Genomic DNA, 115,343 nt, shown 5'->3' with positions numbered 1-115,343 from the left:
TTGCCACGTTGATCATGTGTGGGGAGGCATGAAAGAGGTCTACCCAATGCTGTGCCGCGCGGTAGCATAGCGGAAAGTCCTGGATAATGTGAAAATACCATACCTGTGCCTGATACAGGTACATTTTCTCGTAGAAGCCCAGTGCCGCCAAGTCGAAAGCCGGCATGTTTTGTTTGTAAAACCGTTCCAGCATCAGCTGCCCTTCCCGATCCTTAATGTACCCGGTCTTGAGGTAGATCCCGTACAATTGGAGCGAAAGGCTGGAAAAGCGGTTTTTCAGATCCACGTTTTCCGAGAGGGCAGCAGACTCCCGACTGAGTACCTCTGCGCGGTTTCGTATACTGCGGGTGATGTGCTGGGATTCGATCACTTTTTCCATTTCCACCACCCGAAGCATCACCGTGTCCAGCCCATATTCCCTGGCCATTTGCTTCGCTTTGTCCAACAATTTAAGGCTTTGCATGTACAACCCCTTGTTAAATAAGATACGCCCAAAATCAATCTGTTCGTTGAGTTGCAACTCGATGTTCCGGTCGGCATACAACAAGCGCAGCGAGGTAAGCAATTGCTTGTACAGGTGCGCCTTCATGTTGGGCAACTGCTTTTTTGTAACCGGCACCTTTTCGAGCAACTGCCGTTCGTCGTAGGTCTCCATTTTTTCCATGGCTTCAAAAAGTTGCAAAAATTTAGCTCCCTGATTGGAGGAAAGGCGCCTGGCAAAAAGTGTGAAATTTCGCTTTTCAGAAGGTGCAAGGCTGGCAATCAGGTCAAATAAAGAATCTTTTCTAAAATTGGATATCATGCATTTTTTAGTATAACAACCTGTTTATTAATATTTTAAACTCATTTATTGTCATTCAGGTATCGGACATATAAAGTTAATTGAATTTATCGACCGATGCGAAGGTTTTACATTAGTTTTTTCTAAAAAAAACCAACCACTATGGATGAGAATCACGTAATGATCTTTGACACCACGCTCAGGGACGGGGAGCAAGTTCCTGGGTGCAAATTGAATACGCCGCAGAAGATCGAAATAGCCCGACACCTGGAAGCCTTGGGTGTGGATGTGATCGAAGCGGGATTTCCCATCTCCAGTCCCGGAGATTTCAAGTCCGTTGTAGAAATTTCAAAACACGTTACCGAGCCCATCGTCTGCGGACTTTCCCGCGGCGTAAAAAAAGATATCGAGACTGCTGCGGAGGCCTTAAAGTATGCCCGAAGACCCCGCATCCATACCGGGATCGGCACCTCCGATTCGCACATCAAATACAAATTCAAAAGTAACCGGGAGCGCATCCTGGAATGGGCCGCCGAAGCGGTAGCCCATGCCAAAAAATTTGTGGAGGACGTGGAATTTTACGCCGAAGATGCTGGCCGTACCGACAACGAATACCTGGCGCGGGTGTGCGAAGCGGCAATAAAATCCGGCGCTACGGTGCTGAACATTCCCGATACCACCGGATACTGCCTGCCGGATGAATACGGCGCGAAGATAAAATACCTTGTGGACAACGTCAGGGGCATCGAAAACGTGGTAATCTCCGCTCACTGCCATAACGACCTGGGACTGGCCACGGCCAATTCCATCGCAGCCGTGATGAACGGGGCCAGGCAAATCGAATGTACCATCAATGGCATTGGCGAGCGGGCCGGCAATACCGCGCTTGAAGAAGTCGTCATGATCATGAAGCAACACCCCCAATTGAATGTACACAACCGCATCAATGCCAAGCTTCTAAACCCCATTAGCCGGCTGGTTGCAGAACGCATGGGCATGCTGGTACAGCCCAACAAAGCCATTGTGGGTACCAACGCCTTTGCACATTCATCGGGAATCCATCAGGATGGCGTGATCAAAAACCGGGAAACGTACGAAATAATCGACCCCATCGAGGTCGGTGTGGACGAATCCATGATTGTCCTGACCGCTCGGTCGGGTAGAGCGGCGCTTGCTTACCGTGCCCACAAAATCGGCTATCAGCTTACCAAACTGGACCTCGATAAGGTGTATAAGGTGTTTCTGGATCATGCCGACCTGAAAAAGGAAATCCTGGACGAAGACATCCATTACATTATCGGCGAAGCTGGCATACAACAAAAACAGGAAGTATAGAGAAAGGGGCGAGACGGCCCCTTTTTTTATTCCTGGATGGCTACCGGACCCGGACCATGCACAAAGGTGGCTAGCGACCGGGTCAAGCAAAAAAAAACGGTTGCGTCCGAAGCGGTAAACCCGTAAATTACCCAATCAATAATAACTCCACTCCCCCATGAAAACCTGGCTTGAAAAAATAAGCTCCTGGCTGAAGCATGTAGGCACCTTATTCCTTTTGCTCGCTGGCCTCCACACTGCTACCGCCCAACAATACGACCTGTTATTAAAAAACGGGCACGTCATTGATCCAAAAAATGGGATCGATGCGGTCATGGACGTTGCCATCAAGGGCGATGAGATCGCCCTGGTTCAGAAGAACATCGCGTCCGACCTGGCGGGGCAAGTCATCGATGCCAGTGGGCTGTATGTGTGTCCCGGTCTGGTGGATATTCATACACATAATTTTTACGGACTGGATCCCTACGGCCAATACAGCAATGGCTATAGCTCCATTCATCCGGATGGCTTCACCTTTCCATATGGCGTGACTACAGTCGTGGATACGGGCGGAGCCGGCTGGCGAAATTTCGTACAGTTCAAGGAACAAGTGATCGATCGGGTTCAAACCCGGGTACTGGCCATGCTAAATATTGTAGGCCATGGCATGAAGGGCTCCCCCTACGAACAAAACCTAAACGACATGGACCCCAAAATGACCGCTTTGGTCGCCCGGCAATTTCCCGAACACATCGTGGGCGTCAAGGTCGCGCATTATTCCGGGCACCAATGGGAGCAAATAGACCGCCTGGTGGAAGCAGGAGAACGGGCCAATATTCCTGTAATGGTGGATTTTGGCGGTGCCAACCCTCCCCTGTCTCTGGAGACGCTGTTTATGGAAAAGCTTCGACCCGGTGATATCTACACCCATATCTTTGGAGGAGGAGGCTTTGGAAGAGAGGCCATCATCGACATGGGCGGCAACCTGCGCCCCTTCGTAAAAGCTGCTCAGGAGCGGGGAATTGTCTTCGATGTGGGGCATGGAGGCTCTAGCTTTGCTTTTAAACATGCCATTCCTGCCATGGAGCAAGGCATTCAACCGGACGTGATCAGTACCGACAGCCACATGAGCAGCATCATGAGCGGCATGAAAAACATGAACAACGTCATGTCGAAGTTCTTAAACATGGGCATGAGCCTGAACGACGTGATTGCGGCGTCTACCTGGATTCCAGCCCAGGTGATCAAACGGCCCGAGTTCGGACACCTGACGCCAGGGGCAGGAGCCGACATCGCTGTCCTCAACATTCTTGAGGGGAATTTCGGATTTACGGAACGGACCGGAATGGGGAAAATGATGGGTAAACAAAAATTTGAGACCGAACTTACCATTCGTTCTGGAAAAGTGGTTTGGGACCTAAACGGCCTGACCGCTCCAATGTGGGACGAGTAGGCAAAACAACCTGTCCATGAAAAGACGACATTTCTTTCAAAAAGCCGGGGCCCTTTCCGCAGGAATTGCACTGGGCCTGAGGCAAAACAGCCAGGCGTCCGAGTATGCTGCCAATTTCAACGAGCAGCCCTTTACGGTTGGGATAAATGATTACAAAGTCGACTACTACGTGCCCGGTCTTGATCAGTCGTTGTCCATCCTGCACGTAACGGACACCCATCTTTGGCGCGACGACGAGCGAGGACAGCCCTACCGCCAATTCAGCAAACGAATGGCCGCCGCGTACAACGAAACCAGGCATTTCTTAACCGGGAAACCCACCAACCCGGAGGAAGCCTTTGAAGCCACGCTACTCGCGGCCAAAGAAGCCCAGGTGGATGCAATCACCCTGACAGGGGATCTGTTTAGCTTTCCCTCCGAAGCAGCCATTGAATGGGCGTTGGAAAGGCTTGAGGCAGTAGGCATTCCGTACTTTTATTCCAGTGGAAATCACGATTGGCATTACGAAGGCATGGAAGGGAGCTTGCACGACCTGCGCGAGACCTGGATACAAAAACGGCTGTTACCCCTCTACCAAGGGAGAAATCCACTGATGTATGCGGTGGAGGTAAAGGGCGTCAACCTGGTCAACATCGATAACAGTTACTACGAAATTCTTCCCGAGCAACTCGCTTTTTTTCAGGAGCAGGTGCGCAAAGGGCTGCCCATGGCCTTGATGATGCACATTCCCCTGTATGCACCCGGCCGAACGCTAGGTTATGGATGCGGGCATCCGCAGTTTAACGCGGCCAATGACCGAAACTACGAGTTGGAGCGGCGCCAACGCTGGCCCGAAGCCGGGCACAGCGAGACCACCATGGCATTTCACCAGGCTGTTTTTGAAGCGCCCAACCTACTTGGCGTATTTGCCGGGCACATCCACCGGCAAACGGTGGATTGGGTAAACGGCGTTCCGCAGTTTCTGACACAGCCCAATGCAGCCGGGGGATACCTGGAAGTAAACATCCTACCCATGGATCCTGCGGATCAGACGAAATTTGCCCGGACCGTTTAAGCCGCATTAAAATTTTGCCTGGATTTTCGCTTCGTCGAGCCCGGCCAATAGACTGCCGTCTTCGAAAAGGATAATCGGCCGTTTGATCATGCTGCTCTTTTCTTGCAACAAGGGAATGGCCGACTCCTTGCTCTCCGCAGCAGACTTGGCTGCTTCGTCCAACTTGCGGTAGGTGGTACCCCGCTTATTGACCACCTGCTCCAATCCCAACGCGTCGATGAACCTGCCAAGCAAATCGGCATCGGGCTGCTGTTTTTTGTAATCCACAAATTCGTAGGGCTTGCCCGCTTCTTCAAAGCGGGCAAAAGTCTTTTTCATGGTATCGCAATTCTTAATACCGTAAATTTTAGTGATCATGATTTATTCTATTTAACGTAAATTAACAGGGTAATTTCCTGTTTTTGGAATATTTATTGCAATTTCACTGTAGAAACAAGTTCAAAATAAAAAAAATTTGATTCATGAATTATTCAAAAGTATCCAAACTATCCCTTTTTTCCATGCTATTGGGCATTAGTATTGCCTTCGGCACAATGGCCCAGCAGCTTCCGCAAGGAGCACAGCAACAAGTCAACGACAACTTTTCGGATGAGGAATATGAGAAATTTGTCGCAATCAACCAAAGCCTCGCTCCCATGCAAGCGGAAGTCGAGGCCAAAATGGTGGGGATCCTGGAAGGAAAAGGCATGGAAGTACCCCGATTTCAAGCATTGATGCAGGCACAACAACAGGGCAACATCATGGACGCTACCGATGACCCGGAGGAGATCAACACTTTTAACGAAGCCGGGCAGGAAATCATGAAGGTGCAGCAGGAAAGTCAGCAGCAGTTACAAGATCACATCACCGACAGCGGCATGGAAATTCAGAAATTCCAGGAAATGTCCATTGCCTATAACCAAAGTCCCAAGGTGAAAGAAAAAGTAGACGAACTGATGGCAGAACAAAACCAGTAATAAAAAAGCAAAACCAATTAAAAAAGGGAGTGTATATGCTCCCTTTTTTAATTGCATTGATTTTTTTGCCAAAACCTCACTTTTTCTATTGGCCGGCACCGTTCGTCCATCGGTTTTTACTTTCCTTCGCTTTTCCTCTGGGTATTTTTGGCTGGTTTTTCGTACATTTAACCATGTTTGTCGCACCCATATTTCCGAAATACCTGCTAACCCTGTTAGCAGTTTTCCTCAGCCAATCCCTATCCTGGGGACAAGAAACCCGTATGGTCGAGGCGCCCGTTAGTTATACTACCTATCCCTATTCGGATCCAAGCCCGGTACCCTCCCTTGTGTACAAACCGGACATCTATCCCTATTTCCGGTTTGAAGGATACAGCGTCGATCCGGTAAAAAAAGAGTGGAACCGGGTCAGCCTGGAAAACGATTACCTTCGGGTAACGGTGATGCCTGAAATCGGCGGCCGGGTATGGGGTGCTGTGGAAAAATCTACAGGCAAAGATTTTATTTACGAAAACGAAGTCGTTAAATTTCGAAACATTGCCATGCGCGGTCCCTGGACCTCCGGTGGGATCGAATTTAATTTTGGCATCATTGGCCACGCCCCCTCCACGGCCTCACCGGTGGATTACATTACCTACGAAAACGAGGACGGCAGCCTAACCTGCGTGGTGGGAACCATGGACCTGCCCTCCCGGACGCAATGGCGGGCAAAGATCAACTTACCCAAAGACAAAGCCTATTTTGAGACGGAAGGGATCTGGTACAACCCCGAACCGGTAAGGCAGCCATATTATAATTGGATGACCGCCGCAGCTCATGTGGGAGACGATCAGGAGTTTTTTTATCCTGGACACATCGCCTTACAGCATAGCGGTGCCTTGATGGACTGGCCCTTGCAGGAGGGCAGAGATGTGAGCCTTTATGCCAACAATGCCTTTGGCTCCAGCAAATCCCAGCACATGGCAGGTTCCTTCCAGAATCACTTTGGCGGGTATTTTCATGATCAGGGATATGGCTTCGGGCATTTTTCCAGTTACGACGACATGCCCGGAAAAAAATTGTGGCTCTGGGCACTATCCCGCTCCGGCGGTATTTGGGAAGACCTGCTGACCGATGAAAACGGGCAATACATGGAATTCCAAGCCGGCCGAATGCTCAATCAGTTTTCTCCTTCCCCCCGCCAACCCAGTCCCCTGACTAAGGCCGGTTTTGCCCCTTACACCATTGACCGCTGGACGGACTATTGGTTTCCTGTCAAGCAAATCGGAGGCATCAGCGCTGTAAGCCGCAGCGGGGTCTTCCACATCCAAGAATCCGAAGGGGCCCTTTCCATTGCCATTAACCCGCTTCAAACCATTCAGGAAAACCTGCAGGTGTATATCAACGATAAACCGGCACAAATCCTTCCCATAAACGGGCAGCCCATGGATGTCATTACCAAGGAACTAACCCTGGATGCGCCCCTGCAAAAGCTGGAATTGGTCTTGGGAACTGAAAAAGTCTATTCCTGGGCAAGTGAAGATCCGATGAAATTGAGCCGGTCCTTTGATAAAGCAGGAGCGGAACCACTTTCGGCCATTGAAGACCTGTATTACAGCGCCCGGCAAGATTACTACAGTAGAGCGTATCCCGAAGCCCAAGCCAAATACGAGGAAATTCTCCAGAAGGAACCCGGACATCCCCAGGCCAACATCGATTATGCCGAGCTACTTTTCCGTTTTTCCCGGTATGAGGAAGCAATGGAGCAAATTGCCCAGCCCCTGGCAACGGATTTCTTTGACCCGCAGGCCAATTTTGTTGCTGGCAGTATTTACCGGGCAATGGACCGGCCCATTGATGCCTTAGAAGCCTATGGTTGGGCTTCCCGCTCGATGGAATTTCGCTCCGCTGCCTATACGGCCATGGCCGAAATCCATTTGGCTGAAAACAACCTGGAGAAAGCATCCGACTATGCCAACAGAGCGCTGGATTTTAATGTGCACAACATTATGGCCTTTCAGGTGTTGGCCGTCAAACACCGGCTAGCCGGAGAAAAACAGCATGCCGCTGAAGTCTTGGAAAAGCTATGGGACATCGATCCCCTGAATCACTTTATCCGGTTTGAACAGTACCTGATCGACCCAAAGCCGGCGGCAATAGAAGCATTTCATTCATTGATCAACAATGAATTTCCCTACCAGACTCACCTGGAACTGGCAGCTACCTATCTAAAATACAACCGCAAATCCGAGGCCTTGCAGGTCCTTACACAAAGTCCACCCCATGCCCTGGTAGATCTGTGGACGGCCTTTCTCGACGAGAACCAACAGGACTCGAGCCTGGATGCCCTGCTTGCCAAAGCCATTGCCTTTGTGCTTCCTTACCGGAGAGAAACGCTCGCTATGCTAAAGCAGGCCCGTGAGAAACGAGACCACTGGAAACTGGATTATTACCTGGCCTTAAACCAACTGGCTGTAAACGAAACAGCGCAGGCGGCCGCGCTTTTGTCCGGAATTGGCGAAGCGGCAGACGATGCTGCCTTTTACCTAAATCGTGCCTTGCTGCTCGAGCAATTGGAAGGGAAAGACCCGCTGGCTGATCTGAAAAAAGCCTGGGAAATGGACACATCGCAGTGGAGGCACTGGCAGCACCTGGCCCGGTATCGGGCCGAAAACGGACAGGAAAAAGAGGCGCTTTCCTTGCTGAAAGAAGCCACGAGTAGGTTTTCGGGAAATTATGTACTGGAAATGGATTACATCCGTGTGCTTAATACCTTGGGCCAATACAAAAAGGCGATGGCCCTGCTTGACAAAATCAACGTACTTCCCTACGAAGGAGCCGGGGAAGGCAGGGCGCTATTTGAGACCGTTTATCTAAATGCAGCCCTGGAAGACCTGCAGTCAAAGCGTTGGAAGTCCGCAGGCACCAAACTGGAAAAGTCCCTGGAATGGCCCGAAAATCTGGGGGTTGGCAAACCTTTCAACACCAACGAAACCATGCAGGACTATTTGCTGGGCCTGGTGGCAAAAGCCCAAAATCAGGAGGACCTGTTTCGCTCCCACATGCAGCAGGTAGTTGATGCCACTGAAAACATGTCCCCTAACCGGCCTGAACAATTGCTGGCCCTATTTGCCCTGGAAAAACTGGGGGAAAGCTCGGAAGCGTCCGCTCTTTGGGAAGAAATCCAGGGGGAGGGTAACGAAGAAACGGTAAATTTTATCGGTTCACTTTACGGTGGCAGCAACCAACCGATAACATCCGATTCGGGCAATCGCCGGGAAGCTTTACTGGAAAAGATAGCAGGAGTAAGCAGGAGCTTTCGGTAAGTTGATGGCAATCGAATTCCAGCATCGTTTGTAGAAAAAAGCGGAAATATTACGAAATGGCTAAATTTTCGATTTCTGGCAGGTCGATCAAATGCGCATCATCGCCTCCATCCTGTTGGATAGCGAAACTTAGCTGTTTTTCTCCGGTTTTAAGTACTTGAGAACTCTTCTGATTCTTACTTTCACGGATGCGGTTGACCTTTCCAATGCATCTTCACAGAGCAGCAGAAACTCATGTTGTAACTCCTGGATTAGCTTTACAACTTCAAAATAAGCAGTAAATGCTGCTGCCTTAACAAACTTTTTATCAGAAAAAAGTAAGGGCCGAATGCTGGGTTCTAGCTGTTCCGCTTGCTTTTTCGACAACGAAATTTTGGGAATTATTTGTAGGAAATGAAGCTGGCTTTCCCAATTCCTAAGTGTGGCTCCTCTTTTAAGAAGCTGTTCCAGATCATTCGCTGCTATCTCCCCACCCTTTTCAACATGATGCTTTAAAATCCAGGTTGTTGAAACCTCCAGTTCATTGTTTTTTGCAAAGAGTGTAATTGTCAAAGGGATAAAAGATGTATCGGAACAGTTTGCCTCATATACCTCTTTCAGGAAATTCGTATGGGTCCCGTCCCACTTTAAGTACAACTCTTTTAACACATTTTTTTTCATAGTTGTTGGCGTGTTAGGTTTCTATCGTATCGGATTAAAAAGTCAATCGATATTCAGCGGCTAGAAATATTGAATCGAAAGCCATTCAACCCTTTTTATCAACCGGACTGTTCGGGCTGCCAATCAACTCCAGCGAGGTGATAGCCGTCCATCCAAATACGATTCCAAACACCAATTGATGGGTAATGGGCATAGACCACCAACCAAGGACAAAACCAAGCATTGAAAGCACCAGGACAATGGCGGTGAAATTTGCTCTTTTCCGTACTCTTTTGTCTAAATGTGGATTGTATCCCAACCGGGATAGTCCGAATAGCCAAAAAGCAAGTCCAAAACAAATAACCACAATATGTGCCTTCGAGACTGCGGTATCCGAAACGTCCATATCCATCGGAATGGCTGTCAGGGCAAAGCCTATCCCAAAAAGAGATAACAATACCGCTAGCAACCTGTCACTTACTAGCAAACCATACAGCATTCCAAAGACAAAAAGCAACACGCCGACCAGTACAAAGCCCGCTAGATTCCACCATAGCGCATTGGGTTCTCCTACTGCCCCTAATTTACTAATAAAGTCGTTAAAAAAACTAAAATCTTTATTTGCCGCGCCGAATACCGCAAATGCAGCCAGCAGTACCCCAACCGCTACCAGTCCGATATAGCCTACAATCGCTCTATTCGGTTTCATAGTACTAAAGGAATTTTGTAAAAATCAACCCTAAGGTACAAAAATGGATGCAAATTTGGGGCATATCTTACTTACATTTGGCTGATGACATCCCGGCTTCCGGCACGATTCAGGGAATAATGGTGCTTCTACAGTACGCATGGGTTACCCTATTTTCCACAGCTAAATGGGCAAACCATTCTTTTACGCTCTTTCCGGGATTTCCAGCTCAGCACCCAAATTATACGCTAAACGCTTTGCCTGCTTTACCGCCCTGGTTCTATTCGTATAAACAAAGGACAACAATGGAGTGGACTCCTTCCCCCATAGTGCTAGCACAAACTCAGTAACGCTGCCTGTAAGCGTTGGACTAATCCCATTTGGCGTGTTGGTCTGACGAAAGCTGGAAGGACTTACTTTTACGGACCAAATGGCAGGCAGAATGGCCCATTCACCAATTTTAACTCCACAGATAGCAACATAGGATTTCCATTTTTTCTTGGTAAAATCAATTAGGGTCCCTTTGTAGGTAGTGACAATTATTAGCCCCAGCAGCAGGGCCCCTACTCCTACTCCGTATACCTTTTCCAGAGAAGCTTGTTCCTCCATAACGAGTGGACCCGCTAAGGCAACCAAGCCTGCAACTATAAGCAGCGAGCCCAAAAGGTGGGGACCTGCAAACAGCTTTCTTCTTTTAAAGTTGAATCTTTTCATGGTAAGTCCGCTTTCCATTTCAGGTGTGGTTTTCAATCTCCGTCGAAGGCAACAACCTGGAATCCTCGAGGGCTGCGCTTCGGTGTCCTGCATTTTTTAAGTAATCCTCACTGCCGGCAAATTCCATAAATTTCGAAACAGATTCGTGCTCAACCAGTAAGATCGCATCCCATTTTTCCAGCTCAGGACCAATCAAAAACTCGCTGGCAGTTCCATAATACAGCATGCGGCTCCCTGCCTTTCTAAGCTCGGGTAAAGTGTTGTCCAAATACAATTGGTAGGCCTCTTTTCCGCTGATTTCACCAGATGGCTTTACCTTTTCCAGGTTTGTGTAGTCTGCTGTTCCTTTAAATTTTAATAAATTAAGCATCACTATTTTCCCTTTACCGTGAAAATCCCGGTAGAACCGCTTTCCAGCTCCCGGAGCTGCATCAAGGTATTTACTCATTTTATTTTCTGTTTGGTTCAAAATTCAGCCTACAGATCCGCTCAAAAAACAGGTTGAAACTTGTTGTTTTATGCAGGTAATCTGGGTCGACCTGAGCTAAGCATCAAAAGGAATCAAAACGCTTCTTCGTTTAATATGCAATTTCCACGTCGAGTTGCCTTCCCTCTTCCGCTGCTTTTTTGTCCATCCCGGTACCGATCGCCAGGCCCACCGCCAGTCCAATGGGCAATCCAATGCCTAAAAAAGCCATATTCCCGAGACTCAGGCCAAAAGCTACTCCAAGAGGAATCCCGAATGCAGCCATACCAACAGCCAGCCAGGTATTTCGATAGTGATTTTTGGTGACAAGGTTTGCTTCTTTCTCGATTTCCTTAAGAATAGCTGATTGTGTTCTACTTAGTTGCCTTTTCAACTTCTTTTCAGATCCGGAAACGGTGTTTATTTTGTCAATTTCCCTATTAATAGCAATTACTGATTTCTCAGGAAGCTCTTTTTTTCTCAATTCAGCCAGCAGTTTATTGAATTGAGCGAGTACTTTGGTTAGCTTGGGATGCTGATCCCTCTCTGGTATCTTCGTCAGTTCATTTAGTTGCATCTATCCATTTTTTTTCAAATCCGCGAATAAATGTCCCACAAATGGGAACAATGCCTCATTGGTATTCCGACAGTCCACTTGGCTGTTGATGGCCTAGACAGGTCATTCGGCAATAAAGCTATCGTTATCCTTGTCCTCCATCCAATTGTATTCGATTTCGAATGCAACGTTTCGGGCGAATTCGATTCCATGCCTGTCTGCCAAAAAGCCCAGCGCCATATCCATGCCCGCACTCACTCCTGAAGAAGTGTAATAGTTATCATCCACTTTCCAACGCGCCTTTTTGTCCCAAACCACATTGGGACCCATTGATTCCACCCATGAAAATGCCCGCTTATTCGTAGTGGCTTGCCTGCCATCCAAAAGGCCGGACCTGGCAAGCAGCGCACTTCCCGTACAGACTGTCAATACATAGCTGCTCGCACCAGCTATTTCCTTTATCTGCCCGATAAGCAATTTATTATCCACCTCTTTCCGTGTGCCCATGCCACCTGGTATCAGTAGCAGGTAAGGATTAGCAGAAGCCGCCTCCAATTTTTCGGTGAGGACTGATACCCCGTGTTTATTCTCAATTAGCCCTCCATCAAGTGAATAGAATTTCAATGTATACAGGTCCGTAAGCCTTCCAAAAATTTCTGCCGGACCGAATACGTCCAGTGTTTCGTAATTGTCGAAAAGTAAGAAAGCGATTTCCATGGTATTGCTTTTTGAGTCCTCAGTCTTTTTTTCCTGGGCGAAGGAACCGCCACTTGCGAAAATGGACAGGGCTACCATCCATAGCTGCGGCAATAAAATACCAGATTTTACAATTGCTTTCATACTTGATTTGTTAGTGGTTTTGATTGGTAAATTAGTGAAAACAATTGATGAAAGGGTGTTTGATAGGAATTAAACACAATTCCCAGGTACTTGCAACGGTCAGAGTAAGATGTCGTAAGCGACGTTAGGAGCTTATGCATTTTACTCAATGTTGTGGTGTCGTTTTTTATTTTTTTCAAGCATTGGGTTTCACATTTATTTGTCCGCCAATAGCTTTCAAAACTTTCATGATTGTCTCGAATTGGGGTTTGGCTCCATCAGCTAATGCTTTGTAAAGACTTGGTCTGCTCATTCCAGTTTTCTCAGCAATTTTTGTCATTCCGATTGCTTTCGCGATGTGTCCGATAGCTACAACGAGATCAGAGCTGTCTCCGTCTTCAAGAACAGTGTTGAGATACTCTGCAATCATTTCTTCGTCGTCGAGATAGTCTGCAATGTCAAATTTTGTTGTTGCCATATTACTCATTCTTAAGTTTATTCCAGATTTCTTTTGCCTTCTTAATATCCTTCTGTTGGCTTGATTTCTCACCGCCGATCAATAGAATGATCAACCTGTCTTCCTTCTCTTTGAAATAGATTCTTTAGCCCTTCGCATAATTTATCCGCATTTCACCAATTCCGTCACCTACAGGTTTACAGTCTCCAAAATGTTCGTCAGTTTCTAACTTCTGAATTCTGAAGAGTATTTTGGATTTGGCTCGAATATCCTTGAGCTTTCTAATCCGCTTATCGAATTCAGTAGTCTTATCAATTCTAAACATTTACAAGTGTATCCATTAGGATACAAATATAGGTTATTCCGTGAAGATTTGAAAGCGTCTCATAGCGAGGTCAGTATGCTTTTTCTGAATGCACCACAACATTTGTATAAATCCATGTTTCGAAAGGTCAACTGCGTGTATATGTACTATGTCCACAACTCATCTCCCGGCTATCGGTGACCAACCTAAGAAATTCGGATAGGTAATCAAGCGCTATTCACCGCAATTATCGGATTCATCATCCGCTTTCCATTCATCCAATTCCCAAAGTGCGGTTCCTTCGTCAATTATCCCGGCATTTATCTGAATCTGCAGGCAGGTGGAAGCGATGGACCGATCGTCTGTTTCAGACAGTATTCCATTCAGGATTTCAATTAGCCCGCTATCGATTTCATCTTCGGTATACGCATAATAATTTGCGAACCCTTCCAGCGCAGCATATTGCTCCCCCTTATTTTCACTTTGTAGTGACTTCCAGAATAAGGGTAGGGCTATTGGAATAATTTAATATTCCATGATTTCGGATATAAGTTCCAATGAAGCTGCACGTCGCATTTCACTAGCCCTGCTACGGTCTTTTTTTAATTTGAGAATTTCTTCTGCCAATCCCAACAGTTTTGAGAATTTCCGCTTTTTCCTATCCGCATAAGGAGTATCTGACAATAATTCCTCCCACTCATCCTCACCATTTTTGTCACTATCCGGGTGCATCTCAAGATCAAGGGGGAGGAACCTTACATAATTCCAAAAACATTGTTCGGTCTTTCTTATTTTTCTATCCTTTGTTTTTGCGATTTTTACCAGACAATCACAAAACAAAGCCAGGTCATGTTCACCAATCTCTTCCTTGAAAGAATTATTCAAATTAAAACGAATTGACCTGCTATCAATATCCCTGTTTTGACCTGCAATAAAGCGGTTTATCTGATCACAAATTTCTTTTATGGGCTTCTTCAATCTTACAGCCAAAATATTTTTCGTCTTAAAGTAGCATTTATTGGTTGACTAACCTCGCTTTTTAAATACCCATTTCAAATACCTTTTTTTATTTACTGTTCTCTCATAATAGAAACGTTGCGTAATATCATCTAAACAGGAGCTGCTACTTCAAACCATGTGTGTCAATCAAATAGATCTACTCGTTTTCAAATGTACCACTACCAATCAAATTACCAGAATTTATTTGATGAACGAATCGTAGGGATCCGGAAAGCCTGCGGTCAACACCGTTATTTCCTAGATCAGGCTTTTTCCACCGTATTCAGCATTTGAAGCATTATCAATTGTCTCTTCATTGCAAAATACGATTTACTACCAGGGATTACCTTGACTTTCTTGAAAATTTATTCATCCCTGCGGTTGTTCCATCAAGGAGGTATGTCCGAGCTTGGGAAAAGTGAAGCCTAGCCCAGTCGAAAGCGAATCGGAAGATACATCCATGCAGTGGTGGGACCGCCTTGAAGATCACGGGCAGGCAGGAAACCCCCAGCGTATCGTTCCAGTACCCGTTCCACTTCTTTGACCAGACTGGGATCTGAGGAAGCGCGGTTTACCACGGAGCTTTCCACCAATTGCCCCCGCTCATCGATTTTCAAACCAAGCCAGATTTCCCCTTCTGCCCGGTTATTTCTGGCAGATTGGGGATAGGATAAGTTTTTGCCCAGGAATTCATTCCAAGCCTTCATGTCAGGTAAACCAGGCTTAAAAATATCTCTATCCACGGCTTCCTCTTCTCCGCCGGGGGCTACAAAGGAGCCTTCGCAGTTTAGTGAGCTATCGCAAGCCAGGTCGAGCACCAATTGGTCTCCTACAAGTACTTTGGTATAGTTGGCATTATCTTTCCGATACTTGAACTGCGTATACTTCAAGGTTCCATCCGAGGCATACTGTTTCTCTTCTTCCCATACCGGCTCTTGAGGCTCAGACGCTTCAAACATTGATTTTTTCGCAGAAACCAACGCGTAATTAAGGTCATAGGTTTTTTCCACCAATTCCCCTTCCGGGGAAACGGTGACTATTTTGCTGTATTTCTGGCCTTCATCGCCGGATTCTATGGGCAAAAAATGCGCGTCCAGGGGGATGATTTTCCTTTCCTGCGCTTCCACAAGACTGGGGAATCCCAAATAGCCAAGTCCTACGACTAATCCAAAAATTGTCCATTTACCCTTCATGGCACTAAGCTATCACAATTTTGACAAATTTCCAACTAGAAACTTATTTCTATCCCTCTGGGCTTTGCCTGCTAAAGAGACATTTATGCAAAGCATTTAAACCCATTCTTCCCGAGAAACCAGACGCAGTAAGCCGGGAATCTATTTATATTAATTCAATTTTTTATTGTTTACCAATAAATATTTATTGTTATTTGTAAAATAAAAACCCCGAAGGCAATGAACTGGAAAGAAACTTGGAAAAATAAATGGGAAACCCAGCCTGTATTGATGTTACTCACCATCATAATCTGGTCCATTTTTATAGGACTATGCATCAAAGGCGGAACCTTGTTGTTTACCTCCATATACAGCATCTTCAATCCGGAGGTGGCGCAAAACCTTTACCAAGGATTGAATTTGTCGGTGGCCAGGGAATGGCATTTGGGATATTATCTGGGGGCGGTGTCCTTGCTGCTGGGGATTTTGATAGCTAAGGCCTATATCTTCTTTTTGGTTATCCGTGTTTTCCTGACGATTGACCTCGTTCACCCTTTCAGTAAGGAAGTTTCAGTCCTTATTTCCAGAATCGGCAAAGTTACCGTTGAGGTAGGTGTTTTAATCATTATAGCCTCCGGGTATTTTCATTGGTTGTCTTCCCGAACGATGCATAGTCCTGCGCTTAGTGGATTTTTGGGTGGCGCATTTGAGTACCTGATTATGGGTGCGGTTATCTATGCCATTGCGTTGGTTTTCAAACGCGGCGTAGAAATCCAAACCGACAACGACCTAACTGTATAACCATGCCCATTATCGTAAATTTAGATGTAATGATGGCAAAACGGAAAATATCCCTAAACGAACTCTCCGAAAAGGTGGATATTACCCTGTCAAACCTTTCCATCCTTAAGACCGGTAAGGCAAAAGCCGTTCGGTTTACCACCTTGGAAGCGATCTGCAAGGCCTTGGACTGTCAGCCGGGGGATATCCTGGAGTTTGTGGAGGATTGAGATAACTTTACTTTGTGCTTGCCGAAGGGTTCAACTTTAGGTGACATGAAGTCTGATGGGATTATGAAGCGGTTCCCTATCAGTTTAAACAGACTTTTTACTGCGAGTCACAAAACTTCTAAAAACCACTGAAACCCGCATGCACTATACCATGTCTTGACAACTGGTCTTATTTCATCGTTTCAATGAATTGTTTCGCAGTCATTGTCGGTAACTTCGAATTTTTAAAATCCTTAAGGTTTCGAGAAATAATCAATTCTTGCTCACCTTCAATCGCTGTAAAATATTGAAGACCGTCCTCAAAATCTGAAAAATTTTCGTCATTTAAAGCCAATCCGATAACCTTATCGTCCAATGGCAATATTTTCAAAATCAACCTAAGCTTTCTCAAAACCGATTTCACTTTATTGGAATCTAATCGACGCAACAACACATAACTAGTATTGGCAATGGTTAAAGACGAAACTGACAACTCGACTTGCTTTCTGTCTGCAAGAGAAAATAATTCCGCCGCTTCTTCAAAAAAAGGTTCTCTCCGTGACAATAAATCAATCAAAATATTTGTATCAACAAATAATCTTTTCATTTATACTTTTCATCTAAATAATCACGATATTCTTTTTTGTAATCAAAGTCAACTGGCAAATCAATCACTCCGCTCAAGCTTTCAACAAGAGGTGTAATGGAAATTTTTTTCTCTCCTTCTTCTTGTTTGGTGATGCTGTCAAGATATGACTCAACCATCTTAGAAAGACTAATCTTGTTACTACGTGCATAATTTTTAGCTCTTTCTATAACCTTATCGTTTAGTCTCAAAGTCAACTTCGTTTCCATATTCATTAAATTGTAATACGTACAAATATAAAAAATTCATACGTCATTTTCAATGTTTTTGTTCTGTTGGCTCGCTTCCAATATCTGCCTACTCCAACCAAACCGGAAAAAAGACCCCTCACCTTTACCTGGCTCTGACGTAGCAAATCCTTACATCGAGGAGATCCCGGCTAATTTTCAGGACGCAGCAAGGTCCTGATTACCGATACGGAATCAATTTTCTGGCGCGAAAAAAAACACCGGAAAAAATTTTCATTGGTTTCTAGTATAGTGGGGTTTACATTCTTCCTCTTGGGTGGATCGGGACATTAATGTACCCATCGGGATTCGGCTTGGGCTGTTCTGCGGGCAGACAGTCAGAGCAGTTAACTTCCAGCCTACTCCTAACTTCTTAAAGATACTGATTTTCTCAGTATGTCTGTAAGCGATAAAGAAACATCGCCCAATTTGCAGAAACCATGTAAAAAGCCATCGCTCAACGCAATTTGATGAAGCGATAGTCAACAATCCTTCTCCATAAAAGGTACCTTTAGCCCAATGCCAAAAGCAAACTTGTAACGAACATGCCAAAGGCTACCGGCGCCCAGATTCGTTCAATTTTACTGGGGGTAATGGCATTCATAACGGTTCCCAATGCAAAAAAGACCACCATCACCCATATCCCTACCGAGGAAATGGATTGGAGTTCCGGGAATACCCGCCCCGCCCTTGCCCATGCAATGGCCAGCATTCCTCCTAATACCAAGGCGTTGACAATGGCAATGGCCCTCATTTTCGGTGGGTACTTGCCGGGGTATTTGCCACCCATGGAAGCGGCACCCCAGGGCATGCCGGCAGCCAGACCAAGCTGAAATAGGATCACGATACTTGTCAGGGCGGTGAAAAGGATAAGGGATACCGTTACTGTCATTGTTTTTCCTTCAATTTACTAAAAATCCATTTTCCCGGGTTGGAAACAGGTAAGAAATCCACATTCATAGAAACAAACCGCCTACTTTCTGTATCAGGTTCCGTATCGCTTGCGAAGGATTTTACCAATTCGATTGAAGGTGATTTCCGATAATCCCCAGGTGTACCCGTCAAAATTGGTCGTATTTACCAACTGGATCACCACCGTATCAATATCTTTGTAGTACCGGGCAAAACTCTGGTAACCGGGAATCAGGCCGGTGTGCTCGTATACGTAAATGGAGGAATAGACCTCCTGTTCCTTTTCCGTCAACAGGGATCCGTCGTTTAGTGCCCGTAGAAAGGTACCTACATCCCCGGCGCTCGCTATCATGGAGCCGTAATCCGTTGTCTTGATATCTTCTTCCACGCCGACGTAATACCCACTCATCAGGTTCTCCAGATTTATTTCTTTCAGGGAACCGAAAGTATTTTCCAGCCCCAGGGGAAGGAAAATCTGCTCCTGCATGTATTGGAATTTACCATACCCTACCTGCCTTTCGATCAGTTGGGAAAGCAACAGGTAATTGGTATTCGAGTAGGCGTAAGCAGCGCCCGGTTCAAAATCAGCCGGCTTATCGAGCACCCGTGCCAGTGCCTCTTCGCTGCTCGCGGGCGGATTGATCCAAAAATCGGGTGTGTCCGTGAAGTTGGGAATGCCCGTTCTGTGCTGCACCAGCATGCGAATGGTAATCCGTTCTGCATGTTCAATCCTTCCTGCCAATTCGGGGAAATAATCCGCGAGTGTATTGTCCAGGGACAGACGCTCCGCAGCAACCAGCTTTGCGATCAGTACGGCATCGTACAATTTGCCGATGCTGGCAATTTTAAAGAGGGCATCGGGCCGGGCGGGTACTTTCTTTTCCCGGTTGTGCCATCCGGCGGCGTAAAATTCCGGTTCCGCTCCCTTTCGGTCCACATACACGAGAATGCCATCAAAATCGTGTTTCAGCGCAGCCTGTACTTCTTCCCCGACCGTATCCGGCAGTGGCGCCAACCAGGCAAATAAAAGCGTCCAAGGCACAAAGTACAGGGAAACCGGTGTCCCAACGAGCAGTAGGATCCGGAGGAGTTGTTTTGTTTTCATATGTTTTTATTGTTAGAAAAGACAGCCGTCTTTTATACGGGTTAAATAGCGCACTTCTCGTCGGTGATTGGAGGGTACCATACCCCGATACATTTTCGTTGTCTACCAAACTGTCGGTACGAACCCCAACCCATTCGATGTACGGATTAGCCTGTCCTACGTGCACCCGTAAATAATCTGCGGCCTCTTACTTGTCAGGCTGTGGTGGCAGTATCCATCGAAGCGATTGCATTGATAAGATGTACGCGTATGGAAATCCGGTTATTTGTTTTTCTGTCAATCATTGTCTTCGTTTTAATTCGAGATTAAAGGTGCACATTCTACGCTGCGGCAAGGTTCGGAATCTCAAATATAGGTTCGGAATTACCTATCCGAACCAAAAAATGACAGAAAAACGTAATCAACCATTTAAAAACTCCTTAGGTATAGCGCCGATTTCCTTTTTGAAATACGTCCAAAAAACGGTTTTGGAATCAAAACCACAGCCCTATACATCAGGATAAGCGGAGAATTTTCAGGAATTTTTTGGCAGCCTGCGTAAGCAACTGGTTTTCTTATATGACTATAAAAAGTGTAGAGAACCATTTTTGTTTATGAAAAAATCTATACCCTATTCTCAAGTGCCTATTTAATTCCATTTCATACCGTATGCTCCGAAAAAATACAAAAAGTAAAACACTGAAAAGCCGGAAATAACGCCAAAAATTGCGGGGAATAGCCTCGGAACAAAGCCTATTCTGAATCTAGTACCTACTAATAAAAAGTGCTCCTCGGTCATCTCAAGTTAAAGGATTTTTTAGCGAATATTTTAGAACGTGAGGTTTGAAAGCGACAATATAGGGACTTGTAAGTCTTTTACAAATAAGTAGATTGTAATGCTGTATTGACTTTCTCTTTTCCAATCTGAAAAACTCTTTTACCGATTCACAGGGTAAAACTGGAAGTATACTATCGATGCAAAGATATTGCCGGTGAATCCGTACCACTAACCGATCCCCTCTACCTCCCCGGCCCCAGCAGCGTTCTTTCCACTGCCACGGAATCGATTTTTTCCCGGGAATAATACAGGGGGAAGTACTGGTCCCTGGCCCAGGATTCGTATAAATTGGCGTAAAAAGGGCTGTCCGGATCGCCGGACTGCCCGGGGGCATTGCTGGCTTGTGTGGCATCCCAGTCTCCTGTATTTACAATGATGCGAAAGGAAGCACCCGAACTCTGTCGGTTGTTGCCCCCCGTGGAGCCGGGCGTATAGGCATTGCCGCCTCGCGGAAGCGGACCGAGGTTCAGTTGGGCATTCACTTCCTCGGTACCCAGCGTTCCCAGGCTGTGGGCCAGGTACACATGCTTGAAGCGCTCCTGCCCGTACTGCCAGTTGTCCCGGTTCGCTCCCAGGTTTTCTTCCAGCACGGCCAATCCCTGCGCAAAGGCATCGGCCAGCAAGCGGTCCCTGCCGGCCTCCGGATCGGTACCGAAACGCCCGTCCGGGGCAGCGATCCAGTCCAGGATTTTCTTCAGTTGTATCCTGCCAATCGTTTCCTTTCCAGCTTTCGGTACAAAGCGCTCGCTGACCAGGCGTATTAGCTCGTTTTCAAAGGCCACGTAGATGGCGGCCGGAATGGAATTCGGCCCCAGCCTGTAGTCCCAGCCCCGGAGCCGGTCCCGGTCCTCCGCGGCCTTACCGAAAAGGGGAAGATCCAATAGGTAGGGCACCAGCATCCGGGCAGGAATACTGAGGTAATCTACCTGAAGGGCTTTCATGTCTTCCATGGTGACGGCATTCTTCGCTTCCAGTACTTCCTCCACCCGATCCCCGCGAAAGGGATCCGACCAGGAAAAGCCGATCGCCTCCCAGTGGGTATAGTCGGCAGGCGTCACGTTCTGATTGGCGGAAGCAAAGTAGCCTTGCGGGGGATTCACGGTATGGGGCTTTTGCAGGATGGGCAGGTAACCCTCCCACTCGTAGCGTCCGTCTCCCGGCACAGGTACCAAGCCGCTGAAATTCCGCCGAATGGGCGCGATCCCCACGGCCTGCCAGCCAATGGTACCGTCCTTGTCTGCCCAGACCATGTTCTCCCCGGGAATATGGCTGTAGGCACAGGCCTCCCGAAACTCTTCCCAGCTTTTTGCCTGGTCCATGCGCAGGGAAGCCAGGTAGGGAGCCCCTCCGGGTTCCAGCCAGGCACAGCGTACCGCATAGGCCCTATGGTGCACGGAATCTACATGGGTCACCGGTCCGTGACGGGTGTAGCGCAGGCTAACTTCCTGATCCTTCCGGTCCTTTACCGGGATGGTCTCGGTAAGGATCTCCATGTCCTCCCAGGCCCCATCGTAGCGGTATTGGTTGGGATTCTCCGGATTCAGCTCATACACGTACAGGTCTTCCCCGTCCGTCCGAAACACGGTGAGTCCCCAGGCCCCGTAGCCGTTGTGACCGATGGAGATGCCGGGGATCTCGGGTTCCCCTCCCCCGATTACATCCCATCCGGGGGCGTTCAGGTGCACCATGTAGCGCAGTGAGGGAACGGCGATGGTCCGGTGCGGATCGTTGGCCATGTAGGGATGCCCGCTGGCGGTACGCGAACCGTCTACCACCCAGTTGTTGCTGCCCAGGGAAAAAGGCGCCTCCTCTGCGGTAGGTACGGTTTCAGCTGCATCTCCGATCGCTGGATTGCGGTATTCGGGCAGGATATCCCCGGGTTTGAAGGCAAGGGGTTTTCGGTAGGCATTGTACAGGGCTAGAATATCGTCAAATAGCAATTCAGGCTCGATCTGCGGATTCAGGGCAATCTCCGGGTCTTTGGGATGAAACCACTTCAGGTCTTTGACCTGCGCTTCACCCAGGCGCGCCACGGCTCGCCCCAGGTCAAGTTCCTCGTTGATATTGCCCAAAAGCCCTTGGTGCCGGGAAATTATTACCTCGGGTGTCCATTTTTCCGGTAGGATACCCAGCATTTTGAAAGGCAGGGGAAGCCGGTCCGGCGTAGACCGGATTTCCTCAATGTAAGCATTGACGCCCTCCGTGTAAGCGGTGATGATCGCCTCTCCTTCGGGATGGTAGTGATTCATCTCCTCCTGCATGTCGCCCCGGAACCGAAACAGCCGGGTGCCGATGTCCCGCTGCAATTCGGCCGCTCCCAGGATCTCGGCTACCGTGCCGGTGGCCTGTCGCCTCCAGATCTCAAATTGAAAAAGGCGGTCTTTGGCAGCGGCATAGCCCTGCGCAAAAAACAAATCGTGTTGGTTCTTGGCGTAGATGTGGTTCACACCCCATTGGTCGCGAACGATTTCTACGGGCTCCTGCAGGCCAGGAAGAGAGAATCGCTCGGCATCTTTGGTTTGGCAGGCCAAAAGCAAGGGCAAGAGGAAGGCAAAGGCAAGTGTTCTCATAGGTAGTTTGATTTTGAATCGGTAAAAAAAGGAGGAGAAAAACCCGGCTGGTTGCATACTGCCTCATCGGCCCCTTCATCTGCCCGGGATGGACAAGGAGTCTTCCTTTGCGTCAAGCACAGTTAGGCACAAATGCTTCAGAAGGACAGCCCTTCCTTTTTCCCTGCCTTCAATATACAGCAAAAATACCGATGGGCCAACGGGAGATTTGCAGCATAAATCCATAGCGCTGTATGCGAGCAACAAAATAATGTAGCACGTTCGCACCTTTTTTGGTATCCGGCCGGCTGCAGGAACGGGATGGTGGACAAAAAAGGGCTAGCTGCCCGGCAATTTTTCACCCCTGGCAGCCAGCTGGGCGAGTTGTTCGATTCTTTTTCGCCTTGTTTTTTCGGTTCTGGCCATTTTGAGCCATCTCAGTACAAACCGTTTGCTGGAGGGACTGATTGCATCGAAAAAGGCGGCCGCCCCCAGGTAGGTCGCGAGCGCATCGGACAGATCTTTGGGAACCATCAATTGATCTACGTCCTCCATAAAATCCCAAAGTCCGTTTGCTATGGAGCGTTCAATGGCTTTCAAACCCGACTCGTGCATGTTCCCAGCCGCGATAAGTCTCGCTGCCCGCTCTTTGTAGGTTGCCGCCCAATGTTCCGCCTTGCGTTTTGCAATCAATTGCATGGTCCGCTGCTCGTCCAGCTTGCGCCGGATGCCATCAATCCATCCAAAACAAAGCAATTCATCAAGCACTTCCTCTCTTGAAACGTACCGTTGCGGGTCGCTTTTCTTCCAAGTGACGAGCCAAATACTCTCCTGTTGCCCGTGATGCTGCATCAGCCAGGACCGGAGTTCTTCCGCAGAAGAAACCTCCAATTTTTCGAAATTTTCGGTTTTAATCATCGCTACCGTTGATTTTCAACCTAACCTTACTGCAACAATTTGGTTTGCGATTCGCCGCAATACCATCGCCTCCTGGGGCTTTTTTCTGTCAGAATAGGGTCGATTACTTACAAACGGGCTTCTAATAGCAAATCGGTTATCTATTCCATCGGATTTTTATTCCAACAAAACTTCCGGCTGCGAACATGATTCAGGATTTACCGGTAACCCATCGCTCCATCACCAAAACCTAGGGATCTCCAGGCTCAGCGTTCCCGCAGTAAATATTCCGCGTAACGTAGTGCCGAAGGCAGCAAATTTTTCCGATCCCGGGCATGACCGGTAAACGCCTCCAACTGTTCCCGGGGAATGTAACGCCCGCCTACCCATACCCCCAGCGGTTTCCGAAGCGTGGCCGGATCTATCAGCGGATTGCTCTGCAACAACACCAGGTTGGCCTTCCTACCCACTTCCACCGTTCCGGTATTGGCCAGAAACGCATGCGTTTTGGCGGGATTGACGGTAGCAGTCTTTAACGCCTCAAAGGGGCTCATTCCAGCTTCCCGGTAGAAGGCCAGCTCCTGATGCATGGAGATACCGGCCGGAGTGATGCCAATGCCGGCATCGGTACCGGCGACCAGGTTGACGCCTGCCTCCTGCAATTTGCGAACCGCAAGCAGGTGAAAGCGATGCTGCGCCAGAATCTTGTCTGCCAGAAGGGAGTCGCGTTTTGCTGCGACTGACCAGCGCTGATACTGGGCCTCGCTATCGACCATTCGGATCAGCGGATTCATAAAGTCTACCTCACTAGAATTCAAAATGCCTTCTTCCGTCAATAAACGGTAGATACTGTAATACACGACCAGCGTGGGGCAATGCGCCGCTGTGGGATTGGACGCATACGCTACCACCACTGCCTCCAGCCCGGCGCTATCCAATTGGTAGTTCAGTGCCTGCTGTACAATGTCCTCGGTGTGCTCCACGCTACTAATTTCCGGTCGCAAGTGCGCAGTGTAGGGAATGGCCGCAGTGGGATGCGCGGCGATGTCCATCTTCTGGATGCGGCACTCCTCCAAAATGGCATCGAAAAGCTCCGGACTCAGCCCATTGTAGGTTTTGATAAAATCGTAGCCCCGGGCCTTGTAGCTTGCCACCTTTTCCCGGGCCTGCGCTACAGAAACAAGCTGCAGGTTATCGTCTCCGGGATAGTCGGGCCCGGTCAGCTTGGGTCCGGAAGTATAAAAATCCGGTGCCAATATTTCTCCTTTACGAATGGATTCCTTCAGGCGCAGGTGCATGGGCTGCCCCCAGAGGTTTCGGACGGAGGTGATCCCGTTGGCCAGGTACAATCCCAATTCCTGGGCATCCCATACGTGAACGTGCATGTCAGTCAAACCGGGCATTAGGTACCCGTTTCCCCCATCAATCACCGGTACTCCCGAGGACTCAATTTGAGGAGCGATTTCGACGATAAGGCCGTCCCGAATGTGTACCATCTGGTTGGCTAGCACGGTGTCGACGGTCATGGGCACAAGCTGCACGTTTTTGATCAGGTAATCGCGGTGGTCAAATCCGGGATGCTTCGCTATTTTCAGATAGGAAAGGCTCCGTTGCTCCTGATACATCATGGCGAAAACCATCAACAAAATCAGCAAGAGCAGGCCGCCGGCTACCCGGCTTATTGTTTTGACTCGTTTCATGACAGGCTGGCAACTGGTTGAGAAAAACGCCGACTGGCACCTCGGTAAAGCAGCCAAAAGGCAAAGCCAATCTCGGAAAGCGCCATGGGTACGCTCGCGACCATTTCAATCATTGAAATGGACTCCGCATGGCTGGGAAAGACCATTCTGGCCAGGTGAATACCGGAATAGCAACTACCTGCCACCAGCAATAGCCCCCCAAAAAAAGAGGGCACGAACCGCGCGCGGAGGATCAGGTAACTCAGCCCGAGCAGGTGAAACCCAAACAGGATCAATCCCTGAGACCAGATCGTTTCGAAACGCTGCAGTGCCAGCATAACTTCAGTGGCACCTGCAGCGGCCTCCACGAAGGATATGGCCTCCACCAAATGGACCACTGCCGCCAGCAGTACGACCGCGTACACCACCCGGATCAGGGCAGTGAGCGCAGAAAGGGAGGGATGGACTTCCTTCAGGAATCCGTGCAGGCTGCCTGCTACCAGCAGGTCCAACAATACAATCGCTCCCCAGGACCCAATTCCGTAGCGGAATAGCAAAGCCGAGGACTGCAGGCTGCGATAGGTTTCCTCCGGACTGCCTGAATCGACCAGGCCCCCGTATACATGCCCGTAAGCGAAGCCCGCTGCCAGGGCCATGGCGATGAGGGCTAGCCCGGATAAAAGGGCCATATTTCGTTTAGTTCGATTCATCCGCTTTCAATGTACTGGTAAAAAACCCTTTTTTCAACAAATACCCGGTAAGCGTGACTTCTCCCAGGATGGCCATCACTCCCACCAGGGCGGCCAGCCAGATTTCGTTACCGGGAGCTAGAAAATTACCAAGCGATTCCATTTCGTAACCAATGCCTGCCAACATCATCAGAAGCCCCAACCAGCCGGGCAGGGAAGATCGGTACAGCAGGAGCCCTAAAAGCAGACAGTGAAGACCAAAAAACACTCCTGCAATCAGATAGCCAATTCGGTGCGCTTCCATAAAGAGTAGGCTCATCGATTGAAGTTGCGGTCCGTCAAATCCTGCGAGGAAATCCGGCGCCAGAGCGGTCTGTAAGGCCAGGTAATGATTAAGAAGATTCAAGCTACCTATCGCCGGATGAGCCAGTAGCCGCAACACCATTGCCGTCAGCGCCAGCGTCTGCCCATAGGCTTGAAACAACTTGAATAACCAGATCGAAATGATCGCGTCCAATAAAAAAGCCAGCAGATCGAATACCAATCCCAGGCGAAACAGGCCTTCCTCGCCCGAGATATTCAGGGAGGTGGCCACCGCATCGTCCGAGACGATCAAACCGCCCCGGATATACCCCTGACTGAAGCCAGCCAAAACGATTACCAGAAGGTACATGAGGCCCGTTTGCCTCATGTACGCTTTTCTTTTGGATATTTCAGGTAGTGAATTCATTGTGAAATATCTTCAACCCCATTTACTTAGTAAATTCCACCACCGTTCCACTCACCGTCAGGGTTCGCGTGTAGTAAAAAGGAGGAAAACCACCCACGTGTTCTTCGGTAAGAATATTGGTAATGGTACGGCTACCGGATGTCAAATCTGCCTCTTTTAGCATGGCCGCATAGGCTTCGTTATAGAGGTTTGTCCGATTCGTCCCGCCGAAAATCAGTACATAGTCGACTGTTGACGATCCTTTTACTTGTCCCAGTACCTCGAAATTATTGCTGCCCAGATGTACTTCGGTGCTGTTTTGGTTTTGGTTTAAAATCCAGGCCTGATTGACCCCACAAGATCCCAGCCCGACAACTAAAGTCAGGGCAATAACTGCATTTCGTACGTTTTTCATGTTGTTTGTTGTTTAAGAATTAAATTTGATTGAAAGGATGAAAAATCATCCGAGTTAATAATTAGTAAATTTCCTTTTTTGTGACCGCTTTCGATGTATTGGTGTGCTTCGGAAAGCCTGGCCAGCGGATATTGCCGGTCGATCACGGTCCGGAGTTTGCCTGCTTGCTGAAGTTCCAGGACCTCGGCCAAAAGACTGCGAAGTTGGTCGTCCGAAAGCATGCCGGTAGCTTCGAACACCGCTTTCCTGGAAGAAAAGAAACGGGTGTAGAGCATTTGAACCAGCAGGGAAAATTTCAATACCGGCGAATAGTAGGTAGCGTGTTTTTTCAATACCCGCTTGCAGTCCGTAAAGGAGCGTTTGCCCAGGGTATCAAAAATCAGATCGTAACAATTGTCGCCACGTGTGAAATCCTCTTTGGTGTAGTCCACCACATGGCTGGCTCCCAGTGATTTCACCAGACCGGCGTTCTTACCGCTGCATACAGCGGTCACCTCGGCTCCCAGGTGGCTGGCAATCTGAACGGCAGCCGTGCCAAGGCTTCCGGAGGCACCGTTGATCAATACCTGATCCCCCTTTTTCACCTTTCCGAGACGCTTCAGGAAATTATACGAAGTCAGGTGGCCATCACAGAAGGTGGCTGCTTCGGAAAAACTCAATGATTCCGGAAGGGGCAGTAAGACCCCGCTGGCCTTTAAGGCCAGGTATTCGGCATTGGCACCAAACCCAAGGGTGGTTTCCCCAAAAACCCGGTCCCCAACCTGGAAATTGCGGACTTCGGCTCCTATTTCTGCTACGTATCCGGCAAATCCGGTTCCCGGTATGTCGTTTTTTGGCTTTCGTAGCCCCAGAAAAAGACGTGCCAACCAGGGCTTGCCGCTTCGCATCATGGCATCAGCCGTAGTAGCCGAGGAGGTGATCACTTTCACCAACACTTGATCCGGACCAGTCTGGGGCTTGTTAACTTTTTGTAATTTCAGGACGGAAGCGGTGCCGTATCCCGTGGCCCTGATGGCTTCCATTTTCTCGTTGTTCATGACATTACCTTGTTGGTTCGGAACAAAGGTGGGCCAATGAAGCGTGACAAACGTTCGGGAAAAGTGAAAAAGGGTTCGGATTTATAATTTGGAACCAATTAATCCGATAAACCGCTGTTTTTATGGAATTCTTTGGGCGTCATGCCGGTCTCTTTCTTAAAGACGGTGTTGAATACCGTTTTGGAATTGAAGCCGCTCTCGTAAGCAAGTCCTATCAAGGAAATGCTCGCATTGCGGGGATCTGCCAGCAGTTTTATAAAATGGGCGACCCGGAACCCGTTGATGTAGGCGTTGAAGTTTTTGCCTTGCTTTTCGTTGAGCAGCCATGACAGTTGGTTGGGGTGCATTTCCAGTTGGTTGGCAAGGGACCGAAGGGAAAGGGAAGGATCAAGAAAGGGGCTCTCCGTTTCCATAAATTGCTCCAATACCCTAAGGTAGTCGGTTGCGTCGGCTTCGCTTAGCTCGGCACTGTTCCGCTTTACGGGCCGGACCACGGGATTCGGCAGGGCAAAAATCCGCTTCTGGTAAAGCGGAAATTCGGCGTTGTGCCGCAGCGGAGCTGCAAGTGGATCACCAAAAGCCAGAAAAAGTATGGAAGAGCGGTACTGAAACAGTTTTTCCAGGACGGAAAAGGCCTTTTTGGCTTCGTTCAGCGCTCCATAAACCAAAAACAAGTAGGCATGCGCCTGAAAGGATGTATCTCCGGAAGCATTCGCTTCCAACTCGGCAAACAACTGCTGATACTCCCCGACCTTACCCTGCATGACCCGAAGCAGACAGGCCAGACCCAACTTTTCATCCGGCATGATGCCCTCTTGGGGACTGTTGAAAATCAGCCTTTCTGCCCGATCAAATGCCTCCTTTTTTAGCAGCACATAGATCAAGGTAATCAGGGCCGGCAGGTTTTTGGCATTGGCCTCCAATAACTCCAGGAGCAAAACCTCCGCCTGATCAAAAGATTGAGAACGATACAGAAAATACGCCTGATAAAATTTTGTTTCCGGGTTAAGTGGATCTATGGATCGGGCATAGCGCAAATGCTCTCCAGCCTTTTTCATATCATCCCTAAGCATAAAAAGAAATGCCAGAAATTGATGCCCTTCGGCATAGGTAGGTTTACTGGCGATGGCTTGCCGGGCAAACTGCATGGACTGGCCAAAGTCAGCTTCGGTGAAGAAAGCCTGATTGGCAAGGAGGTAGTTGAGTGGCGCATTTTGGGGATCAAGGGCTTTGGCCCGCTGCATGGATTCGATGGCCTTGGCCCAGGCAATTTCGCGCGGAGCAAAGCCGGCAACCGCCAAAAAACTGTAGGCATCGGCCAGTCCGGTGTGTGCGTCGATCAGGTCGGGATCAATCTGGAGGGCCTTTTCAAAATACCCGATGGCCTGGTTGGCGTGTTCGGGATTCCACTTGTTAAAAAGTGATTTCCCCTGCAAGTAATGTCGGTAGGCCTCCACCTTGCCGGTAGGTGCCTGTACCAGCTGATCGGCAATCTCCAGGTGGCCCAGGTATTCGCGCAGTTTGTCCGCGATACGAAGGCTGATTTCATCTTGTATGGCAAAAATGTCTTCCAACTTTCTGTCCCAGCTTTCGGACCAGAAATGGGAATCATCCGACACGTTGATCAACTGAGCGCTGATGCGCAAGCGGTCGCCACTTACCCGTAGGCTTCCTTCGAGTAGGTTCGCTACCCCCAATTCCCTCCCAATTTCTGCCAGCGGGAGATTTTTCCCCTTGAAGAAAAAGCTGGAAGTCCTGGATGTGACTTTGAGTTGCTCGATTTTAGCCAGTGCATGGATGATTTCCTCCGTGATACCATCGCAGAAAAACTCATTTTCCTTTCCGGGGCTTGTGTTAACAAAGGGCAATACAGCAATGGATTTTGGATGGGTCATCGTTCGGTTTCGTTGCCCTGGCAGGCGTACGGTTGGAAGTAGAAAATACGTGGTCAAAGGTATTGATTTTTTTTGAAAAGGCGGCGATCTGGCCGGGTTGGCGAGGACTAGGCCTGCTTAAAAAAGGCTATCTCAATGCCCTTAATTCATGCTGGTGTCGGTTTATTGCGTACGTGCCAGGTTCAAATACCCTGAACAGTGAGAGGAAACCAAAGCCGCTATGGTAGCTGGCACGCCCAAGAAAGACCAAAGCTTCAGCTCAATTCTTTTGGATCAGCTAAAGCTACCCAAGTGGGGCAGGTCAAAACTGGCATGGATTGTACTTGTTTTTCAAGAAATCTGTCACCTTCATTTCGAACTCCAGGTAGGGCGGAAAAATCGTACTTATCAAACCTATCAGTGCTGATATAAAAATGTTTGGGCAACAGGCATCAACGATCATTTCGTTTTCCCGAAGGGTTATCTGGGCGCCAACCAAGGCCGACTTTCGTACGATGATACTTTTTTGAGGTTTCGAGTCAAAAAGGTAAACGGAGTGATTGGGGAATCGGCACTTCAAAACCGCAATTAATTCGTCAAAGGTCGGTAATCGTGTTCCCTGAACAATCATCGTTTTTCCGGTTCGTAAGCATCTAATATACGGATAAATAGTAAAGTAGTTGGATTTAGTTTGTATGAAATACCCCTAAGCCCAATTTAAAGCTACGTTTTAGTAGGCGAGTGGCACGGATTCCCACGATGTCCATCGAATTCTGTTCTTAAAAAAGTCATTTTGGATAAATTAGGCGGGCTGGGCGGACTTTTCTTTTCAGCCATCCTGTCATAAAATCGTAGATGAATTATGGGATACATCCTGATTTCTCTGGGTAATGCCTGAATCAAAAGACCGACGTTAGGTCATCGGGTCTGCTTACTTACTTTAAAAATCTTCTTCTGTTACCTCTGCTTGCGTTTGCGCCTTTTACATTGCCGCCTCCCCAGGTAAGACCGGATTTTCTTTCCCGAAAGGGGGAATTGTTCATGCCCCAACCTTTGAATTTTATTCCATGTTGATCAATTCACCCGGTTTTACCCTCGTACAAAGTAGACGCCAGTTTTTCCCTGTACTTTTTCTCCAGCGCCCGTGCAAAGGCAGCGCCATCGTTCCGCAGCTGCTGCATGGACTCTCCCTCGACAATATTTGGGTGAATATCCCGAAGGTAACCGTCGCTCCAGGTTGCAAGTGCTACCAGTATGGGAGTCAATGCCAGGCCCTTGTCGGTCAACAAATAGAGATTGGTCTTTTTGTTATTTGGCCGTTTCACCTTCGCGACGATGCCCAGTTCTTCCAGGATTTTCAGCTTGGCCGAAAGAATATTGGTAGCAATGGCTTCTTCACTTTCCGTAAAGTCCTTGAACGTCTCTTTGCCTTCGATGAGCATTTGTTTTACAATCACCAATATCCACTTATCCCCTAAGACATCAAGGGCGGAAGTAAAGGGGCAATTGCATCTGAATTCCTGGGGCATGGGATGGGGAGTTAGAAAATATTACTTGCAAAATGAAATTAATTTCAATTATCGCTTGCGTTTTGAAAGTTATATTTTACTTTTACTTGCAGAACAAAAGTAATGATTAATTAGCAACACACAAAATCAATGAAAAAATCAATCGGCGTACTGATGCTGTCAGGTATTCTCGCTTCCTGCGGCAGCAATCAATCGAAAGTAATAGGCGAGGATAGTTTACAAACGACTGCAACCATGACTAACAAAGAGATTGTAGGCACTTTCTTAGGTGCTGTTTTAACGGGTGACACCACAACCATGCATGAATTGGCCAACGCGGATTACATCCAGCACAACCCATTTATCCCAACCGGGTTAGCGCCTTTTATCCAAATGCTTCCTGTCTTGCAGGAAAACGGAACGACTGCTGAGAACATTCGGATGTTTCAGGATGGCAACTACGTGTTTATGCACAATATATGGCGGAATGCAGCGCCTTTTGGGGCAGACGAGATGGTGTCGTTTGATATTATTCGCCTGGACGAAAACGGAAAAGTAGCCGAACATTGGGATGCCATGACCACATTGGAAAAACAAACGGCAAGCGGAAGGACGCAGACTGACGGTCCAACGACCGCGGAAGATTTGGCCAAGACGGAGGAAAACAAAGCCATCGCCAAAGCCATGGTCGAAGATATTCTAATGGGTAAAAACCCAAACAAAATCACCGATTACATCAGTGCGGAGCAATACGACCAACACAATCCCGGTATAACCGATGGATTGGACGGTATCCTGGAAGCCGTCGCCTATCTTACTTCCCAAAACAACATGTTCCAATACACAAAAATACATAAGGTATTGGGTGAAGGTAATTTTGTACTAACCGTAAGCGAGGGGCTATGGAACGGAACCACCAACGTCTTTTACGATTTGCTACGCTTTGAAAACGGAAAAGCCGTGGAACATTGGGACGTGATTCAGCCCATTCCTACCGAAGGACTGGCGAACGACAATGGAATGTTCGGATTTGACCAGTAGAACAGCGTAAGACAATAACCGATCTGCAGGTTTCAACGGTAGGGCGGATCTTGTCCATTCTTCCCCTCAGGCTCCACGGACTTGACGTGCTGTTCCCGAGGAAGGCCCGATGGATTACGAACCGGGTATCGCCTTTTTGGGGCGTAAAAGCCCAAGCAGCAAAGGCCGCATGAACCAAAGACAAGCAAGTCCGGGGGGCCAGGGGCTTTGGGGCGGTTGCCGTAGGGGCAATTTATGGCATGGGTCTGGAGCTTACCGCCCGCCAGGCCTTGCACTTGGTTTTCGGAACCGTAACCGTTCTCAATTATCCGGCATGTACCTAATCACATTTTAACCAATAAAAACCATCCAAATGAAGACAATCATCATCACCGGTAGCAGTAACGGCTTTGGCTTACAGGCCGCAAAGGATTTTGCCGATAAGGGCTACCAGGTATTTGCCACCATGCGAAACCCAGACGGGAAAAACGCGGCAAAAAAATCCGAACTCTTAGCCCATTCCTCTCGCATCCATGTGGTAGGTATGGACGTGGCGGAGGAAATGTCCGTACAGCTGGCCATGGAAAACATCCTCTCGGCAACAGACACGATCGATCTCTTGCTCAACAATGCCGGCATCATGTATCTCGGCATTACCGAGGCATTTAGTGTGGCTCAGGCTCGTTTCCAAATGGAGACCAATTATTTCGGTGCGATCAGAACCATGCAAGCAGTACTTCCCACGATGCGAAAGGCCGGTTCGGGCTTAATCATCAACACGTCTTCGCTGGTAGGGCGCATATCGCCACCGTTTTTCGGAACATACACCGCTACCAAACACGCCCTGGAAGGGTATTCCCAAGCCCTGCGGTACGAGGTTTCGCCCTATGGGATCGATGTGGTGCTGGTCGAACCCGGCCCCTTTGGAACAGGATTATTGGGTTCAGGTCAGGCTCCGGACCACGAAGGCGTGTTGGAAACCTATGGAGAACTGGCCGGCGTTCCTTCAGCAATGGGTGAAAATTTTGCTCAACTATTACAAAGCGAAGGTGCGCCAGATCCACAATGGGTGGTGGATGCCTATTTAAAACTGGCAGAAATGCCTTTTGGCAAACGCCCTACCCGTACCGTGGTAGGAATCACCTGGGGGGTGGATAAAATCAATGAATTGACCCAGCCCCTTCAGGACCAGGTGCTCAAAGAAATGCAATTGGACGCCATCCTTGGCGGTGCCTCTGCCTGACCGGTCGTCGGTCAACACATTCATCCCATCACAAGGGCTTCGGCTCTTGTGATTTTTTTTGTAGTTCCCATTAAACAATTGGTCCGGCAACCTGCCCTTGCGTACGGCTCCTAATGCGCCAAAAACGGAAGGCCAAATTTCGCCCCCAATTCCTGGCACTATTTTTTGAAATAGGATTGCCATACAGAAAAAGCAGGTCGTTCCTCTCCATTTTCATCGAGCAGACCCGTATCCCTCCATAGCTGTCCGATATCCCTTACTTCATCGGGAAAGGTTTCCCATAGCGCATCGAAATCCCGATGCGCCCACCAGATGATAAATTCGTAGCCCTGGGAGTCGGCATTTTCAAGGACTGTTTCCAGGTAGGCGCGTTGCTCGTTTTCGGTTCCCTCGATAGAGACGTTGAGGTTTGGAATCAGCAGGTTTTGCGCAATATGTGCCGTTTCCACCAATGCAATTGGGGCGATTGCCTGCTTGTGTAAAAACTCCAGTGCCCGCTGAAAGTCGGTATTTGTACGCAAATTTTTCAAAAATGGGTAAAAACTAACAGCCACAAAGTCATTCTGATTTATGTGGTTCATGATGTCCTCAACATGGCTTTGCGGATCAGAAACGTCCGCCTCGTAAAGATTATGCAGGGATATGGATTCGGATATTTTCAATGCAGGGTACAACTGCCTAATCCTGGATTTAACATCCGTGATTAGGTTTCTATAGGCATTCCATTTTTCCGGAGATCTCAGTTTCAATTCGTTGACTTCAATACCAATGACCAAATAATCTGGTTTAAACTCGCGAACCAAATAGCGGATATGTTTGAAATACCCCTCTTTTATCGCGGAATCATCCAGGCGGGCGTAGGCGGGCGTTGCGCCGCTAAAATCAGCAGCAAGTTCCGATCTGTTTGCGTCTAATACGCTGACGGAAAGCAATAGTTGCATTCCGGAGATTTTTCGATTTACCCGTCCGGAGATTTCGTTTATAAATGCTACCGGTAACGGCTGCTCATTTATCCAGGCATTCCAAGGGATCGCGGTATCCAGGTGTTCCGCGTAGATATCCGCATTGGCTGCGATAAACGAATACGTATCGTTTACATCTTGCAACCGGGGGCCAAAACTCCAGGTAGTAAAGCCCATGTCAAACTTTCTGCCCTTTTCCAGGTCAACCGTCGGTTCGTTCTCCGAGCAGTTACTCAGTAGTAATAGCGGCAGGATAGCAAATAGGTTCGTTCTCATCGGTTTGTATCATCTCGCTCATACTTGCATTAATCTATATTTGGAACGTACGTTCTATAAACAAACAATGGCTTATCGTTCACAAATAAACCTATTCCCACAAAACCGCTCGGATCCGTTGCTACCCTTCAAGAACCTACCCAAGAGCATCCCCCATATAAGTCAAATTTTTTTTACGCCTGCTACGAGAGGTTCCTACTGGGCCTGAGACATTAAATTCCCCGATACCTGTTGCGAGGGCTTTGAATCACCTATTCCGCAGGGTTGGCCAAACTATTTCGCCGCATCCCTCCCTTTTTTTATCAATGCCTTTTTCGCCTGGACGACATCCACCATGTCCAAAAACCAATTTTCTGAGTCAACCTGTGGAATGAGTTGCTCGTTACTAAGGAGTATTTTTTCTGCCAGGTATTCCATTGAGGCAGTTTCCACACTTCGAAGGACATCCGTCCGTATCCACTCTCCGCAGATCTCTCTCAGTTCGTTGATATCCAGAAATCGGGCCTTTTCCAGCGTCGTCTGGTCTTTCAGGAGCGCCCATCCTTTTTCTATTTCCTGGGCTGCATGCGGGTCCGCCCCAGGCCCTGCTTGTTGGGGATATTCTTTCTGAATACCTTTTAAAAAATGCTGGACCAGTTGGGTGATCTTCCAGGAATCGGCCTGCTTCAAACAGGTATCCCCTTCTGGACAAACTGCCAACAAGGCCTCCGAATAGGCCCTGCACAGCTCCGGAAAACGATCCGACAGCTGCATACGCAAGCTGCTGGAATCCACGTAACCGATAAATTTTTTGTGTAGGGAATCATGGGAGTCGACAAACACCCAGTAGTGAATCCCTCTTGCCTTTGACAAAATTGTAGAGAAAATGTACAATCGCGATGTAAGCCAGGCCTTTCCTCCGTAGAGGTCAATGCTTGCATAATCGTAGCTGCCTTCTTTACTGAACTGGTCCATCAGGTCCATGACACCGCTGGAAAAGTCATTGGACTTTACACCGATCCGAATGTCCCCTACGTATTCATTGCTCCAAGGGGAGGAAAATTCTTTTGCCGTTTCAAATTCCAATTCGATGCCCATTGCACCGATTTTGGTGGTCCGCTCCACCAATTGGGGGATGTATTTTCTCAAAAAGAACAAGATAAGCAATACGGTAATGGGCCAAACCAGTTCCTGAAGCAAGGGAATCCAGATATCCATGAAGCTTTCGTATGTATCTTTCGTTGATTCCATATTCCTTAAGACTAAATGCATATCTGGCAAAAGCTGTTCTGTTTTGGGCTGTTTATTTACCGGGAAGAGCACCGGTACCAAAACCCGAACACGTTAGTACCTGTGCGACTGCTAGCCAAGTTAAAGAATTTATCGAAAACGTGAGAAAAGCAGGCGTAAAAAAAGCACAGGAGGCGTTTGTATCTCCTGTGCTCATTCGTTAATTCGGTGCAAATCTCACCGCAGCCAATAACCGTTACTTGGTAAACTCTACCACCGTCGCACTTACCGTGATGGTTCGTTTGTAGTAAAATGGAGGCACTCCACCTATTTGCTCTTCGGTTAGAATATTGGTGAGGGTTCGCGATCCGCGGTTCAGATCGGCCTCTTCAATCATGGCGGAGTATGCTTCGTTAAACAAATTCCTTCGATTCTTTCCCCCGAAAATGAGTACGTAGTCTACCTCGGCAGCTCCCTTTACCTGACCCAGTACCTGAAAGTTATTGCTTCCAAGATTTACCTGGGTGTTGTTTTGATTCTGGTTGAGTATCCAGGCCTGATTGACTCCACAGGAGCCCAAACCAAAGATAAGAGCCAAGCCAAAAATGGCGGTTCTCGTTTTTTTCATCGTGAATGGTAGTTATAGGTTGTAAAAATAGTGTGAGAAATAAATGATTCGTTGACTGCAACCTGTGTTTTATCCTCCTCACCATTGGTGACAGTCACCAGGCTGTCCGCGACCCAGCTATTCTTCTTTCACGTATTTCCGCCAATTGTGTTGTTCTTCGAACCCCAAAACTTCGCGAATTTTTCGATTGGAAAACAAGGCTTCATGTTCCGGCAATTCCCGCGTAACCGGCACCCCCGGAAAAAACCGTTCAGCCAATTCCTTGCTGGGTATAATTGCCCCATTATGGTCGTTCCCGGCATTGAATACCTGATACCCCAGTCCATCTTTTTGCACGCACAAATCCACAATCTGTCCCAGGTCACGTGCGTCTGTGTAGCAAAAGGCGTTTCGACGTCGTACTTCGGGATGCTTGAAATAGTACGGAAACAGCTCCCGGTATTCGTGGGGCTCGATCACATTTCCTATTCGGAGGGCGTAGATATCCACACCCGACCTCCGCTGGAAGGCGCGGGCCGTTTTCTCGTTCACCACTTTGGATAGCCCGTAACTATCCATGGGATCCACGTCGTAGTCTTCCTCCAGGGGTAGGGAGTGGGGGTCGGTGGGTCCATCGGAAAAACAAACACCATAGGTAGTCTCTGAGGAGGCGATGATTATCTTCTTGATACCCAGCTTCACCGCCGCTTCGATCACGTTATAGGTCCCCAGCGTATTGACCCGAAAGGTTTCATTATCCGGGTTGATTAGAATACGAGGCACCGCCGCAAAATGGACCACCGCATCAAATGGAGGAACACCGCCGCCCGGTTCCAATTCGTCCAGGCCCGCATAGGAGCTCATGGCATTAAACATTTGGCCGGAATCGGTGATGTCGGCGATAAGGTTGTCTACGCCGGGGTGATCCAACGGCTTCAGGTCCACGTTCATCACCCGATATCCCTGATCAAGCAGGTAGGGAATGACGTGTTTTCCAGCTTTTCCCGATCCTCCGGTGAAAAATAGTCGTTTTTTTCTCATGGTTTTTTTCGTTCAGTAATCTATTTTTCTCTGTAACTTACTGCTTTTTGCCAATCCGGAAACATTTTCTCTCGGACGTTAAAAGGGATGCCATACGCACCAACTCACTACTCCAAGAATACACAAATTTCGCCAACTACCCAACCTGTCTGCTTTTCTGGGTTTGCGCATGTTCGTGCCATTTTTCCGAAAGGGTAAGGAAGTTGGGGCAGTCCAGCCAGACTGTAGGATTGCAGTACGGACCGATCCCGAATAAAAAACCGGAAGCCCTATTGCCATTTCGTGCTTGTTACCTGCCGGTTACCTTTGTCTTGATGTCCCGAAGAAATCCATAGATGCCAGGTAGTCGCTTTTTTGCAGTTAACTGGAACACAAATAACAGCCAAATCAGCATAACTTTTGCGTAGATCGGTTTCAGGTAGGTAACGAAAAGCGGCTTTTCACTGATCGGTTCCTTGATTTCACAATCTGGCAACTCCTTTAGTGCATGGGAAAACTCCCCATACATGTGTGTTATTTTTCGTTTTGAATCGTCCGAAACGGTTCCAACCGAGGATCTCTCTCGTTTTGGAGGGAAACCCTTAAGGTGCTCTCTGGGGATATCCAGAAAATCAAAAAGCGTAGGCAAGACATCGTATAGGTTTTCGTACCGTATAAAGATTGTCGGATGCGTCAGGTAATGTTTGTACCAATTGTTAAAGTGATCCTCAAATAAAAATCGATCAATGCCCTCGGAAACATAGGCTTCCAGCGACATCTCAAGCGGTATTGGTTTGAGATTTTTAGTAGTGAGTCGTAGAAGTTTCGTGGATTGCCTGTGGTGAAAATTTCTTCGAAACAACGAAATCGTAGCCATCTCGGGGTCTCCGAAAATATAAACAAATTTCAGGTTCTTATTTACACTAATCGGCGGTATAGGAAAATGCTTGGCGCCGTCTTCATCGTAAAATCGATTTATCTTTTTGAAGTTACTTAAATACTCCATTAAAAAGGTTGTTCCAACTCCCCCGTACGAACAAACTACAACTTCTGTATGCTTCGGTATAATCATTACAAATCTGGTTTTTGCTCCTTTCCCGCGATATTTCTATCAGCACAAAGACAAATCGTGGATTTCAAGCGAGTAAAAAAAGTTCTATACCTGTTCAGAACATTTGGCCTAAGCCAACACAAGGGTAACAATTTTGACAGCTAATTCAAAATTGTTACCCTTGTGTTTTTAAAAAATTACCCAGTAATTTCGTCACCTGGTAGATGAATAATGCCAATACCTAAACGGAAAAAAGATCTTTTTATAGATTACCGGGATAATTTAGTAATATATAGTTCATTCATCACCAATCTATTGGCGTCAACTGTTAAAAGCACCTGCGCTCGTTACTGGGCAATGGATAAAACAGGGTTTTTTGCTGCAAAGACGCTGGGTACGCGCCTTGCTTTCGCCTGGGATTAAACATTTGGCAGGAAGCGGTGCAGCCGGCGATAAACATGCCTACTCCAGGGTGATTCCGAAGCTTGAGGCGATCGTTCATCACCCGATATCCCCGACCGCGCAGGCAGCGGATGAGGCAGATTCCCGCTTTTCCCGATCCTGCGACGAAAAATCATTTTTCGTTATTTGGTTTCGTTGGTCGTGTTCCATCCAAATCAAGTGGATCCGATGTCCGTGGTCGTATTTGCCAGCGGATTTCATCTTTCAACCTATTTCATCGCCGCTATGATTCTTCCTGTCGCCCTGTTCTGTTAGGTAACAGGCAAATCGCTCCACATCGCTCACAAAATTGCGCGCCTTTGCCAGATGTCCCTCGGGCCAGTTTGCCTGCGACAGCATGTCATCCCCACCAGGTAAAGCCCGCATCGCTTTACCATTCTTGGTATTTCGTCCAAAAGCAGGTATTTACCATGCCAGGTATCGGCGAATATAAAGTCAACTTTTCGATCGAGGTGCTCCTTCACCCACAGGGTACCATCGGAAAGAACTAATGCTAGCCGTTCGTCCGCTCCCAGGTATTTTTGCACAATACCCAAAAAGACTGCGTCATTATCGATGGATGTCAACCTTGAACCGTTATCTATCCATGCGGTCAAGAATCCACGTAATAGTTTGACTCACTTCCGAAAGCCAATGCTGCCTTTTTTCGCTTGTTGAAAGCTCTTTTTCTGATAGTTAAATATATCTGCCAGCGTCATGGGCGTGTTGGTAGATTCGTAGTTCATCTCGCTGAGCAGCTTATTGGCTTTCTCCGGAACCAATGGCTGGAATTCATAGTAGGCAATCATCCGGCCTTTTCTAAGCAGGGCTTTGTCAATTTTATCGATGCTGGTATTAAAGGTACAAATGATTTTAAAGTTCAAATAGTCACTAAACAGCCCGTCTGTTAATTGCAGTATCGTAGATACCACCGAGGTTTCGTTCACCTGTTCCCGGCTCGTCAGTACTTTTTCGGCATCTTCAATAATTAAAACCGCATTTTGGTTTTTGAGAAGAAAAGAAACAAAGTTAGGGTGTAGCAACTCGTTGATAAACTCATTTTGAATAAAGATAAACGTCTTTTTGACATGCTTGCAAATCAGATTTTTTATGTAGGAAGTTTTACCAGCTCCCGGGACCCCGTGCAGCAAAATTAATCCCGCTTTGTCCGATTCCAATGCGTCCTCGATAAGCGCGTTAATTTCAACGAAATCATCGTTGTACATCTTTTGAATGTCGCACGCAAAGTGGTCTGTTTTTACTCCCTCCGTGAAAAATCCATTCTCATTTCTTGACAATACCTTAAAGTCTGGGCTCCGATCCAGGCCAAACGTCGTTCTTAATTTATGATTTGTTGCAAGTATCCACTGCTCCAGCTGTAGGTCCGAAACGTCGTACAGAAAATCGACCTCCAATTTATCGGATTCCAATACCAGCCAGATAAGCAATTTATTGACCCCGCTTTTTAGTAGGTATTTGCAGGGAAAATCTTCGCTTTTGTCGGCTTCTTTGGTATCTCTGGTATGCCAATCTTTAAAAACCACATGCATCTCCTGCGACTCCAGGTCGATTGTTTCCAGCACTTTTTCCATAGTTGCCCGTTCCATCTTAAGCCGTGCATTAAAATAGAGACTGGAGGGCAATTGATCAAAGCACACGGCAAAATAGGCGTAATTTTCAAGATCATTGTATGCGTCAAATGCATCGATTAATTCAGCCATTTTCCCTTCTTTTGGTTAGAAATACATGTATTCACTAGTAGTAATGCCACTGCCCGTAAAAAAACGGTTGGTATTTTTTTACGTTTTCCCAACCCCGCTTTCGGCCAGTATTCCAACCGGCTTTCACTGAAAACCCCCGCAAAAAAAAATCGTTGCCATTTCCAAAGGCATTCCTTTCTTCTTACAGACTCCTTAACGCATTTTCATTGGCATCCAAAATTTTATCCAGGTGCTCCTGTTCCAGGGCGGTGGATAAAAACAAGCTTTCATACTGAGAGGGTGCCAGATATACACCCTGCTTCAACATGGCGTTAAAATACCGTCCAAACAACGCCGTATCACAAGTCTGCGCATCGCCAAAGTGCTTTACCTGGCGGTCGGTAAAAAACAGGCTATACATGCTCCCGATGGCATTGGTGGTGTAGGGAAGCCCCAGTCGATCCAGGCTGGCGTGAATCCCTTCCACCAGGGTTTCCCCGATTGTTTTCAGCTGGGTATAGACGGCAGGATGGTGTTTGAGGTGCTGCAGCATGGCCAATCCGGCGGCCATGGCAATGGGGTTTCCGGACAGGGTGCCCGCCTGGTAAACCGGGCCTTGTGGAGAAACGAAATCCATGATCTCCTTGCGCCCTCCATAGGCGCCAACCGGCATTCCCCCGCCAATGATTTTTCCCAGGGTGGTCATGTCCGGGGTGACACCCAGCAGTTCCTGTGCCCCTCCCGGAGCTAGCCGAAAGCCGGTCATTACCTCATCAAATATCAGCACGATACCCTCTTCGTCGCATATTTTTCGCAAGCCTTCCAAAAATCCAGGTTCCGGCAATACGCAACCCATATTTCCAGCCACAGGCTCCAGGATCATGGCGGCAATTTCGTCCTTGTTGGCCTCTACCAATAGTTCTACCTTTTCCAGGTCGTTGTAGGGCGCTAACAAGGTGTCCCGGGCAGTTCCTTTGGTCACTCCGGGAGAATCCGGATTTCCCATGGTAATGGCACCTGAACCGGCTGAAATCAGAAAACTGTCTCCATGTCCGTGGTAGTTGCCTTCGAACTTGATAAATTTTTCTTTACCGGTGTATCCCCGTGCCAGGCGGATGGCAGACATGGTCGCTTCCGTACCGCTATTGACCATGCGAACCTTCTCCACCGAGGGCACCATGCTTGCGATCAACTCGGCAATTTCCACCTCCCGGGCGGTGGGCGCACCGAAAGAGGTCCCTCCTTCCATGGCTTTGATCACCGCCTCCTTGACCTCGGGATGGTTGTGACCCAGGACCATGGGACCCCAGCTATTGATTAATTCGATGTATTGGTTTCCATCCGCGTCATAAATGTAGGGTCCCTCGGCTCTGGCGATAAACAGCGGGTTGCCCCCCACCGCCTTAAACGCCCTTACGGGAGAATTTACTCCTCCGGGTATGGTTTGTTTTGCTTGTTCGAAAAGGCGTTTGCTGTTTTCTGTAATCATCGGCATTTATTCTTCTTCAATGGTCAATACTCCTTCTTCCAGCCTCAAAATGGGCACGTAATTATTGTACTTAACATTTGAAAAATCAAACCCAAATGTCAAATTTCCCTCCTGAAAGCCCTTGCGGTTGAGATTTTCCTGAAAGTCAAAACCGGACGCAGCATTGATCACCCGGCAGACCATGTCGGTCAAATCATACCCCATGTATACAAAGGAAGACGGATATTCGTTAAATTTTTCCAGAAATCGCTCCCGAAATTCGGTCAGCTTTTCGTCCGTAAAATCCACTGTATTGTTACCGACAAAATGAAAATTTTGGGACTCCATCATTTCATAATTGGCAAAATTAAAATACAACCAACTTTCCATGACCACCACAGGGATGCCCGATTCCAGGGATTCCACCAGGGCAAATGTGGGAGAAGCGATATTTGGATCATCGGAAAAAATTACGATTACGTCCACCGACGCCCCCTCTTCGTTTCCCAGGCCCAGAGTCTCAAAAAATTCCCGGGTTTCCCGGGTACTCAGCTTTTGGCTATTGACGATCTCCAGCCCACTTCTTCTGGCCATTTCCGTAAACATTCCGGCAAGTTGCTCGTCCCTACTGGCACCCGAATACGCCAAAGCGACGCGGTTGCCTTCAAACCTGCGGCAATAATCGATTACCTTTTGGCTGAGTGCTTGCACGGATGGGCGAAACAGATAGGAATACCTGAAATCCCGGATATTATCGTCGATGTTTGACAAGGGATTGATTTGAGGAATCTCGTAGATTTGGGCAAACGCGGCAACTTCCGCGGTCTCTTCCGGATAAATGGGCCCTAGAATCACATCAGCTTTTCGTAAAAAAGGGTCCCTAAGAATCTGTGATACTTTTTCGGCGCTTCGTTCGGTGTCAAAGGTCTGGAAATTTACAGCCACTCCCCTGGCCTTTGCCTCTTCGAAGGCCATCATAATCCCCTGATACAGTTGCAAGACAAAATTATTTTTCTGGAGACTGTTCACCCCGGAGCCTCCGTCGTAATTAAACGGCAATACCACCGCCACATCCAACACTTCATCCGGAGCTATTTTGTCACCATTCCCCATCTGGGTATAGGCAGCGTTTCTGATTTCCTGATAAATCTCTTGCTCACTACTGGAGAGGGAACGTTGGGATTCCAACTTTTCCTTCAACGCCATGACCAGCCCCAGGTTTTCTGGATAGGCGGCGTATTGCAAGCTAAGTAAACTGGAGGAGCTGACCTTCAGGAATTCGTAACTTGCCTCATGGGCTTCCCTTTTTAGGGATTCGTCACGAATGGCATCGACCTGCCGCAAGGCTTCCGAAGGAGCCGATAGCTGAAAATGGGTCAGCGCCAGCAGGTACCGGGCCTCATCGGCTCGCTCCCATGCGCTGCGCTCGAGCAATTCTGCCAGAACGTTTTTTGCCAATTCGTACTGCCGGTTTTCATAGGCCGCCCGGGCAAAATGGTACCGCGCATATCCGGAAAGATTGCCGTACCGCTCTTCGTCCAGATACGGGCGGAGGAGCTCCATGGCTTCGTCATGCGTCCCCTGGTCAATCAGGCGTATGGCCCGCTGGTAATTGGTGGTATCCTCCTGAGCAATCAGGCTAGCCAACGGAAATAGGAGACAGGCAACGAACAGGAATAATTTCATAGATGGGAATCGTTTAGTTACAGGAGGGTCAAACTTCATACCTGATTTTGCAAAAAAACCACTTGAATCACACACGCACGAATTTAACGGTTTTTGAGGCAATTTTTCATAAAAAAACCTGATATCTTCATCAGGTTTGCGTTCGGGCAACTTATTCCCATTCGATGGTCGCAGGTGGCTTGGAACTGATATCGTAGACCACCCGGTTGACGCCTTTGACTTTATTGATGATGTCGTTGGAAACTTTGCCAAGAAAATCGTACGGGAGATGAATCCAGTCGGCAGTCATGCCGTCAATAGAAGATACTGCCCGAAGGGCGATGACGCGTTCGTAGGTACGTTCGTCACCCATCACACCCACCGACTGTATGGGCAGCAGGATTGCTCCAGCCTGCCAAACCTGGTCGTACAGACCGGCATCTTTCAGTCCCTGGATGAAAATATGGTCTACTTCCTGCAGCGTTTGTACCTTTTCCGGGGTGACGTCCCCCAGGATTCGTATCCCAAGACCCGGCCCGGGAAAGGGGTGCCGGCCAATAATCGTTTCGGGAATGTCCAGTGCCCTTCCTACTTCCCGAACACCGTCTTTAAATAGTGTTTTGAGGGGTTCTACCACTTTCAGTTTCATAAAATCGGGCAACCCTCCCACGTTGTGGTGGGATTTGATGGTAGCCGAGGGGCCATTTACGGACACCGACTCGATCACATCCGGGTAGATGGTGCCTTGTCCCAGCCATTTCACTTCCTGGATTTTATGCGCTTCTTCATCAAAAATTTCGATAAACGCTCGGCCTATGGCCTTGCGCTTTCCTTCGGGATCGGAGATGCCCCGAAGTGCCTCGTAAAATTGCTTCCGGGCATTGACTCCAATGACGTTCAGTCCCATGTCCTTGTAGGAGTCCAACACTTCCTCAAATTCATTTTTTCGCAATAGGCCGTTATCCACAAATACACAGGTGAGTTGCTCACCAATGGCCCGGTGGATCAGGGTAGCGGCTACCGAGGAGTCCACACCTCCCGAAAGTCCCATCACCACACGATCGGATCCGATGGTCTTTTTCAATTCCGCTACGGTGATGTCGATAAATACGTCTGACGTCCAATCCTGGGAGCAGCCGCATATCTGGACCACAAAGTTTCTGAGTAGGTTTTTACCTTCCGTGGAGTGCGTCACTTCCGGGTGAAATTGGATACCGTAGGTTTCTTCGCCCTGCACCTTGTACGCTGCAATTCTCACCGAAGGCGTACTGGCTATGATATCAAAACCCTCCGGCAATTCTTTAATCGTGTCTCCGTGCGACATCCAAACCTGGGATCCGTGCGTCATTTCTTTAAAAAGTGCCGCATGGGTGTCCAGGTGGGAGAGGTTTGCCCGGCCGTATTCGCGTATTTCGGAAGGCGTCACGTTTCCCCCATATTTTTGAGCCATTAGCTGTGCCCCGTAGCACACCCCTAAGACGGGAATTTTCCCCCTAAAAATACTCAAGTCCAGATCCGGAGAACCCTGATCGCGGACAGAACAGGGACTACCGGACAGGATGACGCCTTTGATATCGGAACTTAGCGGAGGAACGTTGTTGAACGGGTGAATCTCGCAATACACGTCCAATTCCCTCACGCGCCTGGCGATAAGCTGGGTGTACTGTGAACCAAAATCTAGAATTAAAATCTGTTCTGCCATGCGCAAAGGTAATCAGCCCCTGCCAAATCCCGAAACAAAATACGGGATTTTCACCAGTTACCGAGCCTAACCAGAAACTCAGGTGTCTTCGGCATCCGGCGATTCTCCTGTAAAAAGCGTTTGCAAGGCGCTGGCATCCAATCCTTTTTCCTGCAGGTATCGCGCAAACACATCGTTAAACCCGTGGGTCATCAATACCCTTTCCGCGCCGGTTGCCTCGATGGCCTGATTCAATCCAGGCCAGTCGGCATGGTCGGAAAGCACAAAACCCGCATCCACCGCCCGGCGCCTACGCGCTCCGCGAATGTTCATCCAGCCCGAGCAAATGGCCGTACGATACGGAGTAAACTGCTTCATCCAGGGACTACCCGCCGCAGATGGCGGGGCTAAAATCAAGGCCTGCACACGGACTGCCTTGGGCACCTCCGCTGTGAATTTCTCCGCAGGTGGCAGGGCAATCCCATCTGCCGCTAGTGCCTGGTTGGTATTCCAGATGGCCCCGTGAACAAATACAGGACCCAAACTGGAGTCCAGATTCCGGAGTACCCGTTGGGCTTTTCCCAGCGAATAGGCGAAAACCACGGAACATCGGTTTTCCTTTCGGTTATTCGCCCACCACCGGTTTAGGTCCCGGAAAATCGTTTCCTGAGGTTCCCACCGGTATACCGGTAAGCCGAAAGTGCATTCTGAAACAAAGGTATGGCAGGGAACCGGCTCGAATGCCGTACTCAACCCGTCCGCCTCGGTTTTGTAATCGCCGCTGATGACGGTAACTTCTCCCCGGTACTCCAGCCGGACCTGGGCCGATCCGGGGATGTGGCCTGCCGGATGCAGGGAAAGTCGGACCCCGTTGATAGACACGGTTTTCCCGTAAGGAAGGGTATCCAGTTCGATCTGGCTGCCCAGGCGGTGTTTGAGTACCTCCCGGGATTGGTCCTGCGCCAGGTAGCGGGCCATTCCCCAGCGGGCATGGTCCGCATGGGCATGGGTAATCACCGCATTTCGTACGGGTTTCCAGGGATCGATGTATAGGTCGGCCTGGGGGCAATAAATACCCTTATCGTCAAGCGTTATCAACTGCTGATTTGATCTTTTTGGCAATTTCTGCCAATTCTTCCGTGGAAAGTTTCAGCTTTGGGCGGCTGAAGTTAATGTCGTCCATGGAATTTAATGGTACCAGGTGAATGTGCACATGGGGAACTTCCAGACCAATGACGGCGACACCGATACGGGTGCAGGAAATAACACGTTCCTGGGCCTTGGCTACTTTTTTTGCAAAGAGGTGGAGACTGGTATACAAGGAATCGTCCAAATCGTAAATATAATCCACTTCTTTTTTCGGAACGACCAATACGTGGCCGGCTACCAATGGCATGATGTCCAGAAAGGCAATGTGCTGCTCGTCTTCGGCGACGATGTGTCCGGGGATTTCCCGGTTGATTATTTTCGAAAATACGGAAGGCATACTGCAGGCAATTAAATCGTTGATAAAAACAAAAAATCCCGATGCTACGCAATCGGGATGAAAGTTAATAACTGATGTCGAGAATCTCAAATTCGAGCTTTCCTGCGGGCGCCTGTATCTCTGCGACTTCCCCCACCTTTTTGCCCATTAGGCCTTTTCCGAAAGGAGAGGCCAGTGAGATTTTATTGGCTTTCAGATCGGCTTCCTCTTCCGAAACCAACGTGTAGGTCACGGTCATGCCGTTTTTCACGTTTTTGATTTTGACGGTACACAGAATTCCTACTTTGGAAGTATCCAATTTGGAATTGTCCAAAACCCGTGCATTGCCCAGCACATTCTCAAGCTTGGCAATTTTTAATTCCAAATGACCCTGGGCATCTTTGGCGGCATCGTATTCCGCATTCTCACTTAAGTCTCCCTTGTCTCTGGCCTCGGCAATCTGTCTGGCAATGTCCGATCTGCCTTTCGTCTTTAACTGATGAAGCTCGTCCTTGAGCTTCTTCAATCCTTCTTCCGTGTAATATTGTATGTTTCCCATAACAACTAATTAATAGCCTGATAATAAATAAAATAACGGTCTCAACATTGAGACCGTTTCCATATGCTTCCTGTATTTCGTATTAACAAAGATAAAATAAGAATTCTTATTTTACAATTTAAGGGGCTAATTATTGGGTGCTCAGCCCTTCCATTTACCCGCGATCTTAGCCACCAAAACCTGATTGATTTTCCGGTAAGACTCCTGGGTCCAGCCCGCTACATGCGGTGAAAAAAGTACATTGGTTCGCTTCGTGAGGGCGTCAAACGAGAGACGTTCGGCCGCCGTCAACGCGTGGAGCTTTTCCTTTTCCAAGACGTCTAGCACGGCTCCTTTTAACTGTCCGTTCTCCAGGGCCTCGTTCAGGGTATCGAGTCGGATTACCTCTCCCCGGGCCGTATTGATCAGGTAAAAGGGCTTTCGGAATCCCGCCACGACTTCCGGGCTAAAAAAATACCGGGTATCGGGCGTGAGTGGCACGTGGATACTTAGTACATCGGCCTTCTCCTGCAGGGTGTCAAAGCTGCATTCCGTAACCCACGGATCACCAAAACCGGTCTTAAACTTATCATAGGCAAGTATTTCCACGTCAAAACCCCGAAGACGTTGGGCAAAAGCCGATCCCATATTGCCGTATCCAAAAATGCCCACGGTCTTGCCGCACAATTCTTCCCCCCGATTGCCTTCCCGATCCCAAATGCCCCGTCGCACCTGCTGATCGGATTGCTGGTACTGATTAAACAACGCCAGCAGCATCCCGAGGGCATGTTCGGCCACCGCATCCCGGTTGCCTTCTGCCGCATGATGCAGGGCGATACCATTTGCTTCCAGGTACGCCAGATCAATGTTGTCCAGGCCGGCGCCCGCCCTTGCCACAAATTGGAGCAAGGGCGCTGCGCGTAGCAACTCCTCGTCGATGGGGGTTTTGGACCGAATAACCAGGCCTTCATACCCAGCTATAACGGCCAGGATTTCTTCCCGGTCTATCTCCGGCCGGTAATCCACCCGATGCCCTTTCTCCTCCAGCAAAGGCACGATACTCTCGTGCATTTGGTCGATGATAAGTATTCTCATGCGTCAATTATAGGTTCAAAAGTAAAGTGGCCACCGCAAAATATACGCCAAGGCCAAGCAGATCGTTGGCGGTGGTAATAAAGGGGCCCGACGCCATGGCCGGATTGATGCCCATCTTATCCAATACGATCGGGGTAAGCGTACCCATAAACGAAGCAAGCAGGACCACGCTGAATAACGCAATGGCCACCACCAGACCAAATTTGGTTTCTTGACCGTATAGAAAAACTACCGTTAGCAAAACAAAACCTGCCAAAACCAAACCATTGAACACCGCCACCAAAAGTACCTTGAAAAAACGTTTGGTTAGACTGTCCTCAAAAACAGACTTGTTTGCCAGGCTCTGCACCACCAGGGTAGACGACTGAATCCCCACGTTTCCCCCAGTGGCCGTGATCAGCGGAATAAAAAAGGCCAATGCGGTAACTGCACTTAAGCCTTCTTCAAAAAAACCAATGAACCCAGCCCCCATGAGCCCCCCCACCATGCCGATAAACAGCCAGGGGAGCCGGGCCCGGGATAGTCGGTAGACCGAGTCGGATTCTTCCACGTCGTCGGAAAAACCAGTCATGGCCTGAATGTCTTCCTCGGCCTGCTCCCGGATCAAGTCCAGAATATCGTCGACCGTAATCCTCCCCACCAGCTTGTTTTTTACATTCACTACCGGTACGGCCTCCAGGTCGTATTTTCGCATGATCTCTGCCACCTCTTCCCCTTCCATGTAGGTAGGAACGGAGATGATGTTGTCTTCGTAAAGATCGGCTACTTTGGTATCGGATCCCGCCAAAATCAGCTTTTTTAAAGCCACTCTTCCCAACAGCTTTTCTTTATTATCAACAACATAAATCGAAAAAATCTTTTCCACATTCTCTGCCTGTCTGCGGATTTCTTCGATGGTCTGTACCACGGTCCAGTTGAGGTTGGCCTTGATGATTTCCTTGGCCATCAATCCACCGGCACTGTCCTCATCGTAGCGGAGAAGTTCGATGATATACAACGATTTTTCCTTTTGCTCCAGGTGGCTGATGACAGCCTCCCGATCGTTTACCACCAATTGATTCAACACGTCCACCGCATCGTCCGAGTCCATGTGATCAATCAGGGTGGCCAACTCCTCGGCCGGCATGGCGGTAATCACCTTGTACTGGGAATCTTCGTCCAGTTCGATCAGTATATCTGCCGAAAAATCCGGGTCCAATGCCCGTAGTACAAAGAGCGCCTCCTCCATGTCCAATTCGTCCAGCAGGGAGGCAATATCCGCCTTCTTGGCGTCCTGCATGGATTCCTGGATAAACGGAATATGCGCTTCTTCGATACTTTCCCGAAGCAGCTCCAAGTATTCCTTGGAGAGTTCAAATGACTTTATAGCTTCCAAGATGATTCCAGTTTTTGCGTTAAATAAACAAAATCGTCCACACCCAACTGTTCCGCCCGTAAATCCAATAGTTCCATGGATCTAAATTCCTCGGAGAGGCCCATGGGCTTCAGGGCATTGCGCAGGGTTTTTCTTCGGGTGTGAAATGCCTGTTTTACCAACCTGAAAAATAGCTTTTCGTTACAGGGAAGCTCCTGTACCGAATTCCGTTTCAGGCGGATGACAGCACTGGTTACTTTGGGCGGCGGATCAAAAACATCCGGAGGTACTGTAAACAAATACTCTGCCACATAAAATGCCTGGAGCAAAACACTCAAAATACCATACGTCTTGTTGCCCTTTGGAGAAGTAATTCGTTCGGCTACCTCTTTTTGTAGCATCCCCACCACTTCCATTACCTGATGTCGCTCTTCGAGCACCTTAAAGAATATCTGACTGGAAATATTGTAGGGAAAATTTCCAATGATGGCATAGGGCGCCTCGTACAAGCTCCGGTATTGGCTGGCCAAAAAGTCCCCTTCCAAAATGGTAAGCGCCCGTCCAGCATATTTTTCCCGCAGGTAGCTGACGGATTCGGAGTCAATCTCGATTAAGGTCAATTCCCAGGGCTTTTCGAGCAAGTAATCGGTCAAAACGCCCATACCTGGACCGATTTCCAACACCTTACGGGTATCCCCAAATCCGGTAAGCGAAGACGCTATTCGCTCCGCCACCTGCAGATCGCAGAGGAAGTGTTGTCCCAGGTGCTTTTTGGCTCTTACTTTGCTCATATAGACGGTAGTTTGCAGGCATTGGCGTCCGCAAAAGTAAAACAATAATCTGTAACGACCATGCAACGGTCAAATCTGTGTGGATTGATCCAGGGTTGGTTAAAGAAACGATTCTAGTCCGGAATTCCGGCGCATGGGGAATCTCTTAAGGAAATTGTCTGATTGGTTTTTTAACGGAATCCCAATCTTTCTTATAGGCAATATCGAAAAAATAGCTTCGCAACCGAATATCTTTTGGCACTTCCCGGTACTGCTGCCGCACCCAATCAATGGCATGATGACTGAGCAATTCCAGGCTCACAGGCACGATCCCGTCGTTTACCATGTCGAGATGCGTTGCCACACCCTTAGAAAGGTCAATGATGCGCGTAGAGGACTTGGGCAGCCGGTCGTTGATCCGAACGATGGCCTGGTAGCCGTTCTTTTTATTCGTCACTTTTACCAGGGTACCAAAGGGAAGGTGCTTGTGGGCGGCGGTAAACTGCCACATATCGTAGATCTCTCCGTTTGCCGTCATCCGGTTGTGAAACCTTTCGGCGTAGAAACTGGCAATTCCTTTCTGGATTACCAATAGGGAGTCAGGGGCAGTAAAGGGAGACTGAGCCCTGGACGCCACAGGCGGCCCAAAGGCAGCTAACAAGGCTGCCACCAACACTATTCTTACACGATCCATCACATTCATTCCAGATAATACAAACACTACGCCATTCTATTTCCAACCAAATAAATGGATTTTTTCCAAATAAACCTGTTCCAACTGGGGTAAATTTTAACGAATAGCCTTTGCCCTGCTCGGAGTTTGAAGTAAATTTAACCGTAAATTAAACTTTTAGCACTTGGTATTTCGCTCATGAAACTATTACACACGGCAGATTGGCATTTGGGGAAAAGGCTGCAGGACGTATCGCGTCTGGAGGAGCAGAAATTGGTCCTGGAAGAAATCATCGACCTGGCCGACCGGCACGAAGTAGACATGGTGCTGCTCGCAGGAGACGTCTTTGACACCTTTAACCCCAGTCACGAAGCTGTAGAATTGCTTTACAAAACACTTCGCAGGCTATCCAAAAACGGAGACCGTCCCATCGTCGTCATTTCCGGCAACCACGACAGCACGCAGTTTATCGAAGCCCCCGATCCGCTAGCCAGGGAACTGGGAATCTTCTTTTACAGCCGGTACGATACGGTGATTCCTACGGGAAAACTGGAAAACGGCTCGGAAGTCCTTTTTTCAGACACCGGCTTTGTTTCCCTCAAGCTGCCCCGCTTTGATTTTCCCGTTCGTATCATCCTGGCACCCTACGCCAATGAATTGCTTCTCCGCACCTACCTGGGCGAAGCCGACCGGGAAGCGGAACTGCGAAAGGTGCTGGCAGAAAGGTGGCAAGAAATCGCCGATCGGTATTGTGACGAGCAGGGCGTTAACCTTTTTCTAGGGCATTTCTTTTTCTTCAAAGAAGGCGAAAAACCCGAGCCGGAACCCGAGAGTGAACGTCCCATCCTTCATGTGGGCGGTGCGCAGGCGCTGTATACCGCTCACATACCGGCCCAGATACAGTACGCGGCCCTGGGGCACCTGCACCGCTACCATGCCTGCAGCACCGCGCCCGTACCAGCAGTCTACGCCAGTTCCCCACTGGCCTACTCCTTTAGCGAAGCGGGTCAGCAAAAACAGGTCGTCCTGATCGAAGCAGCACCCGGAAAACCCGTGCACTACGAACCTCTGCCCCTTTATCAGGGCCGGACGCTGGAAAGAAAAACCTTCGATAACCTACCCGCTGCACTGGAATGGCTGGAAACCCATCCGGATTGCTTCGTAGAGCTTACCTACGAAACCAGCCACTCGATAGATGCGGCAACCCGGCGTAGCCTGATGAACGCCCACGACGGCATCATCAACCTCATCCCATTGATTCAATCCAGGGAACGCGCCGGCGAACAGCAACTGCAGGTGCAGGACTTGGAACGGGACATGTCCAGCCTTTTCCGGATGTATTACCAGAGCGAAAAAGGACAGCCGCCCAACCAGGAACTGCTGGGCATATTTAACGAAGTTATCTCCCAAGCCGACCCCTCATGATTCCCGAAAAACTCACCCTTCAAGGACTGTATTCCTACAAGGAACCCCAGACGATTGACTTCAGCTCGCTGACGGCAGCCGGTCTCTTTGGTATATTTGGTGCCGTGGGCAGTGGGAAGTCTTCCTTGTTGGAAGCCATCCTTCTGGCCTTGTATGGCAGCACGGAAAGGCTTTCCGATAGGGGTGAAAAAAACAGCATGGTCAACCTTCAGAGCGAGTCATTGCGGATCAGTTTTGAGTTTCGGGCGGGAAAAAACAACCAAAAACGGTTCCTCGCTCGGTACAGTGTCAAACGTAACCCTAAAAATTTTGACGAAATACGCACGCCAGAACACCACTTTTACCGCAACGATCAGAACGAATGGATTCCCATTCCGGAAAAAGCTGAGGCCATCCTGGGGATGAAATTGGACCATTTCAAACAAACGGTGATCATTCCCCAGGGCAAGTTTCGGGAATTTATCGATCTGACCCCCGGACCCAGGGCCTCCATGATGAAGGAGCTGTTTGGACTGGAACGATTTGATCTTTCCGGAAAGACGGGCATCCTGTTCAAAAAGGCCAAAGAGGAAATGATTAAACTCGAAACCCGTCTGGAAGCCCTGGAAGCGCTTTCACCAGAAAAGCTAGCGGAAGAACAAGCGGAAGCAGAAAAAATAGCGCACCTGGTCAACGAAAAAGAAAAAGCCTTCGAGATATCTTCCCGAAGCCTGCAAGAAATGGAACGGTTCCGGGAAAAGCATCAAGAACTTATCCAGTCCAAAAAAACCTGGGAGGTACTGCAACAACAACTTCCGGAAATTGAAAAAAAGAAAGAGGAACTCAAAAAATTCCTGCAGGCGAATACCTACCTACGCCCGGTATGGGAAAAAATAACCGAAGAAGAACTTGCGCTGGAGGAGGCGACTGTCGGGACCATTAACTGCACCCGATTCAAAGAAACCTACAAAACAGAGATCGAAACACTGGAAAAACAGGAAGCCGAACTGAAACGAAAAGTAGACCAACGTCCACAGCGCGAGGCCAAAATACGGGATTTGCAGAAAGTTTTGGAAATTCAAGGCCTGAATCAACAGCTTCGTGCCCTCCAGGAAAACCTGGAATCCCTGAAACCCCAGCTGGAAACCGCTCAGCAAAGCCTCCAATCCGGAGAAAAAGACCTGGAAAAACAGGAGCAGGAAGCCGAATACGTCGAAACTGCCGATGGACATCTGGAGCTAGCCGAACTTCAGCAGGAGGGTAGGGAATGGAGAAAACTACTGACGCAGAAAAAATCCCTACAGGAGCAGCTAGAAAGGCTACAGGCAGAGGCAAGCGCGATTTCCAGCAAGATAGCCCAATCCCAGGCCCTACGGCCAGCCGCTTACACCGATATGGATGAGTGGATGGATGTCCAAAAAGAGGCAATCAAAGCCCTGGAGCTGAAAAAGGACGAACTGATAGCGAAAAAAGCCCTACAATCCCACGCCCATGCCTTGAAGGAAGGAGAGGCCTGCCCTTTGTGTGGATCACTAGAGCATCCCTTTCCACTTGCAGGCAACCCTGCGGGCAAAGATGCGCTAACCACGCTACAGAAATCGCTGCAGCACTCCCTGGAAGAACTGGAGCAAACACGGGTGTTGACGAGGGATCTCCTGCTCCTTCAAACCAAACAGGAACACCAGGCCGGACTGATACGACATGCAGAACAGGAACGGGAGCAGGTACAGCTACAACTCAATCAACTACTGCAAATCCTCGCCACCAAAGGGATCGAGGGACCCGAAGCCCTGGATGCCAAATGCGAGGAACTCGAACAACGGCTGCGGCAGCAAACCGCCCGCCAGAAAACTATCCGGGAACTCCGAAAACAATTGGATCAGCTCAGAAAAAAGATTCAACACGATCAGAACCGGTACCGGGCAGTGGAGCAGCAGTTGCTCAGCCTTCGCAGCACGGCAGCCGCAAAGGAAGAAGAAATTTCGGACAGGGAGTTTGGTCAAGCCTATCTGAATACCACCTCTGGTACCATTCGGGAAACGATCGCAAAAGTACAGCAAGACATTCGAGAGACCGCCCACCTGCTGGATGGGAAGCAAAAAGTACTAAAAGATACGCGCGATAAAGCTGCCACAAACCTGGCCAACCTCCAAAATTTTGTGCAAAAAAAAGAAACCTGCCAGCAAAAGCTGGAAAGCCTGAAAGCGGAGTATGCCAAACTAGTGCTGGAATACGGGTTTTCGGACGATGCGGAATTAACTGCACTTTTTACCAGCAAACTAAATGCTGAAAAAACAGATCGACTGATTCGGGAATACGAGCAAAACTGCTCAGTGGTCAACTCGCGAATTACTGAACTGGAGAAGGTAAAAGGAGTGGTGGACTTCCGGCAACAAGCCTACGATGCCCTTTCGGTAGCGCATGGAGAAGCGAAAGGCGAATTGGAGGATTTAAAAAACCAGCTGACACTGTTGTTGCGATCTCTGGCCGAAATTCGGGAAAAACTATCCCTCAAGTCCGAACTCAGCCAGGCCGCCAACAAACTGCAGACCCGCCTAAGCTACCTCAAAGAACTGGAGCAGCTGTTCAAGGGCTCCGGATTTGTCAAGTACCTGAGTCGCATCTACCTGCAGGAGCTTTGCAATACCGCCAACCTCCGTTTTTCCAAACTGACCAAAAATAGCCTGAGTCTGGAAATTGACGATGCCAACACGTTTTGGGTGACCGACCACCTCAATGGAGGAAAGAAACGCTTGTTGAAAACCCTCTCTGGTGGGCAAACCTTTCAGGCCTCGCTCTGTCTGGCGCTGGCACTGGCTGAAAAAATCAAATCGCTCAACCAGGCCGACCAAAGCTTTTTCTTTCTGGACGAGGGGTTTGGCGCCCTGGACCGGCAATCCCTGCGAGTGGTTTTTGAGACGCTAAAAGCATTGCGTCACGAAAACCGCATCGTCGGCATCATCAGCCACGTGGAGGAACTCCAACAAGAAATTGCGGTGTACGCCACCATTGAATTGGATCCGGAAAAAGGAAGTCAGGTACAGTATAGTTTTCGTTGATGTAAAAAAACCGGCCATCCTCCTCATTGGTAGGTAATAGGAGTTCCTACCGCTGGCTGAGGGTGGCCGGTCTGACGGGAACAAAAGTCCCGAAGATTTTTAGCCAGAGACCGGGGCGCGTTCTCCTTGTTTGAGACGCAAAATAAAGTCGCTCAGCACATTCATATAATTGATAAAGGCTTCGTAAGGGCTTTCATAGGGGCTGAAATAAGCATGAATATCCCCATCCGAAAAAAACTTGGTACACATGTAGTAAAAATGATCGCTGGTCTGCAGGTAGCGCCAGTCCCGGTGGATTTCCGGGTCGTTGGATTTCTTTACCTTCCCTTCGAGTTCAAATAGCCTGTCAAAGGCTTCGTCCTGAAGGTCATTGCCCAGCCATGCGGTCAGGTCACGCTCTTCATCGGCCCAGGAAATGGGAATGGGTACGTGAATTTTCCCGACAGGGGAAGCGTTCGCAATGACCTCCGAGGGGGTGGAGAACGTGAAATTGGTTTGGTTAAAAACCGCATCCGGCAGGTGACGCATGAACTCGAAAATCCCCGTTTCCTTCCACTGATGCTCCCCAAACGTTTCGTAATCCATGAACAAATTGATCACTTCGTCTTCGGCCGGTACCTGGTTGAGCCAACCCATGAATTTATCGGTTGTCAGCGGGTAGTCGGACCATTTTTTCTCGCCAAAGCGAAAGGCAATGTCATCGCTCAGCCGGAAGTTTTTTAGCAGAACCTTGAGTTTGGGCTCGTTGGCATTGACGTAGACAAAATTCGGGCTTTTCCAACCCAGGATATGTTTGGCTCCCTCTGAAAGAATGCCATCGAAGCCCATTCCCGCGACCATTTCTCCGATGCTGTCGGAGTAAATGAGTTCGGTGTTCCGAAACACCCGGGGGGTATAGCCATTGAAATGCTGCTTTATTTTCTCCTGATGCAGCTGGACCATGTCTTTGAATTCCGATTCACTTTTCAGGGCGCAGAGGGAGTGGGCGTACGTCTCGTTTAGCAGCTCTACGTGACCGGTAGCGACCAACTCCTGAAAGCTGTGCAATACCTCCGGGGCATAGGCTTCCATCTGGTCGAGAATGGTTCCCGACAGGGAAAAACAAACCTTAAATTTCCCGTCAAACTTCCGAATGAGTTCGAGCAGCAGCTGGTTCATGGGCAGGTAACACTTTTTGGCCACCTTGTTCATGATGTTTCTATTGGCGTAATCGTCCCAATAATCGTGATCGTCCCCAATTTCAAAAAATCGGTAGGGCTTTAATCGAAAAGGTTGGTGTACTTGAAAATAAAAACAAATGGTTCTCATATCCTATTGATTTACGGTTTCCTTGTATATATCGATGACCTTTTTGGCCACATGTTCCCATTTGAGCCGCTTCAGTTCCTCTCTGCCTAGCTCCCGGAACATTTTTGAAATCCCATTGTAATGCAACAGCGCAAAGATGGCGTCTGCCATGGCATCGATGTCCCAAAAATCGACTTTAACGGCATTTTGGAGTACTTCTGCCACGCCGGATTGTTTGGAAATGATCACCGGGGTATTGTGGCGGACGGCTTCCAATGGGGAAATACCAAATGGCTCGGATACCGAAGGCATGACGTACACATCGCTGAGCGCAAACATTTTGTCCACATCGTCACCTTTGAGAAATCCGGTGAAATGAAACTTGGTTCCGATCCGCAATTCGGCCACCCGCTGAATCATGCGGTTGAGTAAGTCCCCTGAACCGGCCATGACAAAACGTACATTATCGTCCTTTCGAATGACTTTGTGTGCCGCTTCAACAAAATATTCTGGGCCTTTTTGAAAGGTGATACGTCCGAGGAATGTGACGATTTTTTCGGGTACTTTCTTCTCCTCCTTGGATTTGATGATGCTGGTATCCAGGACGGCATTGTGCACCACCGTCACCTTTTCTTCGGGAATCCCGTATTTTGATACGATGGTGTTTTTGGTAAGTTGGCTGACGGCGATGATTTTATCCGCAGCTTCCATGCCGGCTTTTTCAATATCGTACACGCGCTGATTCACCGTCTGACCGGATCGGTCAAATTCGGTGGCATGTACATGGGCGATTAGGGGCTTCCCGCTCATTTTTTTGGCGGCAATTCCTGCAGGAAACGAAAGCCAGTCGTGTGCATGGATGAGGTCAAATTTTTTGTTTTTCGCAATTTGTGCGGCCACCAGCGCATAGCGGGATACCTCCAGGATCAGGTCTTTGCCGTATTTGCCGCTAAAGGAAAATTTATTGGAAAGCACGCTAGACTCCAGTTCGTCCTGGTCCTTCAGCAAGCGTTCGGTATGGTTGTGGTACTCTTCGGGACTCAGGTAAGGAATTAAAAAAGAACTGACTTCCAGGTAGGTAAGGTTTTTCCAGATATCCCTGAAACGTCGTTCCCGGTAATCGATTTCCACATCGCTGGCGTTAACGAACTCCGCAAGCGGGTCCTCGTCTCCCCAAAGCTTCGGAACTACGAAAATCAGGTCTTGTTTGTGGTGGGCCATTCCCTTTACCAACCCATAGCAGGCAGTACCTAAACCTCCGGAAATATGGGGAGGAAATTCCCATCCAAACATTAAAACTTTCATAAAAAAACCTTTTTAAAGATTGTCGACTAAATATTTCATCCGCAGCAATTCCCCGACGCTCCATGCCTGAGAAATCGCCCCCTTCGGCCTGTGGGGAGGATCTCCATCGTAAATTTCGGCGATAGCTCCCACTCCGTACTGGGTCATCACCCCATCAAAGCTACTGATCATGTTTTCCACCAATTTTTTCCCTTGTTTCCCATGCAGCTTTAAGTATCCTTCGGCAAAGTGGCCCAGCAACCAAGGCCAGGCAGTACCTTGGTGGTAGGCATTGTCTCGCTCGTACTGATCGCCCTGATAATACCCTTTGTAGCGGGGATCACTGGGGGCCAGTGTCCGGAGTCCCCGGTTGGTAAACAAGTTGTTTTTGACCACCTCCAGTACCTGGTCCTTTTGTTCGTTACTAAGCGGGCTGTAGGGAAGGGATGTGGCAAATACCATGTTTGGCCGGATGGACCAATCCTTTTTCTCTCCCTGCACCACGTCAGCCAGGTACCCTTTCTTCTCGTTCCAAAATTCGGTTACAAACGATTCTTCCAGTGTATCCGCCAGTGCTTTTGCTCCCTCATCTCCGCAGAGTTCGTGATAAAAACGCAAGGCATTGTACCACAGGGCGTTGATTTCTACGGGGCAGCCCAGGCGCTGAGTGACTGGCCCGTCTTTGGTGACAGCGTCCATCCAGGTCAGCGCGATGCCCTCTTCCCCCCCACACAATAGGCCATTTTCCATCACATGGATGTTAAAAGCAGTTCCTCTCACAAAACCGTCGATGATTCCCTTGAGCTTTTCGAGGTAACGGTCACGGACCGTATCCGCATCGCCAGTAAAAATCACGTATTGCTGCAAAGCCCAGAAATACCAAAGAGGGGCATCAATGCTGTTCATGTTGGTCATCACTCCGCTACCGACGTTTGGAAACAAGGCACCTTTCAAGTCCCGGGACATGGAGTCCATCACGTCCAAAAATGTCTGCTTATCCCCCATGGTCAGCGTCAGGCCCGGTAAGGCAATGAAGGTATCCCTTCCCCACCAGCCAAACCAGGGATAGCCGGCAATGACCCGCGTCTCTCCATTCCGTCGGCTGATAAATTGCCCGGCCGAGTTTTTGAGGCAATTAACAAAGTTATCCCGCGGAATGCGGCGGCTGATTTCCTCCTTGAAGGACTCCTGGAGCTTTTCCGGAACTGCTTCCTTCAGGCCGGCAGACAAGATCACTGACTCCCCTTTTTCCATGCTAAATTCGAAATAGCCCGGTACGTACAGGTCCTCCTGGTAATCGTATCCCCGTTCAATCTCCCGGATATATTCGATGTTGTAAAACCAATCGGGAACCGGCACAAAAACGTTATCCTTTGAGATTTGAAGGGAAAGAGGGTCGTAGGCCTCGTACAGGCGAAACTGTACGCCACTTTTTATTTTTTTAATCTTTTTATTGACATAGGTATTGGCCTTGGACAGGGAATGGTACCCCCGAAATGCCAGAAAGGGGCTTACCCGCAGTTTGGTGGGAATCAGCGCATCCACCAGGGTGTATTTTACCATGACGCGGTCCGCCGTCGAATCCAGGATGATTTCTTTTTCCAGAACTACGCCCCCTACCCTGTATCGGAGTTTCGGTATGGGCTCGGAGTCAAAATCCTCCAGGTATTTGTGTCCGCGAGGGTAATAGTTTCCCGGATACTTATTGATACCTAGATTAAACAAAGCATCCTTTTGTGCGATGGTTTCGTGCAGATTGGAAAGCAATACGTGTAGCTGTCCATCGATCTGCGGCTGGGGTGCCACCAAGAGCCCGTGGTATTTCCTTGTATTGCAGCCGATAATCGTCGTACTCGTATAGCATCCGGATCGATTGGACCGGATGATTTCTTTTTCTAAAGAATAATTCAGGTTAATGAGTTGCGTCTTATCGAAATGTATGTAGCTCATTTAAACAAAAGTTTGTGGTTTTTATAAAAATACTTGAATACTTCGTAAAGAAAAATTAATGGCGAAAAAACTACTCCAAATACCGTTATAAAAACACCGACAATTTCCGACCACCAATTCAGCCATAAAAAAAGGGGACATGATGTCCCCCATTCTTTGTCGTATACTACCCTGTCGATCAAGCACTTTCTTTCTGAATTTCTTCGAAATTCCTGATCGACTCTTCAAATTTAGCCATATACAAATGAACCTGGTTCAAATTGATATACCTGATTTGAGGAAATTTTTTAGAAGGTTGAAATAATTTAAACATGACTTCTGGAAATTAATTAAATCCTGCGATACCTGATACTCAAATTACATGCCACACACTACCACCCCAATCCGAATAAAACCAGGCCCTGGTTAGGACCGGAAACCCGTTCACTAACCCACCAACATTTCCGTACACCCTAGGTTTACGCGGCTACAAAAGCAACAAACGAACACTCGCCGTAAAAAGTTGCCTTCCCAAAAAAAACAACCCTCCCGGTATCTGGGAGGGTCTAGGGGGTGAAAGACCGGGTTCGAACCGGCGACCTCTGGTGCCACAAACCAGCGCTCTAACCAGCTGAGCTACAATCACCATTTTTCACTTTTCCAATGCGTTTATCGGATGGGAATGCAAAGGTAATATGCTTTTTTTAGTCAAACAATACATTTGCTACACATTTCTGGAAAATTTAAGTCGTTGGCCTTGTCGCTCTTCGTGGAAGGTTCCGTTAGCGTACGCAAGGTGTCCGGAAACGATCGTATGGGTGATTTTGGAGCGAAACGTTTGCCCCTCAAACGGAGACCATCCGCACTTGGATAGTACATTGTCGCGGCTGACTTCCCAGGGATCATGCAGGTCCACCAACACCATATCGGCGTGGTAGCCCGGACGCAGGTAGCCGCGCTTTTCGATTTCAAACAAGATCGCCACGTTGTGACTGCTTTTTTGGACGATTTGTTCCAGACTGATCAGGCCTTTGTGGTACATTTCCAGAAGTGCCGGCAGGCAATGCTGCACCAAGGGTCCACCCGAAGGAGCCGATTGGTAGCGCTTCGACTTTTCCTCCAGCGTATGGGGAGCGTGATCGGTCGCCAATACGTCGATATGCCCGTCGAGCAGGCCCTTCAAAATCGCTTCCCGGTCTTTTGCCGTTTTAATGGCCGGATTCCACTTGATTAGATTCCCTTTGCGTTCGTAATCCTCTTCTGAAAACCACAAGTGATGCACACAGGCTTCGGCAGTAATCCGCTTCTCCGCCAATGGCAGGTCCTTATCAAATAGCTTGACCTCCTCTCCTGTACTGATATGCAACACGTGCAGCTTGCTGCCGTACATACGGGCCATATCGACCACGGTTTTCGACGCATCGTAGCAGGCCTGCCAGGATCGGATTTTTGGATGGAAACGGACTGGAATATCCTCTCCGTATTCTTTTTTGTATTTTTCCAGATTTTCTTTGATGATGTGATCGTTTTCGCTGTGGGTGGCGATGATGGTGGGGCTGTGCTTGAAAATCTGCTCCAAACTATCCGGATTGTCCACCAGCATGTTGCCCGTAGAAGAACCCTGAAAAACCTTCACCCCGCATACCGTCTGCGGGTCTACTTTTTTGATGGTCTCGATGTTATCGTTGGTAGCCCCCAGATAAAAGGAGTAATTGGCAAGGGATTTTTTGGCAGCCAGCTCGTATTTTTCTTCAAGCAACTCCAAGGTAGTCGCCTGCGGCACGGTGTTGGGCATTTCCATATAGCTGGTAATTCCTCCAGCTACGGCTGCCTTACTTTCGGTATAGATTTCTGCCTTGTGAGTCAAACCGGGCTCACGGAAGTGAACCTGATCGTCGATAAGACCTGGTAGCAGGTACTTTCCGCTGCCATCGATCTCCGTATCTGCCTCGTATCCCGAGAGGTCGCCCCCCACCGCAAAGATCAACCCCTCTTTAATATAGAGGTCGCCCTGCATAATCTTACCTTCATTCACTATATTTGCATTTCGGATTAAAATTCTTTTCATACCATCGTTCTTTGAGGGAAAGGGTACATCGAAATACCCCCTTTAATCGTTTCATAAAAATATAAAATCATGGTCGATCAACTGCAATCTTTTGAAAATTTTAATCTAAACAAGCAACTTTTACGTGCAGTGCAGGAAATTGGCTACGAAAAACCCACCCCCATACAGGAAAAAGCCATTCCCCTGGCGCTGTCCGGACACGACATCCTGGGCATTGCTCAAACCGGCACCGGGAAAACCGCGGCTTTTGTACTTCCGCTCCTGTTCAAAGTAAAATACGCCCAGGGGCAGCATCCCCGTGCCCTGATCCTGGCCCCCACCCGGGAACTTGTCATGCAAATCGAAGAGGCAGTCAGGGGTTTTGGCAAATACACCGACCTGCGCTACGTCTGCCTGTACGGCGGACTGGGACCCAAACCGCAGATCGAAAAAGTACAGCAGGGAGTAGACATCCTCATTGCCACCCCGGGGCGCTTTCTCGATCTGTATAAAAAGGGTGTGGTCTACACTCGGGATATCAAAACCATGATACTGGACGAGGCAGACAAAATGCTCGACATGGGCTTTCTGCCGCAAATCCGTGCCATCCTGGAAATCATACCGGTAAAACGCCAAAACATGCTTTTTTCCGCTACCTTCAGCGACAAAATAGAAAACCTATCCCACGAATTTCTGGAATTTCCAGAACGCGTGGAAGTGGCCCCGCAGGCCAGTACGGCGGATACCATCGATCAATACAAGTATTACGTGCCCAACGTCCGAACCAAACTGGACCTGCTGGAAAAAGTAGTGAGCGGGCCTGGCTTTGACCGGGGCATCGTCTTTACCAAGTCCAGAAAGAATGCCGAGGAAGTATTTCGGTACCTGCAACACCGACAGTCAGGAAGCATTCGGGTCATCCATGCCAACAAAGGCCAAAACACCCGGATCAACAGCATGGACGAATTTAAAAAAGGTCAGGTAAAGATCTTGGTGGCAACCGATGTGGCGGCACGCGGACTGGACATCAGCATGGTCAGCCATGTGGTGAATTTCGACGTGCCCCTTATCTACGAGGATTACGTGCACCGAATCGGCCGCACGGGCAGGGCAGAAAACGAGGGCACCGCCGTCACCTTTATCAACCCGGCCGAAAGCTATCACTTCGAAAAAATTGAAGCCATTATCCGCAAGGAAGTGCAAGAACGACGCATCCCTAAAGATATTCCTGCACACGAAACCCCCTTTGACGAGCAGCAAGGCTACGAACGTGAAATCGACAAACAGAAAAAAGGGGAGGATCCGGAATTCAAAGGGGCCTTTCACGAGAAAAAATCCTACCAGCCAGCCCGTATTGAAAAACCAAAAAAAAGTGGCAACAAAAACAGCAAGGCAAAGCGAAACAGAAATCAGATGAAAACCAAGGGCAAGTGGAAAAAATAAGCCTTGCTCCGAGTCGCACTGTTTGGGAAACAAATCCGATGGAATTTTCCGAAAAAAACTCTGCCCGCTGGTACGCAAGAAAATGCGTTTTAAGAATTTAAAATTGCAAAATAAATATTTTTTAGATTTTTTTACTGATTTATCTGAAATAAACCGTTATTATTTGGATTTTGTCTGCGATATTTGCAGAAGGTAACCTGCATGATTTTTTGTAGGAGCAGCTAGCAGCGGACGATCCCGGGACACTTTTCGAAGATCCGGGAGTGAAAAAGGCCCCTGAAATTCGTTACTTATTGACTGAAACCATGAAAAACGTAGTTGGAATCTTTTTTTGGTGCAGTATGGTCGCTTTTGAGGCCGGCGCACAAAGTCATTTTTTCAAAAATGCAGATGTTGAAACCATCGTAGAAAATCACGAGACCATTGCTACCCTGCCGTTTCAGGCCCGGGTGACCTTGCGGCCGGATCAAATGGAGTCGCTATCGGCCGATGAACTTGCTTCGCTGGAACGATTGGAGGGACAAAGCATTCAACAGGCGCTTTTTACCTGGTTTCAAAACCACAAAGAAACGGGCAAACTTGCTGTAAACGTACAGGATCCAGCGGTTACCAATAGTAAATTGACCGCTGCGGGAATAAGCCTGGAAAATTACCAGGACATAGCTCCATCTCAACTGGCAGCCATACTTGGGGTAGATGCCATCGTGACCGGCAGTTACGAAACCAACCAACCCCTTGGGGCGAATGGAGAAGAAAATGAAGGAATTCTCGCACCCGAAGCCAATCTGGCCGTTATCAATTTGTTTATCTACAATGCAGCAGACGGGGAATTGCTGCTTCAATTCCACAACGGGATCTATGGGTCGAAGGAGAGCTTGAACAGCGGGCTGGTCGAAGCACTCTTGAAGAAAGTATCCCGCAAAATGGTCTATGCCAAAACCTAGCGACCCGAAGTGGGTATTTCTACCGGAATTTTTCGTAAGTTGAGAGGTAAACCAACGGAAGTAGGTATGGATTCATGGATGGAGGAAGCGATCGTCGAAGCGAAAAAAAGCCTGGAACAGGGCGGAATCCCGATCGGGTCGGTACTGGTGTACCGGAACAGGATTATCGGCCGGGGCCATAACCAACGCGTCCAAAAAGGAAGTAGCATCCTGCATGGAGAAATGGATGCCCTCGAAAATGCTGGAAGGCAACCGGCTGCGGTGTATCGAGAGTGCACCTTGTATACCACGCTTTCCCCATGTCCAATGTGCTCGGGAGCGATTTTACTCTACGGCATTCCCCGCGTAGTCATCGGCGAGAACGAGACCTTCCGGGGTTCCGAAGAACTACTCAAACAGTACAACGTAAGCCAAACCGTGTTACAAGACCCCGTATGTCAGGCGCTTATGCATCGCTTTATACAGAGAAATCCCGGTATCTGGCAGGAGGATATTGGCGTCTGATGTTACTTCTGACGAAAAGTATCCGAAACAAACCGCAGTACTTCCGGAAGTGATTCCCGCCAATACGTCCAGTTGTGGGCCCCGTCCCGAATCCTGAACTCATGGGGTATTTCCTTTTTCTTCAGCGCAATGTGCACGAGGCTATTGCCCTCGTAAAGAAAATCGTCGTCTCCGCAATCGAAATACCATTTTACCGATTTCATTGCTTCGGGAGCGTTTAACTCGATCTGCCGAAGCGCCTGATGCCGGTCATAATATGCCTCCAACACCGCGGAGTCCTTTACCACCGTTCCGCTATTTTCCAAACCCTTTTTAAACTCCTCGAGGCTGGCACTTCGCAAGGCTGCACTCAGGGGACAAGCCGAAGAAAATAGGTCCAGCCGATGCATGGCATAGAAAAAGGTGCCCCCTCCGCCCATGGACAAACCGGCAATGGCCCGGTACCGTTTTTCTTTCTTGATTCGGTACTGCGATTCCACGTAGGGCATCAATTCCTCAAAAAAGAAGTCTTCGTACCGCCATTCTCCGTTCACATCGTTGAAATAGCCCCTCCTTCCGGTATTGGCATCTGGCATGACCACAATCATCTGCGTGGCGATGCCTTCGGCAAATGCCTGATCGGCAATGTGCTGCACCTCACCGAATTGTACCCATCCGGTTTGGTCATCGCCTGCTCCGTGGAGCAAATACAGTACCGGGTACGAACGCTGGGAATGATCATAACCAGGAGGGAGGTATACGGCAAACTTCCGTTCCATATTCAGGATTTTGCTGTCCATCGTTAGGGCATCAAAGACCCGGCTTTCCTGAGCCCGAACAATGGAAAAAGACACAAAAAAAAGCAAGGTAAACGCCTGTAACAGTCGCATGGCAAAACTTGGTTTATTTTAGGTTAGTACTGGTTTTGGACAATTCCGAATACAAGCTACTAAATTCGTCGCTAAAGCGATGAAAAAAAAATCGATTTTTGCCGAAAAAAAGCGCAAAAATTGGAGTAACTCGTTCCGACGCAGGCCTGCCCGCGGACGCATCCCGCAATAAGTTAGGAGTTGCTACCTCGATTCGTGCATCAAATTGGCCGTTTAATGCCGCCTTGGTTGCCCAACCAATCCCCACCAAATTCGTATAAAGCCGTGTGCGTACCTTAACCCCCACTCTAATGAAAACCAGTATTACCGGATTTTTTTTCGTCTTGCTTTTCGTGTTTTTGCCGGGATTTTCGAACAAAGACCTACCGAAATCAGCGTTTAAAGTTATTTCCTTCCAAGAATTTGAGCAGCTGGCGGCCGAGGAGTCGGAAAAGTTGCGTATTTTCAATTTTTGGGCAACCTGGTGCGCCCCCTGCATCAAGGAAATGCCCTATTTCGAAAAAGCCAATCAGTCAGACAAGGAGCTGGAGCTCTACTTTATCTCCATAGACGATGCCCGACGACCCGAACGGGTGACGGCTTTTATCGAACGAAAAGCCATCGAATCCCCCGTCTACCTGTTAAATGATGTGGATTTCAATTCCTGGATCGACAAAGTCAGCCCCGACTGGACCGGAGCCATTCCGGCCACGCTTTTTATCCAGGCAGACGGCAGCAGACACTTTCACGAGGGGGCGATGGAAGAAACCGAATTGCTTCAGCGTATTGACCAACTCAAACAATAAGCACCATGAAAAACACCAAAAAATTTATCGGTATATTCCAGGCATTGTTGCTGCTGGCGACCGTTTCCCTGGCCCAAAATAATGGATACGAGGTAGGCGATGAAGCGATGGATTTTCACCTGCAAACCGTCAGCGGTTCGCAGGTCTCGCTTGAAGGATTGGAAGGAAACCGGGGCGCTATTGTTATCTTCTCCTGCAATACCTGCCCCTATGTACAGGCCTACGAGGACCGCATGATCGAATTGCATCAGACCTATGCTTCCAAAGGATACCCCCTGATCGCAATCAATTCGAACGACGAGAAGATCAGTCCGGGGGATAGTTTTGAGGCCATGAAAACAAGGGCTGCAGAAAAGAAATTTCCCTTTGCTTACGCCTACGACAAGAGCCAGGAGGTAATCCGGGCCTACGGCGCTACCCGAACTCCCCAGGTATACCTGTTGGAAAAAGAATCCGATCGGTACATCGTGCGGTATATCGGCGCCATTGATAACAACTACCAGGATGCCACTTCCGTCAGCGAATTTTACCTCGCGGATGCCCTGGATGCCTTGCTAAGTGGAGCGAGGGTACCACGGGAAACGACCAAAGCGATCGGCTGTAGCATCAAGTGGAGCCGGAATTCCCGGTAATTGGCAACCCTCCCATTTCGGTACATTGCCCGCTTTAGCATCAGTCAAACCCATGGTACAGGTAAATGGCCCCATAGGTCCATTGCGGGCCCTGAATGCCCGGATAATTGTACCGATCCATCATCAAAGCGAGGTACCGAAAGGGATACCCCTCGGGTAATTCGACCACATTGGGCCATACCCGGGTACCCGATTCCGCATCCCAGGGAGGGAGGTCCATTTGCAAGGTTCCCCGTTCCCGAAGGTCCGGGTAGCTGTAAATGAAAATTTTTCGTTCGCTGCTCCCGAAGAAGGCGTAGCGGTGATCCCCAATTTTTTGAAGCGAGGTACCCGTGGAGTTTACCGATACCGGACCGGCAAGGGGGACAAATCCCCGATTCCACTCCTCCGACTCCAACAGGATGGCCTTGTATCCGTTTTGATTGATGCAGGTCAGCATGCGCCATTTGTTCGCCGCTGCATCAAAAATCAGGTGCGGATCTTCGATATCTCCCACCATACCGAAAGGCCTTGCCTTCATGACCGAAAAGCCAAACCGGGGATCCTTTTTGCTGGATATGGTAAGCAGTTGCTTCGCTTCGTCCTCGTTAGCATAAGCACTAAACCCCGTGGTAAGGCCTTTCCAGATTTCCTCCCTTCGGTCGTAAAACACATGGGAGGCTACCTCGTTTCGCAGCAGGCCATCGTTGCGGTCAAAAACGATCACTCCCTCCAATCGGATATCGAAAACCGTGGGGTCCAGGCTAAATACTCCCTGGAGGGGATGGGGCAATCCCCGTCCACGGATGGTGAGGGTGTACCACAACCTTCCCCGATCCAGCAAGGGGCTCCCATCTTCGTAGGTAATGGCCCGGATATCCGCCAGACCCATGCCGGCTCCAAGGTAGGCATCGACCCGATCGATGTGCACGGCACCCTGCGAAATCTCCAGAAACACCTGCGATTGAAAACGATTGATTCTATCTCGCTGCCGTAAGTCCAGGTACTGGCTGAATTCTCCCTGCCCAATAGCCAAAGGCAAGCCCACATCCTGAAGGTACACCGTCAATCCGCTGCCCAAAAGTTGTAAGATCAGTCGTTTCCCTGCCAGGGAGTCTATGGAAGCAGTTTGAATGGACGCAGATAGTACCCGTACAGAATCTTGGTATACCTCCATCCGTAAATCCTGGAACAGGCCTTCGCTGTATTCCAGCCCCACACGCATGCCATCTGATCCCGCACCAAACGTAAATCCCAGCGCGCCACTCCCCCTGAGGTCTCCCAGGTCCAGGGAATAGGTGGCAAACGGGTTGAATCCGCCAAACCAGACTTCGGTGTGGGAAGCCCCTTCGGAACGGACAATCAGCTGTTCATTTTCGACGAGCAAAGCAGCTTTTTCGTCCCGGTGGTGCCTAACCGGATGCATGGCGGGCAATCCAATGATGGATTGGGGGTCCAGGGAGGCCAGAGGAATGCGCTGCTCCGGATCGAAAACAAACCGCTTCACGCCTTGTCGTACAAACTGGATGGCATCCGGTGAGGGCTGCGCCTGAATGGAGGTAATGACGAAAATCAATGCCGGAAAAAAACAGTGCTTCATGGGTCTATCGTTTGTCTTCAAAGGTCGCCGCCTAGCTGAAACCGATCGTCATCCCAGACTGGGAAGCGCTCCTTGGACCAGTCTGACTCAGGCCGCCTGGTTTGCAACCCGGTCAGCTAAGGCTCCCGAATATACGGATACTTCCGGTTCGCTTGCTAGTGAAAAAACCTCTTTTTTACTGTTCACAATTCGATTCGCAAACGAAACTCCTTCGGAGAGAAGTCGTTTTCATCCCAAGGCAGGTCAGAAGTAGCCTATCCCTTATCCAATCCAGTATATTCTATATTTCCATGTTAAAAAAATCCCTGGAGGCGAATTGGCCACCTGTCTTTATACCACTGAAAAACACCCATGAAAGCACGCACCACGAGTTGGATCATTGCCCTGTTTTGCCTGGCGTTATCGTTCCCATCTGCAGGTCAGGTAATGTCATCCATTTCGCAACAGATTCGAAAAACGATCGCCTTGCCTCCAAACGCAGGAATGGAGGTACTCCGGCTTTTTGCAAAAGGAGATTCCATTCGGGTCGTTACCTCCCACGGCCTGTTTACATATTATCAGGACAGCTGGTCGGGAGCGCCTTTTATTACCGGGCTACAAGTTGCAACCATGGACGCCTCCCGACAAATCTGGCTCTCCAATGGTCGCTCCCTATGGGCAGAAGATGGAAAACGCATCCCCAATCCAGCCTTGCTGCCGGGTGAGTCGATCCGCAGCCTTGCCTGGGCGACATCCCAAACACTCCTTGTAGGCACCAACCGTGGCCTGCACGTTTGGCAGGATGCCTGGACCCGGGTCCCGTTTCCGGAGGAAATGGCCGTAAATTCCCTGGCCGTGGACGCAGAGGGAAATTGGTGGCTGGCTGCAGACCGGGGTCTTTGGCGGCGGCAGAAGGGTCGCTGGACCAACTTTGACCAAGACGTAATGGCTCCAGGCCACGAGAGCAATTACCTGACACTGGAGCCCGCGGACCAGGGAAAAACCCTCTATTTTAGTTCCGCAAGTGCCGTAGGCGCCCTGGCTGCGGATGGAAATCATTGGATGGCACGGGGATCGGACGGTTTGCCCTACGGGCCGGTTACGCGCATGGCGATCAAAGACGGAACGATATGGATGGCCACGGAAAAAGGACTGATCAAAAAAGACAGCAGCTGGCACTACTACGCCGGCAAGCGCTGGCTTCCGAATGACCGGGTACTGGACCTGTTGCCCCTGGGGAACGATAGGGTTTGGGTGGCCACACCCGAAGGAATCGTGGAATTGGCCCGTATCCCCATGTCTATGGAGGAGAAAGCCGACTCGCTGGAGCGGGTGGCAGAAGCACGGCACAACCGGCTGGGGCTCATCAACCGCTCCAAACTCGCACTACCCGGCGAGCTGGGCAGTAGTTTTTTAGAAAACCAGGACAACGACGGGCTTTGGACCTCCTGCTACCTGATCGCGCAATGCTACCGGTACGCCGTCACCCGGGACGAAACTGCCCGGGTCCGCGCGGTACGCACATTTGAAGCATTGGAACGGCTGGAAACCGTTACCGGTATCTCCGGGTATCCCGCACGGTCGTACGCCAGAGCAACGGACTTGGTCGCTCCCTCCCGCTCTCCCCATCCCAAAAATTGGCACGATTCGGCCGATGGGGAATGGCAATGGCTGGACGATACCAGCTCAGACGAAATCGTCGGGCATCTCTTTTCCCTAAGCCTCTTTCACGAATACCTGGCCAACGCCTCGCAGCAAAAGCGGATTGTGGATCTAATCGATCGAATCGTCAGCCACATTTTGGACAACGAGTTTCAACTTATCGATGCTGACGGGCTACCTACCCGCTGGGGAATCTGGAACCCCGACTCGCTCAATCGCTCCACTAACTGGATGTACGAACGTGGCCTGAATTCCTTGCAGATCCTTTCGCATTTGAAAACGGCCTACCATTTTACGGGCAAGGAAAAATTCGAGAAAGCCTACCAATACCTGGTAGAAGAAGAGGGTTACGCCAAAAATGCGGTGACGGCAAAAATGACTGACCCCTTTGAAATCAGCCATTCGGACGATATCCTGAATTTTTTCCCCTATTACAACCTGCTTCGGTACACCGGGGAAGATGATCCGTCCCGGAAGCTTTACGTGAAAAGTCTGCGGCGTTCCTGGGAGGCGGTACGCAGCGATCGCATGCCGGTGTGGAACCTCCTTGCGAGTAGCCTGCTGGGCGAGGATCTGGATTTGGATCTGGCCCAGGCGGCATTGGAAGAATTCCCCCTCGACCAGATCAATTGGTCCTTTACCAATAGCCACCGTTGGGATTTGAAAAAGGATGAATTTCCGGGTCGTGGTAGGGCCGAACAAGCGTTGGTAGCGCTTCCTGCCGGGGAGAGTAATGTTTTCCGTTGGAATACCAATCCCAAGCAACTGGATGGCGGTGGGGCCGGATTAAGCGAAGAAAACGGCAGCTATTACCTGGTGGCCTATTGGATGGGTCGGTTTCACGGGTACTGGTAAAACCCAAGCGCACACAGGAACTTTAGTCCGCAAAAAAAACCAACCAAAAACCTGAACTTCCAGCCCCTTCCTGGAATGGGCCAGTACGGCAATGCGCAGTTACTCGCGATTTTTGTGGTGCTTTTTGGAGCGTTCATTGGTGGCGCGTCTGTAGTCCTCGTCGATGTGATACCGTTCCTTCGCGCGCTGCAAGGTCTTGGCCCGGTAGTCGGGATCGTTTTGGTAGCGCTCCCGGTAAGTAGCTCGCGCCTTTTCCCGAAATTCAAGGTCTTTCAGGTACCGCTCACGTCGTTGCTTTAATACCTTTTCTTTGTTTCGTTCGTACCAACTCTTTTCCAAAGTTTTTGTGTTAAGAGGTTGAAACCAGTCGTCGAATTAGCAATTCATTCGTTTACAACTTAATTTCTGAAAAATTACCTAAAATGTCAATTTTTCGAGGGAGGTTTTCAAGGAAAAAGGCTCGCTTTCAGGCAGTACGGGATTTTTTCCGCGTTTCCTCCATAGAAAAAGCCAACGCCTTCTGTGAAAAACACCGTCCCCTGGTTTCACCGGTTTTCTTTCCACACAAAATCTCCGGTTTCCGCCCCCCAGTCGTTTCCAAAATACCCGGTTCCTACCACAGCCCCGTATCCGGTTTCAAACACCTCCGCGCCCACGATGGTCAGGTCTGGAAAGGCGGTTCCTGCCAAAAAATAGTGGTTGGCGTGCACGGCGGCAAAGCCGGTTGGACCGGTTCCGGCAACCACCCCCACCGAAGCGATGTCACTATCCGGACGGGGTTGAATAAAATAACACCCCCAACCCTCGCCGGTCCATACCCGTTCGCCCAATTTCATTTCTCCCCGCCTTACCTGTACCGGGCTTTCGGCCAATAACTGCTTCCAGACGCTATTGGTATCCGCATTGCCGTACAAGATCACTCCCCTATCCGGGTACGCTTCGGGGGAGAATTGCCTGTCCGGCAGCAGTTCAATGGCTCCGTTTCCACGATAGCCAAAGGTTTCGGCATCAAAGCGCGCTTTGTAAAAATTCCAGGCGTTTTCTTCCGGGCTACCCTGGGTACCGTAGACAAAGATCATCCGGTGACGAAAAGCATCTTTAAAACCGCCGTATCGGTGGGGCCCTTTTTCATCCCGGCTTGGCAGCGTGCCCACCTCCCATTCCCCTGTATCGGTACGAACCAAGGTAATTTCCTTCACTGCCCTTTCCAACCTCAGCTGGCTTTCGTCCAAGGCAATCAACAGGGGAAACAATACCGCGGCCTTGCTCAGATCCAAGTGCAACACGGTTGCATTCTGGGTTGTACCCTGCAGCGACAAGGAATCCGCGCCCAGCGCCAAATCCACTTCGCTGATTTGGTAAGGATGGGTTTGTTGATAAAGGGTTACCCAATGGGAACGAGAGGAAATTCCCGGACTGGCTGTTTGGAATTCCAACTTACGTACCTGGCCCGGCAGGGGCAGTTGGTGACTTTTGAAAAAATCAAACATGGGGGGCCAATCGGCTGAGTGATTGCCGTACCAATGCCCGCCACCCGGGTATTCGTAATAGGAAAAGTCGGGGTGAAAACCCGCCAATAGCTGCCTCATCTCCCGGGCATGCCGCACGGGCACCACCGCATCGGCATCTCCGTGATTGATATACACCCCAAAATGCAGGTAATTCCGATGCAACAGCCGGGTACGCTGGGCGTTTCCGGCCCGTGCAAACATGCGCTGAATGGGCGTCTCCACCTTCCGAACATGTTCGATCCAATCGTGCAGCTCGGCGTAGCCGGCAGCCGGCCCGATAGCGGCCCAATAGTCCGGATAACTGGCCCCCAGGTACCAGCTGGCATGCCCCCCCATGGAATGGCCGGTCAGGTAGATTTTCTGTCGATCCGGCTGAAAGCGCTTCTTCCCGATTTCCAGCACCTCGAGGGCATCCAGCCGCCCCCAGTCCTCCCAGGCAAAGCCAAACGGCCCCCGGTTTGACGGCGCGATCAGGTGACCCCAATCCTTGGAAGTATAAACCGCAGCCTGCCCACTGGCCTCCACCCCGGCACCATGCGTAGAAAAGAACAAGGCCGGCGCCTGCCCTTCCGGAACCTGCCCGGGCTGTACTGCGTAATACTGTACACTGCCGTCAATGGAGCTAATAAACGTCCGGTTGTGCAGGCCGCCGGCGGTGCGGTTTTTCAACGGCAGGGTCAGCGAACCCAACTCCTCCCCGGAGGCGGAAAGCAGACGCAACTGAACCGCTACCTCGCTGCGAAGTACACCCTCCAATTCCGGAATCCGAAAGGGAACGATCCGCGAGGTAAGCTTTTCGATGACCGGAAGCGCAGTGCTCATTTCTTCCCCGCCTTCCACCCGGGCCAGGATCCGGTAGTCGGTCGCCGCAGTTTCAGTGGCATTGATCACCTTGATGCCTGCCCACTTGAACCCAGTCTCCTCCTGTATCAGGTCAGGCAAAGTCAACTGATCGTCGCTTAGCTGTACCGGCGACTCCACCGCACGCAGCGCTGCTCGTATTTCCGGATTTCTGCCCGAGGTCAAATAAAACGTGTTCCGCCCTTTCGTAAGTTGTACCGGAACCTTGGTGATGCCAAAGCCAAAATGGTCCCCCTCCCGGGGAACGCCATTCACATAGGCTTTTCCGTGACCCGATGCATCCAGGATGACTACCCGGTCGGAAGGACTCTCGTATTCCAGGTACAAGCCTCCGGAAGCCAGGTACTTGTGCTTGAAATAGCCTTCCGCGTCTGCTTCGATCGGCTCCCAATCAAGCGAAGGGGAATCCTGGCTGCCCTCCGGCCGAATCGACTTACTGGACAGGAGGCGGGAAATGACCGGGTCCACGGGGAATTCGGTTCGGGCATAGCGGGGGTATTTTTCCGGCGTCCCAAAGCCCGTAACCCATCCTTCGGTAAATACAATTGGCTGTGTAATGGTTTGTCCCTGGCTGATGGACAGTAGTCCGGATAACAGGAACAAAAGCAGCAGGAAGCCGCGCAATCGGTTGTGCATGTACATGATGGTTGACGTGGAAAAAGCGTCGGCAGCGGAATCCCCTCGCTGCTCATTGATTTACCGGTCAAAGAAAAGAATTTTTGGTTGAAAAAGGGACCCATTTTTTAACAAATTCAGTATAAATACCAAATTACTTTTCCTATTTACTCCGTACTGGCGTTAATCGGTGCGTATACAAATGCATTCGGCAACACATACGTTCGCGTATTACATGACCCTACCCTGTCACGACGTTTCTTTAACCAAGATTTTAGACTGAACACCAAGCAACATTAGCCAATGATCCATCTTGTAAAATCAAAATAACATTTTATAATTCTCAGTATTTAAATATAATTTAGAACTAAAATTGATCGACGCCACGTAATACGTTCGACAGATAGAAATGGAAACTACCCTACCATTCAAAATGAAATGTCACTAAATTTTTGAAAGACTACTCCTTCGGTGGGTTGATCATGATATGGGCGCGGTGGGTACCGGGATCCATGATCCAGGGCATGCCGGGCGCTTCGGGCTTCAATGCCAGTCCGGTGCTTTCTTGCGTCGCCCAGGGAATGTAGACCACGTAGCGCAGGTAGGTATTTTTTACTTCGCCATTCATGCCGTTGTAATCCTCGGCAGCCGCCGAAAGGGAATACAGCGTGGCCCCATCTTTGGGCATCTGCAGGGTGCCGGCTTTGGCTTCCGCCTCCCGGGTGTCAAAAATTTCCTTAAAATTTTTGCCCTCTTTCTTCAATTCCCTGCCGCGCTCCATAAAGGGTTCCAGCTGCTTGTGGTAGCAGGCGACACTAAATCCCTCGGCGTTGGGATCGTCGGCGATGCAAACCATGTCGTTGCTACCTTCCCGCAAGACGGTCCAATTGCCCCGGGTATCGTAGCCATAGACCATGGCCCCGTCACGCAGGTCCTCGGGGGCAGCCATCACGGCGGTTTTTATTTGCATGGCTTTGGAGGGCAATTGTTGGGCCTCGGCCTGGAGAAACAGCATTAGGGCGAAAAAACTCAAGCAAAATGGATTCATGATTGTGGATAGGTTCATTTTTTGGTTGTTTATAGGTCTATTAATATACGGGCTATTTTTAGAAAAGTAAAGAAAAAGTCAAAAAGACCCAACAGGAACAGGCCCGGGTTGAAGCAAAAAAAACCGCCGAATCGGATCCGGCGGTTTTTTTATAAAATTCCCTATTGCCAATGACTACCTGTCCAGCCGGGTATTCGTCCCGTCCACAGGGGTACGGTGTTCCCGGTTGGAGAGGTCCCACGCCGTGTGAAAAATCAGCCGGGCGCGTTTTTCCATCAGGTCAAACTCAATTTTATCCACCGTATCGCTGGGCTGATGGTAATCGTCGTGAACGCCGTTGAAAAAGAAGATCACGGGAATGTTGTGCTTGGCGAAATTGTAATGATCGGAGCGGTAATAAAACCGGTTGGGATCGTCCTCGGCATCGTAGCGGTAATCCAGGATGAGGTTGGTATAGGTGATGTTGTTGTACTCATTGATGATCTTGAGTTGGGAGGACAGCATTTCGGAACCGATCACGTAGACGTAATCCTGGTTTTCGGCATCCTGGTACTCGTAATCGATCCGACCCACCATGTCGATGTTCAGGTTGTTTACCGTATTTTCCAAGGGAAATAGGGGGTTTTCGGCGTAGTATTCCGAGCCCAACAGGCCTTTTTCCTCGCCAGTAACGTTAAGAAAGAGAATGCTTCTACGAGGGCGGTACCCATCTTTTGCGGCCGTTGCAAAGGCTTCGGCGATTTCCATCACAGATACGGTACCCGAGCCGTCGTCATCCGCCCCATTGTTGATTTCCCCCTGGCTGTTGACACCCACATGGTCGTAGTGGGAAGAAATGACCAGCACTTCCTCTTTTTTATCGGTTCCCTCCAGGTAGGCCAATACGTTTTCGGTACCTACCATCATCTTATCCTTGCGTACGCGGTAGCGTGCTTTTTGGGAAGGGATGGATTCCGGATTGTTTTTTGCGGCTTCCTTGAGCTCCTCCACAGGGGTTTCAAACAACTTTCCCATCGTCTCCGAACTAACCATAAACACGGGTTTGTGTTCGGTAGGCCGATCAAAACCCAGCCTACCCCTTCCGGAAAGGCTTTTGTACCGATTGGCTACCCGGTCGAAGTTGGCCTGTCCCTCCATGGTTACCAGAATCACCCCTTCGGCTCCGGCCTCCATGACCTTGCCGACGACATCTGCCGAACGTGCACCGATGGCCCACATGCCCACCAACTTGCCTTCCACATCCACTTTCGCCAGGTTTTCGTCCGAAGACAAGCCCAGAAAGACCAAGTCGGTACGAATGCGCTTTTTGGTATCAGCATCCCCAATAAAGACAAAATCCTCATTCAGCACCAGATCGTTTTTGCCCACCTGTAATTCCAAGTCCTCCCAGCGGACGCTGGAAAGCTCAAATGCCTGCAGGTAATTGCCGGACACCGGTCCTGCCAATCCTTGCTTCTGATAAAAATCAACCAGATAGGCTGCAGCCAGCTTTTGCCCCTTTTCTCCGGTATCCCTGCCTTCCAACTCGTCGGAGGCCAGGTAGGTCAAGTGTTTTTCCAAATCCCCGGCTTGAATGGTGGCGGCATACCGTAAAGACAGGTCTTCTTGACCCACTGCAGGAAAGGAAAAAACTGCCAACAACAATGCTGCGGCAATCAGCGGTAACTTTTTCATGATAACGGATTAATGATTTGAAACGATGGTGTTTTGTAAACCTAATTCAGTCTCAACTGGTTAGTAAGAAGATAATTAAGGGTAAAATCAATACCTAAATCGGCTAATATTTCTACCTTTGCGGTTCGATTCAGGAAAAATTGATTCGGCCAAAAATAATGATATTTTATTGGATATATGAAAATCAACCTTGCTTCTTCGGAAAAATTTAAAAACAGGCACATTGCTCCTTCGGAAAACGACATCCAATCCATGTTGGATGCCATCGGGGTCTCCTCTCTGGATACCTTGATTGATGAAACGATTCCCCAGAGTATTCGCCTCAAAAAACCACTACAACTTCCCAAAGCGCTATCGGAAACGGCATTTCTAAAAAGTTTCAAAAAGACAGCCGGCAAAAATCAATTGTATAAATCGTATATAGGCCTGGGTTATTACGATACCCTGGTACCAGGGGTGATTCAGCGAAACATCCTGGAAAATCCGGGATGGTACACCGCGTACACGCCCTATCAGGCCGAAATTGCCCAGGGCCGATTGGAGGCGCTGATCAACTTTCAAACCATGGTAGCCGAACTCACCGGCATGGAATTGGCCAATGCCTCCCTGCTGGACGAAGGTACCGCCGCCGGGGAAGCCATGACCATGCTGCATGCCAGCAGGCCCCGGGCCAAGAAGCAGGCGAATCGGTTTTTTGTAGACGAAAACGTATTCGAACAAACGAAAGAAATTCTCAAAACCCGTGCCCTTCCAGTGGGCATCGATCTTTTTTTTGGGACCCTTCAGGAACTGGACCTGACGGATCCCGACCTATTTGGGTTGTTGCTCCAATATCCCAATGCAGACGGCGAAGTCATCGATTACAGCCGTCTCGTAGAAGCTGCCCGGGAAAACAGCGTCTTTACGGCCTTCAGCACCGATCTGCTAAGCCTTACCTTGCTAAAGCCTCCCGGAGAGATGGGGGCAGATGTAGTGATCGGTAGTAGCCAGCGATTTGGGGTACCCATGGGTTTTGGCGGGCCGCATGCGGCCTTTTTTGCCACTAAAGAAGCATTCAAACGGCAAATTCCCGGACGAATCATCGGCGTCTCGGTGGACAAATCGGGGAAGAACGCCTACCGCATGGCGCTTCAAACCCGGGAGCAACACATAAAGCGGGAGAAAGCTACTTCCAATATTTGCACGGCGCAGGTACTGCTGGCAGTCATGGCCGGCATGTATGCGGTGTACCACGGACCCAAGGGGCTGAAGGCCATTGCCTCCCGCACGCATGGACTCGCCGTAATGACCGCGGATTGGCTGTCCCAATTGGGTTACGAACAGGTGAATAAGGTCTTTTTTGATACCATCCGAATTCGCGTGGACGAGGTGCAGAAGGAAAAGATCAGGGCCTTTGCCCTGTCGAAACGGTTGAATTTCCGCTACGAAAAAGAGTACATCCTGCTGAGTTTTGACCAGGTGAAAAACCGGGCAGATGTGGTGGAGCTCTACGAAGTGTTTGCCAAATCGACTAACCTGCTGCAGGTAGCAACACCTGCGGTGCCGGATCAGGTAGAAGGAATCATTCCGGCTGGGTTGGAGCGAACCAGTTCCTACCTGGATCACGAAGTGTTTCACCGGTACCACTCCGAACACGAGATGTTGCGGTACATGAAGCGCCTGGAAAACAAAGACCTTTCCCTGGTGCATTCCATGATTTCCCTGGGCTCTTGCACGATGAAGCTCAATGCTACCGCAGAGATGATTCCGGTGACCTGGCCGGAAATCGGTCAGTTGCATCCCTTTGTCCCGCAGGATCAGGCAGCAGGCTATTACGAAATGTTTCAGGAGTTGAGAAACTGGCTGAGCGAAATCACTGGATTTGCAGACACCAGTTTGCAACCAAATTCGGGTGCTCAGGGAGAATACGCAGGTTTGATGGTCATCCGGGCCTACCACATGAGCCGCGGGGAGGAATTCCGAAATATCGTGCTTATTCCCACCTCTGCGCACGGAACCAACCCCGCATCGGCGGTGATGGCGGGCATGCAAGTGGTGTTGGTGCCCTGCGACGAACGGGGCAATATCGATGTGGAAGCCTTTCGGGAGTTGGCCACCAAGTACAAAGACCGGTTGGCGGCATTGATGGTCACCTACCCCTCCACCCACGGCGTATTCGAGGAAGCCATTCAGGAAATATGTGCCCTGGTGCACGAGTACGGAGGGCAAGTCTATATGGACGGAGCCAACATGAACGCCCAGGTGGGGCTGACCAGTCCGGGAATGATCGGCGCCGATGTTTGCCATCTGAACCTTCACAAGACCTTCTGTATTCCTCATGGTGGTGGGGGACCGGGTATGGGGCCCATTTGTGTGGCCAAGCACCTGGCCCCTTTTCTGCCGGGCAATCCCTTTGTCCGGACAGGGGGAACGGCTGCCATCAGCCCCATCTCTGCGGCACCCTATGGCAGCGCCAGCATTTTGCCCATTTCCTATGCCTACATTGCGATGATGGGAGAAAAAGGGCTGGCCCATGCTACCAAAATGGCCATACTAAACACCAATTACATCAAAAAGCGGCTGGAAGCCGATTATCCCATTCTCTATACCGGGAGTAAGGGCCGTGCGGCCCACGAGATGATCCTGGATTGCCGGAATTTCAAGGAATGTGGGGTGGAAGTAGAAGACATCGCCAAACGCCTGATGGATTACGGATTTCACGCACCGACCGTCTCGTTTCCCGTATCCGGTACACTGATGGTGGAACCCACCGAATCGGAGTCCAAAGCGGAATTGGACCGCTTCTGCGATGCGATGATCGCCATCCGACAGGAAATTCGGGAAATCGAGGAAGGAAAGGTAGACCGGGTGTCGAACTTGCTGAAAAACGCCCCGCATACGGCTGAGGTACTGCTTGGTGATACCTGGGAATTTGCCTATTCCCGCGAACGGGCAGCCTACCCCCTGCCCTTTGTCAAGGAGAATAAATTTTGGCCTACCGTGGGTCGAATCGATGCTGCCTACGGAGACCGGAACCTGATGTGCAGCTGCATTCCCACCGCCGCCTACGAAGAGGAAAAAGAAGCGGTGGAATAAAAAAAAAGCCCCTTTGGCCATGATACCGAAGGGGCTTTTTTTATCGGGTACAGCCTTTACTTGAGGCTCCCGGTCATGTCTTCCGGTTTGACCCATTCGTCGAATTGCTCGCTGCTCAGCAGCTCCAGCGCAATAGCGGCTTCGCGGAGGCTGGTGCCCTCCTTGTGTGCTTTTTTGGCAATTTTCGCTGCGTTTTCATAGCCAATATGGGTGTTTAGCGCCGTGACCAACATCAGGCTATTTTCCAGGTGACGTTGGATAAAGGGCTTGTTGGGCTCGATACCGATGGCACAGTTATCGTTGAAAGACACGCAAGCGTCTCCCAACAGGCGCGCGGAAATCAGCAGGTTGTTAACCATCATGGGTTTGAACACGTTCAGTTCAAAATGTCCGTTGGCGCCGCCTACAGACACGGCCGTATCGTTTCCGATGACCTGCGCACAGACCATGGTTAGGGCTTCCGCCTGGGTAGGATTGACCTTTCCGGGCATGATGGAGGAGCCGGGTTCGTTTTCGGGGATCAATAATTCGCCAATGCCCGATCGGGGTCCGGATGACAGCATGCGAATGTCGTTCGCAATTTTCATCAGGCTCACGGCCAGTTGCTTTAGGGCCCCGTGGGTTTCCACGATGGCGTCATGCGCCGCCAGCGACTCAAATTTGTTGGGAGCGGTGACAAACGGATTGCCGGAAAAGTGGGCGATTTTTGCCGCCACCAGCTCCGCATAACCTTTAGGGGTGTTGAGGCCGGTTCCTACGGCCGTGCCTCCCAGTGCCAATTCAGACAGGTGGGGAAGGGTGTTTTTTATCGCCCGCATGGCGTGGTCCAGTTGCGCCACGTAGCCGGAAAACTCCTGCCCCAGGGTCAGCGGGGTGGCGTCCATGAAATGGGTACGGCCGATTTTCACCACATCCATAAAGGCCTCTGATTTGGCTTTCAGTGTATCCCGTAGCTTTTGTACGCCCGGAAGGGTCGTTTCCGCCACCATCTTATAGGCAGCAATGTGCATGGCAGTGGGAAAGGTATCGTTGGAAGACTGGGACTTGTTTACGTCATCGTTGGGATGAATCTTCTTCTTTTCATCCTGCAGGCTACCTCCGGAGAGGACGTGTGCCCGGTAAGCGACCACCTCGTTTACATTCATGTTGGATTGGGTTCCCGAACCAGTCTGCCAGACCACCAGAGGAAACTGGTCGTCCAGTTTGCCCTCCAGGATTTCGTCGCAGACGGTGGCGATGATGTCCGCTTTTTCCTGATCCATCACGCCCAACTCGGCATTTGTAAGTGCGGCAGATTTTTTTAGGATAGCGAATGCATGCACGATTTCCAAGGGCATCTGCTGCCGGGATCCGCCAATCTTAAAATTATTCACCGAGCGCTGGGTTTGGGCGCCCCAGTACTTGTCGGCGGGAACCTCCACGGGTCCCATGGTATCCTTTTCTATTCTGTATTCCATTGAATGGCTTGGTTTACGTTAAAAACAATTCAGCTGCTAAATTACAACAGGCAGGGCATAATCCATAGGTCCCGGGTGCTTAGTTCCTGCAATTTCCTGCGAAAGGAATCACCGGGAGGCATTCTTGCCGGTATTCAGTCCCATGGCCTCGTGAAAAAGTGCCTGGCTTTCGCGGACCTTTCGCCGGAAATGCCAGAAAGCAAAACCGTAGTTGGCCAATCCAGCCAAAACGCTGAGCAGAGCCATCTTCCAGTCCTGAAAAACCGACAAAAAAACCACCGTCAACCCAAAGCTGATCACGCCCCAAAAACCCAGAAAGAAGGCCGTACTGAGGAAAAACGAATATTCCAGCGAGATCAGGCAGCCTTTGGACAGGGGGTAAACCTCCCCTTTGATCAAGGGGAGAAAACTATCCGCTTTGTTGATTTTTTTTGAGATTCGAAAACAAGTTTTTCCCAGGGTGCCGTTAAATACTACCTCTTCCTCCGACAGGGGCAGTGGCCGATCCAGGTAATTCACTTTTCGCGTGATGCGGTCGAGTTTTTTCACGACCTGCCGGCTGTCCAGGGTAGACACAAATGTTTCGCTGTATGTGGGCACCAATCTCACCATGAACTAACAAGCAATTCGGGATAAAGTTTACACCTCAGCAATGCAGGATATTTCCACCTGCACGTTTTTTGGAAGCCTGCTTACTTCCACGGTTTCACGGGCCGGAGGGGAGCTTTTGAAGTACTGTCCGTACGCTTCGTTGATGGTGGCAAAATCATCCATGTTTTTTACAAAGATACTGCATTTGACCACCCGGTCAAAGGAGGAGCCCGCCGCGCGCAAGATGGCCTCCAGGTTTCTCATGACCGCGTGTGTTTCCTCGGTAATGTTTTCGTTGAGGAGTTCTCCGGTTTCAGCGTCCAGGGCAATCTGCCCGGAGACAAAGAGCAAGCCGTTACTTTTAACAGCCTGGCTGTAGGGACCGATAGGGGCGGGTGCTTCCGCGGATTGGATGATTTCTTTGGGCATGGGAAACGGGATTAAATGAAGCACAAATTAAACCCTATTCAAAGAATTAATCAAAGGAAGGACAAAAGATCTCAGTTGGCCACCAATTTGAAGCCCTCTCCGTGGAGGGTAACGATTTGAACACCGTTGTCGCCTTTTAGCAGTTTACGAATTTTGCTAAGGTATACATCCATGCTTCGGGCGTTGAAATAGCTATCGTCTCCCCAGATTTGTTTGAGTGCAAAGGAGCGACTCACCGTTTCGTTCATCGACGCCGCCAGTAGGCGAAGAAGCTCGTTTTCTTTGGAGGTCAATTTGTGCATCCCATCCGGACCTTCCAATTGTTGCGTGTCGTAATGCAGCACAAAGCTGCCGAAGGAATAGGTCTTCAATGCGGTTCGTTCTCCCCTGGCCTTGGTCCTTCGCAGGATGGCGCCAATTCGCAATAGCAATTCCTCCATGCTGAATGGTTTGGTAATGTAATCGTCCGCCCCTATCCGAAATCCCTGAATGACATCTTCTTTGAGATTTTTTGCCGTGAGGTAAATGATGGGAATGTTTTCTTCCACCTTCCGGATTTCCTTTCCCAGGGTAAAACCATCCTTTTTCGGCATCATTACGTCGAGGATGCACAGTTGGAAATACTCCTTCTTATAGCTGGCCCAGCCTTCTTCGCCGTCCCGGCACAAGGTAACCTCGTATCCTTTTACACCCAGGTATTCCTTGAGAATGTCGCCCAGGTTGGGATCATCTTCTACCAATAATATTCGTTCGTTGCTCATTGCCTTTTTGGTAAATTAATGGTGAAAATACTTCCCTGACCCGGCTCACTTTCCACCTGTATGCTTCCTTTATGTGCTTCTACCATCGTTTTTACGTAGGAGAGGCCCAGTCCAAACCCTTTCACGTCGTGAATATTGCCGGTAGGTACCCGGTAGAATTTGTCAAATATTCGTTTTTGGGCCTCTTTGCTCATGCCAATGCCGGCATCCTGAATGGCCAGCGTAAACCGGTCGTTCCTCTCCCGGACAGAAACCCGAATGGAAGGGGAATCGCCGGAATATTTATTTGCATTGTCTAATAAGTTATTGAGGATGTTGTTCAGATGAAACGGATCGGCCTCCAGGATGCCTGTCTGCACCTGGTAGTCCGTTTCGATGGCCCCACCCCGTTTCTCAACCAGCAGTTCAAAATGCTTTTTGGCTTCTTCCACCGCATCCACCAGGTTGATGGGTTCTACCTCCAGCTTGAAGTCTTTTTTATCCAGGGCAGCGGCCTGCAAGACCTGCTCGACCTGCTGTCCCAGCCGGGCATTTTCATCCTTGATAATCCCCAGGTAGCGGGTACGTAGTGATTTTTGGCCCAGCAAATCCGGATCCTGGAGGGCCTCGATGGCCAGGCTTACGGTAGAAATGGGCGTTTTGAACTCGTGGGTCATGTTGTTGATGAAATCATTTTTGACCTCAGAAATTTTCTTTTGCCGGATAATTACCTTGATGGCATACACGAAACAGACGATGATAATCGCCATAAACAGCAAAGAACTGGATAAGGGTAAAAAGACCTGCTGCATGAGGTAGTTTTCCTTCGTTGGAAAATGGATAACCAGGAAGTTTTCCAGGCCCAACAAGTCGCTGGGGAAGAGTTCTGCCCGAATGCCCTTCGCTTTTAAAAACTCCAGGTTAGAAACGGACCCGACGCCGACGATGCGGTCGTTTCCATCGATGATCCCCAGCTCAAAGGGCTGGTTGATGTTTCGGTTGACTAACTGATCCCGCACCTCCCTGCGCACCTGGGCCGTATCGACCCGGTTTAGGATATTCTGATTGCCCTGGGACAACAATTGGTGGATGACCACCTCCACCAATTCAATTTTCATGTTTGCCTGCACGATGGACTCTGCCACGTTTCGGGAAACATTGAATTCCTCGATGATAAAGTCCTGCCGGTTGCTGGCGTATTGGCGTCTACTAATGTAATTGTCTTTCTGGCTCAAAAACTCCAGATACCGTTCCTTTTCCTGCAATAGAATGGCCAGTTCGTCCGGTGTAAAGAGCGTAGATGCCACCGACGGGGACATATAAAAGTACTTTTCAATTTGGCTAAAACTCTTTGGTTCCCCTTCTTTGGAAGCGATCAATTTGCGGAAGGTCGAGGATATCTGGGGAATTTTTTGGTCAAACAGGGAATCCACCATGGATGGCCGGTTGATCGCCACCTGCCGGTGCCTAACCTGCACCTGAATGGGCTCTATCGGCTCCAGAAGGGCTTTTTGAAACAAGGTGTCCCGAGCCAGGGAACTCAGCAAGATATCACTGGCCTCTCCCTTCTCCAGCCGCTCGGAAGTGGATGCCAGTGCCTGAAACACGTTTTGCTCGAACCGCTCTTCGTTGATCTTTAGTACGTTTCCCACCCAGTAAAACTGAAAACCAATCAACCCCAGACTGGCAAGCGTCATCAAAAAGATAATGATTTTAATGCTGGTCTTTGACATGATACAAATTTAAACGATATCCATCAGGAAATCATTTCCTTAACTTTTTTTAACAGGGTTCGCAAAGGCAACCTATCCAAGATACCAACAAGGTTTTCCGAAACAGAATTCCCTTTGGGTTACGGTGGTAAAATTCGTTTTAAGTTTGGCTTGCTTTACCTATCTTTGCCAGCTAAATCAACACCTATGGAAATTAGCAACCAACGTTACTGCATCCAGGAAATTCCCCTGTTGGATGTGGCGAAAAAATACGGAACGCCGGTTTATGTCTATGATGGAGAAAAAATCCTTTCGCAGGTAGAAGCCCTCAAGCAGGCCTTTTCAGGGGTAACGATGAAAATTAAGTATGCAACCAAGGCCTTATCCAACCTCACCATCCTAAAGCTGATGCGTCAGGCTGGCACCGGGGTAGACGCCGTTTCCATAGAAGAAGTACAGCTATGCATGCATGCCGGCTTTGCGGCAGCGGAAATCATGTATACCCCAAACTGCGTGGACTTTGAGGAAATCAAGCAAGCAGTCGAGCTAGGGGTGACAATCAACATCGACAATATCCCCATGTTGGAACATTTTGGAACCGAGTACGGGCCATCCGTGCCCCTGTGTATCCGACTGAATCCCCACATCCTGGCCGGGGGAAATGCTAAAATATCCGTAGGCCATATCGACAGCAAATTTGGTATCTCCATCCTTCAGCTCAAACATGTCCTGAAAATTGTACAGGCCTACGACTTGCGGGTGGTAGGCCTCCACGTGCATACCGGCTCGGATATTTTGGACGCCGAAGTGTTTTTAAAAGGAGCAGAAATACTCTTTGATGCTGCCCGGGAATTTGGGCAGTTGGAGTTTCTGGATTTTGGTGGCGGATTCAAAGTAGCCTACAAAGACGGAGACATCACCACGGATATTCAGGACGTGGGAAAAAAAGTATCGGCTGCATTTCAACAATTTTGCAAGGAATACGGTAAGGAACTGGAAATTTGGTTTGAACCCGGTAAGTTTTTGGTAAGCGAATGTGGCTACCTGCTGGTAAAAGCCAACGTGGTTAAGCCCACTCCTGCCACTACCTTTGTGGGGGTAGACTCCGGGCTCAATCACCTGCTGCGCCCCATGATGTACGATGCCTATCACGGCGTGGTCAACATCAGCAAGCTGGATGGGCCGGAGCGGGTGTATACGATCGTGGGCTATATATGCGAAACCGACACCATCGCTGCCGATCGCAAGCTTCGGGAAGTAAAAGAAGGCGATGTACTGGCCATCAAAAACGCCGGCGCCTATGGCTACAGCATGGCTTCCAACTACAATTCCCGATTCCGCCCGGCAGAGGTATTGCTCCTCCACGGCAGAGATCACCTGATTCGGAAGCGGGAAACCTTTGAGGACTTACTAAAAAATCAACCGACTGTTGATTTATAAATCAAATAGGGGGCAAAAAAATTTGCCCCCTTCTTTTTTTTCGATTCCCTGCACCTGTTCCAAAATCCCGGGGGGTAACTTCGTTTTTGCATCTACCAAATAAAGCATGGTATTTCGCCATTAATCCCGCCAAAAATTATTTTTTACGTTAATTTGGGAATTCAATTTTTATTCTATTATTTATAGGAATAGAACATATTTTGAGTATTTCATTTAACTGCGTTCTAATTACATAAAATAATATTTCAAAAAACAAAAGGCAAAAAAGAATTTGTGTAAAACAAAATTTATCGTTCAAAAACACTGAATCGGGGCCAGTGTCTACGAAAAAGGCATGCAAACACGGACTTTCCGGAAAATAACAAAACCGAAAACTTAATTAACTTTTAACACATTACAAAAAATGATGGCGTCCAAAACAAAAGCGATTATGCAGATCCACCTGGACCAGAAAGATGCTCGCATCATCGGTCAGGACCTGCTTGAATACGCCGAGACTTTAAGCGAAGCGTTGGGCATGGATACGTTTCGTATCCAGGAGGAGATGCAATCCGGGGATCTGAACCATTTGATCATCACGTTCAATTACTATTTTGGGGAGTACATTGAACTGTTGGATTCCGACCACCGCATCGGCTCCTGAAATCCGCGAGACGAGCGACAATTTTTCAATCAATCAATCCGAAAACAAAGAAGGGAAAAAGCTGCTTTAATATACGAAAATACACAAGCAGCAATGGCAAAAACGTTACGACTTATTCTGGGGGACCAGTTAAACCCACAGCACTCTTGGTTTACCGAAACGCGGGAGGAAGTGGTCTACCTAATGCTGGAAATGCGGCAGGAAACGGATTATGTCCGGCATCACGTACAAAAGGTGCTGGCGTTTTTTCAATCCATGCGGAATTTTGCAGAGGAGTTGACCAAGAAAGGGCATCGGGTATGCTACCTACGTATTGATGACCCGAAAAACAGGCAGTGCCTGGAAAAAAACATTGGCGATTTAATTGACCGGGAGCAATTTGACCGATTTGAGTACCAACTTCCGGACGAGTACAGACTCGACCAACAGCTTCAGCGGATCTGTAAACAGCTACCCATCAAAACGGCATGTTTTGATACCGAACATTTTTTGACCGACCGAATGGCCGTAAAAAGATTCTTTTCCGGTAAGAAAACCTACCTGATGGAATCCTTTTACCGGTCCATGCGGCAGGAGTTCGGCGTATTGATGCAGGGAAAAAAGCCGCAGGGAGGAGAATGGAATTTCGATAAGGAAAACCGAAACGCATTCCGGGAAGAAGTATCGGTCCCTGATTTTCCGTCGTTTGAACGTGACCTCGGATCACTGTTGCAATCCATCCACAACGCTGGCGTACAGACACTAGGCGAGGTGGACCCCAGCCGTTTTCCCTGGCCCTGCTCGCGGCAGGAATCACTAACCGTGCTGGACCATTTTCTCACAGAACTGCTTCCTCATTTTGGCAGGTATCAGGATGCCATGCATACCGCCGAACCCTTCCTGTTTCACAGCCGGCTTAGCTTTGCACTAAATAGCAAGATGCTCCATCCTTTGGAAGTGATCCGCGCGGCACAAGATTGCCTGGAAAAGGATCCCGAAACCTACGGGCTACCTCAGGTGGAGGGCTTTATCCGGCAAATTCTGGGATGGCGGGAATTTATGCGGGGAATCTATTGGGCGAAGATGCCGGACTATGCCCAAATGAACTTCTTTGGCCACAAACGAGCCCTACCCTCCTTTTTCTGGGATGGAAACACGAAAATGAATTGCCTGAAACATGCCATCGGCCAATCCCTGGAGCATGCCTACGCCCACCATATTCAGCGGCTGATGGTCACCGGCAATTTCGCGCTGCTGGCCGGAATTGATCCGGACGAAGTGGATCAGTGGTACCTGGGTATTTATATAGATGCCATCGAATGGGTGGAAATCACCAATACACGGGGCATGAGTCAGTTTGCCGATGGAGGTATCGTGGGCACCAAGCCCTATGTCTCCTCTGCCAATTATATTGATAAAATGAGCAACTATTGCGGCAGCTGCCATTATTCAAAAACCAAAAAAACGGGAGATAAAGCATGCCCTTTCAACAGTTTGTATTGGGCCTTTTACGAGCGAAACCGGGAAAAACTGGAAAATAACCCCCGCATCGGCTTCGTGTACAACACCCTCTCGAAAATGAAGCAAAAAGATGAAATACTAAAGCAGGCCAACACGTATCTTTCCAACCTGGATGACTTGTAAAAACCAGAACTGGTGTTGGGACTGGTTACACCCGAGCTGATCTGGGCAAGTGAGGTGCTTTTTTTTCACCACCGTTTGGCGCCGAATCTAACAGATTTTAGCTATGCCGGCAAGCTACGCTATCTGAAAAATTGGATAGTTATTCGACCAATTTTTCTATGGGCTATCCGGGGTGATTCCCTAAAGACTGAGTATAAATTGTATCTACACCTTTTTATCCGAGGATGTACGAATCCTGAGGCAGAAGCAATGCCGGATTCCAGGGAAATGCGAACGGTGTATGCGTTCTCAAAAACGCAGTCGACTAGCCACTGCAAATAGCTTTTGGGCGGTTGCTATCTGTTGGGACCGAGAAGATAAGAGGGTGATGTTTCAAACTTCACCCAGTGGTGGCAGGGTATAGCCTGTATCTCCCACGCTTATAAATTTAATTAATGCAATGAATGATAAAGATTTATGGGTCAGGCAAACAAATAACCAGGGAAAAACGTTATATTTAATGTCATACTAACAATTAAAAAAATGTACTGGAGTCTCGACACGTTTTTTCAGCAGAACCTACGGCTGAATGAAAACGAAAAATTAAAATTGATAAAAACCTATATCAAGAACCTAAAAAATGAAAAGAAAAAGAGGGGCTAACCGCCCCTTTCTTTTTTTGGTCTTTTTTCAATCCTTTTTTATTAATCCTTCCGTCAACTTATTTAGTGCCTCTACCTTGTACTCAAAATCCCCCTTCAGGGTATCTCGGTATTTGTTGATGTTTTCCACCATTTCATTGATGTCTTCCGGAATGGTTTCTTCCAGCAATTGCCGCAATCGTTTGGCCGTTGTTGGGCTCTTGCCATTGGTACTAATAGCAATTTTCACGTTTCCCTTCGTGACGATGCCTCCCAGATAAAAGTCGCAATACTCCGGCGTATCCGCCACATTGACCAGCAAATACCTTTCTTTGGCATCCCGGTAAACGGTTTTATTGACCTCCGGAAAGTTGGTTGCAGCGATCACCAAGTGCTTTTGATCCAAATAGCGCGAATGGTAGGCATCCTGTATCAAACGAATCCGGGGATTATTGCGGGCGATTTCTCGAATTTCGTCAGAAATCTCCACGGATACGACCGTGACAGTGGCATGCGGACTGGACTTAAGTAAAAAGGTGAGCTTTTCCAGCCCTACAAATCCCGCGCCTACCAGCAAGGTTTCGAGTTGATGGACTTTCAAAAAGATGGGATACAATTCATTCATTGGACCAGGAAATCAATTGGTGTTCGCAAAGAACTTCTTCGTATACTGCTCGCAACCGGGGACTCTCCCGTACCACTTCGCCGATGACAATGATCGCAGGAGCCCCAATCTGCTGCTCCGTCGCTTTCGCTACAATATCTTCCATGGTGCCCGCCACCACTTTTTCCTCCCGGGTGGTTCCCCGCTCGACGATGGCGATGGGTTTGTCCGTGAGGCCATGTGCTTCGTAGGTATGCACGATTTCCTTTAGCTTTTTGGTACCCATTAAGAGCACCACGGTGGCTTTGGAGCGGCAGGCCAGCTTGAGGTCGTCGGAAAGTGCGCCACTGGAGGTCGTGCCCGTAATTACCCAATAGCTCTCGGAAATGCCTCGCTTGGTCACAGGTATGCCTACCGAAGCCGGAACGGCCACTGTGGACGAAATACCGGGAACCACCGCTGTATCTATTCCAAACTGCTGGATGTAATCCAATTCCTCCGCTCCTCTGCCAAATACAAAGGGATCTCCGCCTTTCAGGCGCACCACATGCCCGTATTTTTGGGCGTAGACCACACAAAGGCGATTGGTTTCATCCTGTGGGTTTTGGTGACTTCCATGGCGTTTGCCTACAAATATTTTCAGGGCCTTGTCTGGCGCATGGTGCAGCAGCGCCCGATCGATCAGGGCATCGTACAAGACCACATCGGCCTTGTTTAGTGCCAACACTCCTTTTAAGGTGATCAACTCCGGATCGCCCGGTCCTGCTCCCACCAGGGTTACGCGTGGTCTGACCTCATTCCTCATGCATGTACTTCTTTAGACCTAAATTCACTGATCGCTTCGTAGACCTTCTCTGCCGTCTGGTAATACTCCCGGGCAAAATCTGCGGTAGGCGAATGCTGTTTGATTTTGTAGACCAAATCGGAAAAAGAACCACCCAGGTCAATCTTGCCGGAATCGATGAAGTGCGCTTCAAATTCGGAAACAATGCTGGCGTAGCTATTGGTATTTACTCCCTCGGCGGTCAAAATGGCCTTTGCGGCATTCACCATGCACGTGTATGCTTGGTAGATCCCATCGGCCCATTTTTCGGCTTTCAAACTATCCTCTGCATCGGCCAGCTTCTCCCGGGCTTCCAGCAGCAGGGTAGACACCAGATCGATGACCACCCCGGCACATTCTCCTACTCCGATGGCTTTTACGTAAGGCTCCTCATTGCCCCAATCGATGAAATCCGATTCCGTGATGGTATCCGTTCCCGCCAGGGGCTTGAGTAGTTCATAAAAATACATCTGTCCCTGACGCTCGTAGTACCGCGCATAGTTCTCCCCTTTTTCGGCTTGGGCCTTGTAATCGTCCAATAAAACGCGCAAGGCTTGCGGTCCGCGCTTACTCGGGATTTTAATGACTTTGTCGGAAAAACGGCCTTTGCCGTCTCCAAACGTTGCTCCGCCCAACAGCACCTGCAAAGCCGGCAACACCGACTTACCTACCTTCATGGACATGCCTTGAAAACCGATGGAGGCCATGTTGTGCTGCCCGCAGGCATTCATGCAGCCGGATATCTTGATGGTGAGGTGTTTGTCCAGCAAAAACTCGGGGTATTCGTCCAAAATTACCTTTCCCATCACATCGGCAGCACCCGTACTGCTGGCAATTCCCAGGTTACAGGTATCGGTACCGGGGCAAGCCGTGATGTCTCCGATGGAATTGTAGCCATAGTCCGCCAAACCCAATTTTTTAAGCTCCTGGTAAAAAAACGGTACCAATTCTTCTTTCACGTCACGAATCAGAAAGTTCTGCCGCAGGGTAAACCGCAATTCATCGTTTGCGTATTCCCTGATCAGCTTTGCCAGCTGCCGGGCCTCTTTGGTGTAGAAATCACCCAAATGCACTTTCACTCCCACAGCCACGTATCCGGGTTGTTTTTGAGGAAGGACGTTTGTCACTTTCCATCGCCTGTAATTTTCGTCGGTAGGAACGGTGAACGCCGGTATAACCGGGTTGGGCAAGGATTTGGAAGCCTCGTAGTCACTCACGTCGATCGGATAGGATCGGTACTGCAGGGCCATTTGCTCTTCGGCTACCAACCGTAAAAACTCCTCCAAACCCAGGCCATTGATGAGAAACTTCATGCGTGCTTTCATGCGCTTGGCTCGTTCCCCATGACGGTCAAAGACCCGTATCACCCCCTCTACAAACGGGATCAACTGATCCGTGGGTAAAAACTCGTGTACCACGTCTCCGTGCCGGGGTTGAGATCCCAATCCTCCACCCAAAAGCACCTTAAATCCGCGTTCTTCCGTACCGTCTCCATGCGTCATCAGTTTGGCAATAAACCCCAGGTCATGCAGGTAGGAAAGCGCCGTATCTTCTTCACTGGCGGAAAAGCTGATTTTGAATTTTCTGCCCATCTCCTGAGAAATGGGGTTGCGCAGCATGTACCGAAAGGTGGCATCCGCATAGGGTGTCACGTCGAAGGGTTCCCTGGGATCAATTCCCGCCGTTTCGGAAGCCGTGACGTTCCGGACGGTATTGCCGCATGCCTCCCTAAGGGTGACATCGTCTTTTTCCAGTTCGGCCCAAAGTTCCGGTGTTCGGTCCAGGCTCACGTAATGGATTTGGATGTCCTGCCGGGTGGTAATGTGCAGCCTTCCGGTGGAATATTTTTCGGAAACATCGCAGATACGGGTAAGCTGGGAAGATCGCACCCTTCCGTAGGGAAGTTTGATGCGGATCATCTGCACCCCCTCCTGTCGCTGTCCGTAGACGCCCCGAGCCAACCGGAGACTTCTGAATTTTTCCTCGTCTATTTTTCCATTTCGAAAAAGCTCGATTTTATTGGCCAATTCGACGATATCTTTTTCCACCAGGGGATTTTCGATTTCTGTTCTGAAACTTTGCATGGTACTACTTTTTCAGTTTTTTAATTTGCAGTTGTGTCGATCAGGCATTTTTTGTGAGTTGCCCGGGCTCGTGAAGGCCGCACTCCTTGTGGGAAGCTTCCCACCACCAGCGGCCTGCCCGTGGATCCTCGCCAGGTACAATGGCCCGGGTACAGGGAGCACAGCCAATGCTAACGAATCCTTTGTCGTGCAGGGGGTTATAGGGAATTTTATGCTCCTTGATATAATCCAGCATCTGGTCCATTGACCAACGCAATAAGGGATTGTATTTGAGGATTTGGTTTCCTTCGTCCCATTCAAGCAGGGGCATCCGTTGCCGGTTTGAACTTTGCCCTGCGCGTAGACCGGTAACCCAAACACGGTTTCCCTTCAATGCCCGCCTGAGAGGCTCAACTTTCCGCACATAACAGCAGGCCTTACGCTTTTCTACAGACCGGTAAAAGCCGTTGATGCCATTTTCCTGCACCAGGTTCTGTACTGCGTCTGTTTCCGGATAGTAGGGCTGAATGGTCACCCCGTACTTTCCTACCGTTTTTTCCAAAAGATCGTAGGTTTCATAAAACAACCTTCCTGTATCCAAGGTAAAGATTTTAACCGGAAGCTTGTGTTTGGCTATGATTTCGGTGATCACCTGATCCTCCTGCCCCAGCGAGGTGGAAAATACCACTTCCCCGGGAAAAAGATCGGTCAATAGCGCCAGGCCATCCCCGGGAGATAGCTTCTCTATCCGCCGGCTCAGTTCTTCTATTTCGGTTGCGTCAATCATGGTGTTTCGGTTTTTCGTGAGGGGCTCCTTCCCTTTTGCGCTTCTATCTGCTTCTTGCCCAACGGCACAAGTACAAAAGTACATAAAACCTACAAATTATATAGAGTAAATGGAAAAAAAATTATTCGTTGGATAAAATATCCTGTAGGGTCTTCATTTCCAGGATTTTGAGGGTTTCATCCCGCACTTCTGCCATCACTTTGTTGAGCCCGCACTTCTCCTGGCTTTCGCACTCCTCGCAGGGTTCGTAGTAGTTGAGGCTCACGCATGGCAGCAAGGCAATGGGGCCATCCAACAGCCGGATAATGCGGGAAAGGGGGATTTGGTCCGGTTCCTTGATCAGGTAATAACCACCTCCTTTGCCCTTTTTGCTCCCCAAAAAGCCAGCTTTCTTCAATTCGAGGAGGATGTTTTCCAAAAACTTGTGGGAGATCCCGTGTTTTTCCGAAATCTCCTGAATCAATATGGCTCCCTGATCTTTGTTTTTTCCCAGATAAGTCAGGGCATGAAACGCATATTTGGTTTTTTTTGAAAGCATGGACTGGACAGAAGGATTGAGAGGTCTAAAACGCTTGAATCGATTAAAGATAATCACTTTCGGCAAAAATGAACACGTTCTTTCCGAATTTATGATAAATGGCAAGGAATGGACCGAATCCACCAAGCAATTTAGTTTGGGAAGTGTCGGAGCATTTACGGGATCGCCGCCGTCTAAATGGCGGCGTCGGTTCCCGAAGCCAGCGGGACAAATCGGAAGTAAGCGTCAGGTGATCAGAGACCTACCGACCAAAAGACAGTCGGTAGTCGGAGATCTCAGCGGTTGCCAGGGTACCGGCAAACCCTTTTGGCATGCCCAGGGTGTAGGGGGAGGGCGACATCCATTGGCTGCGCACGCCCTCTACCTGCAAGATTCCCTTCGGATCCAAGCTTGCAAACGCGTACAAGGGCGCCTCGTACGCGGCAATGTTGGGCAGGGAGGGATACTGTTCGTAATCGGCTTTGGGAAAACGATCCCAGCTTTGGTAGGTAGCCGCCGTCCAATGATAGGACATGCTGTTGATCTCCAGGTAGTCGATTCCATTTTGGTGGTGGTGGTAATCGATGTGGTCGTGCCCGTTGAAGCAGCAAATGACCTTTTCCTTGTGGCTTTCCATGATTTTTTGAATTTCCAACCGGTTATTTATTCCCCAGGTATAGTTCCACAAGCTTTGGTGCGAAAAGACAAGGGTAGGTAGCCGGGTTTCCGCCAAATCCGCTTTAAACCAGTCGATCTGTTCGGGGTGGACAAAGGTACGGGCGCTGTCCGGAATGTAAAAATTTGCCCGTTCGTAATCGATATACTTCCCGTCCTGGAAAATGAAATTTGCATCCAGTACGATAAAATGATAGCCCCCAAAATCGTAAGAATAGTAGGTCTGGGGCATGCCCCAAAAATCCAGCATTTCCTTCTTGGAGTTCTTATCCATGTCGTGGTTGCCCAACACGTGGTATTTCGGTCCCCGAAAAGATTCCCAAATCCCCATAAACGCTCTATTGCTGCGCTCCCCCATGCAGAAATCCCCCAACTGTATGATGAAATCGGCCTTTCGTTCCTCAGCCTCTTGAATGAACTGTTCGAGCCGATGGCTTGCATCTGGCATCAAGTCTTTGTGCACGTCTGCGACGATTCCAAATGTTAGTTTTTGACGGGGTACCGCCGAAGGCGCATAGCTAAGGCAGGTCCCCGGCACTCCCGCCATCAAGGCAGCCATCCCTGTTTGGTGTAAAAATTTCCGTCGGTTCATGGTTTGTTTATCTGCTTACTCCATCGATCTTTAGTGAGGCAATGATTCCAACGCAAAGGTAGTAACGACGAACCCATGATCCGAAGGATACGGAATTTCCTTGCCGTTTACCCGCAGGTTTTCGCCGAAATAGGCCATGTGGGCGGTAGAAGTCAACGGTTTTAAATTTCCTTTGTAAAATATATAATCGATGCGATGAGAATCCTCCTTTTCCTTTACATCCCAGGTAATGCCGGGATACCAGTTTGGGTTGGGATGTACGTCCCGAAAGGAATCCTTGAGGCCCATATCGGCCAATACCTTTGTCGCATACCAGGGTACCACCAGGCCATTATGACGTGCCTGCGTTTCCTCGTTCCAGTCAAGGTGGGAGGGGGAATTCATGTCACCGCCCAAAATCATGGGAATCGAATCGGTGGCACCCGCATATTTTTCGAGGTAGGGCAGCACATTTTGAATCATTTCGGTACGTTTGCCGGCGGCTTCCCAAGCCAGCAGTTCCTGCGCGGATTTCCCCATCTCCTCCGGCGCATCCTCCCAGGGCAAATAGTAAAACCAATTCGAAAAAACATTGATTTTCTGCGCATCGATCAGGACTTCCCGTCCTCCCAGGTAAAACGGATATCCGGTATCGATTCGCTCGCCAAAGGGGTGTTTGGAATAGATGGAAAGGTTGATGCTTTCGTCGTCCGGATCGGTGCCTTCAGGTGCGATCAGATGAAAATGATACCCTAAGGTCTCCGCTATATGCGGTCCGGAACCGTAGGTTTCCACCATCAAAATCACATCCGGGTCAATTTCCCGAATGATATCTATTACCCGGTCGGGTCCATTGGGAATATCGTTACCGCCGTGCAAAATGTTCCAGGCCATCACCTTCAGCGTCATTGTATCGGATTGCGCACAGGCATCGGTTTCCATTAATAAAAAAGCAGCGAAGCAGGCAAACAGTACGATTCGTTTCATCGGTTAGGTTCAGAAATGGTGGATGCAATGGGCCGCTCGTTTTGATGAAAAGCGGCCGCAGGTAAATATACACAGGTTATCCGTTCCGGCCAATCGGTGTTTTAACTAGTTCACTGGGGTGGAAAGGGGATTGGGTGACGTTCCGATTTCCAGGCACTATGGTTACCCCTGGCTAATCCTAAATTCCTGAAACAAATCGCATTGGTATAAACGAACCTAAATGCCCAACTTGAACTAATTCCCTACGCCGCGGCGTAGGGATTTGGATTGGTAGGGATTTCAGGTCAACTATTGCCTGCGAGTTGCCTCAGCCCGTCTCAAGGCCACCAATTCAGCTTTAAAATGGCATTTCAGCAAATCTAAGGTAAAAAGGGGCAAGGGGGATTTTTTCGTACACTTTTAGATGTTTAGCTTAAAAATCCGCTCTGGAAACACCATTTTTTACTTCCCCAATCATCGATAACGGCACCAATTTCCTGAAGGACAAAAGGCATGGATTTCTTAACTTCACTATCCAAAAATCGTAAAAACACAAACCCATTTTTTCCAAGATCAGTTGTCTGCTTTGATCTTCAACAACAGACTCAGCATAAAAGTGGCTATCCCCATCAATCTCGATTACCAATTTAAGTTTCCTGTAATAGAAGTCCACAATAAAATCTCCCAATGGTTTTTGCCTGTTGAAAGCATACCCTCGAAATTGAGCTGCCCGTAACTTTTGCCAAAGTAATACTTCGGAAAGGGTAGCAGGAGATCTCAATTCTCTTGAGAAATGTTTCAAATTCTTATTGTAGGGAACAAATCCCATGAAATAATTTGATCATATTGGATTATAAGTCCAGGATATTTTCTTAAAATTTGGCTTAAAATTAAAACCTGTAAACTTTTTTCAGGACGAGTCATTGGTAATAAATCCCACCTGCCCCCTTGGTAAAGGAGGATTTGGGTTCGTTTCAATGATCGGTAGTCAAAAGATTTGCCATTCAACATCGCTAGTACATTACCTATCTTTTGCTGCAAATCCTTTTTTTAGATTTACCATGAAAACAAAAAAGGGAAAGCAAGGCACTATCCCCGCTTTCCCGTTCTACGAATACATTTTACGCTCAGATCAATTCCACACTTCGTTTCACAAAGGCTGTCAGCTCCTTGCCTGTCAGTAGCCCCTGTGAAAGCAGGGCCAGATCAAATGCCTGCTTGGCCAATCTTACCTGCTCGGTAGCATCCTCCGATTTGAGGATTTTGTCGACCACCGGATGATTGCCATTGACCCCTACCTTGTAATTATCGGGGAAGGAACCGTAAAGGCCCATGCCTCCACCGTTTTTCGCCATGTCCTTCATCCTACGCATGAACTCGTCCATTGTCACGGTGACGGGTAATTCCTCCGGACTGGAACCTTGCACCTCCACGGAATAGGTCTTGTTATCGATGGCCTTTTCAAAGATCTCCTTTACCTTGTTGGATTGTTCCTCCGTGAGTAAGTTTTCGTACCCGCCTTCTTTTTCGATCAACTTGTCCACCACATCGGCATCTACGCGCTTCAGGCTGGCCTTTTCCAACTTGCCCTCCAGGTGCTGGATAAAGTGGCTGTCAATCGGTGAATCCATTAACAGCACGTCGTAATCCTTTTTATTGGCGGACTGGATAAAGGTATCCTGCTTATCGGCATCGGTGGCATACAAGTATACCAACGTTTCGTCTTTGCCGGTTTGATAGGGCTTGACCTTTTCCCGGTATTCGTCCAGGGTAAAATGCTCCCCGTTTGTATTGGTAAGCAGGGCAAAGTCCTTGCCTTTTTCGTAAAATTTGTCCTCCGAGATCATCCCGTACTTCACAAAAAGGCCGATGTCCTTCCACTTTTCTTCGTACACCTTCCGGTCTTTTTTGAACAATTCGCCCAGCTTGTCCGCGACTTTTTTGGTGATGTAATTGTTGATTTTCTTGACGTTGCTGTCCGACTGCAGGAAGCTTCGGGAAACGTTCAACGGAATGTCCGGAGAATCAATCACCCCGTGTAGCAACATCAGAAACTCGGGCACGATGTCCTTTACTTCATCGGTGATAAATACCTGCCGGCTAAACAGTTTGATTTTGTTTCGCTGCAGGTCAAAGTCGTTCTTGACCTTGGGGAAATAGAGGACACCAGTCAGGTTAAACGGATAGTCCACATTCAAGTGGATCCAAAAAAGTGGATCCTCGCTCATGGGGTACAATTCCTTGTAGAATTTCAGGTAATCCTCGTCCGTCAACTCGCTTGGCGCCTGTGTCCAGATGGGATGGGTGGTATTGATGATATTATCCACCTCTACCGATTTCCACTTCTTCTCGCCTTTATCATCTACCCCGTCTTCTACGCTTTCGGATTTTGTTCCAAACCGAATCGGCACGGGCAGGAATTTGGCGTATTTGTCCAGGATTTCCTGCAGCTTCCATTTGTCCAGAAACTCCTCGGACTCGCTGTTGACGTGAAGGATCACATCCGTTCCCCGTTCGGCTTTGTCGCCGGGGCTGATTTCAAATTCCGTACTGCCATCACAGACCCATTTGGCGGGCTCCGCCCCTTCCTCACGGGAGAGGGAATGGATTTCTACGGTATCGGCCACCATAAAGGCCGAATAAAAACCCAAACCAAACTTACCGATGATTTCATTGGCATCCTTTGCATCTTTGAATTTCTCCACGAATTCGGATGCGCCGGAGAAAGCAATCTGGTTGATGTATTTTTTGATTTCTTCGGCAGTCATGCCGAGACCCTTATCCGAGACGGTAATGGTCTTTTTGTCTTTGTCAAAACTGACATCAATGGTCAGGTCACCTAGTTCTCCTTTGTACTCACCCAACGCGGCCAATCGTTTGATTTTCTGGCTGGCATCCACCGCATTGGAGACCAGTTCCCTTAGAAAAATTTCATTATCCGAATAGAGAAACTTCTTGATAATGGGGAAAATATTTTCGGTATGGATCGAAATGGTACCTTTTTCCTGCATGGTATTTTTTATTTTTATGTAAACAACGTCCTTATTGTATTCTTGCCTTGTTCAAGTCTTGTTCCAAATTCATTTTCGTGTCAAATTGTCAGTACCTGATCCGGTTTGATAAATCCCCTGCCGATTGCAGGAAAACTTAACGTATTTACTTAAACTATTGATACTATTTTGGTAGTATGCGCCATCATCAACACCAACCTAACATGAGACAGTTGTTCCTGCTGCTATTCATCAGCCTCACTCCCTTTGCCAGTACCTGCCAAATTGCAGGTAATGTAGTAGATGCCTCCCCCAGGATGGAACTTTGGTATACTTCCCCTGCGGAGGACTGGCTGGAAGCCCTTCCCATTGGCAATGGGAGATTGGGTGCCATGGTGTATGGAGGAGTGAAGGAGGAACGTGTTCAGCTCAATGAAGAAAGCCTTTGGGCCGGTATGCCGGAGGACCCGTACCCCGAGAACGTGCGCCAGCATTACGCTGAATTCCAGCGGTTAAACCTGGAAGGAAACTACCAGGAGGCCCTGGACTACGCCATGGAATACCTGGCCGTCTCCCCGACCTCCATACGGTCCTATGAGCCGCTAGGGGAGCTACACATTTCCTTTGACCACCAGGGTACGCCGGAGAATTACCGCCGGTCCCTGAATATGGAAACAGGATTAGCAACCGCTACCTACAGTATTGAGGGGAAAAGATTTGTGAGGGAAGCGTTCTCTTCCAACAAATACAATGTTATCTTCTATCGCTTTGAGAGCCTGGATGGAGCGCCGGTAAGCAGCACGATTCGTTTTGAACGGGAGAAAGACATCGTCCAACGCGTGGGAGACGAAGAGATTCTATTCGTGGACGGACAGGTATTTGATGATCCCGATGGGTACGATGACAATGTGGGCGGTTCCGGAAAACCGGGGCATCACATGAAGTTTTCTTCCCAAATCACAGCCGTTTTGGATAATGGAACGAAACGCGGAAATGAAAAAACCCTTAGCATCGAAAACAGCACCGGCTTTACCCTGATCCTAAGTGCAGCGACGGATTACAATGTAGCCAAGCTGAATTTTGACAGAAACATAAACGCCAAAGCGACTGCGTTACAACTACTGGAAGAAGCAAAAGCAACCCGGTACGAGACAGCCCGGGAAATGCATGTTTCTGAGCACCGTGACCTATTTAACCGGGTTTCGCTTTCCTTAGGCAGCCCGCATCGGGACAGCCTTCCGACCGACAAGCGGCTGGAGCAGGTGCGGGAAGGTACGAATGACAACCACCTTACGGAATTGTTTTTTCAATACGGAAGGTACCTCCTGATGGGTAGTTCGGTCAACAGGGCCGTTCTTCCTGCAAACCTTCAGGGCATCTGGAACAAGGAAATGTGGGCTCCCTGGGAATCGGATTTTCACCTGAACATTAATTTACAGATGAATTACTGGCCTGCCGACCTGACCAATTTATCCGAGGCTTTTGTTCCCCTGTCCCATTTTATGGTAAAATTGGCGGAAAAAGGAAGCACTACCGCAAAAAATTTTATTGGCTCTTCCGGCTGGATGGCCCATCACGTAAGCAATCCGTTTGGAAGGACTACGCCATCGGGCTCGACCAAGGAATCTCAGGTCACCAACGGTTATTCCAACCCCCTGGCAGGTGCCTGGATGTCCCTTTCCTTATGGAGGCATTATGAATTTACCCAGGATCAAGACTATTTAAAAGAAACGGCCTACCCGGTCCTTGCAGGAGCAGCACAATTTATTTTGGACTTCCTGAGGGAGAATGAAAAAGGCGAACTGGTCACTTCCCCCTCCTACTCGCCGGAGAACGCCTATATAGATCCAACTACCGGTAAGCCCACGAGAAACACCACGGCTGCCAGCATGGACATCCAAATAATAAATGACATCTTTAGGGCCTGTCTGGAAGCAGAGGAAATCCTGGGAGTGCAGCAATTGACAGCGGCAATAGAAAAAGCTACCGCTAAATTACCCCCAATAAAAATTGGCAAAGACGGCACCCTTCAGGAATGGTACGAGGACTATGAAGAGGCGGAGCCGGGCCACCGGCACATGTCTCACTTGTATGCCTTGTACCCGTCCAATCAAATCACTGCAGCAACACCCGAATTGTTCCAGGCTGCGGAAAAAACCATCGAAAGGCGACTGGCCTTCGGTGGTGGCGGGCAAACTGGCTGGAGCAGGGCCTGGATTATCAATTTTTATGCGCGTTTACAGCATGGGGACGAAGCCCTGGATCACATCCACCAAATGATGGCCACCCAACTGGCTCCCAATATGTTTGATTTGCTCGGAAAGATTTTCCAGATTGAGGGCAACTTTGGGGCCACAGCAGGTATTGCCGAAATGCTCCTGCAGTCGCATGAGGAAGGAATCATCCGCCTATTACCCGCACTGCCCGAGGCATGGGACAGGGGCCAGGTAACCGGCCTGAAAGCACGAGGGAATTTTGAGGTAGGTATGGAATGGGAAAACGGGGTACTTAAACAAGCTGAAATTCTGGCAATTACTGGTGGAAAGACTAAGATTTTATATCAGGGAAAGGAATGGGAAATAGACCTGGAAAAGGGGGAGTCAAAATCGCTTTTTTAACCAGGGTGGTGCCACTGCAAAATCGTTATTTTCTATTTTCCCATTTTTCCGAATCCTGAGAAGTATGAAAAATGGCCAAAATCAGGATTTGATTGTCATTAATTTGAAAATGAATTCCATATGGGAATTTCCTTAGGAAGGAAATCCTTGTGCTACCATATCGAATCTGAAATTTTAAGGGATTATTTTGAATATTGTTAACCGCTTGATAAACATTTTCCTCAAACAGCCTGCCCAAATTCTCCTTTTAGTCTTCGTACCAAAGGAATGCTTCCCGAATATCCCTTCCAGCTGCATGAGCAATTTTAATGCTATAGGGCATTATTTTTTAAATATCTCTTTTTTAGCCAATTCCCAATCCCGGGTTTTCATTTCACCACTTTCTATTAACTCTAAACGACGATTAACCTCCTCTTCCTGCCATTGGGTGGGCGATGATTCATCTGTTTTGATAGAAACATAATCAAGCGTTTGGATGAAATCCATAAATGTCTTAAACCGCTCGTCTTGAATTTCCAACGTAATTTTCATCTGTTTATATTTTTTTTCAGCGGTCAGATGGAATCTCGCATGATTGATAATCATCCCACTGTGTGACGTTTTCGTCATGCTCGATTTCATGTGTTTATAATTGTGTGCCGTCCGGTAACTGGTTGTCACATTCTTTAGGAATGTACCTTGTACGTAGACGTATTTTTCTTTTATTACATCCATATATTAATGTATTACAGGCAAGACCAATTAAAGAAAACAGTTTAAATGGGATTTCGTATATTTGAAAAATGCAGGGACCATGGCAAACGCAGAACGTCATATTGTAGAAATTTATTCAGCGCTTTTTGAACGTTTGAGTTCAGCAAGTAAATTAGAGTTACTCGAACGACTTGCAAAATCAATTAAGAAAGGTAGAAAGTCTAATGAAAAAGATTTTTTCAGTTCTTTCGGGGCGTTTGCATCAGACAAGCCTACCGAAGAAATAAACAAAGAAATCAGGGAAAGCAGGAAGTTCAGAGCAAAAGACTTCCGACATATTAAAACCTTAAAGCTTGAAAACTGGGTAGAAAGAACCTGACTTCCCTGTAACATCAACTTGGATAGCGCGTCACACTGTAAATTCCAACATGAACTAAACTATAAGATAAAGGAAGATTTACTTAGGTAACTACCAATAAACCAGTCTATTGACTAGTGGAAACCATCGAAAAAATCCCCCTTGCCCCCTTTAAAAAAGGGGGATTTCGTTCAGCGGTCGGATTTTTAGGTAAGTAAATACCTGCCAGCTGCCGTACATAATGAACGGTGCTGACCTTTCCCCATTCAGCCATAAGGAAATCTCGAAAGCAAATCACCCTTATACCCAATCATTTGGCATCCACTATCTCACCGATCGGCTGACCGGAAGCTCCATTGGGAAGCCTGGTTTTTAGCAGCATGGCCAGCGTGGGGGCAATATCGGTAATGGTGGCATAGCGGCTGCTGCTTCCGGCCGGAACACCCCAGCCATAGAATACGATCGGTACATGCGTATCGTAGGTATAGCCCGTGCCATGGGTGGTACCCCGGACGGAATTGGTCAGCCAGGCGGGTTCCAATATGACCAGCACATCTCCCGATGCCTTGTGATTGAAGCCCATCTGAAGCAAATGTTTCCTGCCATGGTTGTATTCCAATCGTCTCAAGTCCTCCGCCGTGTAGGTTTCCTTAATTCCGTCAAAGCGCAGCAGGAAATCGGCGACTTCCTTTTGCATGTCGGCCAGCACCAGCCCCTTCTCTTTGGCCAGCTCTTGGTTTAAGAAGACCTGCTCGTTGGAGTAATTGGAAATCCAGTCTCCCTCCCCAAATTGCTGATTGGTAAATCCTTTTAATTGGGTCAGTACAAAGCGCGTATCCAGGCTTCCGGCAGCCACCCGTTCGCTCTGCATGTAACTGACCACATCCGCCACGCCATGGTCTGCCGTCAAAAACACCAGGTATTCGCCCTCGCCGATCTCCCGGTCCAGGTAATCAAAAAATTCCGCCAATTCCCGGTCCAGGCGTAGGTAATTGTCCTCCACCTCTACCGAAGAGGGGCCAAACCGGTGTCCGATATAATCGGTAGAAGAAAAACTCACCGCCAGAAAGTCCGTCTCTCCTCTTTTCCCCAATTGCTCCCCTTCCAGAGCGGCATAGGCCAGGTCCAGGGTGAGGGTATTGCCATAGGGAGTGGTGCTTATCAGGCCCAGTCCTCCATTGTCCGCCGTCAAAGCGGGCAGATCATAGGGAAACGTAGGTGTTTCCATGCCAATGAAGGGCGATTCAAACGCATTGTCATCCGCTGCCCCCTGCACATAGGTTTCTATCGGAAATAGTGGCTCCCAGGTTTGAGACAAATAGTTCTGCGGTAATTTTCTGTCGTTAAAGGCCTTGACCCAATCCGGCAAGGTATCGCAGTAATAGGTGGACGTCATGAATTCCCCGGTTTTGGCATCGTACCAGTAGGCATCCCCCATGTGTCCGGCTGGCAAGGCCGCCCCTCGGTCCTTAATGGCGATCCCAACCACTTTCGACCGCTTTCCGGTAGCAAACATCAGTTCGTCCGTAATGGTACTGCTCAATAGGTTTCGCGGGGAAATCTCGCCACTAGAAGCGGTGCCGGCCACTCCTGTAACGGTACTGTCTTCGGCACAATACACCGTTCGTCCCAGCGACCGTACAAACCAATCGTTGCCAATGATGCCATGGGTAGCCGGGGTAGTGCCGGTGTAAACGGAAGCATGTCCCGGGCCGGTGTAGGTGGGGATGTAATTGTAATGGCCATTTTGCATCATGAACCCTTCGTTCATCAGTCTTTTGAAGCCATCCTCCACGAACCGGTCCTGATAGCGGTAAAAATACTCCTGACGCATTTGGTCTACCACGATTCCTACGACCAGTTTGGGTCGTTCCACAGGAGCGGATGGCGTATCCTGAGCCCTGCCTACCTGAGAAAGGATCAACAATCCCAGAACAATAATTCTTTTCATCATGCTATTGGTTTCTGATACGCGCAAATATACCTTTTTGGCCCTTCAAGAGATGCATACCGAACCAAGTAATTCCTGTAAATTGGGATTAACGGCCGAAACTTCATCCCAGGTTCATCTGGAATTAATCCCGGTTTTTCAGGTCTCCGTTTTTGATGGATTTGATGAATTGGGCCCAGGCAAAGGGATTGAGCAAGGGCAGGGGTCTTGGTCCATACCGGTCCAGGGTTTGCTGGGTCTGCTGGTTGGTAAATTGCCGGAAATTCTCGTTGCCGGAAGCGGGCATTTCTTCCGCCCAGCGGAGGAGTAACTGGGGGCTAAGGTTGCCCCGGTTGAGTGGAGGTTCCGCATCGATATTCACCGCCAAAATGGCATTTTTGAATTCCTCCTCGGTGGGATAGGGCATGACCTGCACCTCCTGCAGGGCGATTTCGTCCTGCACCATGGTGAGGATGTAGCTTACCTTATCTTCATCAATATCTTCCGGAATGGTAATCGTCTGTCGCTTGAGACCAATAAAGGAAAAAACCACGCTGTCTCCCGCCAGCACGGGCATGGAAAAGTACCCGAACCGATTGCTGCTCGTTCCCCTGCCCTTTTTGGGCACGTAGATGTTCACCCCCGGAATGGCCGTGGTACTGTCTGCATTCAAAATGACGCCCGACAGTTGCACTACCTTTCGCTCCGGCGTATCCTGTGCATTGGCCTGCAAGCAATGCGCCGCATACGCAACGAGGACGAGTAGGGCTATTCGTAAGTACTTTTTCACGTATCTCATTTTTCCAAAGGCCTGCCTCCCATCTTGGCATACGGTAAGAAAGCAAGCCGGTTTTGTAACAAAGCCAATGATTTCACGATAATAAGAGAAATACACCTGAATTCATTAACTTCAACCGGTTTTATTTGTTAAAGTTAATTAAATGCGCTTAAAAAACATAAGTTTAAGTTATGGGATGCGTGTCTTCAAGGCGCTTTCGGAAGAACCCCGGGTACGAATCCTCCATTTGCTGATGCAAAACGAGGAATTGTGTATATCGGACATGGAACACATTCTGGATTTTACCCAGACCAAAACGAGTCGACACGTCACCTACTTAAAAAACGCGGGATTGATCGGAAGCAGGAAAACCGATCAATGGACCTTTTACTACATTCTGGAGGAGGCCCAGGAAGTCCTGGGGCAAATTCTGAAATTTATCCAAAAAGACCAAAACCTGCTCCGGGATCAGGAAATCTACGAAATCCTCTACTCCAACCGGGAACTGGCCAAAAACAAGATTGAAAACAACCTGTATCGAAAGTAACTTTCCATGAAACCTTACCGCCACCTGCTTTTTGATTTGGACCATACCCTATGGGATTACGACAGCAATGTGAGGGATTCCCTCACGGAATTGTATGCGCAGCACCGATTGGCCGAACTGGGTACCGCTACGTTTGAGGCGTTTTTTGAGGCCTTTCAGGCCACCAACCTGGAGCTCTGGGATCAGTTTAACCGTGGGCAGGTGGATCGAGATCAGCTGCGGGCCATCCGATTCCCGAAGGTCTTTACCAGAGCTCAGCTTTCCGAGGCCCTTATTCCCCGATCCCTGGAAGACGATTTTATCCGCCTTACCTCTTCCAAGGCAAAGGTAATGGATCAGGCCGTGGAAATGTTGCACTACCTGGGCGAAACCTACGATTTACACATCGTCACCAATGGGTTTAACGAAAGCCAATATGCCAAATTAAAAGCCTCCGGGCTCGACAAGCATTTCAAGGTTGTGGTTACCTCCGAATCCTCTGGATTTCGAAAACCCGATCAGCGGATTTTTGCCCATACGCTCCAGGAAATCGGCACCCTGCCCAACGAATGCCTGATGATCGGGGACAACCCCACCTCGGATATCCTCGGCGCCAAAAATGCCTCCATCGATCAGGTACATTTTAATCCAAGGGGCCTAAAAAGCCCGGTTCCCGCTACCTTTACCATCCGCCACCTTTCGGAATTAAAAACCTTCCTTTGAACCCTGCGCAGGAGCAGTTCGTTGTTAACGTGTACACGCTATAAAACCATTTCTTGCACCAAAACACCGACATTTTATGCTTAAAGGCTTTTTTACCGTACCCGAACCAAGCAATGAACCCGTAAAAGACTATGCACCCGGCTCACCGGAAAGGGCCGCTCTTCAGGAGGCCATCGCCGCTGCACGTTCGCAGGTGAAAGACATTCCCATGTACATCGGCGGGGAGGAAATCCGAACGGAAAAGACCCAATCCCTGCACCCTCCTCACGATCACAAGCACTTATTGGGGCATTTTCACGAAGGAGACAAGGGCCACGTCACCCAGGCGATAAACGCTGCATTGGGAGCCAAACATGCCTGGGAAAACATGCAATGGGAGCAACGGGCAGCTATTTTTCTGAAGGCGGCCGACTTGCTCGCGGGGCCCTACCGACACCGGATCAATGCCGCCACCATGCTGGGGCAATCCAAAAATGCCTTCCAAGCGGAGATCGATGCGGCTTGCGAGTTGATCGATTTTCTGCGGTTCAACGTGAAATTTATGTCCGAAATCTATGCACAACAGCCGCCTATCAGTGGGAATGGCGTCTGGAACCGCACCGAACACCGGCCGCTGGAAGGATTCGTTTTTGCCATTACTCCATTTAATTTCACGGCAATTGCCGGCAACCTGCCGACGGCACCAGCCATGATGGGAAATACAGTCATCTGGAAACCAGCCCATACCCAGATTTATGCAGCCCAAGTGTTGATGCAGGTATTCCAAGAGGCAGGGGTACCGGATGGTGTCATCAACCTCATCTATGTGGATGGACCGGATGCCGGAGAAGTGATTTTCTCGCATCCCGATTTTGCAGGGCTGCATTTTACCGGGTCCACGGGGGTGTTTCAGCATCTATGGAAAACCATCGGAGCGAACATTGCAATGTACAAAACGTATCCGCGCATCGTGGGCGAAACGGGAGGCAAGGACTTTGTTATCGCCCACAAATCGGCCGATCCGAAGGCAGTGGCCACGGCCCTCAGCCGGGGGGCCTTTGAATACCAGGGGCAAAAATGCAGCGCGGCTTCCCGGGCCTATATTCCTACCAATCTATGGGAACAGGTAAAGGACTTTTTGCTGGCAGACCTGGCTTCCATGAAGATGGGAGGGCCGGAGGATTTTGGCAATTTCATCAATGCCGTTATCGATGAAAAAGCCTTTGATAAGATCAGCGGATACATCGAGGCAGCAAAAAAAGCGGATCAGGTGGAAGTAATTGCCGGAGGTACCTGCAACAAATCCAAAGGGTACTTTATCGAGCCCACGGTGCTACTGGTACAGGATCCCCTGTACACCACCATGGTTGAGGAAATCTTCGGCCCCGTACTGAGCATTTACGTCTACCAGGAAAACCATTACGAAGAAGCCCTGGAACTGGTCGATCAGACCTCTCCCTATGCCCTTACCGGCGCGGTCTTTTCCAGGGATCGATACGCCATCGAGCTGGCCACTACCAACTTGCGGCATGCAGCCGGAAATTTCTACGTCAACGACAAGCCTACCGGAGCGGTGGTGGGGCAACAGCCCTTTGGAGGCGCACGGGCTTCCGGTACCAACGACAAAGCAGGCTCCATGATTAACCTGCTGCGTTGGGTTTCTCCCCGCACCATTAAGGAAACCTTTGTCAGCGCCACGGATTACCGCTACCCCTTTTTGGGAGAATAGCAACCGGACACAAAAAGCGCATGGTTTCCCGAGGAGCCATGCGCTTTTTATTTGTAGACGGACGGTCCCCTTACGGCTCACTCCTCGGCTTCCCGCACACCCAGCAATACGATCCGAAAAGTTGTCCCCTTTCCCAGTTCGGAGGTATTGACGAAAATACGACCATTGTGGTAGCCTTCAATGATCCGTTTTGCCAGGGTAAGTCCCAGGCCCCAGCCGCGTTGCCGGGTGGTAAAGCCGGGGTTAAATACCTTTCCAAACATTTTCTTCTCAATACCTTTTCCGGTATCGCTGATATCGACAAACACGTATTTTTCGCTCTCCTTCACGATGTTGATGTGAATCGCACCTTGCCCTTTCATGGCATCTACTGCATTTTTGCAAATATTTTCAATGACCCATTCAAACAGGGAGCGGTTCATCTGCGCATAGATGTCTTCCGCATGGGAATTGAGATCCATGCTTACCTTACTAGAAATCCGCGGCCGCAGGTAACTGATGGCGTCTCCGATGACCTGATACACATTTTCGGGTTTGATTACCGGCGTGCTGCCAATATTACTGAAGCGCTCGGTCACCATGCTTAGCTTGTGGATATCCTTCTCCAGCTCCTGAATCACCTCCTGATTTTCCTCAAATACGGGAGAATTACGTAGGTAATCTACCCAGGCCATGAGGGAGGCAAGGGGGGTTCCCAACTGATGGGCGGTCTCCTTGGTAAGGCCTGCCCAGAGGCGGTTTTGTTCGGCCACCTTGCTTTGGTTGAAGAAAGCATAGGCAAGAATACCAAAAACCAAAATCACCGAAAGCTGCACGTAGGGATAGTATTGAAGACGGGTGAGCAGGTCGGAGTTTCTATAGAAAATAAAGGCATCGTCCGAGAGGCGAATGGGCTCGTAAAGCTCCTTCATCGAAGCCAGTTCTTCGAGTAGTTGTTGCTTCTTTTCCTCCTCGGTACTGTTTTTTCGGAAGTGAACGTTTTTGTACTCAATCGGCTCCCCCGCTGCATTTACGGTGATGACGGGTATGGACCTGTTTTCCTGGATGATTACCTGAAAGACGAAGGTCAGGTTATCGGAGTTGACGGAGGCATATTCCAGTGCCTCGGCGTACAGGTCTACCTGCCGCCTTTCCCGTATCTTCAGCTCCTCCACCAGGGTATTGGTGTAGTAGATGGACCCCAGGCCAATAATGATGGAAAAGGCGAATACCGCCCATTTTACCTTCCCCCTGTTTTTGTAGAGATCCAGTGATGTCAGGTCTTGAAATTTTCTCTTCATTGGCAAAAGATGTTTCCGAACTTAAAGAAGTTCCTATTCAGAAACAATAGATACGCGTCATTATTGCTTCGGAGTGGAAAAAAATCCACCGGTAGCGGGACGCCCACTTGGCCGTGAAAAATTCTTAGTTATTGTCGGTGAGCCATTTCCAGAGCACCTTGTAGCCCACCTTGGTACCGTGCACCAGAATACCGATCCGGTAAATCTTCCCGGCCATCCAGGTAGTGACCAAAAAACCGGCCACCAATAAGGCGATGGAAAGGGCCAATTGGTGCCAGGGCACCCCAAAACTCACCCGACCCATCATGGCTACCGGAGAGGTAAAGGGTATGATGGAAAGCCAATACGACACGCGGCTGTTGGGATCGTCCAACACAAAAATAAACAAGCCCATGTAGGCGATCAAGAGCGGGATGGTTACCGGAAACATGAACTGTTGCGCATCCGAGGGACTGTCTACCGCCGCGCCTATGGCCGCAAAAAACGCCCCGTAAAGCAGGTAGCCGCCGACGAAGTAGATCAGGAATGCGAGCGTTAACTGCAGAAAGTCAATTCCCTGAAGCAATTGCAGCATTTCGCCGACATCCTGCTGCCCAGTATCCGGAAATACTCCCGGCTGCCCCGACATCTCCATGAGTTGTTGCTGCGGCATTTTCATCCCGAAGTAGCCCATGACCAGGGACGAAACGGCGCTGATAAGCACGATCCATATCAAAAACTGCGTCAATCCCACCGCTCCGATTCCCAGAATCTTGCCCATCATCAGCTGAAAGGGTTTCAGCGAGGATACCAGAATCTCAATGATCCGGCTGGATTTTTCTTCGATGACCCCTTGCATGATTTGGTTCCCATAGACAAAAATGAACGTATAGATCAGTATGCCAGCAATGAAGCCCACCGCATAGTTGACCACGGCGTGGGAAACGCGGTCCCCTCCCGGTTCCCCCACGATCACCGACTGCACGGAAACATCGGTTTTCAAGGCGGAAAGCACGGCCGGATCAATTCCAGAGTTAAACAGGCGAAGCTCTTCAATTTTTTGCTCCAGGGCGGCCTCCAGGCTCGCGATGGTCGTAAGCGAAGGGGTTTCTTCGCAGTAAAAAACGATGCCCTTCGGATTTTCCAGATCCAGTCTGGGGATGTACAGCAAACCAAACCGCTGTCCTTCTTCGACCAGAACTTTGGCTGCTTCCCGGTCGAGTCCCTCGTAGGAAAACGCATACATTTCGTTGCTTTCGAGAAAATAGGCATTGTTTTCGTCCACCACCTCGATAAAGCGCCGGCTCTCGGTGGGCAGGTCAGTCAGTGCAATCCAGAGAAACAATCCCAGGATGGTGGGGAAAATCAAGGGCGTGATGAGCGTGGCGAGTAAAAACGACCGTTTCTTTACCCGGGCCAGGTACTCTCGTTTGATGACTAGCAGAATTTTACCCGGCATGACTCTCGTTGATTTTTTGAATGAATATTTCCTCAATGCTGGGGATGATCTCTTCGAATCCCAGGATTTCGCCCTGCTCCATCAGCTCCCGCAGCAGCGAATTGGGCTGCCGTCCCTGAAGCTCCACGGTAAATTCCACCCATCCTTCCCTACGGACGACGTCTTCCCAGGGAAGGGACATAGTGGGCGTATCCGGAATTAGTTTTACAAGGAACCGGTTGGTCTTTGCTTCTTCCTTTATCGTTTTTACCGGACCGTCGAGAACTTTCCGGGCGCGGTTGATTAGAGCTATTTGGTCGCAGAGCAATTCTACCGACTCCATGCGGTGGGTGGACAGGATAATGGTGGTACCCAGACGCTTTAATTCCAGAATTTCGTTTTTGATTATTTCTGCATTGACCGGATCAAAGCCCGAGAAGGGCTCGTCGAGAATTAACAGGTCCGGCTGGTGGATCACGGTGGCGATGAACTGCACTTTCTGCGCCATGCCTTTGGACAGGTCTTGTATTTTATTTTCTTTCCAGCGGGTCAGATCCAATTTATCCAGCCAACGGTTTATCCGCAGTAGGGCTTCCTGCTTTTTGAGTCCTTTGATTTGGGCAAAATACAGGAGCTGTTCGGTTACTTTCATCGCTTTGTACAGCCCTCTTTCCTCGGGCAGGTAGCCGATGTCCCGCACGTGCCGCATGCGCAGCGGTTCGCCTTTAATCCGAATGTCCCCGGAATCCTGTTCGATAATCTGGTTAACGATGCGGATCAAGGTGGTCTTTCCGGCTCCGTTGGGCCCCAAAAGCCCAAAAATGAGCCCTTGCTCAACGGAGAGGTCAAAGTCTTTCAGGGCTTGATGTGCCCCATAGGATTTATTTAACGAACGGACGTGTAACAGTTCCAACAGAAGTAAAATTTAATCGTCTCTTTCCAACCCAAAAACAAACAACGGGAAGATCTTATTCCAAAGATACAGATCCCACGGAAACATCAATCAAAAAGGTCATGAGGTTTTTGGCGTCTGCCTGGTAGCCCTTGCTGACATAGGTGTTTTCTGCGATTTCCCGGAGGTGTCGCGGCACCTTGGTCCGGCACATGGCGGTTGCTTTGATCTTCACCAGGTAGGGGAGTTTTTCTTCGGGAAGCTTGATGGATACGGAACCAGCGCCGACCATGGCGTTGACCGTGGTTCGTTGGGCCATGGTATCCCCAAAGGAGAGGTTCACCGAGCCGTAGTTCACATCCACCAGCAACAAGCGGGCATTGGACAGCTGCAGGTCATCTGCGTAGAAAGAACCCATATTGATGGCCACGGCAAGGGTATCCATGGCAACGGAATTGGGTACCGGGTTGGAATAATTCAAAAAAACGTCAGCAGAGGCGGTCTTGATGATGCAATTGGAAATGGGTAGGTTGGCAAAATCCAGCCGGGCTTTGCCGATGCCAAAGTTCAGGTGTAGGTCGTAAAGAAAACCGGCATCCAGTCCTACCTGCCAATTATGGTCAAAATCAGCGTCTCCACTTGAAAAAAGCCGGTAAGAAAGGTTTTTGCTGAGGCTTTCGGATTCCACATTTTTATGGTCCAATTGGGCATGCAGTACCCCGTCGGAAAAATGGTGAATGAAGGTAGGCAGGATGTTGACGGTACCCAGACTGGCATCTGCATGGAAGGGCAAGCCCTTGTAGGCACGCTGAATGGTAGACACGCCTTTGTAGCTGGAAAAGTGCAGATTAACCAAGTTAATCCCTTCCCGATCGGACACCTCAAAATGCCTTAAAATTTGCCCATTGGAGGAAAAACTCAGACAGGTAAACAGACTAACTACTACAATCAATTCCTTAAACATACGGAATTAATACGGGTTGGCTTTCAAAAGGTTTCTTTGAAAAAAGCGAATGGCCGTATTCTGGCCATTCACTTTCAAAAGAATTCCTTTACTTTATCAAAGATACTTTTTTCAGACTTTCCCGGATTGGGTTTGAAGTTTTCCGAATCCCGGAGCGACTCCAGTTTTTCCCGCTCCTCTTTGGTCACCTCCTTCGGCGTCCACACGTTTACATGGATGAGCTGGTCTCCTTTTCCGTAGCCGTTTAATTCCTTGATGCCTTTCCCCTTCAGACGTAAAATTTTTCCCGCTTGGGTACCTGGCTCTATTTTTATTTTCACTTTGCCATCGATGGTAGGCACTTCCAACGAAGCTCCCAGGGCCACGTCCACAAAGCTCAGGTAGAGGTCATAGACCACGTTATTACCATCCCGTACGAGCACCTCATCGGCAATTTCCTCTATCAGAATCAGTAAATCCCCTGGAACGCCTCCGGGAATTTCGTTTCCTTTGCTACTCAAGCTGAGTTGCATGCCCTCCGACACACCGGCCGGAATATTGATGGGAATGATCTCTTCCTTCACCACCAGCCCTCGGGCATCGGCATTGGCGGGCTTTTTATCCACTACCTGACCGCTTCCATCACAGGCAGGGCAGGTACTGGCGGAGACCATCTGTCCCAGCATGGTATTCACCACTTTTTTGATCTGTCCCGCTCCCTGGCAGGTGGAGCAGGTCTTAAAGGTAACCCCATCGGCAATCATGTGCCGCTTTACTTTAATCTTTTTCTCCACGCCATTTGCCAGCTCCTGGAGGGTAAGCTTGAGCTTGACGCGCAGGTTGGTGCCTTTCTTCGTTCGGCGTGAACTTCTGCCTCCTCCGCCAAAGAAGGAATCAAAACCTCCCCCGCCAAAGATATCACCAAATTGAGAGAAGATGTCGTCCATATTCATTCCTCCTCCACCGAAGCCGCCGTTTCCACCGACTCCCTGGTGTCCAAATTGGTCGTAACGCTGGCGTTTCTCCGGATTACTCAGCACCTCGTAGGCCTCTGCGGCTTCCTTAAACTTATCCTCAGCACTGGGGTCCCCCGGGTTTTTGTCCGGGTGGTACTTGATCGCCAGTTTTCTGTACGCCTTTTTTATCTCTTCGGCGCTGGCACCCTTTGCGATACCAAGCACTTCGTAATAATCTCTTTTTGCCATATATCTT

102 protein-coding genes and 1 tRNA gene (2 of these 103 cut by a window edge) are annotated in these 115,343 nt (G+C 49.1%); 26 read left to right on the top strand and 77 right to left on the bottom strand.

Annotation, left to right across the window (positions count from 1 at the left end; translation table 11 throughout):
* Window positions 1-802, bottom strand: partial view of a hypothetical protein gene (locus BMW71_RS11545; protein ID WP_177179623.1) — the 5' portion only. 764 nt of this gene lie to the left of the window's left edge; only the first 802 of its 1,566 coding nucleotides appear in the window; its start codon is at window positions 800-802; its stop codon lies off the left edge, out of view.
* A 141-nt stretch (window positions 803-943) separates the two neighbouring features.
* Between BMW71_RS11545 and BMW71_RS11540 the strand changes: the two genes are divergently transcribed.
* From BMW71_RS11540 to BMW71_RS11530, 3 genes are all read left to right on the top strand, one after another.
* Window positions 944-2,116 carry a 2-isopropylmalate synthase gene (locus BMW71_RS11540; RefSeq protein WP_092173854.1) on the top strand — a complete coding sequence of 391 codons (1,173 nt, stop codon included), beginning with the start codon at window positions 944-946 and terminating at the stop codon, window positions 2,114-2,116.
* A 157-nt stretch (window positions 2,117-2,273) separates the two neighbouring features.
* Window positions 2,274-3,548, top strand: coding sequence for an amidohydrolase/deacetylase family metallohydrolase (locus BMW71_RS11535; RefSeq protein ID WP_092173852.1), 1,275 nt, complete (start codon window positions 2,274-2,276; stop codon window positions 3,546-3,548).
* Window positions 3,549-3,564: 16 nt separating this feature from the next.
* Window positions 3,565-4,602: a metallophosphoesterase gene (locus BMW71_RS11530; protein ID WP_092173849.1), complete on the top strand. Its 1,038-nt coding sequence runs from the start codon at window positions 3,565-3,567 to the stop codon at window positions 4,600-4,602.
* A gap of 6 nt (window positions 4,603-4,608) precedes the next feature.
* Here BMW71_RS11530 and BMW71_RS11525 read toward each other — a convergent pair whose 3' ends face one another.
* Complete coding sequence (locus BMW71_RS11525; RefSeq protein ID WP_092173847.1) at window positions 4,609-4,959, bottom strand: Spx/MgsR family RNA polymerase-binding regulatory protein; 351 nt, start codon at window positions 4,957-4,959, stop codon at window positions 4,609-4,611.
* 104 nt (window positions 4,960-5,063) lie between these two features.
* Here BMW71_RS11525 and BMW71_RS11520 point away from each other — a divergent pair, with 104 nt between their 5' ends.
* Both BMW71_RS11520 and BMW71_RS11515 read left to right on the top strand, forming a co-directional pair.
* Complete coding sequence (locus BMW71_RS11520; protein WP_244891156.1) at window positions 5,064-5,558, top strand: DUF4168 domain-containing protein; 495 nt, start codon at window positions 5,064-5,066, stop codon at window positions 5,556-5,558.
* Window positions 5,559-5,731: 173 nt separating this feature from the next.
* Window positions 5,732-8,863: a DUF5107 domain-containing protein gene (locus BMW71_RS11515; RefSeq protein WP_092174849.1), complete on the top strand. Its 3,132-nt coding sequence runs from the start codon at window positions 5,732-5,734 to the stop codon at window positions 8,861-8,863.
* 129 nt (window positions 8,864-8,992) lie between these two features.
* Here BMW71_RS11515 and BMW71_RS11510 read toward each other — a convergent pair whose 3' ends face one another.
* From BMW71_RS11510 to BMW71_RS11465, 9 genes are all read right to left on the bottom strand, one after another.
* Window positions 8,993-9,523 carry a hypothetical protein gene (locus tag BMW71_RS11510; protein ID WP_092173844.1) on the bottom strand — a complete coding sequence of 177 codons (531 nt, stop codon included), beginning with the start codon at window positions 9,521-9,523 and terminating at the stop codon, window positions 8,993-8,995.
* A gap of 85 nt (window positions 9,524-9,608) precedes the next feature.
* Window positions 9,609-10,211, bottom strand: coding sequence for a DUF998 domain-containing protein (locus tag BMW71_RS11505; protein ID WP_092173842.1), 603 nt, complete (start codon window positions 10,209-10,211; stop codon window positions 9,609-9,611).
* A 183-nt stretch (window positions 10,212-10,394) separates the two neighbouring features.
* Window positions 10,395-10,904, bottom strand: a complete 510-nt coding sequence (locus BMW71_RS11500; protein ID WP_143057609.1) for a hypothetical protein — start codon at window positions 10,902-10,904, stop codon at window positions 10,395-10,397.
* A gap of 19 nt (window positions 10,905-10,923) precedes the next feature.
* Window positions 10,924-11,352 (bottom strand): DUF1330 domain-containing protein, encoded by a 429-nt coding sequence (locus tag BMW71_RS11495; RefSeq protein ID WP_092173836.1) that lies wholly within the window; start codon window positions 11,350-11,352, stop codon window positions 10,924-10,926.
* A gap of 130 nt (window positions 11,353-11,482) precedes the next feature.
* The gene (locus tag BMW71_RS11490) at window positions 11,483-11,947 is read right to left on the bottom strand and encodes a hypothetical protein (RefSeq protein WP_092173834.1); all 465 of its coding nucleotides are present in this window, start codon (window positions 11,945-11,947) and stop codon (window positions 11,483-11,485) included.
* 102 nt (window positions 11,948-12,049) lie between these two features.
* A complete protein-coding gene (locus BMW71_RS11485; protein WP_218145583.1) occupies window positions 12,050-12,766 on the bottom strand; it encodes a DJ-1/PfpI family protein in 717 nt (238 codons plus the stop codon).
* A gap of 175 nt (window positions 12,767-12,941) precedes the next feature.
* A complete protein-coding gene (locus tag BMW71_RS11480) occupies window positions 12,942-13,223 on the bottom strand; it encodes an addiction module antidote protein (RefSeq protein WP_092174844.1) in 282 nt (93 codons plus the stop codon).
* A gap of 808 nt (window positions 13,224-14,031) precedes the next feature.
* A complete protein-coding gene (locus BMW71_RS11470; protein WP_092173831.1) occupies window positions 14,032-14,484 on the bottom strand; it encodes a hypothetical protein in 453 nt (150 codons plus the stop codon).
* Between the two features lie 446 nt (window positions 14,485-14,930).
* Window positions 14,931-15,698 (bottom strand): TonB family protein, encoded by a 768-nt coding sequence (locus BMW71_RS11465; protein ID WP_092173828.1) that lies wholly within the window; start codon window positions 15,696-15,698, stop codon window positions 14,931-14,933.
* A 219-nt stretch (window positions 15,699-15,917) separates the two neighbouring features.
* Between BMW71_RS11465 and BMW71_RS11460 the strand changes: the two genes are divergently transcribed.
* Window positions 15,918-16,478 (top strand): DUF2975 domain-containing protein, encoded by a 561-nt coding sequence (locus BMW71_RS11460; RefSeq protein WP_092173825.1) that lies wholly within the window; start codon window positions 15,918-15,920, stop codon window positions 16,476-16,478.
* A gap of 2 nt (window positions 16,479-16,480) precedes the next feature.
* Complete coding sequence (locus BMW71_RS11455; protein ID WP_092173823.1) at window positions 16,481-16,687, top strand: helix-turn-helix domain-containing protein; 207 nt, start codon at window positions 16,481-16,483, stop codon at window positions 16,685-16,687.
* Window positions 16,688-16,856: 169 nt separating this feature from the next.
* Here BMW71_RS11455 and BMW71_RS11450 read toward each other — a convergent pair whose 3' ends face one another.
* The 13 genes from BMW71_RS11450 to BMW71_RS11385 all read right to left on the bottom strand — a co-directional run bounded on the left by BMW71_RS11450 (window position 16,857) and on the right by BMW71_RS11385 (window position 31,751).
* Window positions 16,857-17,273 (bottom strand): type II toxin-antitoxin system VapC family toxin, encoded by a 417-nt coding sequence (locus BMW71_RS11450; protein WP_092173820.1) that lies wholly within the window; start codon window positions 17,271-17,273, stop codon window positions 16,857-16,859.
* Window positions 17,270-17,521: a DUF6364 family protein gene (locus BMW71_RS11445; RefSeq protein WP_092174841.1), complete on the bottom strand. Its 252-nt coding sequence runs from the start codon at window positions 17,519-17,521 to the stop codon at window positions 17,270-17,272. The genes BMW71_RS11450 and BMW71_RS11445 overlap by 4 nt, the downstream gene beginning before the upstream one ends.
* Window positions 17,522-18,050: 529 nt before the next feature.
* Window positions 18,051-18,431: a hypothetical protein gene (locus BMW71_RS11440; protein WP_092173817.1), complete on the bottom strand. Its 381-nt coding sequence runs from the start codon at window positions 18,429-18,431 to the stop codon at window positions 18,051-18,053.
* Between the two features lie 93 nt (window positions 18,432-18,524).
* Window positions 18,525-19,556, bottom strand: coding sequence for a serine hydrolase domain-containing protein (locus BMW71_RS11435; protein WP_092173815.1), 1,032 nt, complete (start codon window positions 19,554-19,556; stop codon window positions 18,525-18,527).
* Window positions 19,557-20,555: 999 nt separating this feature from the next.
* On the bottom strand, window positions 20,556-22,943 hold the full coding sequence (locus tag BMW71_RS11430; protein ID WP_092173813.1) for a penicillin acylase family protein: 2,388 nt from the start codon (window positions 22,941-22,943) through the stop codon (window positions 20,556-20,558).
* 318 nt (window positions 22,944-23,261) lie between these two features.
* Complete coding sequence (locus BMW71_RS11425; RefSeq protein WP_092173810.1) at window positions 23,262-23,840, bottom strand: YdeI/OmpD-associated family protein; 579 nt, start codon at window positions 23,838-23,840, stop codon at window positions 23,262-23,264.
* A gap of 245 nt (window positions 23,841-24,085) precedes the next feature.
* On the bottom strand, window positions 24,086-25,519 hold the full coding sequence (locus tag BMW71_RS11420; protein ID WP_092173808.1) for an amidohydrolase family protein: 1,434 nt from the start codon (window positions 25,517-25,519) through the stop codon (window positions 24,086-24,088).
* Window positions 25,516-26,208, bottom strand: coding sequence for a DUF4386 domain-containing protein (locus tag BMW71_RS11415; protein ID WP_092173805.1), 693 nt, complete (start codon window positions 26,206-26,208; stop codon window positions 25,516-25,518). Before BMW71_RS11415 ends, BMW71_RS11420 begins: the two co-directional genes overlap by 4 nt.
* Window positions 26,195-26,917, bottom strand: a complete 723-nt coding sequence (locus tag BMW71_RS11410) for a DUF4386 domain-containing protein (protein ID WP_092173803.1) — start codon at window positions 26,915-26,917, stop codon at window positions 26,195-26,197. Before BMW71_RS11410 ends, BMW71_RS11415 begins: the two co-directional genes overlap by 14 nt.
* A gap of 22 nt (window positions 26,918-26,939) precedes the next feature.
* Window positions 26,940-27,311, bottom strand: coding sequence for a DUF6567 family protein (locus BMW71_RS11405; protein WP_092173800.1), 372 nt, complete (start codon window positions 27,309-27,311; stop codon window positions 26,940-26,942).
* Window positions 27,308-28,348 carry an NAD(P)-dependent alcohol dehydrogenase gene (locus tag BMW71_RS11400; RefSeq protein ID WP_244891154.1) on the bottom strand — a complete coding sequence of 347 codons (1,041 nt, stop codon included), beginning with the start codon at window positions 28,346-28,348 and terminating at the stop codon, window positions 27,308-27,310. The genes BMW71_RS11405 and BMW71_RS11400 overlap by 4 nt, the downstream gene beginning before the upstream one ends.
* Before the next feature lie 98 nt (window positions 28,349-28,446).
* Window positions 28,447-30,300 (bottom strand): helix-turn-helix domain-containing protein, encoded by a 1,854-nt coding sequence (locus BMW71_RS11395; protein WP_218145582.1) that lies wholly within the window; start codon window positions 30,298-30,300, stop codon window positions 28,447-28,449.
* Between the two features lie 1,001 nt (window positions 30,301-31,301).
* Window positions 31,302-31,751: a winged helix-turn-helix transcriptional regulator gene (locus tag BMW71_RS11385; protein WP_092173795.1), complete on the bottom strand. Its 450-nt coding sequence runs from the start codon at window positions 31,749-31,751 to the stop codon at window positions 31,302-31,304.
* Window positions 31,752-31,880: 129 nt separating this feature from the next.
* On the opposite strand from BMW71_RS11385, the gene BMW71_RS11380 reads away from it, so the two are divergent.
* Both BMW71_RS11380 and BMW71_RS11375 read left to right on the top strand, forming a co-directional pair.
* On the top strand, window positions 31,881-32,771 hold the full coding sequence (locus BMW71_RS11380; protein WP_092173792.1) for a nuclear transport factor 2 family protein: 891 nt from the start codon (window positions 31,881-31,883) through the stop codon (window positions 32,769-32,771).
* A 352-nt stretch (window positions 32,772-33,123) separates the two neighbouring features.
* Window positions 33,124-33,993: an SDR family oxidoreductase gene (locus BMW71_RS11375; protein ID WP_092173789.1), complete on the top strand. Its 870-nt coding sequence runs from the start codon at window positions 33,124-33,126 to the stop codon at window positions 33,991-33,993.
* Window positions 33,994-34,151: 158 nt separating this feature from the next.
* Here BMW71_RS11375 and BMW71_RS11370 read toward each other — a convergent pair whose 3' ends face one another.
* From BMW71_RS11370 to BMW71_RS11285, 18 genes are all read right to left on the bottom strand, one after another.
* Window positions 34,152-35,231, bottom strand: coding sequence for a glycosyl hydrolase 53 family protein (locus tag BMW71_RS11370; protein WP_218145581.1), 1,080 nt, complete (start codon window positions 35,229-35,231; stop codon window positions 34,152-34,154).
* A 273-nt stretch (window positions 35,232-35,504) separates the two neighbouring features.
* Window positions 35,505-36,428, bottom strand: a complete 924-nt coding sequence (locus tag BMW71_RS11365; RefSeq protein WP_143057608.1) for a hypothetical protein — start codon at window positions 36,426-36,428, stop codon at window positions 35,505-35,507.
* Between the two features lie 268 nt (window positions 36,429-36,696).
* The gene (locus BMW71_RS11360) at window positions 36,697-37,068 is read right to left on the bottom strand and encodes a DUF6567 family protein (protein WP_092173784.1); all 372 of its coding nucleotides are present in this window, start codon (window positions 37,066-37,068) and stop codon (window positions 36,697-36,699) included.
* 117 nt (window positions 37,069-37,185) lie between these two features.
* Window positions 37,186-38,088, bottom strand: a complete 903-nt coding sequence (locus BMW71_RS11355) for an NAD-dependent epimerase/dehydratase family protein (protein WP_092173781.1) — start codon at window positions 38,086-38,088, stop codon at window positions 37,186-37,188.
* 289 nt (window positions 38,089-38,377) lie between these two features.
* On the bottom strand, window positions 38,378-39,073 hold the full coding sequence (locus BMW71_RS11350; RefSeq protein WP_092173779.1) for a hypothetical protein: 696 nt from the start codon (window positions 39,071-39,073) through the stop codon (window positions 38,378-38,380).
* A 546-nt stretch (window positions 39,074-39,619) separates the two neighbouring features.
* Window positions 39,620-39,781 (bottom strand): hypothetical protein, encoded by a 162-nt coding sequence (locus tag BMW71_RS23705; RefSeq protein ID WP_177179621.1) that lies wholly within the window; start codon window positions 39,779-39,781, stop codon window positions 39,620-39,622.
* A gap of 3 nt (window positions 39,782-39,784) precedes the next feature.
* Window positions 39,785-39,946, bottom strand: coding sequence for a hypothetical protein (locus BMW71_RS23700; protein ID WP_177179620.1), 162 nt, complete (start codon window positions 39,944-39,946; stop codon window positions 39,785-39,787).
* Between the two features lie 251 nt (window positions 39,947-40,197).
* Window positions 40,198-41,280: an AAA family ATPase gene (locus BMW71_RS11335; protein ID WP_092173771.1), complete on the bottom strand. Its 1,083-nt coding sequence runs from the start codon at window positions 41,278-41,280 to the stop codon at window positions 40,198-40,200.
* A 181-nt stretch (window positions 41,281-41,461) separates the two neighbouring features.
* Complete coding sequence (hemL, locus tag BMW71_RS11330) at window positions 41,462-42,748, bottom strand: glutamate-1-semialdehyde 2,1-aminomutase (RefSeq protein WP_092174830.1); 1,287 nt, start codon at window positions 42,746-42,748, stop codon at window positions 41,462-41,464.
* Window positions 42,749-42,754: 6 nt separating this feature from the next.
* On the bottom strand, window positions 42,755-44,413 hold the full coding sequence (locus BMW71_RS11325) for an ABC transporter substrate-binding protein (RefSeq protein WP_177179619.1): 1,659 nt from the start codon (window positions 44,411-44,413) through the stop codon (window positions 42,755-42,757).
* A 151-nt stretch (window positions 44,414-44,564) separates the two neighbouring features.
* Window positions 44,565-46,094, bottom strand: a complete 1,530-nt coding sequence (gene guaA / locus BMW71_RS11320; protein ID WP_092173765.1) for a glutamine-hydrolyzing GMP synthase — start codon at window positions 46,092-46,094, stop codon at window positions 44,565-44,567.
* Between the two features lie 78 nt (window positions 46,095-46,172).
* Window positions 46,173-47,171, bottom strand: coding sequence for a ligase-associated DNA damage response exonuclease (locus tag BMW71_RS11315; protein ID WP_244891153.1), 999 nt, complete (start codon window positions 47,169-47,171; stop codon window positions 46,173-46,175).
* Entirely contained in the window at window positions 47,158-47,559 is a 402-nt protein-coding gene (locus tag BMW71_RS11310) for an HIT family protein (protein ID WP_092173760.1), read from the bottom strand. The genes BMW71_RS11315 and BMW71_RS11310 overlap by 14 nt, the downstream gene beginning before the upstream one ends.
* A gap of 64 nt (window positions 47,560-47,623) precedes the next feature.
* On the bottom strand, window positions 47,624-48,097 hold the full coding sequence (greA, locus tag BMW71_RS11305; protein WP_092173757.1) for a transcription elongation factor GreA: 474 nt from the start codon (window positions 48,095-48,097) through the stop codon (window positions 47,624-47,626).
* Between the two features lie 141 nt (window positions 48,098-48,238).
* On the bottom strand, window positions 48,239-49,171 hold the full coding sequence (locus tag BMW71_RS11300) for an NAD(P)-dependent oxidoreductase (protein WP_092173754.1): 933 nt from the start codon (window positions 49,169-49,171) through the stop codon (window positions 48,239-48,241).
* Window positions 49,172-49,178: 7 nt separating this feature from the next.
* Window positions 49,179-50,546: a magnesium transporter gene (gene mgtE, locus BMW71_RS11295; protein WP_092173752.1), complete on the bottom strand. Its 1,368-nt coding sequence runs from the start codon at window positions 50,544-50,546 to the stop codon at window positions 49,179-49,181.
* Window positions 50,534-51,316: a 16S rRNA (adenine(1518)-N(6)/adenine(1519)-N(6))-dimethyltransferase RsmA gene (rsmA, locus tag BMW71_RS11290; protein WP_092173749.1), complete on the bottom strand. Its 783-nt coding sequence runs from the start codon at window positions 51,314-51,316 to the stop codon at window positions 50,534-50,536. Before rsmA ends, mgtE begins: the two co-directional genes overlap by 13 nt.
* A gap of 145 nt (window positions 51,317-51,461) precedes the next feature.
* Window positions 51,462-51,989, bottom strand: coding sequence for a septal ring lytic transglycosylase RlpA family protein (locus tag BMW71_RS11285; protein ID WP_092174828.1), 528 nt, complete (start codon window positions 51,987-51,989; stop codon window positions 51,462-51,464).
* A 177-nt stretch (window positions 51,990-52,166) separates the two neighbouring features.
* Between BMW71_RS11285 and BMW71_RS11280 the strand changes: the two genes are divergently transcribed.
* On the top strand, window positions 52,167-53,393 hold the full coding sequence (locus BMW71_RS11280) for a metallophosphoesterase family protein (protein ID WP_092173746.1): 1,227 nt from the start codon (window positions 52,167-52,169) through the stop codon (window positions 53,391-53,393).
* Entirely contained in the window at window positions 53,390-56,431 is a 3,042-nt protein-coding gene (locus BMW71_RS11275) for an AAA family ATPase (protein WP_092173743.1), read from the top strand. Before BMW71_RS11280 ends, BMW71_RS11275 begins: the two co-directional genes overlap by 4 nt.
* 99 nt (window positions 56,432-56,530) lie before the next feature.
* Here BMW71_RS11275 and BMW71_RS11270 read toward each other — a convergent pair whose 3' ends face one another.
* The 5 genes from BMW71_RS11270 to BMW71_RS11245 form a co-directional block, all read right to left on the bottom strand.
* Window positions 56,531-57,739 (bottom strand): glycoside hydrolase family 57 protein, encoded by a 1,209-nt coding sequence (locus BMW71_RS11270; RefSeq protein ID WP_092173740.1) that lies wholly within the window; start codon window positions 57,737-57,739, stop codon window positions 56,531-56,533.
* Between the two features lie 3 nt (window positions 57,740-57,742).
* Window positions 57,743-59,023 carry a glycosyltransferase family 4 protein gene (locus tag BMW71_RS11265; RefSeq protein ID WP_092173738.1) on the bottom strand — a complete coding sequence of 427 codons (1,281 nt, stop codon included), beginning with the start codon at window positions 59,021-59,023 and terminating at the stop codon, window positions 57,743-57,745.
* A 12-nt stretch (window positions 59,024-59,035) separates the two neighbouring features.
* A complete protein-coding gene (locus tag BMW71_RS11260; protein WP_092173736.1) occupies window positions 59,036-60,952 on the bottom strand; it encodes an amylo-alpha-1,6-glucosidase in 1,917 nt (638 codons plus the stop codon).
* 550 nt (window positions 60,953-61,502) lie between these two features.
* Window positions 61,503-61,578 (bottom strand) — tRNA-His (locus tag BMW71_RS11250).
* Between the two features lie 77 nt (window positions 61,579-61,655).
* Complete coding sequence (locus tag BMW71_RS11245) at window positions 61,656-62,999, bottom strand: dihydroorotase (RefSeq protein ID WP_092173731.1); 1,344 nt, start codon at window positions 62,997-62,999, stop codon at window positions 61,656-61,658.
* 69 nt (window positions 63,000-63,068) lie between these two features.
* On the opposite strand from BMW71_RS11245, the gene BMW71_RS11240 reads away from it, so the two are divergent.
* From BMW71_RS11240 to BMW71_RS11230, 3 genes are all read left to right on the top strand, one after another.
* Window positions 63,069-64,421: a DEAD/DEAH box helicase gene (locus BMW71_RS11240; protein WP_092173729.1), complete on the top strand. Its 1,353-nt coding sequence runs from the start codon at window positions 63,069-63,071 to the stop codon at window positions 64,419-64,421.
* A 305-nt stretch (window positions 64,422-64,726) separates the two neighbouring features.
* Window positions 64,727-65,365, top strand: a complete 639-nt coding sequence (locus BMW71_RS11235; RefSeq protein ID WP_143057607.1) for a hypothetical protein — start codon at window positions 64,727-64,729, stop codon at window positions 65,363-65,365.
* Window positions 65,366-65,431: 66 nt separating this feature from the next.
* On the top strand, window positions 65,432-65,869 hold the full coding sequence (locus tag BMW71_RS11230; protein ID WP_092173724.1) for a nucleoside deaminase: 438 nt from the start codon (window positions 65,432-65,434) through the stop codon (window positions 65,867-65,869).
* Window positions 65,870-65,871: 2 nt separating this feature from the next.
* Here the strand turns inward: BMW71_RS11230 and BMW71_RS11225 are convergent, their stop codons facing one another.
* Entirely contained in the window at window positions 65,872-66,738 is an 867-nt protein-coding gene (locus tag BMW71_RS11225; RefSeq protein ID WP_092173721.1) for an alpha/beta hydrolase, read from the bottom strand.
* 290 nt (window positions 66,739-67,028) lie between these two features.
* On the opposite strand from BMW71_RS11225, the gene BMW71_RS11215 reads away from it, so the two are divergent.
* Window positions 67,029-67,523 (top strand): TlpA family protein disulfide reductase, encoded by a 495-nt coding sequence (locus BMW71_RS11215; protein ID WP_092173715.1) that lies wholly within the window; start codon window positions 67,029-67,031, stop codon window positions 67,521-67,523.
* Window positions 67,524-67,528: 5 nt separating this feature from the next.
* On the top strand, window positions 67,529-68,155 hold the full coding sequence (locus tag BMW71_RS11210; RefSeq protein ID WP_092173713.1) for a thioredoxin family protein: 627 nt from the start codon (window positions 67,529-67,531) through the stop codon (window positions 68,153-68,155).
* Between the two features lie 40 nt (window positions 68,156-68,195).
* On the opposite strand, the gene BMW71_RS11205 is transcribed toward BMW71_RS11210, so the two are convergent.
* Window positions 68,196-69,734, bottom strand: a complete 1,539-nt coding sequence (locus BMW71_RS11205) for a hypothetical protein (RefSeq protein WP_092173710.1) — start codon at window positions 69,732-69,734, stop codon at window positions 68,196-68,198.
* A gap of 351 nt (window positions 69,735-70,085) precedes the next feature.
* Here BMW71_RS11205 and BMW71_RS11200 point away from each other — a divergent pair, with 351 nt between their 5' ends.
* Complete coding sequence (locus tag BMW71_RS11200; RefSeq protein WP_143057606.1) at window positions 70,086-72,230, top strand: ligand-binding sensor domain-containing protein; 2,145 nt, start codon at window positions 70,086-70,088, stop codon at window positions 72,228-72,230.
* Between the two features lie 99 nt (window positions 72,231-72,329).
* On the opposite strand, the gene BMW71_RS11195 is transcribed toward BMW71_RS11200, so the two are convergent.
* The 4 genes from BMW71_RS11195 to BMW71_RS11180 all read right to left on the bottom strand — a co-directional run bounded on the left by BMW71_RS11195 (window position 72,330) and on the right by BMW71_RS11180 (window position 77,939).
* Window positions 72,330-72,569, bottom strand: a complete 240-nt coding sequence (locus tag BMW71_RS11195; RefSeq protein WP_092173705.1) for a hypothetical protein — start codon at window positions 72,567-72,569, stop codon at window positions 72,330-72,332.
* Between the two features lie 206 nt (window positions 72,570-72,775).
* The gene (locus BMW71_RS11190) at window positions 72,776-75,238 is read right to left on the bottom strand and encodes a carboxylesterase family protein (RefSeq protein WP_177179618.1); all 2,463 of its coding nucleotides are present in this window, start codon (window positions 75,236-75,238) and stop codon (window positions 72,776-72,778) included.
* A gap of 439 nt (window positions 75,239-75,677) precedes the next feature.
* Entirely contained in the window at window positions 75,678-76,265 is a 588-nt protein-coding gene (locus BMW71_RS11185; RefSeq protein ID WP_092174825.1) for a hypothetical protein, read from the bottom strand.
* A 174-nt stretch (window positions 76,266-76,439) separates the two neighbouring features.
* On the bottom strand, window positions 76,440-77,939 hold the full coding sequence (locus BMW71_RS11180) for a M28 family peptidase (protein ID WP_092173700.1): 1,500 nt from the start codon (window positions 77,937-77,939) through the stop codon (window positions 76,440-76,442).
* Window positions 77,940-78,116: 177 nt separating this feature from the next.
* Here BMW71_RS11180 and gcvP point away from each other — a divergent pair, with 177 nt between their 5' ends.
* On the top strand, window positions 78,117-81,014 hold the full coding sequence (gcvP, locus tag BMW71_RS11175) for an aminomethyl-transferring glycine dehydrogenase (protein ID WP_092173697.1): 2,898 nt from the start codon (window positions 78,117-78,119) through the stop codon (window positions 81,012-81,014).
* Window positions 81,015-81,070: 56 nt separating this feature from the next.
* Here the strand turns inward: gcvP and fumC are convergent, their stop codons facing one another.
* From fumC to BMW71_RS11150, 5 genes are all read right to left on the bottom strand, one after another.
* Entirely contained in the window at window positions 81,071-82,471 is a 1,401-nt protein-coding gene (gene fumC, locus BMW71_RS11170) for a class II fumarate hydratase (RefSeq protein ID WP_092173694.1), read from the bottom strand.
* Window positions 82,472-82,579: 108 nt separating this feature from the next.
* Window positions 82,580-83,083 (bottom strand): hypothetical protein, encoded by a 504-nt coding sequence (locus BMW71_RS11165; RefSeq protein ID WP_092173692.1) that lies wholly within the window; start codon window positions 83,081-83,083, stop codon window positions 82,580-82,582.
* A 27-nt stretch (window positions 83,084-83,110) separates the two neighbouring features.
* Window positions 83,111-83,491, bottom strand: a complete 381-nt coding sequence (locus BMW71_RS11160) for a RidA family protein (RefSeq protein ID WP_092173689.1) — start codon at window positions 83,489-83,491, stop codon at window positions 83,111-83,113.
* Window positions 83,492-83,562: 71 nt separating this feature from the next.
* A complete protein-coding gene (locus BMW71_RS11155) occupies window positions 83,563-84,252 on the bottom strand; it encodes a response regulator transcription factor (protein ID WP_092173686.1) in 690 nt (229 codons plus the stop codon).
* Entirely contained in the window at window positions 84,249-85,964 is a 1,716-nt protein-coding gene (locus BMW71_RS11150; protein WP_092173684.1) for a sensor histidine kinase, read from the bottom strand. Before BMW71_RS11150 ends, BMW71_RS11155 begins: the two co-directional genes overlap by 4 nt.
* Before the next feature lie 186 nt (window positions 85,965-86,150).
* Between BMW71_RS11150 and lysA the strand changes: the two genes are divergently transcribed.
* The 3 genes from lysA to BMW71_RS11135 all read left to right on the top strand — a co-directional run bounded on the left by lysA (window position 86,151) and on the right by BMW71_RS11135 (window position 89,649).
* On the top strand, window positions 86,151-87,383 hold the full coding sequence (gene lysA / locus BMW71_RS11145; RefSeq protein ID WP_092173681.1) for a diaminopimelate decarboxylase: 1,233 nt from the start codon (window positions 86,151-86,153) through the stop codon (window positions 87,381-87,383).
* Between the two features lie 430 nt (window positions 87,384-87,813).
* Window positions 87,814-88,026: a hypothetical protein gene (locus tag BMW71_RS11140; RefSeq protein ID WP_244891152.1), complete on the top strand. Its 213-nt coding sequence runs from the start codon at window positions 87,814-87,816 to the stop codon at window positions 88,024-88,026.
* 93 nt (window positions 88,027-88,119) lie between these two features.
* Complete coding sequence (locus BMW71_RS11135) at window positions 88,120-89,649, top strand: cryptochrome/photolyase family protein (RefSeq protein WP_092173676.1); 1,530 nt, start codon at window positions 88,120-88,122, stop codon at window positions 89,647-89,649.
* A gap of 669 nt (window positions 89,650-90,318) precedes the next feature.
* Here the strand turns inward: BMW71_RS11135 and BMW71_RS11130 are convergent.
* The 9 genes from BMW71_RS11130 to htpG all read right to left on the bottom strand — a co-directional run bounded on the left by BMW71_RS11130 (window position 90,319) and on the right by htpG (window position 100,286).
* On the bottom strand, window positions 90,319-90,894 hold the full coding sequence (locus tag BMW71_RS11130) for a precorrin-2 dehydrogenase/sirohydrochlorin ferrochelatase family protein (protein WP_092173674.1): 576 nt from the start codon (window positions 90,892-90,894) through the stop codon (window positions 90,319-90,321).
* Entirely contained in the window at window positions 90,887-91,678 is a 792-nt protein-coding gene (gene cobA, locus BMW71_RS11125; RefSeq protein ID WP_092173671.1) for a uroporphyrinogen-III C-methyltransferase, read from the bottom strand. The genes BMW71_RS11130 and cobA overlap by 8 nt, the downstream gene beginning before the upstream one ends.
* Window positions 91,675-93,780 (bottom strand): HEPN domain-containing protein, encoded by a 2,106-nt coding sequence (locus BMW71_RS11120; protein ID WP_092173669.1) that lies wholly within the window; start codon window positions 93,778-93,780, stop codon window positions 91,675-91,677. The genes cobA and BMW71_RS11120 overlap by 4 nt, the downstream gene beginning before the upstream one ends.
* 40 nt (window positions 93,781-93,820) lie before the next feature.
* Complete coding sequence (locus tag BMW71_RS11115) at window positions 93,821-94,546, bottom strand: phosphoadenylyl-sulfate reductase (RefSeq protein WP_092174823.1); 726 nt, start codon at window positions 94,544-94,546, stop codon at window positions 93,821-93,823.
* Between the two features lie 121 nt (window positions 94,547-94,667).
* The gene (locus BMW71_RS11110) at window positions 94,668-95,084 is read right to left on the bottom strand and encodes an RrF2 family transcriptional regulator (protein WP_092173667.1); all 417 of its coding nucleotides are present in this window, start codon (window positions 95,082-95,084) and stop codon (window positions 94,668-94,670) included.
* 241 nt (window positions 95,085-95,325) lie between these two features.
* Window positions 95,326-96,330, bottom strand: coding sequence for a metallophosphoesterase family protein (locus BMW71_RS11105; RefSeq protein ID WP_092173664.1), 1,005 nt, complete (start codon window positions 96,328-96,330; stop codon window positions 95,326-95,328).
* 30 nt (window positions 96,331-96,360) lie between these two features.
* Window positions 96,361-97,296, bottom strand: coding sequence for an endonuclease/exonuclease/phosphatase family protein (locus BMW71_RS11100; RefSeq protein WP_092173661.1), 936 nt, complete (start codon window positions 97,294-97,296; stop codon window positions 96,361-96,363).
* A 412-nt stretch (window positions 97,297-97,708) separates the two neighbouring features.
* The gene (locus BMW71_RS11095; RefSeq protein WP_244891151.1) at window positions 97,709-98,104 is read right to left on the bottom strand and encodes an endonuclease domain-containing protein; all 396 of its coding nucleotides are present in this window, start codon (window positions 98,102-98,104) and stop codon (window positions 97,709-97,711) included.
* Window positions 98,105-98,402: 298 nt separating this feature from the next.
* Window positions 98,403-100,286, bottom strand: a complete 1,884-nt coding sequence (htpG, locus tag BMW71_RS11090; protein WP_092173659.1) for a molecular chaperone HtpG — start codon at window positions 100,284-100,286, stop codon at window positions 98,403-98,405.
* A 203-nt stretch (window positions 100,287-100,489) separates the two neighbouring features.
* Here htpG and BMW71_RS11085 point away from each other — a divergent pair, with 203 nt between their 5' ends.
* The gene (locus BMW71_RS11085; RefSeq protein WP_244891150.1) at window positions 100,490-102,883 is read left to right on the top strand and encodes a glycoside hydrolase family 95 protein; all 2,394 of its coding nucleotides are present in this window, start codon (window positions 100,490-100,492) and stop codon (window positions 102,881-102,883) included.
* 25 nt (window positions 102,884-102,908) lie between these two features.
* Here BMW71_RS11085 and BMW71_RS24120 read toward each other — a convergent pair whose 3' ends face one another.
* Together BMW71_RS24120 and BMW71_RS11075 are read right to left on the bottom strand one after the other, a co-directional pair.
* Window positions 102,909-103,121, bottom strand: a complete 213-nt coding sequence (locus BMW71_RS24120) for a type II toxin-antitoxin system RelE/ParE family toxin (RefSeq protein WP_092173653.1) — start codon at window positions 103,119-103,121, stop codon at window positions 102,909-102,911.
* Window positions 103,122-103,204: 83 nt separating this feature from the next.
* On the bottom strand, window positions 103,205-103,504 hold the full coding sequence (locus BMW71_RS11075) for an addiction module protein (protein ID WP_177179617.1): 300 nt from the start codon (window positions 103,502-103,504) through the stop codon (window positions 103,205-103,207).
* Window positions 103,505-103,676: 172 nt separating this feature from the next.
* Between BMW71_RS11075 and BMW71_RS11070 the strand changes: the two genes are divergently transcribed.
* Window positions 103,677-103,955 carry a hypothetical protein gene (locus tag BMW71_RS11070; protein ID WP_092173647.1) on the top strand — a complete coding sequence of 93 codons (279 nt, stop codon included), beginning with the start codon at window positions 103,677-103,679 and terminating at the stop codon, window positions 103,953-103,955.
* Window positions 103,956-104,244: 289 nt separating this feature from the next.
* Here BMW71_RS11070 and pafA read toward each other — a convergent pair whose 3' ends face one another.
* Together pafA and BMW71_RS11060 are read right to left on the bottom strand one after the other, a co-directional pair.
* The gene (gene pafA, locus BMW71_RS11065; RefSeq protein ID WP_092173645.1) at window positions 104,245-105,885 is read right to left on the bottom strand and encodes an alkaline phosphatase PafA; all 1,641 of its coding nucleotides are present in this window, start codon (window positions 105,883-105,885) and stop codon (window positions 104,245-104,247) included.
* Between the two features lie 124 nt (window positions 105,886-106,009).
* The gene (locus BMW71_RS11060) at window positions 106,010-106,663 is read right to left on the bottom strand and encodes a carboxypeptidase-like regulatory domain-containing protein (RefSeq protein WP_092173642.1); all 654 of its coding nucleotides are present in this window, start codon (window positions 106,661-106,663) and stop codon (window positions 106,010-106,012) included.
* Between the two features lie 142 nt (window positions 106,664-106,805).
* Here BMW71_RS11060 and BMW71_RS11055 point away from each other — a divergent pair, with 142 nt between their 5' ends.
* The 3 genes from BMW71_RS11055 (at window position 106,806) to pruA (ending at window position 109,599) form a co-directional block, all read left to right on the top strand.
* Entirely contained in the window at window positions 106,806-107,189 is a 384-nt protein-coding gene (locus BMW71_RS11055; protein ID WP_092173640.1) for an ArsR/SmtB family transcription factor, read from the top strand.
* 6 nt (window positions 107,190-107,195) lie between these two features.
* Window positions 107,196-107,891: a YjjG family noncanonical pyrimidine nucleotidase gene (locus BMW71_RS11050; protein ID WP_092173637.1), complete on the top strand. Its 696-nt coding sequence runs from the start codon at window positions 107,196-107,198 to the stop codon at window positions 107,889-107,891.
* A gap of 76 nt (window positions 107,892-107,967) precedes the next feature.
* Window positions 107,968-109,599, top strand: coding sequence for an L-glutamate gamma-semialdehyde dehydrogenase (pruA, locus tag BMW71_RS11045; RefSeq protein WP_092173634.1), 1,632 nt, complete (start codon window positions 107,968-107,970; stop codon window positions 109,597-109,599).
* A 77-nt stretch (window positions 109,600-109,676) separates the two neighbouring features.
* Here the strand turns inward: pruA and BMW71_RS11040 are convergent, their stop codons facing one another.
* The 6 genes from BMW71_RS11040 to BMW71_RS11015 all read right to left on the bottom strand — a co-directional run.
* On the bottom strand, window positions 109,677-110,879 hold the full coding sequence (locus BMW71_RS11040) for a sensor histidine kinase (protein ID WP_092173632.1): 1,203 nt from the start codon (window positions 110,877-110,879) through the stop codon (window positions 109,677-109,679).
* 124 nt (window positions 110,880-111,003) lie between these two features.
* Window positions 111,004-112,317 (bottom strand): ABC transporter permease, encoded by a 1,314-nt coding sequence (locus tag BMW71_RS11035; RefSeq protein WP_092173629.1) that lies wholly within the window; start codon window positions 112,315-112,317, stop codon window positions 111,004-111,006.
* Window positions 112,307-113,209: an ABC transporter ATP-binding protein gene (locus BMW71_RS11030; protein ID WP_092173627.1), complete on the bottom strand. Its 903-nt coding sequence runs from the start codon at window positions 113,207-113,209 to the stop codon at window positions 112,307-112,309. The genes BMW71_RS11035 and BMW71_RS11030 overlap by 11 nt, the downstream gene beginning before the upstream one ends.
* 55 nt (window positions 113,210-113,264) lie before the next feature.
* On the bottom strand, window positions 113,265-114,152 hold the full coding sequence (locus BMW71_RS11025) for a hypothetical protein (protein ID WP_092173624.1): 888 nt from the start codon (window positions 114,150-114,152) through the stop codon (window positions 113,265-113,267).
* 74 nt (window positions 114,153-114,226) lie between these two features.
* A complete protein-coding gene (dnaJ, locus tag BMW71_RS11020) occupies window positions 114,227-115,336 on the bottom strand; it encodes a molecular chaperone DnaJ (RefSeq protein ID WP_092173622.1) in 1,110 nt (369 codons plus the stop codon).
* A 6-nt stretch (window positions 115,337-115,342) separates the two neighbouring features.
* Window position 115,343, bottom strand: partial view of a nucleotide exchange factor GrpE gene (locus BMW71_RS11015; protein WP_092173619.1) — a 1-nt sliver only. Its footprint extends 590 nt past the window's final position; just 1 of its 591 coding nucleotides falls inside the window; its start codon lies beyond the right edge, outside the window; only part of the stop codon is in view: it crosses the right edge, with 1 base visible at window position 115,343.

Origin of the sequence: Cyclobacterium xiamenense (genome assembly GCF_900109255.1) — a bacterium.
In the GTDB taxonomy this organism is placed as follows: domain Bacteria; phylum Bacteroidota; class Bacteroidia; order Cytophagales; family Cyclobacteriaceae; genus Cyclobacterium; species Cyclobacterium xiamenense.
This window is presented reverse-complemented; position numbering and strand designations above follow the sequence as displayed.

What these genes read in the sequence shown, in the direction of transcription:
- BMW71_RS11200 (WP_143057606.1), top strand. Translation starts at nt 70,086, where the DNA reads ATGAAAGCACGCACCACGAGTTGGATCATTGCCCTGTTTTGCCTGGCG.
- gcvP (WP_092173697.1), top strand. Translation starts at nt 78,117, where the DNA reads ATGAAAATCAACCTTGCTTCTTCGGAAAAATTTAAAAACAGGCACATT.
- BMW71_RS11405 (WP_092173800.1), bottom strand. Translation starts at nt 27,311, where the DNA reads ATGAAAAACGTACGAAATGCAGTTATTGCCCTGACTTTAGTTGTCGGG.
- BMW71_RS11035 (WP_092173629.1), bottom strand. Translation starts at nt 112,317, where the DNA reads ATGCCGGGTAAAATTCTGCTAGTCATCAAACGAGAGTACCTGGCCCGG.
- BMW71_RS11130 (WP_092173674.1), bottom strand. Translation starts at nt 90,894, where the DNA reads ATGAATGAATTGTATCCCATCTTTTTGAAAGTCCATCAACTCGAAACC.
- BMW71_RS11540 (WP_092173854.1), top strand. Translation starts at nt 944, where the DNA reads ATGGATGAGAATCACGTAATGATCTTTGACACCACGCTCAGGGACGGG.
- greA (WP_092173757.1), bottom strand. Translation starts at nt 48,097, where the DNA reads ATGGGAAACATACAATATTACACGGAAGAAGGATTGAAGAAGCTCAAG.
- BMW71_RS11490 (WP_092173834.1), bottom strand. Translation starts at nt 11,947, where the DNA reads ATGCAACTAAATGAACTGACGAAGATACCAGAGAGGGATCAGCATCCC.
- BMW71_RS11495 (WP_092173836.1), bottom strand. Translation starts at nt 11,352, where the DNA reads ATGAGTAAATACCTTGATGCAGCTCCGGGAGCTGGAAAGCGGTTCTAC.
- BMW71_RS11155 (WP_092173686.1), bottom strand. Translation starts at nt 84,252, where the DNA reads ATGAGCAACGAACGAATATTATTGGTAGAAGATGATCCCAACCTGGGC.
- BMW71_RS11140 (WP_244891152.1), top strand. Translation starts at nt 87,814, where the DNA reads ATGCAGATCCACCTGGACCAGAAAGATGCTCGCATCATCGGTCAGGAC.
- BMW71_RS23700 (WP_177179620.1), bottom strand. Translation starts at nt 39,946, where the DNA reads ATGCGGGCTTTACCTGGTGGGGATGACATGCTGTCGCAGGCAAACTGG.
- BMW71_RS11060 (WP_092173642.1), bottom strand. Translation starts at nt 106,663, where the DNA reads ATGAGATACGTGAAAAAGTACTTACGAATAGCCCTACTCGTCCTCGTT.
- BMW71_RS11225 (WP_092173721.1), bottom strand. Translation starts at nt 66,738, where the DNA reads ATGCGACTGTTACAGGCGTTTACCTTGCTTTTTTTTGTGTCTTTTTCC.
- BMW71_RS11400 (WP_244891154.1), bottom strand. Translation starts at nt 28,348, where the DNA reads ATGAACAACGAGAAAATGGAAGCCATCAGGGCCACGGGATACGGCACC.
- BMW71_RS11515 (WP_092174849.1), top strand. Translation starts at nt 5,732, where the DNA reads ATGTTTGTCGCACCCATATTTCCGAAATACCTGCTAACCCTGTTAGCA.
- BMW71_RS23705 (WP_177179621.1), bottom strand. Translation starts at nt 39,781, where the DNA reads ATGAAATCCGCTGGCAAATACGACCACGGACATCGGATCCACTTGATT.
- BMW71_RS11265 (WP_092173738.1), bottom strand. Translation starts at nt 59,023, where the DNA reads ATGAAAGTTTTAATGTTTGGATGGGAATTTCCTCCCCATATTTCCGGA.
- rsmA (WP_092173749.1), bottom strand. Translation starts at nt 51,316, where the DNA reads ATGAGCAAAGTAAGAGCCAAAAAGCACCTGGGACAACACTTCCTCTGC.
- BMW71_RS11205 (WP_092173710.1), bottom strand. Translation starts at nt 69,734, where the DNA reads ATGAAGCACTGTTTTTTTCCGGCATTGATTTTCGTCATTACCTCCATT.
- BMW71_RS11365 (WP_143057608.1), bottom strand. Translation starts at nt 36,428, where the DNA reads ATGGATATCTGGATTCCCTTGCTTCAGGAACTGGTTTGGCCCATTACC.
- BMW71_RS11500 (WP_143057609.1), bottom strand. Translation starts at nt 10,904, where the DNA reads ATGAAAAGATTCAACTTTAAAAGAAGAAAGCTGTTTGCAGGTCCCCAC.
- BMW71_RS11180 (WP_092173700.1), bottom strand. Translation starts at nt 77,939, where the DNA reads ATGAAAAAGTTACCGCTGATTGCCGCAGCATTGTTGTTGGCAGTTTTT.
- BMW71_RS11040 (WP_092173632.1), bottom strand. Translation starts at nt 110,879, where the DNA reads ATGAAGAGAAAATTTCAAGACCTGACATCACTGGATCTCTACAAAAAC.
- BMW71_RS11440 (WP_092173817.1), bottom strand. Translation starts at nt 18,431, where the DNA reads ATGACAGTAACGGTATCCCTTATCCTTTTCACCGCCCTGACAAGTATC.
- BMW71_RS11270 (WP_092173740.1), bottom strand. Translation starts at nt 57,739, where the DNA reads ATGAGAACCATTTGTTTTTATTTTCAAGTACACCAACCTTTTCGATTA.
- BMW71_RS11300 (WP_092173754.1), bottom strand. Translation starts at nt 49,171, where the DNA reads ATGAGAATACTTATCATCGACCAAATGCACGAGAGTATCGTGCCTTTG.
- BMW71_RS11215 (WP_092173715.1), top strand. Translation starts at nt 67,029, where the DNA reads ATGAAAACCAGTATTACCGGATTTTTTTTCGTCTTGCTTTTCGTGTTT.
- BMW71_RS11445 (WP_092174841.1), bottom strand. Translation starts at nt 17,521, where the DNA reads ATGGAAACGAAGTTGACTTTGAGACTAAACGATAAGGTTATAGAAAGA.
- BMW71_RS11480 (WP_092174844.1), bottom strand. Translation starts at nt 13,223, where the DNA reads ATGGCAACAACAAAATTTGACATTGCAGACTATCTCGACGACGAAGAA.
- BMW71_RS11350 (WP_092173779.1), bottom strand. Translation starts at nt 39,073, where the DNA reads ATGGAGTATTTAAGTAACTTCAAAAAGATAAATCGATTTTACGATGAA.
- BMW71_RS11110 (WP_092173667.1), bottom strand. Translation starts at nt 95,084, where the DNA reads ATGCTTTCAAAAAAAACCAAATATGCGTTTCATGCCCTGACTTATCTG.
- BMW71_RS11355 (WP_092173781.1), bottom strand. Translation starts at nt 38,088, where the DNA reads ATGAGAAAAAAACGACTATTTTTCACCGGAGGATCGGGAAAAGCTGGA.
- BMW71_RS11100 (WP_092173661.1), bottom strand. Translation starts at nt 97,296, where the DNA reads ATGAAACGAATCGTACTGTTTGCCTGCTTCGCTGCTTTTTTATTAATG.
- BMW71_RS11190 (WP_177179618.1), bottom strand. Translation starts at nt 75,238, where the DNA reads ATGCACAACCGATTGCGCGGCTTCCTGCTGCTTTTGTTCCTGTTATCC.
- BMW71_RS11050 (WP_092173637.1), top strand. Translation starts at nt 107,196, where the DNA reads ATGAAACCTTACCGCCACCTGCTTTTTGATTTGGACCATACCCTATGG.
- BMW71_RS11510 (WP_092173844.1), bottom strand. Translation starts at nt 9,523, where the DNA reads ATGAAAAAAAATGTGTTAAAAGAGTTGTACTTAAAGTGGGACGGGACC.
- dnaJ (WP_092173622.1), bottom strand. Translation starts at nt 115,336, where the DNA reads ATGGCAAAAAGAGATTATTACGAAGTGCTTGGTATCGCAAAGGGTGCC.
- BMW71_RS11085 (WP_244891150.1), top strand. Translation starts at nt 100,490, where the DNA reads ATGAGACAGTTGTTCCTGCTGCTATTCATCAGCCTCACTCCCTTTGCC.
- BMW71_RS11230 (WP_092173724.1), top strand. Translation starts at nt 65,432, where the DNA reads ATGGATTCATGGATGGAGGAAGCGATCGTCGAAGCGAAAAAAAGCCTG.
- BMW71_RS11310 (WP_092173760.1), bottom strand. Translation starts at nt 47,559, where the DNA reads ATGCCTTCCGTATTTTCGAAAATAATCAACCGGGAAATCCCCGGACAC.
- BMW71_RS11430 (WP_092173813.1), bottom strand. Translation starts at nt 22,943, where the DNA reads ATGAGAACACTTGCCTTTGCCTTCCTCTTGCCCTTGCTTTTGGCCTGC.
- BMW71_RS11520 (WP_244891156.1), top strand. Translation starts at nt 5,064, where the DNA reads ATGAATTATTCAAAAGTATCCAAACTATCCCTTTTTTCCATGCTATTG.
- pafA (WP_092173645.1), bottom strand. Translation starts at nt 105,885, where the DNA reads ATGAAAAGAATTATTGTTCTGGGATTGTTGATCCTTTCTCAGGTAGGC.
- BMW71_RS11210 (WP_092173713.1), top strand. Translation starts at nt 67,529, where the DNA reads ATGAAAAACACCAAAAAATTTATCGGTATATTCCAGGCATTGTTGCTG.
- BMW71_RS11460 (WP_092173825.1), top strand. Translation starts at nt 15,918, where the DNA reads ATGAACTGGAAAGAAACTTGGAAAAATAAATGGGAAACCCAGCCTGTA.
- pruA (WP_092173634.1), top strand. Translation starts at nt 107,968, where the DNA reads ATGCTTAAAGGCTTTTTTACCGTACCCGAACCAAGCAATGAACCCGTA.
- htpG (WP_092173659.1), bottom strand. Translation starts at nt 100,286, where the DNA reads ATGCAGGAAAAAGGTACCATTTCGATCCATACCGAAAATATTTTCCCC.
- BMW71_RS11280 (WP_092173746.1), top strand. Translation starts at nt 52,167, where the DNA reads ATGAAACTATTACACACGGCAGATTGGCATTTGGGGAAAAGGCTGCAG.
- BMW71_RS11360 (WP_092173784.1), bottom strand. Translation starts at nt 37,068, where the DNA reads ATGAAAAAAACGAGAACCGCCATTTTTGGCTTGGCTCTTATCTTTGGT.
- BMW71_RS11425 (WP_092173810.1), bottom strand. Translation starts at nt 23,840, where the DNA reads ATGATTAAAACCGAAAATTTCGAAAAATTGGAGGTTTCTTCTGCGGAA.
- BMW71_RS11105 (WP_092173664.1), bottom strand. Translation starts at nt 96,330, where the DNA reads ATGAACCGACGGAAATTTTTACACCAAACAGGGATGGCTGCCTTGATG.
- BMW71_RS11275 (WP_092173743.1), top strand. Translation starts at nt 53,390, where the DNA reads ATGATTCCCGAAAAACTCACCCTTCAAGGACTGTATTCCTACAAGGAA.
- BMW71_RS11095 (WP_244891151.1), bottom strand. Translation starts at nt 98,104, where the DNA reads ATGGGATTTGTTCCCTACAATAAGAATTTGAAACATTTCTCAAGAGAA.
- BMW71_RS11505 (WP_092173842.1), bottom strand. Translation starts at nt 10,211, where the DNA reads ATGAAACCGAATAGAGCGATTGTAGGCTATATCGGACTGGTAGCGGTT.
- BMW71_RS11185 (WP_092174825.1), bottom strand. Translation starts at nt 76,265, where the DNA reads ATGAATCCATTTTGCTTGAGTTTTTTCGCCCTAATGCTGTTTCTCCAG.
- BMW71_RS11245 (WP_092173731.1), bottom strand. Translation starts at nt 62,999, where the DNA reads ATGAAAAGAATTTTAATCCGAAATGCAAATATAGTGAATGAAGGTAAG.
- BMW71_RS11370 (WP_218145581.1), bottom strand. Translation starts at nt 35,231, where the DNA reads ATGAGAACGAACCTATTTGCTATCCTGCCGCTATTACTACTGAGTAAC.
- guaA (WP_092173765.1), bottom strand. Translation starts at nt 46,094, where the DNA reads ATGGCAGAACAGATTTTAATTCTAGATTTTGGTTCACAGTACACCCAG.
- BMW71_RS11450 (WP_092173820.1), bottom strand. Translation starts at nt 17,273, where the DNA reads ATGAAAAGATTATTTGTTGATACAAATATTTTGATTGATTTATTGTCA.
- BMW71_RS11235 (WP_143057607.1), top strand. Translation starts at nt 64,727, where the DNA reads ATGAAAAACGTAGTTGGAATCTTTTTTTGGTGCAGTATGGTCGCTTTT.
- BMW71_RS11380 (WP_092173792.1), top strand. Translation starts at nt 31,881, where the DNA reads ATGAAAAAATCAATCGGCGTACTGATGCTGTCAGGTATTCTCGCTTCC.
- BMW71_RS11260 (WP_092173736.1), bottom strand. Translation starts at nt 60,952, where the DNA reads ATGAGCTACATACATTTCGATAAGACGCAACTCATTAACCTGAATTAT.
- BMW71_RS11385 (WP_092173795.1), bottom strand. Translation starts at nt 31,751, where the DNA reads ATGCCCCAGGAATTCAGATGCAATTGCCCCTTTACTTCCGCCCTTGAT.
- BMW71_RS11025 (WP_092173624.1), bottom strand. Translation starts at nt 114,152, where the DNA reads ATGTTTAAGGAATTGATTGTAGTAGTTAGTCTGTTTACCTGTCTGAGT.
- BMW71_RS11055 (WP_092173640.1), top strand. Translation starts at nt 106,806, where the DNA reads ATGCGCTTAAAAAACATAAGTTTAAGTTATGGGATGCGTGTCTTCAAG.
- BMW71_RS11150 (WP_092173684.1), bottom strand. Translation starts at nt 85,964, where the DNA reads ATGTCAAAGACCAGCATTAAAATCATTATCTTTTTGATGACGCTTGCC.
- BMW71_RS11435 (WP_092173815.1), bottom strand. Translation starts at nt 19,556, where the DNA reads ATGAAAACAAAACAACTCCTCCGGATCCTACTGCTCGTTGGGACACCG.
- BMW71_RS11455 (WP_092173823.1), top strand. Translation starts at nt 16,481, where the DNA reads ATGCCCATTATCGTAAATTTAGATGTAATGATGGCAAAACGGAAAATA.
- BMW71_RS11485 (WP_218145583.1), bottom strand. Translation starts at nt 12,766, where the DNA reads ATGAAAGCAATTGTAAAATCTGGTATTTTATTGCCGCAGCTATGGATG.
- BMW71_RS11120 (WP_092173669.1), bottom strand. Translation starts at nt 93,780, where the DNA reads ATGCAAAGTTTCAGAACAGAAATCGAAAATCCCCTGGTGGAAAAAGAT.
- BMW71_RS11335 (WP_092173771.1), bottom strand. Translation starts at nt 41,280, where the DNA reads ATGGCTGAATTAATCGATGCATTTGACGCATACAATGATCTTGAAAAT.
- BMW71_RS11325 (WP_177179619.1), bottom strand. Translation starts at nt 44,413, where the DNA reads ATGAAATTATTCCTGTTCGTTGCCTGTCTCCTATTTCCGTTGGCTAGC.
- cobA (WP_092173671.1), bottom strand. Translation starts at nt 91,678, where the DNA reads ATGAGGAATGAGGTCAGACCACGCGTAACCCTGGTGGGAGCAGGACCG.
- BMW71_RS11465 (WP_092173828.1), bottom strand. Translation starts at nt 15,698, where the DNA reads ATGAAGGGTAAATGGACAATTTTTGGATTAGTCGTAGGACTTGGCTAT.
- BMW71_RS11415 (WP_092173805.1), bottom strand. Translation starts at nt 26,208, where the DNA reads ATGAATCGAACTAAACGAAATATGGCCCTTTTATCCGGGCTAGCCCTC.
- BMW71_RS11115 (WP_092174823.1), bottom strand. Translation starts at nt 94,546, where the DNA reads ATGATTGACGCAACCGAAATAGAAGAACTGAGCCGGCGGATAGAGAAG.
- BMW71_RS11135 (WP_092173676.1), top strand. Translation starts at nt 88,120, where the DNA reads ATGGCAAAAACGTTACGACTTATTCTGGGGGACCAGTTAAACCCACAG.
- BMW71_RS11070 (WP_092173647.1), top strand. Translation starts at nt 103,677, where the DNA reads ATGGCAAACGCAGAACGTCATATTGTAGAAATTTATTCAGCGCTTTTT.
- BMW71_RS11165 (WP_092173692.1), bottom strand. Translation starts at nt 83,083, where the DNA reads ATGGTGAGATTGGTGCCCACATACAGCGAAACATTTGTGTCTACCCTG.
- BMW71_RS11410 (WP_092173803.1), bottom strand. Translation starts at nt 26,917, where the DNA reads ATGAATTCACTACCTGAAATATCCAAAAGAAAAGCGTACATGAGGCAA.
- BMW71_RS11075 (WP_177179617.1), bottom strand. Translation starts at nt 103,504, where the DNA reads ATGAAATCGAGCATGACGAAAACGTCACACAGTGGGATGATTATCAAT.
- BMW71_RS11240 (WP_092173729.1), top strand. Translation starts at nt 63,069, where the DNA reads ATGGTCGATCAACTGCAATCTTTTGAAAATTTTAATCTAAACAAGCAA.
- BMW71_RS11375 (WP_092173789.1), top strand. Translation starts at nt 33,124, where the DNA reads ATGAAGACAATCATCATCACCGGTAGCAGTAACGGCTTTGGCTTACAG.
- BMW71_RS11530 (WP_092173849.1), top strand. Translation starts at nt 3,565, where the DNA reads ATGAAAAGACGACATTTCTTTCAAAAAGCCGGGGCCCTTTCCGCAGGA.
- BMW71_RS11420 (WP_092173808.1), bottom strand. Translation starts at nt 25,519, where the DNA reads ATGAAACGAGTCAAAACAATAAGCCGGGTAGCCGGCGGCCTGCTCTTG.
- BMW71_RS11285 (WP_092174828.1), bottom strand. Translation starts at nt 51,989, where the DNA reads ATGGATCGTGTAAGAATAGTGTTGGTGGCAGCCTTGTTAGCTGCCTTT.
- BMW71_RS11160 (WP_092173689.1), bottom strand. Translation starts at nt 83,491, where the DNA reads ATGCCCAAAGAAATCATCCAATCCGCGGAAGCACCCGCCCCTATCGGT.
- lysA (WP_092173681.1), top strand. Translation starts at nt 86,151, where the DNA reads ATGGAAATTAGCAACCAACGTTACTGCATCCAGGAAATTCCCCTGTTG.
- BMW71_RS11535 (WP_092173852.1), top strand. Translation starts at nt 2,274, where the DNA reads ATGAAAACCTGGCTTGAAAAAATAAGCTCCTGGCTGAAGCATGTAGGC.
- hemL (WP_092174830.1), bottom strand. Translation starts at nt 42,748, where the DNA reads ATGATTACAGAAAACAGCAAACGCCTTTTCGAACAAGCAAAACAAACC.
- BMW71_RS11525 (WP_092173847.1), bottom strand. Translation starts at nt 4,959, where the DNA reads ATGATCACTAAAATTTACGGTATTAAGAATTGCGATACCATGAAAAAG.
- fumC (WP_092173694.1), bottom strand. Translation starts at nt 82,471, where the DNA reads ATGGAATACAGAATAGAAAAGGATACCATGGGACCCGTGGAGGTTCCC.